General features: G+C 53.9%; 102 protein-coding genes, 11 tRNA genes, 3 rRNA genes, 1 other RNA gene and 1 riboswitch (2 of these 118 cut by a window edge). Of the genes, 28 read left to right on the plus strand and 89 right to left on the minus strand.

Features of this window, described 5'->3' with window-relative positions; all coding sequences use genetic code 11:
- The 6 genes from ACREYP_RS21055 to nudC form a co-directional block, all read right to left on the minus strand.
- Positions 1-395, minus strand: the 5' portion of a protein-coding gene (locus tag ACREYP_RS21055; protein WP_008460166.1) for a DUF1481 domain-containing protein. The gene continues 298 nt to the left of window position 1, outside the view; 395 of the gene's 693 nt are visible here — the first part of the coding sequence; it begins with the start codon at positions 393-395; the stop codon falls past the left edge of the window.
- A 14-nt stretch (positions 396-409) separates the two neighbouring features.
- Positions 410-682 (minus strand): nucleoid-associated protein HU-alpha, encoded by a 273-nt coding sequence (hupA, locus tag ACREYP_RS21060; protein WP_002884342.1) that lies wholly within the window; start codon positions 680-682, stop codon positions 410-412.
- A gap of 186 nt (positions 683-868) precedes the next feature.
- The gene (locus ACREYP_RS21065; RefSeq protein WP_008460165.1) at positions 869-1,459 is read right to left on the minus strand and encodes a YjaG family protein; all 591 of its coding nucleotides are present in this window, start codon (positions 1,457-1,459) and stop codon (positions 869-871) included.
- Positions 1,460-1,502: 43 nt separating this feature from the next.
- On the minus strand, positions 1,503-2,174 hold the full coding sequence (gene nfi / locus ACREYP_RS21070; RefSeq protein ID WP_336819849.1) for a deoxyribonuclease V: 672 nt from the start codon (positions 2,172-2,174) through the stop codon (positions 1,503-1,505).
- Positions 2,175-2,185: 11 nt separating this feature from the next.
- Positions 2,186-3,253: a uroporphyrinogen decarboxylase gene (hemE, locus tag ACREYP_RS21075; RefSeq protein WP_008460163.1), complete on the minus strand. Its 1,068-nt coding sequence runs from the start codon at positions 3,251-3,253 to the stop codon at positions 2,186-2,188.
- 35 nt (positions 3,254-3,288) lie between these two features.
- The gene (gene nudC, locus ACREYP_RS21080) at positions 3,289-4,062 is read right to left on the minus strand and encodes an NAD(+) diphosphatase (RefSeq protein ID WP_008460162.1); all 774 of its coding nucleotides are present in this window, start codon (positions 4,060-4,062) and stop codon (positions 3,289-3,291) included.
- Between the two features lie 98 nt (positions 4,063-4,160).
- Between nudC and ACREYP_RS21085 the strand changes: the two genes are divergently transcribed.
- The 9 genes from ACREYP_RS21085 (at position 4,161) to ACREYP_RS21125 (ending at position 11,243) form a co-directional block, all read left to right on the plus strand.
- Positions 4,161-4,664 carry an Rsd/AlgQ family anti-sigma factor gene (locus ACREYP_RS21085; RefSeq protein WP_008460161.1) on the plus strand — a complete coding sequence of 168 codons (504 nt, stop codon included), beginning with the start codon at positions 4,161-4,163 and terminating at the stop codon, positions 4,662-4,664.
- Between the two features lie 50 nt (positions 4,665-4,714).
- Positions 4,715-4,825, plus strand: a riboswitch (TPP riboswitch).
- Between the two features lie 89 nt (positions 4,826-4,914).
- The gene (gene thiC / locus ACREYP_RS21090; protein WP_336819846.1) at positions 4,915-6,816 is read left to right on the plus strand and encodes a phosphomethylpyrimidine synthase ThiC; all 1,902 of its coding nucleotides are present in this window, start codon (positions 4,915-4,917) and stop codon (positions 6,814-6,816) included.
- A complete protein-coding gene (gene thiE, locus ACREYP_RS21095; protein WP_336819844.1) occupies positions 6,816-7,451 on the plus strand; it encodes a thiamine phosphate synthase in 636 nt (211 codons plus the stop codon). The genes thiC and thiE overlap by 1 nt, the downstream gene beginning before the upstream one ends.
- Positions 7,444-8,199 (plus strand): HesA/MoeB/ThiF family protein, encoded by a 756-nt coding sequence (locus tag ACREYP_RS21100; RefSeq protein WP_213717012.1) that lies wholly within the window; start codon positions 7,444-7,446, stop codon positions 8,197-8,199. Before thiE ends, ACREYP_RS21100 begins: the two co-directional genes overlap by 8 nt.
- Positions 8,183-8,383, plus strand: coding sequence for a sulfur carrier protein ThiS (thiS, locus tag ACREYP_RS21105; protein WP_008460157.1), 201 nt, complete (start codon positions 8,183-8,185; stop codon positions 8,381-8,383). The genes ACREYP_RS21100 and thiS overlap by 17 nt, the downstream gene beginning before the upstream one ends.
- 1 nt (position 8,384) lies before the next feature.
- Positions 8,385-9,164, plus strand: coding sequence for a thiazole synthase (gene thiG / locus ACREYP_RS21110; protein WP_336819839.1), 780 nt, complete (start codon positions 8,385-8,387; stop codon positions 9,162-9,164).
- Positions 9,164-10,297 carry a 2-iminoacetate synthase ThiH gene (gene thiH, locus ACREYP_RS21115; RefSeq protein WP_336819836.1) on the plus strand — a complete coding sequence of 378 codons (1,134 nt, stop codon included), beginning with the start codon at positions 9,164-9,166 and terminating at the stop codon, positions 10,295-10,297. The genes thiG and thiH overlap by 1 nt, the downstream gene beginning before the upstream one ends.
- A gap of 319 nt (positions 10,298-10,616) precedes the next feature.
- Positions 10,617-10,922 carry a PTS sugar transporter subunit IIB gene (locus ACREYP_RS21120; RefSeq protein ID WP_008460154.1) on the plus strand — a complete coding sequence of 102 codons (306 nt, stop codon included), beginning with the start codon at positions 10,617-10,619 and terminating at the stop codon, positions 10,920-10,922.
- Positions 10,923-10,925: 3 nt separating this feature from the next.
- Positions 10,926-11,243 (plus strand): PTS lactose/cellobiose transporter subunit IIA, encoded by a 318-nt coding sequence (locus ACREYP_RS21125; RefSeq protein WP_008460153.1) that lies wholly within the window; start codon positions 10,926-10,928, stop codon positions 11,241-11,243.
- 150 nt (positions 11,244-11,393) lie between these two features.
- Here the strand turns inward: ACREYP_RS21125 and rpoC are convergent, their stop codons facing one another.
- The 13 genes from rpoC to ACREYP_RS21190 form a co-directional block, all read right to left on the minus strand.
- A complete protein-coding gene (gene rpoC, locus ACREYP_RS21130) occupies positions 11,394-15,614 on the minus strand; it encodes a DNA-directed RNA polymerase subunit beta' (RefSeq protein WP_008460152.1) in 4,221 nt (1,406 codons plus the stop codon).
- 75 nt (positions 15,615-15,689) lie between these two features.
- On the minus strand, positions 15,690-19,718 hold the full coding sequence (gene rpoB, locus ACREYP_RS21135; protein ID WP_008460151.1) for a DNA-directed RNA polymerase subunit beta: 4,029 nt from the start codon (positions 19,716-19,718) through the stop codon (positions 15,690-15,692).
- A 326-nt stretch (positions 19,719-20,044) separates the two neighbouring features.
- Positions 20,045-20,410 carry a 50S ribosomal protein L7/L12 gene (gene rplL / locus ACREYP_RS21140; RefSeq protein WP_008460150.1) on the minus strand — a complete coding sequence of 122 codons (366 nt, stop codon included), beginning with the start codon at positions 20,408-20,410 and terminating at the stop codon, positions 20,045-20,047.
- Between the two features lie 66 nt (positions 20,411-20,476).
- Positions 20,477-20,974, minus strand: coding sequence for a 50S ribosomal protein L10 (gene rplJ, locus ACREYP_RS21145; protein WP_008460149.1), 498 nt, complete (start codon positions 20,972-20,974; stop codon positions 20,477-20,479).
- Positions 20,975-21,272: 298 nt separating this feature from the next.
- Positions 21,273-21,980 (minus strand): 50S ribosomal protein L1, encoded by a 708-nt coding sequence (gene rplA / locus ACREYP_RS21150; RefSeq protein ID WP_008460148.1) that lies wholly within the window; start codon positions 21,978-21,980, stop codon positions 21,273-21,275.
- Positions 21,981-21,983: 3 nt separating this feature from the next.
- Positions 21,984-22,412 carry a 50S ribosomal protein L11 gene (rplK, locus tag ACREYP_RS21155; RefSeq protein ID WP_008460147.1) on the minus strand — a complete coding sequence of 143 codons (429 nt, stop codon included), beginning with the start codon at positions 22,410-22,412 and terminating at the stop codon, positions 21,984-21,986.
- A 154-nt stretch (positions 22,413-22,566) separates the two neighbouring features.
- On the minus strand, positions 22,567-23,112 hold the full coding sequence (nusG, locus tag ACREYP_RS21160; protein WP_003862341.1) for a transcription termination/antitermination protein NusG: 546 nt from the start codon (positions 23,110-23,112) through the stop codon (positions 22,567-22,569).
- A gap of 1 nt (position 23,113) precedes the next feature.
- Complete coding sequence (gene secE, locus ACREYP_RS21165; protein ID WP_008460146.1) at positions 23,114-23,497, minus strand: preprotein translocase subunit SecE; 384 nt, start codon at positions 23,495-23,497, stop codon at positions 23,114-23,116.
- A 234-nt stretch (positions 23,498-23,731) separates the two neighbouring features.
- Positions 23,732-24,916, minus strand: coding sequence for an elongation factor Tu (gene tuf, locus ACREYP_RS21170; RefSeq protein WP_311888038.1), 1,185 nt, complete (start codon positions 24,914-24,916; stop codon positions 23,732-23,734).
- A gap of 112 nt (positions 24,917-25,028) precedes the next feature.
- Positions 25,029-25,104 (minus strand) — tRNA-Thr (locus tag ACREYP_RS21175).
- 9 nt (positions 25,105-25,113) lie between these two features.
- A tRNA-Gly gene (locus tag ACREYP_RS21180) sits at positions 25,114-25,188 on the minus strand.
- 117 nt (positions 25,189-25,305) lie between these two features.
- Positions 25,306-25,390 (minus strand) — tRNA-Tyr (locus ACREYP_RS21185).
- Between the two features lie 12 nt (positions 25,391-25,402).
- A tRNA-Thr gene (locus ACREYP_RS21190) sits at positions 25,403-25,478 on the minus strand.
- Between the two features lie 453 nt (positions 25,479-25,931).
- Here ACREYP_RS21190 and coaA point away from each other — a divergent pair.
- Entirely contained in the window at positions 25,932-26,885 is a 954-nt protein-coding gene (gene coaA, locus ACREYP_RS21195) for a type I pantothenate kinase (RefSeq protein WP_034808670.1), read from the plus strand.
- A gap of 27 nt (positions 26,886-26,912) precedes the next feature.
- Here coaA and birA read toward each other — a convergent pair whose 3' ends face one another.
- The 11 genes from birA to pepQ form a co-directional block, all read right to left on the minus strand.
- On the minus strand, positions 26,913-27,875 hold the full coding sequence (gene birA, locus ACREYP_RS21200; protein WP_008457129.1) for a bifunctional biotin--[acetyl-CoA-carboxylase] ligase/biotin operon repressor BirA: 963 nt from the start codon (positions 27,873-27,875) through the stop codon (positions 26,913-26,915).
- Positions 27,872-28,900, minus strand: coding sequence for a UDP-N-acetylmuramate dehydrogenase (murB, locus tag ACREYP_RS21205; protein WP_336819901.1), 1,029 nt, complete (start codon positions 28,898-28,900; stop codon positions 27,872-27,874). Before murB ends, birA begins: the two co-directional genes overlap by 4 nt.
- A 130-nt stretch (positions 28,901-29,030) precedes the next feature.
- Positions 29,031-29,146 (minus strand): 5S ribosomal RNA (gene rrf / locus ACREYP_RS21210).
- Between the two features lie 97 nt (positions 29,147-29,243).
- Positions 29,244-32,150, minus strand: a 23S ribosomal RNA gene (locus ACREYP_RS21215).
- Between the two features lie 206 nt (positions 32,151-32,356).
- Positions 32,357-32,432: transfer RNA gene (locus tag ACREYP_RS21220), tRNA-Ala, on the minus strand.
- Positions 32,433-32,544: 112 nt separating this feature from the next.
- Positions 32,545-32,621, minus strand: a tRNA-Ile gene (locus ACREYP_RS21225).
- A gap of 68 nt (positions 32,622-32,689) precedes the next feature.
- Positions 32,690-34,229 (minus strand): 16S ribosomal RNA (locus ACREYP_RS21230).
- Together the 16S, 23S and 5S rRNA genes with 2 tRNA genes alongside form the textbook arrangement of a ribosomal RNA operon.
- Before the next feature lie 364 nt (positions 34,230-34,593).
- On the minus strand, positions 34,594-35,127 hold the full coding sequence (gene hemG / locus ACREYP_RS21235) for a menaquinone-dependent protoporphyrinogen IX dehydrogenase (protein ID WP_166879461.1): 534 nt from the start codon (positions 35,125-35,127) through the stop codon (positions 34,594-34,596).
- 11 nt (positions 35,128-35,138) lie between these two features.
- Positions 35,139-36,590, minus strand: coding sequence for a Trk system potassium transporter TrkH (gene trkH / locus ACREYP_RS21240; protein ID WP_008455438.1), 1,452 nt, complete (start codon positions 36,588-36,590; stop codon positions 35,139-35,141).
- A 41-nt stretch (positions 36,591-36,631) separates the two neighbouring features.
- Complete coding sequence (locus tag ACREYP_RS21245) at positions 36,632-37,246, minus strand: IMPACT family protein (RefSeq protein ID WP_336819558.1); 615 nt, start codon at positions 37,244-37,246, stop codon at positions 36,632-36,634.
- Positions 37,246-38,577 carry a Xaa-Pro dipeptidase gene (pepQ, locus tag ACREYP_RS21250; RefSeq protein ID WP_166995906.1) on the minus strand — a complete coding sequence of 444 codons (1,332 nt, stop codon included), beginning with the start codon at positions 38,575-38,577 and terminating at the stop codon, positions 37,246-37,248. Before pepQ ends, ACREYP_RS21245 begins: the two co-directional genes overlap by 1 nt.
- A 190-nt stretch (positions 38,578-38,767) precedes the next feature.
- On the opposite strand from pepQ, the gene fadB reads away from it, so the two are divergent.
- Positions 38,768-40,957, plus strand: coding sequence for a fatty acid oxidation complex subunit alpha FadB (fadB, locus tag ACREYP_RS21255; protein ID WP_336819556.1), 2,190 nt, complete (start codon positions 38,768-38,770; stop codon positions 40,955-40,957).
- Positions 40,958-40,966: 9 nt separating this feature from the next.
- Complete coding sequence (fadA, locus tag ACREYP_RS21260; RefSeq protein WP_008455446.1) at positions 40,967-42,130, plus strand: acetyl-CoA C-acyltransferase FadA; 1,164 nt, start codon at positions 40,967-40,969, stop codon at positions 42,128-42,130.
- Between the two features lie 119 nt (positions 42,131-42,249).
- Here the strand turns inward: fadA and fre are convergent, their stop codons facing one another.
- The gene (gene fre / locus ACREYP_RS21265) at positions 42,250-42,951 is read right to left on the minus strand and encodes an NAD(P)H-flavin reductase (RefSeq protein ID WP_008455448.1); all 702 of its coding nucleotides are present in this window, start codon (positions 42,949-42,951) and stop codon (positions 42,250-42,252) included.
- A 47-nt stretch (positions 42,952-42,998) separates the two neighbouring features.
- Positions 42,999-44,492 carry a 4-hydroxy-3-polyprenylbenzoate decarboxylase gene (gene ubiD / locus ACREYP_RS21270; protein ID WP_085938888.1) on the minus strand — a complete coding sequence of 498 codons (1,494 nt, stop codon included), beginning with the start codon at positions 44,490-44,492 and terminating at the stop codon, positions 42,999-43,001.
- A 180-nt stretch (positions 44,493-44,672) separates the two neighbouring features.
- Between ubiD and rfaH the strand changes: the two genes are divergently transcribed.
- Positions 44,673-45,161 (plus strand): transcription/translation regulatory transformer protein RfaH, encoded by a 489-nt coding sequence (gene rfaH, locus ACREYP_RS21275; RefSeq protein WP_008455452.1) that lies wholly within the window; start codon positions 44,673-44,675, stop codon positions 45,159-45,161.
- Between the two features lie 46 nt (positions 45,162-45,207).
- Here the strand turns inward: rfaH and hemB are convergent, their stop codons facing one another.
- The 10 genes from hemB to udp all read right to left on the minus strand — a co-directional run bounded on the left by hemB (position 45,208) and on the right by udp (position 54,202).
- Entirely contained in the window at positions 45,208-46,230 is a 1,023-nt protein-coding gene (hemB, locus tag ACREYP_RS21280) for a porphobilinogen synthase (protein WP_336819555.1), read from the minus strand.
- Positions 46,227-47,027 carry a 3'-5' ssDNA/RNA exonuclease TatD gene (gene tatD, locus ACREYP_RS21285; protein ID WP_336709206.1) on the minus strand — a complete coding sequence of 267 codons (801 nt, stop codon included), beginning with the start codon at positions 47,025-47,027 and terminating at the stop codon, positions 46,227-46,229. Before tatD ends, hemB begins: the two co-directional genes overlap by 4 nt.
- A 43-nt stretch (positions 47,028-47,070) precedes the next feature.
- Positions 47,071-47,853 carry a Sec-independent protein translocase subunit TatC gene (gene tatC, locus ACREYP_RS21290; protein WP_008455457.1) on the minus strand — a complete coding sequence of 261 codons (783 nt, stop codon included), beginning with the start codon at positions 47,851-47,853 and terminating at the stop codon, positions 47,071-47,073.
- A 2-nt stretch (positions 47,854-47,855) separates the two neighbouring features.
- Positions 47,856-48,413: a Sec-independent protein translocase protein TatB gene (gene tatB, locus ACREYP_RS21295; protein ID WP_336819554.1), complete on the minus strand. Its 558-nt coding sequence runs from the start codon at positions 48,411-48,413 to the stop codon at positions 47,856-47,858.
- A gap of 3 nt (positions 48,414-48,416) precedes the next feature.
- Positions 48,417-48,671, minus strand: coding sequence for a twin-arginine translocase TatA/TatE family subunit (gene tatA, locus ACREYP_RS21300; RefSeq protein ID WP_008455463.1), 255 nt, complete (start codon positions 48,669-48,671; stop codon positions 48,417-48,419).
- A 77-nt stretch (positions 48,672-48,748) separates the two neighbouring features.
- On the minus strand, positions 48,749-50,389 hold the full coding sequence (gene ubiB / locus ACREYP_RS21305) for a ubiquinone biosynthesis regulatory protein kinase UbiB (protein WP_008455465.1): 1,641 nt from the start codon (positions 50,387-50,389) through the stop codon (positions 48,749-48,751).
- Positions 50,386-50,991, minus strand: coding sequence for a ubiquinone biosynthesis protein UbiJ (gene ubiJ / locus ACREYP_RS21310; protein WP_336819553.1), 606 nt, complete (start codon positions 50,989-50,991; stop codon positions 50,386-50,388). The genes ubiB and ubiJ overlap by 4 nt, the downstream gene beginning before the upstream one ends.
- A gap of 12 nt (positions 50,992-51,003) precedes the next feature.
- Complete coding sequence (gene ubiE, locus ACREYP_RS21315) at positions 51,004-51,774, minus strand: bifunctional demethylmenaquinone methyltransferase/2-methoxy-6-polyprenyl-1,4-benzoquinol methylase UbiE (protein WP_008455469.1); 771 nt, start codon at positions 51,772-51,774, stop codon at positions 51,004-51,006.
- Between the two features lie 91 nt (positions 51,775-51,865).
- Entirely contained in the window at positions 51,866-53,299 is a 1,434-nt protein-coding gene (gene rmuC, locus ACREYP_RS21320; protein ID WP_166879489.1) for a DNA recombination protein RmuC, read from the minus strand.
- A 141-nt stretch (positions 53,300-53,440) separates the two neighbouring features.
- On the minus strand, positions 53,441-54,202 hold the full coding sequence (udp, locus tag ACREYP_RS21325) for a uridine phosphorylase (protein WP_008455474.1): 762 nt from the start codon (positions 54,200-54,202) through the stop codon (positions 53,441-53,443).
- A 254-nt stretch (positions 54,203-54,456) separates the two neighbouring features.
- Between udp and ACREYP_RS21330 the strand changes: the two genes are divergently transcribed.
- Positions 54,457-55,284, plus strand: coding sequence for a dienelactone hydrolase family protein (locus tag ACREYP_RS21330; protein ID WP_336819552.1), 828 nt, complete (start codon positions 54,457-54,459; stop codon positions 55,282-55,284).
- Positions 55,285-55,352: 68 nt separating this feature from the next.
- Here ACREYP_RS21330 and ACREYP_RS21335 read toward each other — a convergent pair whose 3' ends face one another.
- The 3 genes from ACREYP_RS21335 to metE all read right to left on the minus strand — a co-directional run bounded on the left by ACREYP_RS21335 (position 55,353) and on the right by metE (position 58,685).
- Positions 55,353-55,634 carry a hypothetical protein gene (locus ACREYP_RS21335; RefSeq protein WP_250153703.1) on the minus strand — a complete coding sequence of 94 codons (282 nt, stop codon included), beginning with the start codon at positions 55,632-55,634 and terminating at the stop codon, positions 55,353-55,355.
- Position 55,635: 1 nt separating this feature from the next.
- A complete protein-coding gene (locus tag ACREYP_RS21340) occupies positions 55,636-56,214 on the minus strand; it encodes a peptidoglycan-binding domain-containing protein (RefSeq protein ID WP_336819550.1) in 579 nt (192 codons plus the stop codon).
- Between the two features lie 209 nt (positions 56,215-56,423).
- A complete protein-coding gene (gene metE / locus ACREYP_RS21345) occupies positions 56,424-58,685 on the minus strand; it encodes a 5-methyltetrahydropteroyltriglutamate--homocysteine S-methyltransferase (RefSeq protein WP_336819549.1) in 2,262 nt (753 codons plus the stop codon).
- A gap of 117 nt (positions 58,686-58,802) precedes the next feature.
- Here metE and metR point away from each other — a divergent pair, with 117 nt between their 5' ends.
- On the plus strand, positions 58,803-59,756 hold the full coding sequence (gene metR / locus ACREYP_RS21350; RefSeq protein WP_008455485.1) for an HTH-type transcriptional regulator MetR: 954 nt from the start codon (positions 58,803-58,805) through the stop codon (positions 59,754-59,756).
- Here metR and ACREYP_RS21355 read toward each other — a convergent pair.
- From ACREYP_RS21355 to pldB, 3 genes are all read right to left on the minus strand, one after another.
- Positions 59,644-60,543 (minus strand): carboxylate/amino acid/amine transporter, encoded by a 900-nt coding sequence (locus ACREYP_RS21355; RefSeq protein WP_336819548.1) that lies wholly within the window; start codon positions 60,541-60,543, stop codon positions 59,644-59,646. The genes metR and ACREYP_RS21355 overlap by 113 nt on opposite strands.
- A gap of 111 nt (positions 60,544-60,654) precedes the next feature.
- Positions 60,655-61,461, minus strand: coding sequence for a sugar/pyridoxal phosphate phosphatase YigL (yigL, locus tag ACREYP_RS21360; RefSeq protein ID WP_008455489.1), 807 nt, complete (start codon positions 61,459-61,461; stop codon positions 60,655-60,657).
- A 33-nt stretch (positions 61,462-61,494) separates the two neighbouring features.
- Positions 61,495-62,487 (minus strand): lysophospholipase L2, encoded by a 993-nt coding sequence (pldB, locus tag ACREYP_RS21365; RefSeq protein ID WP_166995885.1) that lies wholly within the window; start codon positions 62,485-62,487, stop codon positions 61,495-61,497.
- Between the two features lie 100 nt (positions 62,488-62,587).
- Between pldB and rhtB the strand changes: the two genes are divergently transcribed.
- On the plus strand, positions 62,588-63,208 hold the full coding sequence (rhtB, locus tag ACREYP_RS21370) for a homoserine/homoserine lactone efflux protein (RefSeq protein ID WP_008455495.1): 621 nt from the start codon (positions 62,588-62,590) through the stop codon (positions 63,206-63,208).
- On the opposite strand, the gene rhtC is transcribed toward rhtB, so the two are convergent.
- The 3 genes from rhtC to pldA form a co-directional block, all read right to left on the minus strand.
- Positions 63,209-63,829 (minus strand): threonine export protein RhtC, encoded by a 621-nt coding sequence (gene rhtC / locus ACREYP_RS21375; RefSeq protein ID WP_166879511.1) that lies wholly within the window; start codon positions 63,827-63,829, stop codon positions 63,209-63,211.
- 64 nt (positions 63,830-63,893) lie between these two features.
- Complete coding sequence (gene recQ, locus ACREYP_RS21380) at positions 63,894-65,723, minus strand: ATP-dependent DNA helicase RecQ (protein WP_336819547.1); 1,830 nt, start codon at positions 65,721-65,723, stop codon at positions 63,894-63,896.
- 63 nt (positions 65,724-65,786) lie between these two features.
- Complete coding sequence (pldA, locus tag ACREYP_RS21385) at positions 65,787-66,653, minus strand: phospholipase A (protein ID WP_336819546.1); 867 nt, start codon at positions 66,651-66,653, stop codon at positions 65,787-65,789.
- A 167-nt stretch (positions 66,654-66,820) separates the two neighbouring features.
- On the opposite strand from pldA, the gene yigI reads away from it, so the two are divergent.
- Positions 66,821-67,291: an acyl-CoA thioesterase YigI gene (gene yigI, locus ACREYP_RS21390; protein WP_008455502.1), complete on the plus strand. Its 471-nt coding sequence runs from the start codon at positions 66,821-66,823 to the stop codon at positions 67,289-67,291.
- A 52-nt stretch (positions 67,292-67,343) separates the two neighbouring features.
- The gene (gene rarD, locus ACREYP_RS21395; RefSeq protein ID WP_336819545.1) at positions 67,344-68,246 is read left to right on the plus strand and encodes an EamA family transporter RarD; all 903 of its coding nucleotides are present in this window, start codon (positions 67,344-67,346) and stop codon (positions 68,244-68,246) included.
- Positions 68,247-68,279: 33 nt separating this feature from the next.
- Here rarD and corA read toward each other — a convergent pair whose 3' ends face one another.
- From corA to lptM, 8 genes are all read right to left on the minus strand, one after another.
- The gene (gene corA, locus ACREYP_RS21400; protein ID WP_039289228.1) at positions 68,280-69,230 is read right to left on the minus strand and encodes a magnesium/cobalt transporter CorA; all 951 of its coding nucleotides are present in this window, start codon (positions 69,228-69,230) and stop codon (positions 68,280-68,282) included.
- Positions 69,231-69,395: 165 nt separating this feature from the next.
- A complete protein-coding gene (gene ysgD / locus ACREYP_RS21405) occupies positions 69,396-69,452 on the minus strand; it encodes a YsgD/CorL family protein (protein WP_353591484.1) in 57 nt (18 codons plus the stop codon).
- 149 nt (positions 69,453-69,601) lie between these two features.
- Complete coding sequence (gene uvrD, locus ACREYP_RS21410; protein ID WP_008455510.1) at positions 69,602-71,764, minus strand: DNA helicase II; 2,163 nt, start codon at positions 71,762-71,764, stop codon at positions 69,602-69,604.
- Positions 71,765-71,833: 69 nt separating this feature from the next.
- The gene (gene yigB, locus ACREYP_RS21415) at positions 71,834-72,550 is read right to left on the minus strand and encodes a 5-amino-6-(5-phospho-D-ribitylamino)uracil phosphatase YigB (RefSeq protein ID WP_008455513.1); all 717 of its coding nucleotides are present in this window, start codon (positions 72,548-72,550) and stop codon (positions 71,834-71,836) included.
- Complete coding sequence (gene xerC, locus ACREYP_RS21420) at positions 72,550-73,455, minus strand: tyrosine recombinase XerC (RefSeq protein ID WP_008455515.1); 906 nt, start codon at positions 73,453-73,455, stop codon at positions 72,550-72,552. The genes yigB and xerC overlap by 1 nt, the downstream gene beginning before the upstream one ends.
- A complete protein-coding gene (locus ACREYP_RS21425) occupies positions 73,452-74,156 on the minus strand; it encodes a DUF484 domain-containing protein (RefSeq protein WP_008455517.1) in 705 nt (234 codons plus the stop codon). The genes xerC and ACREYP_RS21425 overlap by 4 nt, the downstream gene beginning before the upstream one ends.
- Positions 74,153-74,977: a diaminopimelate epimerase gene (dapF, locus tag ACREYP_RS21430; protein ID WP_008455518.1), complete on the minus strand. Its 825-nt coding sequence runs from the start codon at positions 74,975-74,977 to the stop codon at positions 74,153-74,155. The genes ACREYP_RS21425 and dapF overlap by 4 nt, the downstream gene beginning before the upstream one ends.
- 38 nt (positions 74,978-75,015) lie before the next feature.
- On the minus strand, positions 75,016-75,222 hold the full coding sequence (gene lptM, locus ACREYP_RS21435) for an LPS translocon maturation chaperone LptM (RefSeq protein WP_008455520.1): 207 nt from the start codon (positions 75,220-75,222) through the stop codon (positions 75,016-75,018).
- A gap of 284 nt (positions 75,223-75,506) precedes the next feature.
- On the opposite strand from lptM, the gene cyaY reads away from it, so the two are divergent.
- Positions 75,507-75,827 carry an iron donor protein CyaY gene (gene cyaY / locus ACREYP_RS21440; protein ID WP_008455522.1) on the plus strand — a complete coding sequence of 107 codons (321 nt, stop codon included), beginning with the start codon at positions 75,507-75,509 and terminating at the stop codon, positions 75,825-75,827.
- Here cyaY and cyaA read toward each other — a convergent pair whose 3' ends face one another.
- The gene (gene cyaA / locus ACREYP_RS21445) at positions 75,828-78,377 is read right to left on the minus strand and encodes a class I adenylate cyclase (RefSeq protein ID WP_008455525.1); all 2,550 of its coding nucleotides are present in this window, start codon (positions 78,375-78,377) and stop codon (positions 75,828-75,830) included.
- 288 nt (positions 78,378-78,665) lie between these two features.
- On the opposite strand from cyaA, the gene hemC reads away from it, so the two are divergent.
- Genes hemC through hemY form a run of 4 tightly spaced genes read left to right on the plus strand, consistent with a single transcriptional unit; the run spans position 78,666 to position 82,752 of the window.
- Positions 78,666-79,607 (plus strand): hydroxymethylbilane synthase, encoded by a 942-nt coding sequence (gene hemC, locus ACREYP_RS21450; protein WP_336819544.1) that lies wholly within the window; start codon positions 78,666-78,668, stop codon positions 79,605-79,607.
- Positions 79,604-80,350, plus strand: coding sequence for a uroporphyrinogen-III synthase (gene hemD, locus ACREYP_RS21455; RefSeq protein WP_008455527.1), 747 nt, complete (start codon positions 79,604-79,606; stop codon positions 80,348-80,350). The genes hemC and hemD overlap by 4 nt, the downstream gene beginning before the upstream one ends.
- Before the next feature lie 18 nt (positions 80,351-80,368).
- Entirely contained in the window at positions 80,369-81,553 is a 1,185-nt protein-coding gene (hemX, locus tag ACREYP_RS21460) for a uroporphyrinogen-III C-methyltransferase (RefSeq protein WP_336819543.1), read from the plus strand.
- Between the two features lie 2 nt (positions 81,554-81,555).
- Positions 81,556-82,752: a protoheme IX biogenesis protein HemY gene (hemY, locus tag ACREYP_RS21465; protein ID WP_008455532.1), complete on the plus strand. Its 1,197-nt coding sequence runs from the start codon at positions 81,556-81,558 to the stop codon at positions 82,750-82,752.
- Positions 82,753-83,276: 524 nt separating this feature from the next.
- Here hemY and ACREYP_RS21470 read toward each other — a convergent pair.
- The 19 genes from ACREYP_RS21470 to trxA all read right to left on the minus strand — a co-directional run bounded on the left by ACREYP_RS21470 (position 83,277) and on the right by trxA (position 98,856).
- A non-coding RNA gene (locus ACREYP_RS21470) (RtT sRNA) lies at positions 83,277-83,402 on the minus strand.
- 37 nt (positions 83,403-83,439) lie between these two features.
- Positions 83,440-83,516: transfer RNA gene (locus tag ACREYP_RS21475), tRNA-Pro, on the minus strand.
- A gap of 95 nt (positions 83,517-83,611) precedes the next feature.
- Positions 83,612-83,688, minus strand: a tRNA-Pro gene (locus ACREYP_RS21480).
- Positions 83,689-83,721: 33 nt separating this feature from the next.
- Positions 83,722-83,808: transfer RNA gene (locus ACREYP_RS21485), tRNA-Leu, on the minus strand.
- Positions 83,809-83,823: 15 nt separating this feature from the next.
- A tRNA-His gene (locus ACREYP_RS21490) sits at positions 83,824-83,899 on the minus strand.
- A 60-nt stretch (positions 83,900-83,959) separates the two neighbouring features.
- A tRNA-Arg gene (locus ACREYP_RS21495) sits at positions 83,960-84,036 on the minus strand.
- 114 nt (positions 84,037-84,150) lie between these two features.
- A complete protein-coding gene (gene thrP / locus ACREYP_RS21500; protein WP_498881042.1) occupies positions 84,151-85,536 on the minus strand; it encodes an amino acid permease in 1,386 nt (461 codons plus the stop codon).
- 256 nt (positions 85,537-85,792) lie between these two features.
- Positions 85,793-86,533 carry a lipopolysaccharide N-acetylmannosaminouronosyltransferase gene (gene wecG / locus ACREYP_RS21505; RefSeq protein WP_008455538.1) on the minus strand — a complete coding sequence of 247 codons (741 nt, stop codon included), beginning with the start codon at positions 86,531-86,533 and terminating at the stop codon, positions 85,793-85,795.
- 11 nt (positions 86,534-86,544) lie between these two features.
- Positions 86,545-87,900: an ECA oligosaccharide polymerase gene (gene wzyE, locus ACREYP_RS21510; protein WP_336819542.1), complete on the minus strand. Its 1,356-nt coding sequence runs from the start codon at positions 87,898-87,900 to the stop codon at positions 86,545-86,547.
- The gene (locus ACREYP_RS21515; RefSeq protein WP_336819541.1) at positions 87,897-88,976 is read right to left on the minus strand and encodes a TDP-N-acetylfucosamine:lipid II N-acetylfucosaminyltransferase; all 1,080 of its coding nucleotides are present in this window, start codon (positions 88,974-88,976) and stop codon (positions 87,897-87,899) included. The genes wzyE and ACREYP_RS21515 overlap by 4 nt, the downstream gene beginning before the upstream one ends.
- Entirely contained in the window at positions 88,973-90,223 is a 1,251-nt protein-coding gene (wzxE, locus tag ACREYP_RS21520; RefSeq protein WP_336819540.1) for a lipid III flippase WzxE, read from the minus strand. Before wzxE ends, ACREYP_RS21515 begins: the two co-directional genes overlap by 4 nt.
- Before the next feature lies 1 nt (position 90,224).
- Positions 90,225-91,355 (minus strand): dTDP-4-amino-4,6-dideoxygalactose transaminase, encoded by a 1,131-nt coding sequence (gene rffA, locus ACREYP_RS21525; RefSeq protein ID WP_008455546.1) that lies wholly within the window; start codon positions 91,353-91,355, stop codon positions 90,225-90,227.
- A gap of 4 nt (positions 91,356-91,359) precedes the next feature.
- On the minus strand, positions 91,360-92,037 hold the full coding sequence (rffC, locus tag ACREYP_RS21530) for a dTDP-4-amino-4,6-dideoxy-D-galactose acyltransferase (protein ID WP_498881043.1): 678 nt from the start codon (positions 92,035-92,037) through the stop codon (positions 91,360-91,362).
- A 6-nt stretch (positions 92,038-92,043) separates the two neighbouring features.
- A complete protein-coding gene (wecC, locus tag ACREYP_RS21535) occupies positions 92,044-93,306 on the minus strand; it encodes a UDP-N-acetyl-D-mannosamine dehydrogenase (RefSeq protein ID WP_008455550.1) in 1,263 nt (420 codons plus the stop codon).
- Positions 93,303-94,433 carry a non-hydrolyzing UDP-N-acetylglucosamine 2-epimerase gene (wecB, locus tag ACREYP_RS21540; RefSeq protein WP_166879562.1) on the minus strand — a complete coding sequence of 377 codons (1,131 nt, stop codon included), beginning with the start codon at positions 94,431-94,433 and terminating at the stop codon, positions 93,303-93,305. Before wecB ends, wecC begins: the two co-directional genes overlap by 4 nt.
- Positions 94,434-94,495: 62 nt before the next feature.
- The gene (gene wzzE, locus ACREYP_RS21545; protein ID WP_008455554.1) at positions 94,496-95,542 is read right to left on the minus strand and encodes an ECA polysaccharide chain length modulation protein; all 1,047 of its coding nucleotides are present in this window, start codon (positions 95,540-95,542) and stop codon (positions 94,496-94,498) included.
- Positions 95,543-95,564: 22 nt separating this feature from the next.
- The gene (gene wecA / locus ACREYP_RS21550) at positions 95,565-96,653 is read right to left on the minus strand and encodes a UDP-N-acetylglucosamine--undecaprenyl-phosphate N-acetylglucosaminephosphotransferase (RefSeq protein ID WP_008455556.1); all 1,089 of its coding nucleotides are present in this window, start codon (positions 96,651-96,653) and stop codon (positions 95,565-95,567) included.
- Positions 96,654-96,905: 252 nt separating this feature from the next.
- A complete protein-coding gene (gene rho / locus ACREYP_RS21555) occupies positions 96,906-98,165 on the minus strand; it encodes a transcription termination factor Rho (protein ID WP_008455558.1) in 1,260 nt (419 codons plus the stop codon).
- Positions 98,166-98,526: 361 nt separating this feature from the next.
- Positions 98,527-98,856, minus strand: coding sequence for a thioredoxin TrxA (trxA, locus tag ACREYP_RS21560; RefSeq protein ID WP_008455560.1), 330 nt, complete (start codon positions 98,854-98,856; stop codon positions 98,527-98,529).
- Between the two features lie 131 nt (positions 98,857-98,987).
- Between trxA and rhlB the strand changes: the two genes are divergently transcribed.
- A complete protein-coding gene (gene rhlB, locus ACREYP_RS21565; protein ID WP_008455563.1) occupies positions 98,988-100,256 on the plus strand; it encodes an ATP-dependent RNA helicase RhlB in 1,269 nt (422 codons plus the stop codon).
- A gap of 6 nt (positions 100,257-100,262) precedes the next feature.
- Positions 100,263-101,747, plus strand: a complete 1,485-nt coding sequence (gppA, locus tag ACREYP_RS21570) for a guanosine-5'-triphosphate,3'-diphosphate diphosphatase (protein ID WP_166995845.1) — start codon at positions 100,263-100,265, stop codon at positions 101,745-101,747.
- 1 nt (position 101,748) lies between these two features.
- Here the strand turns inward: gppA and rep are convergent, their stop codons facing one another.
- Positions 101,749-103,770, minus strand: a complete 2,022-nt coding sequence (rep, locus tag ACREYP_RS21575; protein ID WP_008455567.1) for a DNA helicase Rep — start codon at positions 103,768-103,770, stop codon at positions 101,749-101,751.
- Positions 103,771-103,853: 83 nt separating this feature from the next.
- Between rep and ppiC the strand changes: the two genes are divergently transcribed.
- Positions 103,854-104,135, plus strand: a complete 282-nt coding sequence (ppiC, locus tag ACREYP_RS21580; RefSeq protein ID WP_008455569.1) for a peptidylprolyl isomerase PpiC — start codon at positions 103,854-103,856, stop codon at positions 104,133-104,135.
- Between the two features lie 29 nt (positions 104,136-104,164).
- On the opposite strand, the gene ACREYP_RS21585 is transcribed toward ppiC, so the two are convergent.
- From ACREYP_RS21585 to ilvC, 3 genes are all read right to left on the minus strand, one after another.
- Positions 104,165-104,542 carry a hypothetical protein gene (locus ACREYP_RS21585; protein ID WP_008455572.1) on the minus strand — a complete coding sequence of 126 codons (378 nt, stop codon included), beginning with the start codon at positions 104,540-104,542 and terminating at the stop codon, positions 104,165-104,167.
- Entirely contained in the window at positions 104,539-104,979 is a 441-nt protein-coding gene (locus ACREYP_RS21590; RefSeq protein WP_034807977.1) for an Rrf2 family transcriptional regulator, read from the minus strand. The genes ACREYP_RS21585 and ACREYP_RS21590 overlap by 4 nt, the downstream gene beginning before the upstream one ends.
- 89 nt (positions 104,980-105,068) lie before the next feature.
- On the minus strand, positions 105,069-106,544 hold the full coding sequence (gene ilvC / locus ACREYP_RS21595) for a ketol-acid reductoisomerase (RefSeq protein ID WP_008455576.1): 1,476 nt from the start codon (positions 106,542-106,544) through the stop codon (positions 105,069-105,071).
- A gap of 165 nt (positions 106,545-106,709) precedes the next feature.
- Here ilvC and ilvY point away from each other — a divergent pair, with 165 nt between their 5' ends.
- Positions 106,710-107,603: an HTH-type transcriptional activator IlvY gene (ilvY, locus tag ACREYP_RS21600; protein WP_336819560.1), complete on the plus strand. Its 894-nt coding sequence runs from the start codon at positions 106,710-106,712 to the stop codon at positions 107,601-107,603.
- On the opposite strand, the gene ilvA is transcribed toward ilvY, so the two are convergent.
- From ilvA to ilvL, 6 genes are all read right to left on the minus strand, one after another.
- Positions 107,600-109,144: a threonine ammonia-lyase, biosynthetic gene (gene ilvA / locus ACREYP_RS21605; RefSeq protein WP_008455579.1), complete on the minus strand. Its 1,545-nt coding sequence runs from the start codon at positions 109,142-109,144 to the stop codon at positions 107,600-107,602. The two genes, ilvY and ilvA, sit on opposite strands and share 4 nt — an antisense overlap.
- Positions 109,145-109,146: 2 nt before the next feature.
- Entirely contained in the window at positions 109,147-110,997 is a 1,851-nt protein-coding gene (gene ilvD, locus ACREYP_RS21610; RefSeq protein WP_166879578.1) for a dihydroxy-acid dehydratase, read from the minus strand.
- A 73-nt stretch (positions 110,998-111,070) separates the two neighbouring features.
- Positions 111,071-112,000, minus strand: a complete 930-nt coding sequence (locus tag ACREYP_RS21615; protein WP_039289201.1) for a branched-chain amino acid transaminase — start codon at positions 111,998-112,000, stop codon at positions 111,071-111,073.
- Positions 112,001-112,019: 19 nt separating this feature from the next.
- On the minus strand, positions 112,020-112,277 hold the full coding sequence (ilvM, locus tag ACREYP_RS21620; RefSeq protein ID WP_008455586.1) for an acetolactate synthase 2 small subunit: 258 nt from the start codon (positions 112,275-112,277) through the stop codon (positions 112,020-112,022).
- The gene (ilvG, locus tag ACREYP_RS21625; protein WP_336819538.1) at positions 112,274-113,920 is read right to left on the minus strand and encodes an acetolactate synthase 2 catalytic subunit; all 1,647 of its coding nucleotides are present in this window, start codon (positions 113,918-113,920) and stop codon (positions 112,274-112,276) included. Before ilvG ends, ilvM begins: the two co-directional genes overlap by 4 nt.
- Positions 113,921-114,060: 140 nt before the next feature.
- Entirely contained in the window at positions 114,061-114,159 is a 99-nt protein-coding gene (ilvL, locus tag ACREYP_RS21630; protein ID WP_071530467.1) for an ilv operon leader peptide, read from the minus strand.
- 353 nt (positions 114,160-114,512) lie between these two features.
- On the opposite strand from ilvL, the gene ACREYP_RS21635 reads away from it, so the two are divergent.
- A protein-coding gene (locus ACREYP_RS21635; RefSeq protein WP_008455589.1) for a YifB family Mg chelatase-like AAA ATPase crosses the window boundary here: on the plus strand, positions 114,513-115,343 show its 5' portion. Its footprint extends 690 nt past the window's final position; 831 of the gene's 1,521 nt are visible here — the first part of the coding sequence; its start codon is at positions 114,513-114,515; its stop codon lies beyond the right edge, outside the window.

A 115,343-nucleotide genomic window follows, 5' to 3' on the forward strand; every position in this document is an offset into this window, starting at 1 on the left:
TGATCGTTAGAAAGCTGCTGCTTCTGGCTATTCACTTCCCGCTGCATAAAGCTCAGCTCGCCGTGGTCGTCAAAGCGGACTTTGACATGCTCCGGCTGCTTGCCCTGAATATTGAGTTCGATAAAGGTCAGTTTGTCGCCCTGCCAGCGGTATTCCCCGGTGGTGGTGGCGCCGTGCTGCCACGGGCTAAACGCGGTAAGGATATGGGTAGATTCATCGGCGTTGTCTTTTCGCCAGATGCGCACCACGCCCTGGTCGGCAACATAGCCGGTAGCGGTAAAAGGAGGGAGTTTGTTACTGCTGCATGCCGTGAGCACCAGAACACCCGCCAGCGCCAGCAGCGGACGCCAGACGGACAAAAGGGGCGTAAACGCCCCTCTGTTAAAACTGTTCACTGACACGCGTTAACTTACTTAACCGCGTCTTTCAGTGCTTTACCAGAAACAAATGCCGGCACGTTAGCAGCAGCAATTTTGATTTCTTTACCGGTCTGCGGGTTGCGGCCAGTGCGCTCAGCACGGTGGTTCACTTTGAAGGTACCGAAACCAACCAGTTGTACAGCATCACCTTCTTTCAGAGACTCAGTAATTGCAGCCAGAGTGGATTCCAGAGCAGCTTTAGCCTGTGCTTTAGACAGGTCAGCCTTGTCAGCAATTACATCAATCAGTTGAGTCTTGTTCATAAGTTATCCTTACAATGTGTTTATCGCTTGCTAAGCATCGAGTGCGACGGAAATGCCTAAAAAGCACTCTCCTGCATACACGCACCGATAGCCACTTTTATTCGCCCCACAAATGTAGACCAGACGGGGGGTTAATTGGAAGCCTCCAGGGAGGACAAATCAGACTGTATGTCACGTTTTACTGTCTTACTGCTGCAAATTTATACCGATATTACTGATGCCGGCCTCACGGAGGTCAGCACGAAGCCCTTTAATGAGCTCAATATCGCGTTCTTCGCAGTCCGCCAGCAGCCGGAAAATCTCCCACTGAATGTCCCATTCTTCTTCTACCGCCGGGTTTGCTCTCAACTCCTCGTCGGTCATTTCACGACCGGCCTGAGTCATTTCCAGCATCGCCACCGAAGTGATTGAACATTTACTGACTTCGATTGCGTGCTCCAGCGTTTCACCCGAGAGACGCGAGTGAATAAGCTCACTCAACGCCACGCACGCGTCAATCGCCGGATAGACACCGTAAATATCATAGTCGTCAGCCGCAGGAATTGCCTCTTCAAGTTTCTCTAACTGACTATCAAAGTTCACTTTGGCGTCTTTCACCGTTTGGGTTTCCCAAACCAGGTCCAGGATCTTGCGATAAAGCTGAGGATCGCCAAAGCCAGTTTGCTGGCAAAACATGGCGTAGTTCGGGTACATACGCTCGCACAAAGAAGCCATAAAAGTGACGTGCTGCCAGCTTTCCAGCTTCTCCAGGCGTAAATGAATAGGGTTCTGTAACATGACGATGTCTCAAAGACGGAAAATTAGCGGCAGTTTACCTGAATCACCTGCCGATTGCTTGCAGGCGCTTAAAAGCCGGGCGCCCGGAGGCAACGGCATCGGCCCAACGGGTTGGCTCCGGCAAACGGTAGCCGGCCATGCAGCGCTCCACCCACTTTAATGCGCCGTCGAGGCTTATGCGGTGCCCGGTAGAAATAAACAAAGGATTACAGCGTTTTTTACTGCGCCAGACCCAGGCCAGCTGCTCGCCTTTGTCCATCAACGGGGCACGAGCGTCAGGCTCGTCCCCCAGCGGTTCAAACTTCCCGCACAGCCGCTTTTTCGCCACGCCAATCGTCGGCACATCCACCAGCAGCCCAAAATGGCTGGCAACCCCTAAACGACGGGGATGCGAGATGCCGTGTCCGTCCACAAACACCAAATCGGGCTTCTGCGAAAGCATACCCCACGCCTCAAGCAGCGCGGGATATTCGCGGAAGGATAAAAAGCCGGGGATATAAGGCATGGTGGTGGCAATTCTTGCCACCTGATATTCAACCAACTCAAGAGACGGGTAGCTCAACAAAACGATGGCCGCGCGGGTGACGTCTCCGCCTTGTTCAAACCCCACATCGGCCCCGGCGATCAACCGCGGCGGATCCTGCTCAAGGCGATCTTCTCGGATCACCTTTGAGGCCAGATTCAGCTGTTGCTCTCGCAGTATGGTGAGATCCATCTCTTGCTACCTTAAGCCTGGTGGTATTGCGCGGACAGGCGATGCACGGCTTCCACAAAGACGCCGGCATGCTCTGGTGGAACGTCCTGGTGAATGCCGTGCCCAAGGTTAAAGACGTGTCCTTCCCCCTGCCCGAAACCAGCCAGAATGGTGGCAACTTCTTCTTCGATACGTGCCGGCTGAGCGTACAGCATGGAAGGGTCCATGTTGCCCTGCAGCGCGACTTTATGGCCTACGCGACGACGTGCATCTGCAATGTCCGTTGTCCAGTCGAGGCCCAGTGCGTCGCAGCCGGTTTCCGCCATCGCTTCAAGCCACTGCCCGCCGCCTTTGGTGAACAGCGTCACCGGTACACGGCGGCCATCGTTTTCACGCAGAAGGCCATCGACAATTTTGTGCATGTAGTAGAGCGAGAATTCTTTGTAATCGCGCCCGCTCAGCACGCCACCCCAGGTGTCAAAGATCATTACCGACTGCGCGCCCGCGCGGATTTGCGCGTTCAGATACAGCGTCACGCTCTGCGCCAGCTTATCCAGCAGCAGGTGAAGCGCTTTCGGGTCGGCAAACATCATTTTCTTAATCACGGTGAAGGCTTTGCTGCTGCCGCCTTCCACCATATAAGTGGCCAGCGTCCACGGGCTGCCGGAGAAGCCAATCAGCGGCACTTCACCCTTCAGTTCACGGCGAATAGTGCGCACCGCGTTCATCACGTATGCCAGCTCGCCTTCCGGATCGGGAATCGGCAGCTTTTGAACGTCGGCCAGGCTTTGAATCGGGGAGCTAAAGCGCGGGCCTTCCCCGGCTTCAAAGTACAGCCCAAGCCCCATCGCATCCGGGATGGTCAGAATGTCCGAAAAGAGGATCGCCGCATCCAGCGCGTAACGGCGCAATGGTTGCAGAGTGACTTCGCAGGCCAGCTCAGCGTTTTTGCACAGCGACATAAAGTCACCCGCCTGAGCGCGCGTCGCCTTATATTCCGGTAGATAACGCCCTGCCTGGCGCATCATCCACACAGGGGTGACATCTACCGGCAAGCGCTGCAGGGCGCGCAGGTAACGATCGTTCTTCAGTTCAGTCATGTTTACCTTTCCTTTAGCTGTATCGCCGCAGTCTATCATTCATAGTCCGCGCGACACAGGGCGACGGTATCTTCAATTAAGCGGCGCGCCACGGTGCCCGGCGGCGGTAACAGCGGCAGTTGGTCATAGCGATACCAGCCCGCATCCAGCAGCTCCTTCGGGTCAATCTTGATTTCACCGCTGTGATAATCCGCCATAAATGCGGTCATCAGCGACTGCGGGAACGGCCAGGGCTGGGAAGTCACGTAGCGCAGGTTTTTCACCTGAATACTGCTCTCTTCCATAACTTCGCGAGCCACCGCCTGCTCCAGCGTTTCACCCACTTCGACAAACCCGGCCAGCACGGTGTAGACGCCGTTGCGGTGGCGCGTGTGCTGAGCCAGCAGGATATGATCATCCTTACGAATAGCGACAATAATGCAGGGGGCAATTTGCGGGTAATAGCGTTCCCGGCAGTGCCCGCAGAGCATTGCCCATTCGCTTTTGCTGAAGTGCATTTCATGGCCGCAGTAACCGCAATACTTATGCGAGCGATAAAACTCGGCCAGTTGAACGCCTCGCCCGGCCAGCTGGAACAGGCCCACATCGCGATCCAGGAGCTGACGCAGCGAGCCCATATCCGAGCGGCGGTTTTCACGAATCAGCCAGACGGGCTCACCTTCCCACTCACCGATATCCAGGGCGCGGCTGCCTACGAGTTGAAATTCTTCCGCGCTGCCGTGAGGTAAGTCACCCTGAGGCAACCATATTTTTTGCTCATGGCTGACTATCCACCAACCATGATCTAAGTTTTGAATAACACGTTCCATAACCTGGTGCACATCCCCGTGTTCACTGATATAAACAATTAGTTTTTACTTTTTTGGGTTAGTTTGCGTTCAATCTTTTAACTCACGGAGTCTCAATCATGCTGAACCAGTTAGCCAATCTGACTGAGCGCGTTGGTGGTAGTAATGAGTTAGTTGACCATTGGCTGCAGGCCCGTAAGCACCTGTTGGTCGCCTATTACAACATGGTCGGGATCAAGCCTAACAAGGAATCGCACACCGCGCTCGACGAAAAAGCGTTAGACAATTTTTGCCACGGCCTGGTGGATTACCTCTCTTCCGGGCATTTCAGTATCTACGAGCGAATTATCAGCAACCTGGAAGGCAGCAGCCCGCTGCTAAGCGCAGCCCAGCTCTACCCTCAGTTGGAAGCCAACACCCAGCAAATCATGGATCTCTACGATTCCCATCTGGAAAACGCCATCGACCGCGACAGCTGGGTCGAATTCCAGCAGGCGCTGTCAGAGATTGGCGAGTGCCTGGAGTCCCGCTTCACCCTTGAAGATAAACTAGTCCTCCTGGCTATTGATAACAACCTCGACGGCAGCGCCAGCGATCCTGCCGGGCTGGCAAGTCCAGCTTGAGTTGTTAGCTATTAACGAGTAATTTACAACTTTCCCACCGCAAGGTGGGATCATTCTTGTCGGAGTGCCGAGTGCGTTATGCACCGGCTGAGACCGTTAATTCGGGATCCGCGGAACCTGATCAGGTTAGAACCTGCGAAGGGAACAAGAGTAATTCTGTCTTTGGGTACACCCGTTTTCAGGCGGCCCATATCCATTACTCCTTCCGTTGTCCTGACAAGCCATATCCTGACTAAACCTGGAATGAGCTATGTCTGCATCTGAAAAAAAACCTGGCCGCCGTGAACAGCGCGCCGCCGCCCAACACTTCATCAACACGCTTGAAGGCACCGCCTTCCCCAACTCCCGACGCATCTATCTGATCGGGTCACGTGAAGATATCCGCATCCCGATGCGCGAAATCCAACTCAGCCCAACGCTCACCGGCGGGAGCAAAGATGCCCCGCAATATCAGCCGAACGAGGCGGTTCCTGTCTACGATACCTCTGGCCCCTATGGCGATCCCGACATCGCCATAAACGTGTTAAACGGGCTAAATCCCCTACGCAGCGCCTGGATCGACGACCGCGGCGACAGCGAAACGCTGGGTGACCGCAGCTCCGCTTACACAAAAGCGCGTCTTGCCGACGACGGCCTGGACGAGTTGCGCTTTGAAACTCAGTCCAAACCTCGCCGGGCAATAGCCGGGCAATGCGTCACCCAGTTGCATTACGCCCGCAAAGGCCTTGTCACCCCGGAGATGGAATTCATCGCCATTCGCGAAAATATGGGGCGCGAGCGTATTCGCGATGCCGTCCTGCGCCACCAGCATCCCGGCGAAGGGTTTGGGGCCCGCCTGCCGGAAAACATCACGCCGGAGTTTGTCCGCGATGAAGTCGCCGCCGGGCGAGCGATTATTCCCGCCAATATCAACCACCCGGAATCAGAGCCGATGATTATCGGCCGCAATTTCCTGGTGAAGGTCAATGCCAATATCGGCAACTCGGCGGTCACGTCTTCTATTGAAGAGGAGGTGGAGAAGCTGGTGTGGGCCACTCGCTGGGGGGCAGACACGGTGATGGACCTCTCCACCGGCCGCTACATTCATGAAACGCGGGAATGGATCCTGCGCAACAGCCCGGTGCCCATCGGCACGGTGCCCATCTACCAGGCGCTGGAGAAGGCGAACGGTATCGCCGAAGACCTGAGCTGGGAGATGTTCCGCGACACGCTGCTGGAGCAGGCAGAGCAAGGTGTGGATTACTTCACCATTCACGCGGGCGTGCTGCTTCGCTATGTCCCGATGACCGCGCAGCGCCTGACCGGGATCGTATCGCGCGGCGGATCGATTATGGCGAAGTGGTGCCTGTCCCATCATCAGGAAAACTTCCTGTATCAGCACTTCCGTGAAATCTGCGAAATTTGCGCCGCCTATGACGTTTCCCTTTCCCTGGGCGATGGCTTACGCCCGGGCTCCATTCAGGATGCCAACGACGAAGCGCAGTTTGCCGAACTGCATACGCTGGGCGAGCTGACCAAAATTGCCTGGGATTACGACGTCCAGGTGATGATTGAAGGCCCGGGGCATGTGCCGATGCAGATGATTCGCCGCAACATGACCGAAGAACTGGAGCATTGTCACGAAGCGCCTTTCTATACCCTTGGCCCGCTCACAACCGACATCGCACCAGGCTATGACCACTTCACCTCCGGCATTGGCGCCGCCATGATCGGCTGGTTTGGCTGCGCGATGCTTTGCTACGTCACCCCGAAGGAGCACCTCGGCCTGCCGAACAAAGAGGATGTTAAGCAGGGACTAATTACCTACAAAATTGCCGCTCACGCTGCGGACCTGGCCAAAGGGCATCCCGGCGCACAAATACGCGACAACGCGATGTCCAAAGCACGCTTTGAATTCCGCTGGGAAGACCAATTCAACCTGGCGCTCGACCCCTTCACCGCCCGCGCTTACCACGATGAAACGTTGCCGCAGGAATCCGGCAAAGTCGCGCATTTCTGTTCCATGTGCGGCCCTAAGTTTTGCTCCATGAAAATCACCCAGGAAGTGCGCGATTACGCCGCAAAACAGGCGAGAGATGCTGGCATGGAAGATATGTCCCAGCACTTTCGCGCCCGGGGCGGCGAAATTTATCTCAGACAAGAGGAAGCATAATGTCCAGACTCACTTTCCCTGCCACCTCACGCCGACTGGGCCTTTATCCGGTCGTCGACAGCGTGGAATGGATCGAACGTCTCCTCGGGGCTGGCGTCAAGACTATCCAGCTCCGCATTAAAGACAAACGCGATGCAGACGTTGAAGCCGACGTCATCGCAGCCATTGCGCTGGGCGAACGCTACAACGCTCGCCTGTTCATTAACGATTACTGGCGACTGGCCATCCAACACGGTGCCTACGGCGTACACCTCGGCCAGGAAGATATGGATGTCGCCAACCTGGCGGCGATAAGCGAAGCCGGACTGCGTCTGGGGCTTTCAACCCACGACAACATGGAAATGGATCGCGCCTTAAGCGCAAACCCGTCCTACATCGCGCTGGGCCATGTCTTCCCTACCCAAACCAAGCAGATGCCCTCTTCCCCTCAAGGGCTGAATAAGCTGGCAGAACATATTCAGACGCTGGGTGATTACTCCACCGTCGCCATCGGCGGAATAACCATCGATCGCGTACCTGCCGTCTTAGCCACCGGCGTGGGCAGCGTCGCCGTCGTCAGCGCCATTACACAGGCTCCCGACTGGCGCATCGCCACGGCGAAGCTACTCGACCTGGCGGGAACTGGCGATGAATGACGCGGATTTTATGCGCTATAGCCGCCAGCTACTGCTGGAAGACGTGGCGATTGAAGGGCAGGAAAAATTGCTGTCCAGCACGGCGCTGGTCGTCGGTCTGGGCGGCTTAGGTTCACCTGCCGCGCTGTATCTCGCCGCCGCTGGCGTAGGCAAGCTTATCGTCGCGGACGATGACAGGGTGCATATCAGCAATCTCCAGCGCCAGATCCTGTTCACCTCAGAAGATATTGAGCGCCCGAAATCTTCCGCAGCCCACCAGCATCTGCAGCGCCTGAACCCAGGCGTAAAAATTGTTCCGCTGGCAGAAAGGCTAACGGGAGCTTCTCTGACAGAAGCCGTGCGCGAGGCCGACGTGGTGCTGGACTGCAGCGACAATATGGCAACCCGCCAGGCGGTAAACGCCGCCTGCGTGGCCGGGAATACGCCACTTATCACCGCCAGCGCCGTCGGTTTTGGCGGCCAGATGATGGTGCTAACACCGCCCTGGGAACATGGCTGTTACCGCTGCGTCTGGCCTGACGAGAGTGAACCCGAACGCAACTGCCGCACTTCCGGCGTCATCGGCCCGGTCGTGGGCGTGATGGGCACTCTTCAGGCGCTGGAGGCCATTAAATTACTTACCGGCATGACGCCTGCTGCTGGCGCTTTGCGCCTGTTTGACGCCCGGCAACATAGCTGGCGCACTCTGGCGATGCAAAAATCAGCCACCTGCCCGGTCTGCGGAGGTCGCGATGCGCATTCAGTTTAACGATGAATATCTGGAATGTACGGCCGGCCTGACGCTCGCAGCCCTTCTGGCCCAGCTTGATCAGGGCAAAGTTGGCGCGGCACTGGCCGTTAATCAAACTATCCTCCCACGTGAACAGTGGAGCAATTATCTGCTGCGCGAGGGCGATACCATTCTGCTGTTTCAGGCAATTGCCGGGGGCTGACATGTTACAGATTGCCGATAAAACCTTTTCCTCCAGCCTGTTCACCGGCACCGGAAAATTCTCCTCCAGCCAGATGATGATCGACGCGATTCGCGCTTCTGGCTCACAGCTTGTCACCATGGCGATGAAACGCGTGGATTTACGTGGCCATAGTGATGATATTCTTCAGCCACTGCAGCAGGCGGGCGTGCATTTGCTGCCCAATACTTCCGGGGCGAAAACGGCAGAGGAAGCTATTTTTGCAGCCCAGCTTGCCCGCGAAGCGCTGGGAACAAACTGGGTTAAGCTGGAAATTCATCCTGATGCCCGCTATTTACTCCCGGACCCGATTGAAACGCTGAAGGCCGCCGACGCTCTGGTCAAACAGGGATTTGTGGTGCTGCCTTACTGCGGCGCCGATCCCGTGCTCTGCAAACGTCTGGAGGAAGCCGGCTGTGCGGCCGTGATGCCGCTCGGCGCGCCCATCGGCTCAAATCAGGGTCTGCAAACCCGCGCGCTGCTGGAAATCATCATTGAGCAATCCCGCGTGCCTGTTGTTGTCGATGCGGGGATCGGTGCACCAAGCCATGCAGCCGAAGCGTTGGAAATGGGGGCTTCTGCCGTGCTGGTCAATACCGCCATAGCGGTCGCCCGTGACCCGGTACAAATGGCGCAGGCGTTTCGCCTGGCCGTGGAAGCCGGAAGCCTTGCGGCACAGGCCGGGTTAGGATCTCGCCACCAGCAGGCTCAGGCCTCCAGCCCGCTGACCAGTTTCCTGCAGTTTAGCGAGGAGAATGCCTGATGGCAGAAACCTTTACCGACCGCTGGCGTCAGCTGGACTGGGACGATATCTCCCTCAAAATTAACGGTAAAACGGCGGCAGATGTCGAACGCGCGATTAACGCCTCCCGCCTGACGCGAGAAGACTTGATGGCTTTGCTCTCCCCTGCCGCCAGCCGTTACCTGGAGCCTCTTGCTCAGCGGGCGCAGCAGCTTACGCGTCAGCGCTTCGGCAACACGGTCAGTTTTTACGTGCCGCTCTATCTCTCTAACCTGTGCGCCAACGACTGTACTTACTGCGGCTTTTCCATGAGCAACAAGCTTAAGCGCAAAACGCTGGATGAAGCGGAGATTGAGCGGGAATGCGCGGCTATCCGTGCCCTGGGGTTCGAACACCTTTTGCTGGTGACCGGCGAGCACCAGACCAAAGTCGGCATGGATTATTTCCGCCAGCATCTGCCGGCTATCCGCAGCCGCTTTAGTTCACTGCACATGGAAGTCCAGCCGCTGGACGAGAATGAGTATGCCGAACTCAAAACCCTCGGGCTTGATGGCGTGATGGTGTACCAGGAAACCTATCACCCGGCGACCTACGCCCAGCACCACCTGAAAGGCAACAAGCAGGATTTCTTCTGGCGGCTGGAAACGCCCGACAGGCTGGGCCGCGCGGGTATCGATAAAATCGGCCTTGGCGCGCTGATTGGGCTGTCGGGCAGCTGGCGCACCGACTGTTTTATGGTGGCCGAACACCTGCTTTGGCTACAGCAGCGCTACTGGCAAAGCCGATATTCTGTCTCCTTCCCGCGCCTGCGCCCGTGCACCGGCGGCGTAGAACCCGCCTCAATCATGACTGAGCAGCAGTTGGTGCAGACGATCTGTGCGTTCCGCCTGCTTGCGCCGGACGTGGAATTGTCGCTTTCTACCCGAGAATCACCGTGGTTCCGCGACCACGTGATCCCATTGGCGATTAACAACGTCAGCGCGTTTTCGAAAACACAGCCCGGCGGCTATGCCGATAATCACCCGGAACTTGAGCAGTTTGCCCCACACGATGGCCGAACGCCGCAGGAAGTTGCCGCCGCGCTCCGTCACTCAGGTTTGCAGCCGGTCTGGAAGGACTGGGATCATTTTCTGGGAAGAAACGCGCAATCCTGATGTAACACACGGCAAGGGAAAGGATAAGTTTCGGTGTTTGCCGAAAGAACATCGATCGGTCGTTGTCGCTTCTCTGCCGTTCAAATACTGTCCTCCGGTCAGCGCAGATGACTGACCGGAGCGGCAGCAAACGCTTCCTCATGCCGCTCCGCCTTCACAACTGCCGTCTTGATTCTTCGAGAAAAAACAAAAATGTAACCGGTTTCAGTTTTCTACGGTTTCTTTTGTGATACCTGACACACAATCGGGTTAAAGCGGTTGTTGCCGCCCCCTCTGCCGGATAAATATCTCTGTATCCTTCGGACATTGAGAGCGAACTATGAAAAATATCGTGTTGTGTTGTGCTGCAGGTATGTCGACCAGCATTCTGGTTCAACGTATGGTTGATGCCGCACAAAAGAAAGGCATCGAGGTCTCAATCAAGGCTGTGCCCGTGGCAGAGTTTAAAGAGAACATCGAACGCGCCGACATCGTTCTGCTTGGTCCGCAGGTGAAATATGAGCAGGCCAAACTTCAGGCCCTTGCCGATCCTCTGGGTAAAAAAGTCGCCGTTATCGACATGATGGATTACGGTTTGATGAAAGGCGACGTGGTGCTTGATAAAGCCCTGAAAATGATGGAGTAAGATGTGGAAGATTTAGAATCAATTATTATGGAACTGCTGGTCAACGCCGGCAGCGCACGTAGTCAGGCCCTGACTGCTCTGCAGCTGGCACGTAAAGGTGACTTTGAGGGTGCCGAGAAGGCAATGGAAGAGTCACACGAATTCGTGAAACACGCCCATAAAATCCAGACCCAGTTGATTGGCCTCGATGAAGGCTCCGGCAAACTGCCGGTAAACCTGATTACCGTTCACTCTCAGGACCACCTGATGAACGCCATGGTCATTCAGGATCTGGCTACCGATATGATTGAGCTTTACCGCCGCCTGCCGCTGGTGAAATAAGCCCTCTTTGCCCGACCCTAAAATGCCCGCATCGCGGGCATTTTGTTTTTGTCTATTCCTGGGCACATCGTCAACAACTGAGCATTTAGTCAGTTTCAGGCATAAAAAAACCCGCCGAAGCGGGTTTTTTATTTCAGGTGTATCGCACGATTACTCGTCGTTACCGCCCAGGCCTGCGTTCAGCAGTTCTGCCAGGCTGGCAGAAGCATCTTCAGCAGTCACCTGAGGTGCCGCAGGGATTTCACCCGCTGCACGGCGACGCATACGATCCTGGTGGTACGCATAACCGGTACCGGCCGGGATCAGACGACCCACGATGACGTTCTCTTTCAGGCCGCGCAGTTCGTCGCGTTTGCCCGCAACGGCTGCTTCGGTCAGCACTCGAGTGGTCTCCTGGAACGATGCCGCGGAGATGAAGGACTCGGTTGCCAGAGAGGCTTTGGTGATACCCAGCAGATCGCGTGCAAAGGTCACGTTGATCTTGCCGTTCGCATCCAGTTCGCGGTTAGCGATCTTAATGCGGGAGTATTCAGCCTGCTCGCCTTCCAGGAAGTCGGAGCTGCCTGCGTTAACGATGGTGGCTTTACGCAGCATCTGACGAACGATAACTTCGATGTGTTTATCGTTAATCTTAACGCCTTGCAGACGGTAAACGTCCTGTACTTCGTTAGTAATGTAACGAGTTACAGCGTACACGCCACGCAGACGCAGAATGTCGTGCGGAGACTCTGGACCATCGGAAACAACATCACCACGTTCAACACGCTCGCCTTCGAACACGTTAAGCTGACGCCATTTCGGAATCATCTCTTCGTACGGCTCGCTACCGTCTACCGGGGTAATAACCAGACGACGTTTCCCTTTGGTTTCTTTACCGAAGGAAATGATGCCGCTGATTTCAGCCAGGATTGCCGGCTCTTTCGGACGACGGGCTTCGAACAGGTCAGCAACGCGTGGCAGACCACCGGTAATATCCTTGGTACCACTGGATTCCTGTGGAATACGCGCCAGGGCGTCACCGGAGCTGATCTGAATACCATCTTCCAGCTGAACAATCGCTTTACCCGGCAGGAAGTACTGAGCCGGCATATCGGTGCCAGGGATCAGAACGTCGTTGCCTTTAGCATCAACGATTTTCAGAGCAGGACGCAGATCTTTACCACCCGCAGTACGCTCAGCAGAATCCAGAACGACCAGAGAGGACAGACCGGTCAGCTCGTCGGTCTGACGAGTAATGGTCTGGCCGTCGATCATGTCGGTAAAGCGAATGAAACCACTCACTTCCGAGATAACCGGCATGGTGTGTGGATCCCAGTTTGCTACGGTTTCACCGCCGGCAACCTGCTCGCCATCACCTTTCGCCATCACAGCACCGTAAGGCACTTTATAGCTCTCTTTGGTACGACCGAATTCGTCGATCAGTTTCAGCTCGGTGTTACGAGAAGTGATAACCAGTTTACCGCTGGAGTTCACAACCGACTTAGCGTTGCTGAGTTTGATGCTACCTTTGTTCTTAACCTGAATGCTGGATTCAGCAGCAGAACGGGATGCCGCACCACCGATGTGGAACGTACGCATCGTCAGCTGTGTACCAGGTTCACCGATGGACTGTGCCGCGATAACCCCGATAGCTTCACCTTTGTTGATGATGTGACCACGTGCCAGGTCGCGACCGTAGCAGTGAGCACACACGCCAAAGTCAGTTTCGCAACCTACTACGGAACGGACTTTCACGCTGTCAACGGAGTTAGCTTCCAGCAGATCACACCACTGTTCGTGCAGCAGCGTGTTGCGTGGAACCAGAATGTCCGCAGTGCCAGGCTTCAGAATATCTTCAGCAGTCACACGACCCAGTACGCGATCGCGCAGCGGCTCTTTAACGTCGCCACCTTCGATAACTGGCGTCATGGTGATGCCTTCCAGGGTGCCACAGTCGTCTTCAGTAACGACCAGATCCTGGGCAACGTCTACCAGACGACGAGTCAGGTAACCGGAGTTCGCCGTTTTCAGTGCGGTATCCGCCAGACCTTTACGAGCACCGTGAGTGGAGATGAAGTACTGGAGTACGTTCAGACCTTCACGGAAGTTCGCGGTGATTGGCGTTTCGATGATGGAGCCATCTGGCTTAGCCATCAGGCCACGCATACCGGCCAGCTGACGAATCTGTGCTGCAGAACCACGAGCCCCGGAGTCGGCCATCATGTAGATGCTGTTGAAGGAAACCTGCTGCTCTTCGACGCCGTCACGGTTAATCACGGTTTCGGTTTGCAGGTTATCCATCATCGCTTTGGATACACGATCGTTCGCCGCAGCCCAGATATCGATAACTTTGTTATAGCGTTCGCCAGCGGTAACCAGACCGGACTGGAACTGCTCCTGGATCTCAGCAACTTCAGCTTCCGCTTCGCTGATGATCTCGTATTTTTTCTCCGGGATGACCATGTCATCAATACCAACGGATGCACCTGAACGCGCTGCGTAAGCAAAGCCGGTGTACATCGTCTGGTCCGCAAAAATAACGGTCGGTTTCAGGCCCAGAATACGGTAACAGGTGTTCAGCATCTTGGAGATTGCCTTTTTGCCCAGCGCCTGGTTGACGATGGAGAAAGGCAGGCCTTTCGGTACGATCATCCACAGAATGGAACGACCAATGGTCGTATCAATCAGGCTGGTTTTCGCAACGAATGTACCCTGAGCATCTTTTTCGTATTCAGTGATACGCACTTTAACGCGCGCATGCAGAGAGGCCAGGCCAGCGCGATAAATACGCTCAGCTTCTTTAGGGCCAGTCAGCACCATGCCTTCGCCTTTGGCGTTAACACAGTCGCGGGTCATGTAGTACAGACCCAATACAACGTCCTGAGAAGGAACGATGATTGGCTCGCCGTTCGCTGGGGACAGGATGTTGTTGGTAGACATCATCAGCGCACGCGCTTCCAGCTGAGCTTCAAGCGTCAGTGGAACGTGTACTGCCATCTGGTCACCATCGAAGTCGGCGTTATAGGCCGCACAAACCAGCGGGTGCAGCTGGATAGCTTTACCTTCGATCAGAACAGGTTCAAATGCCTGGATACCCAAACGGTGCAGGGTTGGTGCACGGTTCAGCAGTACCGGGTGTTCGCGGATAACTTCATCCAGGATATCCCAAACGACAGCTTCTTCACGCTCAACCATTTTCTTAGCAGCTTTGATGGTGGTCGCGAGGCCACGCAGTTCCAGCTTGCCATAGATGAACGGTTTGAACAGCTCCAGTGCCATTTTCTTCGGCAGACCGCACTGATGCAGACGCAGGTATGGACCTACGGTGATTACAGAACGACCGGAGTAGTCAACACGTTTACCCAGCAGGTTCTGACGGAAACGACCCTGCTTACCTTTGATCATGTCGGCCAAAGATTTCAGAGGACGTTTGTTAGAGCCGGTGATGGCACGACCGCGACGGCCGTTATCCAGCAGGGCATCTACCGCTTCCTGTAGCATACGTTTTTCGTTACGTACGATGATGTCAGGAGCCGCCAGATCAAGCAGACGTTTCAGACGGTTGTTACGGTTGATCACGCGACGGTACAGATCGTTCAGATCTGAGGTTGCGAAACGACCACCATCCAGCGGTACCAGCGGACGCAGATCTGGCGGTAGAACCGGCAGAACGGTCAGGATCATCCACTCTGGTTTGTTACCAGACTGAACGAACGCTTCCAGCAGCTTGATACGCTTGGTCAGCTTTTTACGTTTGGTTTCGGAGTTGGTTTCGTTCAGCTCTTCGCGCAGAGTTTCACACTCTTGCTCCAGATCCATGCTCTTCAGCAGGGCCTGAATAGCTTCCGCACCCATCTTCGCATCGAATTCGTCACCGAACTCTTCCAGCGCATCCAGATACTGCTCTTCAGTCAGGATCTGACGGCGCTCGAGATTGGTCATCCCGCCTTCGATAACAACATAAGATTCAAAGTACAGCACGCGCTCGATATCACGCAGCGGCATATCCAGCAGCAGGCCGATACGAGATGGCAGAGACTTCAGGAACCAAATGTGGGCAGTTGGAGAAGCCAGTTCGATGTGGCCCATACGCTCACGACGAACTTTAGTCTGGGTAACTTCTACGCCACACTTCTCACAAATGACACCACGGTGCTTCAGGCGCTTGTACTTACCGCACAGGCACTCGTAGTCTTTCACTGGCCCAAAAATACGGGCGCAGAACAGACCGTCACGCTCTGGTTTGAACGTACGGTAGTTGATGGTTTCCGGCTTTTTAACTTCACCGAAAGACCATGAACGGATCATGTCTGGCGATGCCAGAGCAATTTTGATCGCATCAAACTCTTCGGTTTTAGTTTGCGCTTTCAGAAACTTTAATAAGTCTTTCACGGATTTGCTCCCGTCGGAGTTAGCACTCTGTGATGCCCGGCGTTAGCCGGGCACCCTGGACCTTTTGAGCAACGATTACTCGTCTTCCAGCTCGATGTTGATACCCAGCGACCGGATCTCTTTCAACAGAACGTTGAAGGATTCCGGCATGCCCGGTTCCATCTGATGATTGCCATCCACGATGTTCTTATACATCTTGGTACGGCCGTTCACGTCATCAGACTTAACGGTCAGCATTTCCTGCAGGGTATAGGCAGCGCCATATGCTTCCAGCGCCCACACTTCCATCTCACCGAAGCGCTGACCACCGAACTGAGCCTTACCACCCAGCGGCTGCTGAGTAACCAGGCTGTAAGAACCGGTAGAACGCGCGTGCATCTTGTCATCAACCAGGTGGTTCAGTTTCAGCATGTACATGTAACCTACGGTTACCTGACGCTCAAACTGCTCACCGGTACGGCCGTCGAACAGGGTGATCTGGCCAGAAGATGGCAGACCGCCGAGTTGCAGCAGCTCTTTGATTTCCGACTCTTTTGCACCGTCGAATACCGGAGTAGCAATCGGCATACCTTTTTTCAGGTTTTCAGCCAGGCGCAGAACTTCTTCGTCGGTGAAGGTATTCAGATCAACCTTCTGACGAACATCTGTACCCAGGTCATACGCTTTCTGGATGAATTCGCGCAGTTTCGCGACTTCCTGCTGCTGTTTCAGCATGGCGTTGATCTTCTCGCCGATGCCTTTCGCCGCCATACCCAAGTGGGTTTCCAGGATCTGACCGATGTTCATACGAGATGGTACGCCCAGCGGGTTCAGTACGATGTCTACCGGCGTGCCGTTTTCATCGTATGGCATATCTTCGATCGGGTTGATCTTGGAGATAACACCTTTGTTCCCGTGACGACCTGCCATCTTGTCACCAGGCTGAATCTGACGTTTAACGGCCAGATACACTTTCACGATTTTCAGCACGCCAGGTGCCAGGTCATCGCCCTGAGTGATTTTGCGGCGCTTAGCTTCGAGTTTCTTCTCAAACTCATGCTTCAGCTCGTCGTACTGCTCTGCCAGCTGCTCCAGCTGGTTTTGCTTCTCTTCGTCGGTCAGGCCCAGTTCCAGCCAGCGGTCACGTGGCAGTTTGTCGAGCTTGTCAGCTTCAACACCACCGGAAACCAGCACGGCATAGATACGGCTGAACAGACCCGCTTCGAGGATCTGCAGTTCTTCAGACAGGTCTTTCTTAGCCTGCTTCAGCTGCATCTCTTCGATTTCCAGCGCACGTTTGTCTTTTTCCACGCCATCGCGGGTGAAGACCTGAACGTCGATAACAGTACCGGAAACGCCGTTTGGTACGCGCAGGGAAGAGTCTTTAACGTCAGACGCTTTCTCACCGAAGATTGCGCGCAGCAGTTTCTCTTCTGGCGTCAGCTGGGTTTCACCTTTCGGCGTTACCTTACCAACCAGAATATCACCGCCGGTCACTTCAGCACCGATGTATACGATACCGGATTCATCCAGTTTGGAGAGCGCAGCTTCACCCACGTTAGGGATGTCAGCGGTGATCTCTTCTGGCCCCAGTTTGGTGTCGCGAGACACACAAGCCAGTTCCTGAATGTGGATGGTGGTGAAACGGTCTTCCTGAACAACACGCTCGGATACGAGGATGGAGTCTTCGAAGTTGTAACCGTTCCAGGGCATGAACGCTACGCGCATGTTCTGGCCAAGCGCCAGTTCACCGAGGTCGGTAGACGGACCGTCTGCCAGCACGTCGCCACGTTCGATCGGCTCACCCAGGGACACGCAAGGCATCTGGTTGATGCAGGTGTTCTGGTTAGAACGGGTGTACTTGGTCAGGTTGTAGATGTCGATACCCGCTTCGCCCGGGTACATCTCGTCTTCGTTAACTTTGATAACGATACGGGATGCATCAACGTACTGAACGGTACCGCCACGTTTAGCTACGGCAGTAACACCGGAGTCAACGGCTACAGCACGTTCCATACCGGTGCCAACCAGCGGCTTATCAGCACGCAGAGTTGGAACCGCCTGACGTTGCATGTTCGCACCCATCAAAGCACGGTTGGCGTCATCGTGTTCCAGGAACGGGATCAGGGACGCACCGACGGAAACCACCTGCTGGGTGGAAACGTCCATGTAGTCAACCTGGTCGTTGCTGAACAAGCTGGATTCGCCTTTGCTACGGCAGGTAACGAGGTCGTCTACGAAACGGCCTTCTTCGTTCAGGTTGGTGTTCGCCTGAGCGATAACGTAGTTACCTTCTTCGATAGCAGACAGGTAATGAATTTCGTCGGTCACAACGCCGTCAACCACGCGACGATACGGAGTTTCAAGGAAGCCGTATTCGTTAGTCTGTGCGTACACGGACAGGGAGTTGATCAGACCGATGTTTGGACCTTCAGGGGTCTCGATTGGACACACACGACCGTAGTGGGTTGGGTGTACGTCACGTACTTCGAAGCCCGCGCGCTCACGGGTCAGACCGCCAGGGCCCAACGCGGAGATACGACGTTTGTGCGTAATCTCGGACAGCGGGTTGTTCTGGTCCATGAACTGAGACAGCTGGCTGGAACCGAAGAACTCTTTCACTGCCGCAGAGATTGGCTTGGCGTTGATCATATCCTGAGGCATCAGGGTATCCAGATCGCCCAGAGACAGACGCTCTTTCACCGCACGCTCAACACGTACCAGGCCAACGCGGAATTGGTTTTCCGCCATTTCGCCTACGGAACGGATACGACGGTTGCCGAGGTGGTCGATATCATCCACTTCGCCCTGGCCGTTACGAATACCGATCAGCTTGCGCATAACTTCGATGATGTCATCTTTGCTCAGGATACCGGAGCCTTCGATTTCATCACGCAGCAGAGAACGGTTGAACTTCATACGACCTACCGCGGACAGGTCATAGCGGTCTTCAGAGAAGAACAGGTTCTCGAACAGGCTTTCAGCTGCTTCACGCGTTGGTGGCTCACCAGGACGCATCATACGGTAGATTTCAACCAGCGCGCTCAGGCGGTCATTGGTTGGATCGACACGTACGGTCTCGGAGATATAGGCACCATGATCAAGATCGTTGGTGAACAGCGTTTCAATACGCTTGTGGCCTGACTGGCTCAGTTTGGCCAGCAGATCCAAAGACAGTTCCATGTTCGCCGGGCAAATCAGCTCGCCGGTAGAAGCATCAACATAGTCTTTAGCCGCAACTTTACCGGCGATGTACTCAACAGGAACTTCGATATGTTTGATATCGTCTTTTTCCAGTTGGCGAATGTGGCGCGCGGTAATGCGGCGGCCTTTTTCAACGTACACTTTGCCGTCAGCTTCGATGTCGAAGGATGCGGTTTCGCCACGCAGGCGCTCCGGTACCAGCTCCATCTGCAGCTTGTTGTCACGGATTTCGAAATTAACTTTCTCAAAGAACAGGTCAAGGATCTGCTCAGTGGTGTAGTTCAGTGCGCGCAGGATGATGGTCGCAGGCAGTTTGCGGCGACGGTCAATACGCACGAACAGGTTATCTTTCGGGTCGAATTCGAAGTCCAGCCAGGAACCACGGTAAGGGATGATACGTGCGTTATACAGCACCTTCCCTGAAGAGTGGGTCTTACCTTTGTCACTGTCGAAGAACACACCCGGGCTACGGTGAAGCTGAGAAACGATAACGCGCTCAGTACCGTTGATAACGAAAGTCCCGTTGTCGGTCATGAGCGGAATCTCGCCCATGTACACTTCTTGTTCTTTGATGTCTTTAACGGTGCCTTCCGGCGCTTCGCGCTCGTAGATCACCAGACGCAGTTTCACACGTAGCGGAGCAGAATACGTCACGCCACGGATTTGACATTCTTTAACGTCAAATACAGGTTCGCCCAGGCGATAGCTCACATACTGCAGCTCGGAGTTGCCGCTGTAGCTTGCGATCGGGAATACGGAGCGGAAAGCAGCTTCCAGGCCGTACTGTCCTTCGGGATCTTGCTCGATAAACTTCTGGAACGAGTCAAGCTGGATAGAAAGGAGATAAGGAATGTCCAGTACTTGTGGACGCTTTCCAAAATCCTTACGAATACGTTTTTTCTCGGTATAGGAGTAAACCATTAGGGTTCCTCAGCTCGCTGACAAGTCGACCCATCTGCCCGTCGAAAGGGGCAGTTTATGCAACACTATTTTGTGGACCGGAAAGTGGAACACTCCCCGCAATACCTGTTTCTATCACTCTTAAACCATTTCATTGCGCTTTACCCCGGAACTCCCGGCGTAGAAAGTCGCAGTATATTAAGGCGTCGATAGAGACATGCATTGAATGGAAACCAGCAGACAAACAGTGTGAAACACCACTGGTACCCTACAGCGCAAAAAGGCTGGTGACTAAAAAGTCACCAGCCATCAGCCTAATGACTTAGGCTGCAACCGGAAAGGTTGGCTTATTTAACTTCAACTTCAGCGCCAGCTTCTTCCAGAGATTTTTTCAGAGCTTCTGCGTCGTCTTTGCTGATGCCTTCTTTCAGAACGGCATTCGGGGTTTCTGCCAGGTCTTTAGCTTCTTTCAGACCCAGGCCAGTTGCGCCACGAACTGCTTTGATTACGGCAACTTTGTTAGCGCCAGCAGATTTCAGAATAACGTCGAACTCAGTTTTTTCTTCAGCAGCTTCAGCTGGGCCAGCAGCAACAGCTACAGCAGCAGCAGCAGAAACACCGAATTTTTCTTCCATTGCAGAGATCAGTTCTACAACGTCCATTACGGACATAGCGGATACTGCTTCAATGATTTGATCTTTAGTGATAGACATTTAAATTGTTCCTGAATATCAGAATAAGTTTATACGTAAGCGAATACTTGATAAAGAAAACGGCGATTAAGCAGCTTCTTTCGCATCGCGTACAGCAGCCAGAGTACGAACCAGTTTGCCAGCCGAAGCTTCTTTCATGGTTGCCATCAGGCGTGCAATTGCTTCTTCGTAGGTCGGCAGAGTTGCCAGGCGGTCGATTTGGGACGCCGGGATCAGCTCACCTTCAAAGGCAGCGGCTTTGACCTCAAATTTTGCATTCGCTTTAGCGAACTCTTTGAACAGACGAGCAGCAGCGCCCGGGTGTTCCATAGAATATGCAATCAGGGTCGGACCAACGAACGCGTCTTTCAGGCACTCAAACTGAGTACCCTCAACAACACGGCGCAGCAGGGTGTTGCGAACAACACGCATGTAAACGCCGGCTTCGCGACCTGCTTTACGCAGTTCGGTCATTTTGTCTACAGTAACGCCACGGGAATCCGCAACAACCATAGACAGCGCGCCTTTGGCTACTTCGCTGACTTCAGCAACAATCGCTTGTTTGTCTTGAAGATTTAAAGCCATTAGCTTTTGCTCCTGGGTTTTAGCCGGGACAGAAGTCCCGAAACTCACTTCGCGCTTAACCACAATGGAAAAACGCGTCTACATACGGTGAGCAGAAACAAGCTAAAGACTATCTAAAAATATTCTTCAGGTTCTGTCACCGTCTACGCAGGGAATTAAGTTTCTTGCGAAACACCTGCGGTCTTGGACGGAGGCCTGGATAAGGCCAGGCTCCAACCGAAAATTCTTTGTGTCCTGCATTAACAGAACAACGGGCGTAAGATATTAGACTAATCTTTCGCCCGCGTAAAGGCGATTATTAGTTCGCCACAGCCGCGGTCAGACCGGACTGATCAACGGCAACACCAGCACCCATGGTGGTGGAGATGCTAACTTTCTTGATGTACACGCCTTTTGCCTGAGATGGTTTTGCTTTTTTCAGCGCAACCAGCAGAGATTCCAGGTTTTCTTTCAGTTTGTCAGCGTCAAAGTCCACTTTACCGATGGTGGTGTGGATGATGCCGTTTTTGTCGTTACGGTAACGAACCTGACCTGCTTTAGCATTTTTAACTGCTTCAGCAACGTTAGGAGTTACGGTACCAACTTTTGGGTTTGGCATCAGGCCGCGTGGACCCAGAACCTGACCCAGCTGGCCAACAACGCGCATTGCATCTGGAGATGCGATAACAACGTCGAAGTTCATTTCGCCTTTCTTGATCTGGTCAGCCAGATCTTCCATACCTACCAGCTCTGCGCCAGCAGCTTTAGCTGCTTCAGCGTTAGGGCCCTGAGCAAATACGGCTACGCGAACGGAACGGCCAGTACCGTGTGGCAGTACAGTTGCACCACGAACGTTCTGGTCAGATTTACGAGCATCGATGCCCAGGTTAACAGCAACGTCAACGCTTTCAACGAACTTAGCGGTAGCCAGTTCTTTCAGCAGAGCGATAGCTTCGTTGATGTCGTACTGTTTGGTAGCATCAACTTTGTCACGGATCACGGACATGCGCTTGGTCAGTTTAGCCATTTCTTAGTCCTCCACTACCAGGCCCATGGAACGTGCAGTACCTTCAATGGAGCGAGTCATCGCTTCAATGTCGGAACCAGTCATGTCGGCAGCTTTGGTCTGCGCGATTTCCTGCAGCTGAGCGCGGGAAACTTTACCCACTTTGTCTTTGTTCGGCTTACCGGAACCAGACTTGATACCAGCCGCTTTCTTCAGCAGAACTGCTGCTGGAGGGGTTTTGGTAACGAAAGTGAAAGAACGGTCAGCGTAAACGGTAATAACAACCGGAATTGGCAGACCTTTTTCCAGGGATTCAGTTTTTGCGTTGAACGCTTTACAGAATTCCATGATGTTCACACCCTGCTGACCCAGAGCTGGACCAACTGGTGGACTTGGGTTCGCCATACCAGCTGCAACCTGCAGCTTGACGTAGGCTTGTACTTTCTTAGCCATTCTAAAATCCTCTGATTGGGTAATAGCGCCTCAAGAAGGCTCCCCGTGAATAAACGTCTTACGTGTGCTGGACACATAAAAACAAAAGGCGCGAAATTGTATGCCAATTTCGCGCCCTGTGCAATGAATAATCGCTGCTTAAACGATCAAATTATCAGGCTTTTTCCACCTGAGCAAAATCCAGCTCAACCGGCGTCGCACGACCAAAGATGGAAACGGAAACCTTCAGGCGGCTCTTCTCGTAATCCACTTCTTCCACAACACCGTTGAAGTCCGCAAACGGACCGTCATTAACACGAACCATTTCACCTGGTTCAAACAGCGTTTTCGGACGCGGCTTGTCACCCACCTGCTGCAGGCGGTTCATGATCGCATCAACTTCTTTATCGCTGATTGGGGCTGGACGATCGGAAGTCCCGCCGATGAAACCCATCACGCGCGGAACGCTACGCACCAGGTGCCAGCTCGCGTCGTTCATCACCATCTGGACCAGAACGTAACCTGGGAAGAATTTACGTTCGCTCTTACGGCGTTGGCCACCGCGGATTTCAACAACCTCTTCGGTTGGAACCATCACTTCGCCAAACAGCTCTTCCATATTATGGAGTTTGATATGTTCGCGCAGCGACGTGGCTACACGACCTTCAAAACCGGAAAACGCCTGAACGACGTACCAACGCTTTTTAGGGGCTTCAGACATCTCAGAACCTCAGGCCAGTAATAAAAGATACCAGGCGGACCAGAATACCATCCAGCCCCCACAGAATCAGTGACATCACAGCGGTAACCGCTGCCACGATTAAAGTGGTGTGCAGAGTTTCCTGGCGAGTAGGCCAAATAACCTTACGTACTTCCGTTCTTGCTTCACGAGCAAACGCTACGGTTGCTTTGCCTTTTACCGTCAGCAGCGCAACACCACCTGCGGCTGCAATCAGAATGACCACAGCCAGTGCACGAAGCGGCAGAGTGATATCACGATAAATGTAGTTGCCCACGATTGCCACGAGCAGCAAAACGACTACTGCCAGCCACTTCATCGCTTCGAGGCCACGCCCGCTCCCTTGAGCTTCGGTATTCGCACTCATAAACCAACCTGTCACAATAAATCAGACAAACACTTTTGCCCCGCCACTGCGAGGCAAACCAAACCGAATGGCTCTTTTCAGACACTACCCGGCATAAACGCCATCTTCAGAGCCTGTCTCAGCAATGATTATCGGTAAAAAATCACTGATGAGCCAGGTTCTGGTTCGAAAGCGTACAAAAAGGGCATCAAATGATGCCCTCTTCTTGTGCATTGCGTCAAATGTTATCAGCGATTAAGCGATAACTTTAGCAACAACGCCTGCACCAACGGTACGACCACCTTCACGGATTGCGAAACGCAGACCGTCGTCCATCGCGATTGGGTGGATCAGGGTAACAACCATTTTGATGTTGTCGCCTGGCATTACCATCTCTACGCCTTCTGGCAGTTCGATGGTACCGGTCACGTCAGTTGTACGGAAGTAGAACTGTGGACGGTAGCCTTTGAAGAACGGAGTATGACGGCCGCCTTCGTCTTTGGACAGGATGTACACTTCAGATTCGAACTTGGTGTGCGGCTTGATTGAGCCTGGCTTAGCCAGTACCTGACCACGTTCGATTTCTTCACGTTTGATACCACGCAGCAGAACACCTACGTTCTCACCAGCACGGCCTTCGTCCAGCAGTTTGCGGAACATTTCAACGCCGGTACAGGTAGATTTCGCAGTATCTTTGATACCAACGATTTCAACTTCTTCACCTACTTTAACGATACCGCGCTCTACACGACCGGTAACAACGGTACCACGACCGGAGATGGAGAATACGTCTTCGATTGGCAGCAGGAACGGCATGTCGATTGCACGTACTGGTTCTGGGATGTAAGAATCCAGGAAGCCAGCCAGTTCAACGATTTTAGCTTCCCACTCAGCTTCGCCTTCCAGCGCTTTCAGAGCAGAACCACGGATGATTGGAGTGTCATCGCCCGGGAAGTCGTACTGAGACAGAAGCTCACGCACTTCCATTTCAACCAGCTCCAGCAGCTCTTCGTCATCAACCATGTCGCATTTGTTCAGGAACACGATGATGTAAGGAACGCCAACCTGACGACCCAGCAGGATGTGCTCACGGGTCTGAGGCATAGGGCCGTCAGTCGCAGCAACAACCAGGATAGCGCCGTCCATCTGAGCAGCACCGGTGATCATGTTTTTCACGTAGTCGGCGTGCCCTGGGCAGTCAACGTGCGCGTAGTGACGAGTCGGGGTGTCGTACTCAACGTGGGAGGTGTTGATGGTGATACCACGAGCTTTTTCTTCTGGTGCGTTATCGATCTGGTCGAATGCACGAGCAGAACCACCGTAGGTTTTAGCCAGAACGGTAGTGATTGCAGCGGTCAGCGTTGTTTTACCATGGTCAACGTGGCCGATAGTACCGACGTTAACGTGCGGTTTTGTACGTTCAAACTTTTCTTTAGACATCGATTGTCCCTCTAAGACACGGATAAATCGGTGATATCACCACATCAACCAGGCATATGCCTGAATTAGCTGAATGCATTAACAGAAGAGAAACAGGGAGGAGATAAAGAAGTGGTGCTGATAGGCAGATTCGAACTGCCGACCTCACCCTTACCAAGGGTGCGCTCTACCAACTGAGCTATATCAGCACATCTTGTTGGAGCGGGCAGTGGGAATCGAACCCACATCATCAGCTTGGAAGGCTGAGGTAATAGCCATTATACGATGCCCGCATCCTGGAACTCGGCTACCTGAATCTTTCTGTAGTGAATATGAGAGAAGGCCTCTCAGTATTCGGGTCGACAAACTGTTCGTTTATCGCACCGGGCTTCGCAATGCGTTGCCGAATATGGTGGTGGGGGAAGGATTCGAACCTTCGAAGTCGATGACGGCAGATTTACAGTCTGCTCCCTTTGGCCGCTCGGGAACCCCACCTGGGGTACTTGATGGTGCCGGCTACCGGAATCGAACTGGTGACCTACTGATTACAAGTCAGTTGCTCTACCTACTGAGCTAAGCCGGCATCAAGTAGCGCGCATTCTAGGAAGAGAGCGCCGCTCATGCAACAAAAAAATCGCATAAAATGCACTACCGCTCACATTTTGCGCTAGATCTCGAGAATATGGTGGCTAAAGCACCAATTGAGAGCAAATTTTCATCGTTCCCGGCATCCGTTTTTCCTGGGAGTAGGCGCCTGACGATGCCTGAATGACAAATAATAATCATCAGAAATAAGACTGCCCCTCTAAAATGGCTCGCAGCCCCTTCTTTCACTGTAAGCGCAACGTGATGTACCCGCCGTAATACATCACTGTTGTTGATTTTTTCTTATCGTTCTCTTCATTCAGGTGTTACCCTCCTGCCCACTGTTGAAAAGTTAAATACGCGGCATACTTTTTATACACAACGTCTGATTACTTGCGTTCGAGAATGTAGCGCGTAAATTTTGTCCTGAATTACAGGCAGAAGCATGCTTATGAGTAATAAAGAGCAAATGTTGGCAACAACCCCTTATCTACAATTTGACCGGAGCCAATGGGCAGCATTGCGCGACTCTGTTCCCATGACGTTAACCGAAGGGGAAATCGCCCGGTTAAAAGGCATTAACGAAGACCTTTCCCTGGAAGAGGTGGCGGAGATTTACCTGCCGCTGTCTCGTCTGCTCAATTTCTATATCAGTTCAAACCTGCGGCGCCAGGCGGTACTCGAGCAGTTCCTTGGCACCAATGGCCAACGTATTCCCTACATCATCAGTATTGCGGGAAGTGTGGCTGTCGGAAAGAGCACGACAGCGCGTGTGCTGCAGGCCCTACTCAGCCGTTGGCCTGAGCACCGTCAGGTTGAACTGATCACCACCGACGGCTTCCTTCATCCAAATAAAGTGCTTAAAGAGCGCAATTTGATGAAGAAGAAAGGCTTCCCGCAATCCTATGATATGCATCGTCTGGTGAAATTTGTATCCGACATCAAATCGGGTGCAACCAACGTGACGGCGCCGGTGTACTCACATTTGGTGTACGACGTGATCCCCGACGGCGATAAGACCGTTGCCCAGCCGGATATCTTGATTCTGGAAGGGTTAAACGTTCTGCAAAGCGGAATGGATTATCCCCACGATCCACATCATGTATTTGTTTCTGACTTCGTAGATTTTTCTATATATGTAGATGCGCCGGAAGAGCTATTACAGAATTGGTATATAAATCGGTTCTTAAAATTCCGTGAAGGTGCATTCACCGATCCAAACTCTTATTTCCACAGCTATGCAAAGCTCTCTAAAGATGAAGCCATAAATATTGCAACGCAGCTATGGAATGAAATTAATTTATTGAATTTAAAACAAAACATATTACCAACACGCGATCGCGCAAGCTTGATTATGACAAAAAGTGCTAATCATGCTGTTGATTGTGTCAAACTGAGAAAATAATAAGATGAGGGGGAATTCCCCCTCTCTTTAATTTGCGCCGCGCAGAGAAATCTCACCGCCAACCCAAGCTTTTATTACTCCGTCCTGCTCCAACAATAATCCACCCTGCTCATTAATGCCTCGAGATATTCCATGGACCTCTCGTTCCCCAATAATGAGTTTTACCGGTCGATTGATGAAGTTATCCAGTTTTTCCCAACGAGGCAGGAACGGTAATAAACTTTCCTGCTCAAACAGCTGTAGTGCCGTACGTAACTCCTGGATTAGAGTGACCGCTAGCGTATTCCTGTCAATACGGATACCAGCTTCCTGGAGGTTGATCCATCCCTGATTAATCACATCTGTAGCAACATTACGCATCGCAAGATTAATCCCAGCACCGATAACGATTTGCGCGGCATCCCCCGTTTTCCCGGTGAGTTCAACCAAAATACCGGCGAGCTTGCGGTCGTTCAGATAGAGGTCGTTTGGCCATTTTACCCTGACGTCTTCAGCGCCAAGGCGCTGTAATACTTCCGCCATCACAATGCCAATAACCAGACTGAGTCCAATTGCCGCAGCTGGCCCCTGCTCCAGACGCCAGTACATGGACAAATAGAGATTTGCTCCAAAGGGCGAGAACCACTGACGGCCTCGTCTTCCACGCCCGGCCTGCTGATATTCGGCTATGCAGGAATCACCAGATTGAAGGGAATTGAGGCGATCAAGCAGGTATTGGTTGGTGGAATCAATCACCGGAAGGACAGCAACCGTCCCACTTTCTATCTGTGACTTAATAAAATCTTCATCCAGTAACTGGATAGGCTCCGGCAAGCTATACCCCTTGCCTGGAACGGTAAAGACATCGATTCCCCAGTCTCGCAGAGTCTGTACATGCTTATTAATAGCCGCACGACTCATCCCTAACTGCTCACCCAGTTGCTCACCTGAATGAAACTCACCGTCTGCCAGAATACTAATTAACGTTAACGGAACCCGATTGTCTTTCACGCGATAGTCTCCACGGCACTGACTTCCCCTTTGCTCGCCATAAAGCGAACTTCTGGTTCAAGCCAGACATCAAACTTTTCACCAACCTGTTGGCGTACGTAGTGTGCAAGGGCAACAATATCTGCGCTGCTGGCATTTTCTTCGTTAATGATGACCAAAGCCTGTTGCCGATGAATCGCGGCTCCACCAATGCGGTATCCCTTCAACTGACATTGATCGATCAGCCAACCTGCTGCAAGTTTAACGCTGCCGTCTGGCTGAGGGTAATGGGGGACGTTCGCGCCACAAGAAATCAGTTTTTCAGCCTGTTCCGCGCTAATAACGGGGTTTTTGAAGAAACTGCCGGCATTACCATTCACTTTTGGATCGGGCAGCTTCGAGCTCCTCATATTGCAGACGCTTTCAAAAACCTGCTGGGGTGTTATGGTCGAAGGATCCAGTTTACTCAGGTCGCCGTAGCTGAGAACCGGCCTCCAGGCTTTAGGCAAGCGATAGCCAACGGCTACAATTGCAAAGCGGTCCTGGTAGTCATGTTTAAAGATGCTGTCCCGGTAGCCAAAGCGGCATTCTGCGTTTGTTAAACGCAATGGCTGGCCATTACTTAGCTCAACGCAATCGACATAGTTACATACCTGTTTAATTTCAACACCATATGCACCAATGTTTTGAATGGGCGATGAGCCAGCACAGCCCGGTATCAGAGCAAGGTTTTCCAGACCTGGCATGCCTTGTTGGAGAGTATATTCCACGAGGTGATGCCAGTTTTCACCAGCACCGACATGGAGCAACCAGGCATCATCCGTCTCAGCAACTTCAATCCCTTTAATACGATTGATAATGACCGTGCCTTCGAAGTTTTCGAGGAAAAGAACATTACTCCCTTCCCCAAGGATAAGTACCGGCTGATGAGCCTGCGTCGATTCTGCCCACGCTTCAGTAAGCTGTTGTACAGATTCAGCGATAACAATATGTGCCGCAGTTGCCTGAATACCGAAAGTATTGAAGGGTTTAAGAGAGGAGTTCATGTCAGCCATTTTCCGGAATATAAACCAGAATAGTTTACCCGATCCTGTTGAGAATGGCTTGTCTGTCTCAGTAGAACGCGCACAGCAAAAAGGCCCAGTCTTTCGACTGAGCCTTTCGCTTTTATTTGATGCCTGGCAGTTCCCTACTCTCGCATGGGGAGACCCCACACTACCATCGGCGCTACGGCGTTTCACTTCTGAGTTCGGCATGGGGTCAGGTGGGACCACCGCGCTACGGCCGCCAGGCAAATTCTGTTATTGACCGTTATATTTCCATATAACCATCAATCTAATCCTGAACTAAGCTGAAAATCTTTCGTCTCTAAAACACCTTCGGTGTTGTAAGGTTAAGCCTCACGGATCATTAGTACTGGTTAGCTCAACGTATCGCTACGCTTACACACCCAGCCTATCAACGTCGTAGTCTTCAACGTTCCTTCAGGACCCTTAAAGGGTCAGGGAGAACTCATCTCGGGGCAAGTTTCGCGCTTAGATGCTTTCAGCGCTTATCTTTTCCGCATTTAGCTACCGGGCAATGCCATTGGCATGACAACCCGAACACCAGTGATGCGTCCACTCCGGTCCTCTCGTACTAGGAGCAGCCCCCCTCAATTCTCCAGCGCCCACGGCAGATAGGGACCGAACTGTCTCACGACGTTCTAAACCCAGCTCGCGTACCACTTTAAATGGCGAACAGCCATACCCTTGGGACCTACTTCAGCCCCAGGATGTGATGAGCCGACATCGAGGTGCCAAACACCGCCGTCGATATGAACTCTTGGGCGGTATCAGCCTGTTATCCCCGGAGTACCTTTTATCCGTTGAGCGATGGCCCTTCCATTCAGAACCACCGGATCACTAAGACCTGCTTTCGCACCTGCTCGAGCCGTCACTCTCGCAGTCAAGCTAGCTTATGCCTTTGCACTAACCTCACGATGTCCGACCGTGATTAGCTAACCTTCGTGCTCCTCCGTTACGCTTTAGGAGGAGACCGCCCCAGTCAAACTACCCACCAGACACTGTCCGCAACCCGGATCACGGGTCTACGTTAGAACATCAAACATTAAAGGGTGGTATTTCAAGGTTGGCTCCACGCAGACTGGCGTCCACGCTTCAAAGCCTCCCACCTATCCTACACATCAAGGCTCAATGTTCAGTGTCAAGCTATAGTAAAGGTTCACGGGGTCTTTCCGTCTTGCCGCGGGTACACTGCATCTTCACAGCGATTTCAATTTCACTGAGTCTCGGGTGGAGACAGCCTGGCCATCATTACGCCATTCGTGCAGGTCGGAACTTACCCGACAAGGAATTTCGCTACCTTAGGACCGTTATAGTTACGGCCGCCGTTTACCGGGGCTTCGATCAAGAGCTTCTCCTTGCGGATAACCCCATCAATTAACCTTCCGGCACCGGGCAGGCGTCACACCGTATACGTCCACTTTCGTGTTTGCACAGTGCTGTGTTTTTAATAAACAGTTGCAGCCAGCTGGTATCTTCGACTGCCTTCAGCTCCACCCGCGAGGGGCTTCACCTGATGACAGCGTGCCTTCTCCCGAAGTTACGGCACCATTTTGCCTAGTTCCTTCACCCGAGTTCTCTCAAGCGCCTTGGTATTCTCTACCTGACCACCTGTGTCGGTTTGGGGTACGATTCAATGTTACCTGATGCTTAGAGGCTTTTCCTGGAAGCAGGGCATTTGTTACTTCAGCACCGTAGTGCCTCGTCATCACACCTCAGCGTTTGATAAGCGTCCGGATTTACCTAAACGCTCCGCCTACATGCTTAAACCGGGACAACCGTCGCCCGGCTAACATAGCCTTCTCCGTCCCCCCTTCGCAGTAACACCGAGTACAGGAATATTAACCTGTTTCCCATCGACTACGCCTTTCGGCCTCGCCTTAGGGGTCGACTCACCCTGCCCCGATTAACGTTGGACAGGAACCCTTGGTCTTCCGGCGAGCGGGCTTTTCACCCGCTTTATCGTTACTTATGTCAGCATTCGCACTTCTGATACCTCCAGCAAACCTCACAGTTCACCTTCAACGGCTTACAGAACGCTCCCCTACCCAACAACACATAGTGTCGCTGCCGCAGCTTCGGTGCATGGTTTAGCCCCGTTACATCTTCCGCGCAGGCCGACTCGACCAGTGAGCTATTACGCTTTCTTTAAATGATGGCTGCTTCTAAGCCAACATCCTGGCTGTCTGTGCCTTCCCACATCGTTTCCCACTTAACCATGACTTTGGGACCTTAGCTGGCGGTCTGGGTTGTTTCCCTCTTCACGACGGACGTTAGCACCCGCCGTGTGTCTCCCGTGATAACATTCTTCGGTATTCGTAGTTTGCATCGGGTTGGTAAGCCGGGATGGCCCCCTAGCCGAAACAGTGCTCTACCCCCGAAGATGAGTTCACGAGGCGCTACCTAAATAGCTTTCGGGGAGAACCAGCTATCTCCCGGTTTGATTGGCCTTTCACCCCCAGCCACAAGTCATCCGCTAATTTTTCAACATTAGTCGGTTCGGTCCTCCAGTTAGTGTTACCCAACCTTCAACCTGCCCATGGCTAGATCACCGGGTTTCGGGTCTATACCCTGCAACTTAACGCCCAGTTAAGACTCGGTTTCCCTGCGGCTCCCCTATACGGTTAACCTTGCTACAGAATATAAGTCGCTGACCCATTATACAAAAGGTACGCAGTCACCCCATAAAGAGGCTCCCACTGCTTGTACGTACACGGTTTCAGGTTCTTTTTCACTCCCCTCGCCGGGGTTCTTTTCGCCTTTCCCTCACGGTACTGGTTCACTATCGGTCAGTCAGGAGTATTTAGCCTTGGAGGATGGTCCCCCCATATTCAGACAGGATACCACGTGTCCCGCCCTACTCTTCGAACTCACAGTATGTGCATTTTAGTGTACGGGAGTATCACCCTGTACCCTGCGACTTTCCAGACGCTTCCACTAACACACAAACTGATTCAGGTTCTGGGCTGCTCCCCGTTCGCTCGCCGCTACTGGGGGAATCTCGGTTGATTTCTTTTCCTCGGGGTACTTAGATGTTTCAGTTCCCCCGGTTCGCTTCATTACGCTATGTATTCACGTAATGATAGTGTGACGGATCACACTGGGTTTCCCCATTCGGAAATCGCCGGCTATAACGGTTCATATCACCTTACCGACGCTTATCGCAGATTAGCACGTCCTTCATCGCCTCTGACTGCCAGGGCATCCACCGTGTACGCTTAGTCGCTTAACCTCACAACCCGAAGGTGTCTCGTAAGACACAATCGCTGTTGTGAAAATTTGAGAGACTCGAACATGTCTTAACCTCATTCTTTATTACGGAAGAATAAGACGACATGTCGTTTCAATTTTCAGCTTGTTCCGGATTGTTAAAGAGCAAATACTTCGCAGTACACCGTCACCGGTACACTCTGAAGTAAGTTTTGGTGCATGAAATGATGGTGGAGCTAAGCGGGATCGAACCGCTGACCTCCTGCGTGCAAGGCAGGCGCTCTCCCAGCTGAGCTATAGCCCCATCGATTTCGTAAAACCTTTGATTACCATAAATTCATCGCTGGTCAAGGCGCAGCGCCACGAAGCATACTTTTGTATGTGAGTGGTGCTGTAACGCAGGATAGCGGAGAATTTGGTAGGCCTGAGTGGACTTGAACCACCGACCTCACCCTTATCAGGGGTGCGCTCTAACCACCTGAGCTACAAGCCTATAAGGTTTTACTGCTCGTTTTCTATCAGACAATCTGTGTGAGCACTACGCGGGTTGTATCTTTTAGGTAAGGAGGTGATCCAACCGCAGGTTCCCCTACGGTTACCTTGTTACGACTTCACCCCAGTCATGAATCACAAAGTGGTAAGCGCCCTCCCGAAGGTTAAGCTACCTACTTCTTTTGCAACCCACTCCCATGGTGTGACGGGCGGTGTGTACAAGGCCCGGGAACGTATTCACCGTAGCATTCTGATCTACGATTACTAGCGATTCCGACTTCATGGAGTCGAGTTGCAGACTCCAATCCGGACTACGACGCACTTTATGAGGTCCGCTTGCTCTCGCGAGGTCGCTTCTCTTTGTATGCGCCATTGTAGCACGTGTGTAGCCCTACTCGTAAGGGCCATGATGACTTGACGTCATCCCCACCTTCCTCCAGTTTATCACTGGCAGTCTCCTTTGAGTTCCCGGCCGAACCGCTGGCAACAAAGGATAAGGGTTGCGCTCGTTGCGGGACTTAACCCAACATTTCACAACACGAGCTGACGACAGCCATGCAGCACCTGTCTCAGAGTTCCCGAAGGCACCAATCCATCTCTGGAAAGTTCTCTGGATGTCAAGAGTAGGTAAGGTTCTTCGCGTTGCATCGAATTAAACCACATGCTCCACCGCTTGTGCGGGCCCCCGTCAATTCATTTGAGTTTTAACCTTGCGGCCGTACTCCCCAGGCGGTCGACTTAACGCGTTAGCTCCGGAAGCCACGCCTCAAGGGCACAACCTCCAAGTCGACATCGTTTACGGCGTGGACTACCAGGGTATCTAATCCTGTTTGCTCCCCACGCTTTCGCACCTGAGCGTCAGTCTTTGTCCAGGGGGCCGCCTTCGCCACCGGTATTCCTCCAGATCTCTACGCATTTCACCGCTACACCTGGAATTCTACCCCCCTCTACAAGACTCAAGCTTGCCAGTTTCGAATGCAGTTCCCAGGTTGAGCCCGGGGATTTCACATCCGACTTAACAAACCGCCTGCGTGCGCTTTACGCCCAGTAATTCCGATTAACGCTTGCACCCTCCGTATTACCGCGGCTGCTGGCACGGAGTTAGCCGGTGCTTCTTCTGCGAGTAACGTCAATCACCAAGGTTATTAACCTTAATGCCTTCCTCCTCGCTGAAAGTACTTTACAACCCGAAGGCCTTCTTCATACACGCGGCATGGCTGCATCAGGCTTGCGCCCATTGTGCAATATTCCCCACTGCTGCCTCCCGTAGGAGTCTGGACCGTGTCTCAGTTCCAGTGTGGCTGGTCATCCTCTCAGACCAGCTAGGGATCGTCGCCTAGGTGAGCCATTACCCCACCTACTAGCTAATCCCATCTGGGTTCATCTGATGGCAAGAGGCCCGAAGGTCCCCCTCTTTGGTCTTGCGACGTTATGCGGTATTAGCTACCGTTTCCAGTAGTTATCCCCCTCCATCAGGCAGATCCCCAGACATTACTCACCCGTCCGCCGCTCGTCACCCAGGAGCAAGCTCCCTGTGCTACCGCTCGACTTGCATGTGTTAGGCCTGCCGCCAGCGTTCAATCTGAGCCATGATCAAACTCTTCAATTTAAAAGTGTTTGATGCTCAAAGAATTAAAACTGTTTATAAAATCAGTAGTCACTCTTCAAGACTTGATATTTGTTTGCATCCGAAGATGCTGAGATATCAATCCTGCGAGTGCCCACACAGATTGTCTGATAAATTGTTAAAGAGCAGTGCTACTTTCTCAGTAGCGCGGGCTGTGCATATTACGCTTCCCCGCTGCGTAGTCAAGCATTTATTTTTCGCTTCACTCCGCCTGACACGCCGCTTTGCAAGCCGTTGTTCCGTGTCAGTGGAGGCGCATTATAGGGAGTTCTTCGGCGGTGACAAGCGTTTATTTAAAAAAACTTTCTGACCGCATTCTTTTTCGCCAACCCGCTTATTTACAACGCTATTTGGTGCTTAACTGTGCAATTTCACGGGCAAATCGGGCTACCTGCGGCCAATCGGTATAAACCACTTCTTTACTTGTATCCGTTTCACCGCCGGTCATTTTCATAATTAAGCGGATCATGAAGCGGTCCAGCCAGCCATAACGCGGGTAACGCAATGCACCGGCAAACACGGCACAATGATCGGGCTGCCAAACCGAGTTAAGCAAAAACTTGCGGGTATAAGGATTCGTCTGCGGTGAACGCTTCTCTGGTTTACGGGCAACAAGATTGACCGCGAAAAATGCACTCGCGCGCTCCTTCAGCTGCAGCTGATACTTTTTCACGAACGCCTCAACAGAGGCATGGAAATGTCCGTAGCGAATAGAAGCACCAATGATCACCCGGTCGTAATTAGCCCAGGCAAGTTCCTCGCAGCGATGGAGATTGACCACATCGCTCTCCACGCCCAGCTCTTTCAGTTCAGAAGAGATATAAGAAGCAATCTCACGAGTTTGACCATCTCGGGTCGAAAACAGAATTAAGGTTTTCACACAGGCTCCGGTTACTCGCGCCAGAAAGTAGGCGTGAACAGTACTAGCAGGGTAAATACTTCAAGGCGGCCAAACAGCATATTCACGATCAGGATCCATTTGGCCACGGGATTCATGCTGGCAAAGTTATCGGCAACGACGCCAAGGCCCGGGCCCAGGTTATTAAGCGTTGCAGCAACAGAGGCAAAAGCAGAGAAGTCATCCACGCCGGTCGCGATGATAGCCAGCATACTGACGATAAACACCAGCGCATAAGCAGAGAAGAATCCCCATACGGCTTCAAGAATTCGTTCCGGCAAGGCCCGGTTCCCAAGCTTGATGCTGTAAACGGCATTCGGGTGTACCAGGCGTTTCAGCTCGCGGTTACCTTGTTTAAACAGCAGCAGGATACGAATCACTTTCAGGCCACCACCGGTAGATCCGGCGCAGCCGCCGATGAAGGCAGAGCAGAGCAGCAAAACCGGCAAGAATAGCGGCCAGCGAGCGATGCTGTCCGTGGTAAAGCCCGCGGTGGTCGCCATCGACACGACCTGGAAGAAAGCCTGGTTCAAAGTCTGCCAGGCTGACTGGTAGGTATTATGGAACCAAAGCACCAGAGTACAGACCAGAACCAGCGAGAGCTGTACACCGATAAACATCCGAAATTCCGGATCGCGCCAGTACACTTTGAGGCTACGCCCGCTCAGCAGGGAGAAGTGCAGACTGTAGTTACAGCCAGAGATCAGCAGGAAGATAGCAATAATGGTATTGATGGTTGGGCTATTGAAGTAGCCCACGCTCGCATCATGTGTCGAGAAGCCACCAATCGCAATAGTAGAGAAGCTATGTCCGATAGCATCAAACGCCGGCATCCCCGCGAACCAAAGCGCCAGCGCGCAAGCAATCGTCAGCAGGACATAAATGAGCCACAGCGTCTTTGCCGTTTCGGCGATACGCGGGCGCATTTTATTATCTTTAAGCGGCCCCGGCATTTCTGCCCGATACAGCTGCAACCCACCGACGCCAAGAATAGGCAAGATGGCCACCGCCAGGACGATGATCCCCATCCCGCCGAACCATTGCAGCATTTGCCGATAGAAAAGAATCGCATGAGGTAAAGAGTCCAGCCCCACCAGCGTTGTCGCGCCGGTCGTTGTCAGGCCAGAAAAGGATTCAAAAAAGGCGTCTGTTACCGTCAGATTCGGCCGCTCGGCAAAGACAAACGGCAGCGCACCCACGCTGCCCAGCACAGTCCAGAACAGCACAACGATCAGGAAGCCTTCCTTCGGTTTGAGATCCCTTTTCTCACGGCGATTTGGCCACCACAGTAAAGAACCTATCGCCAGCGCAACAAAAAAGGTTTGGGTAAAGGCGCGGCCGGCACCGTCTCGATAGATTAGAGCCACTAAGCCGGGGAGTATCATGGTTCCGGAAAAGAGGATAACCAACAGGCCAACGATTCGGGTAATGGCGCGAAAATGCATTTCAGCCGCTTCCTTAAATATCTATAAATAACGAGGTGGGATTATTGTTCAAACGGCAATAAATGCAACGCACCGCGGCTAAAGTCACTCAGCCTGGCGTTGAAGGCAGCCACCTGGGTTTGCGGCAACGCTACGCGCATAGCAACGATGGCCTGGAAGTCGCTTTCCACAATAAGACCATCGCTTTGCTTGAGTAGCGCTTCCACACCCGCCAGCTGCGAATAGTCGCAATGCAAAGTATATTCGGTTAACGGCACTTTGAGCACTGTAGAAAGCTGGTTTAACGCCAGCTGTACGCCGCCGCCATAGGCTTTCACCAGGCCACCAGTACCCAGCTTCACCCCACCGTAGTAGCGCACCACCACCGCAGTGATTTCACCAATACCTTTTCCCATCAGTTGGGCAAGCATAGGTTTCCCTGCGGTGCCTGCAGGCTCACCATCATCCGAGAAACCTAGCTGCTGCGAGTCATCCGGCGCGCCAGCAACCCACGCCCAGCAATGGTGACGAGCGTCCGGGTGTTCAGCCCGGACTTTCTCAACAAATGCTTTAGCCGCTATTACCCCATCCGTATGGGCGACAAAGGTAATAAAGCGGCTTTTCTTGATCTCCTCGCTGACCGTGACGGGCTCGGCAGGGATTGGCCAACTTTCCATTACGCGAGCTTCAGGTTACGCGTCATGTTTTCGATGCTGTTTTCATAGATAACGACGTTATCTTCAATGCGGATGCCGCCAAACGGCTTCAGCGCCTCAATACGCTTCCAGTCGAAGTGTTTGCTGTACTGCCCTTCACGCCACGGTGCCAGCAGCGATTCGATAAAGTACAAACCGGGCTCAATGGTCAGCACCATGCGAGGTTCCAGCACGCGGGTACAGCGCAGATAAGGATGCTGCGAAGGTGCAGCCAGATGCGTCCCGGTATCGTCCTGCATAAACCCGGCTACATCGTGAACCTGCAACCCAAGCGGATGCCCGATGCCGTGCGGCATGAACGGGGTAGTGATCCCGGCTTCCAGCATCGCCTCTTCACTGATGTCGTTCACCAGCTTGTGGCGACGCAGCAGCTTAGCCAGACGCTGATGGAACTGGATGTGGTAATCGGTATAGCGCACACCGGACTTCATAGTGTCGATCAGCGCCAGTTGCTCTTCGTTCACGTCTTTAATCAGATGAGCGAAATCGCTGTCGCTTTGGGTCGTCCAGGTCCGCGTCAGGTCGGCGGCATAGCCGTTATATTCAGCGCCAGCGTCCAGCAGGAAGCTCCGAATTTCGGCAGGGACGCGATGATCCAGCTTAGTGTAGTGCAGCACCGAAGCATGCTCATTGAGCGCCACGATATTGCCATACGGCACATCGGTATCGCGGTGTCCGGTCGCCGTCAGGTAAGCGATGTTAATATCGAATTCGCTCATGCCGGACAGGAACGCTTCGTGCGCAGCGCGATGGCCGACGACTGCCGTTTTCTGTGCTTCGCGCATGCAGGACAGCTCGTAGTCCGTTTTATAAGCGCGATAATAATGCAGATAGTCGATAACCCCTTTCGGGTTGATGTTGGCTGGCGTGATATCCAACTGTAATGCACGCTCTGGCACCGGGCCAATGTAGCCAATATTGCTGCGTGCGGCAGGCAGTTGGCTGCCGATACCGTCGGCTTTTGGCAGCGCAATCACTTCAATATCGTCGGTCCAGAAGGATTCCGGCAGCGGCTCCACGTTGTGCCAGTAATCCACCGGCAGATAGAACCACAGCTTCGGCTTATTCACGCCATCCACCAGCAGCCAGCAGTTAGGTACCTGGGTCACCGGCACCCAGGCTTTGAACTGCGGGTTTACTTTAAACGGATAGGCATGATCATCGAGGAAGACATTGAACAGCTCCCCGGAGTGAATAAGTAATGCATCAAGGTTAAAACGCGCCAGAACGTTGCGGGTACGCTCCTGTAGCGTTGCCACATGATCTTTATACAGCGCGGCCAGTGATTCCATAATTTATCCTTCTGTTTTTGTCTCTGTTCGCATCGCATCTTAGCATACCGGACAAACCGCCGAGTTATTTCCGCCGCCTGTGATCGAGTTTGCAAATATTTAAAGAGAAATTTGCATTTCATTAACATCAATTCCACACTCCGCTTCATCTGGTACGACCAGATCCCATTGCTGGATTCAGGAGATTGACATGCTCTACCAAGGTGAAACCCTACATCTCGACTGGCTGGAAGACGGCATCGCCGAACTGGTTTTTGATGCCCCCGGCTCCGTCAACAAGCTGGATACAGCGACCGTCGCCAGCCTCGGCGAAGCGCTGGCCGTACTTGAAAAACAGCCTAACCTCAAAGGCCTGCTGCTGAGTTCCAGCAAATCCGCCTTCATCGTTGGCGCCGACATTACCGAATTCCTGTCGCTGTTCCTGGTCCCTGCCGAACAGCTGACCCACTGGCTGCAATTTGCCAACAGCGTGTTTAACCGCCTGGAAGACTTGCCCGTCCCAACCATCGCCGCGGTGAATGGTTACGCGTTGGGCGGCGGATGCGAATGTGTACTGGCAACCGATTACCGTCTGGCAACGCCGGATACCCGTATTGGCCTGCCGGAAACTAAGCTAGGCATTATGCCGGGCTTTGGCGGTTCCGTTCGTCTGCCGCGTTTATTGGGTGCCGATAGCGCGCTTGAAATTATCACCGCGGGCAAAGACGTTGGCGCAGCAGAAGCGCAAAAACTTGGCCTGGTTGATGGTGTGGTAAAAACCGAAAAACTGCGTGACGGCGCACTGGCAGTCCTCCGCCAGGCGATCAAAGGCGAGCTTGACTGGCAGGCAAAACGCGCCCCGAAACTTGAGCCGTTACGTTTAAGCAAAATCGAAGCCGGTATGAGCTTCACCATTGCTAAAGGCATGGTGGCGCAGATCGCCGGGAAGCATTACCCAGCGCCAATGACTGCGGTAAAAACCATTGAAGCTGCCGCCGGTCTTGGCCGCGATGAAGCCCTGAAGCTGGAAACCCAAAGCTTTGTGCCGCTGGCTCGTTCCAATGAAGCCCGCGCGCTGGTCGGCATCTTCCTGAACGATCAGTTTGTCAAAGGCAAAGCGAAAAAACTCACCAAAGATATCGAAACGCCTAAACACGCGGCCGTACTCGGCGCGGGTATTATGGGCGGCGGCATTGCTTATCAGTCCGCCTGGAAAGGCGTGCCGGTATTAATGAAAGACATTAACGAGAAGTCGCTGGCGCTGGGCATTAATGAAGCCAGCAAGCTGCTGAACAAACAGCTTGAGCGCGGCAAAATTGACGGCATGAAGCTGGCACAGGTGATTTCAACCATTCAGCCAACGCTGGAATACGCAGGGTTCGATCGTGTAGACGTTGTCGTTGAAGCCGTAGTTGAAAATCCGAAAGTGAAAAAAGCGGTGCTGGCAGAAACCGAAGATAAGGTTCGCCCTGATGCCGTGCTGGCTTCCAACACCTCAACCATCCCGATTAGCGAACTGGCAAGCGGGCTGAAACGCCCGGAAAACTTCTGTGGGATGCACTTCTTCAACCCGGTGCATCGCATGCCGCTGGTTGAAGTCATTCGCGGAGAAAAAACCTCAGACGCCACCCTCGCCAAAGTGGTGGCATGGGCAAGCAAAATGGGTAAAACCCCTATCGTGGTCAATGACTGCCCGGGCTTCTTCGTCAACCGCGTGCTGTTCCCCTACTTTGCAGGCTTTAGCCAGTTGCTGCGCGACGGCGCGGATTTCCGCCAGATCGACAAAGTGATGGAAAAACAGTTCGGCTGGCCGATGGGCCCGGCTTACCTGCTGGACGTGGTCGGAATTGATACCGCCCATCACGCACAGGCGGTCATGGCCGCAGGCTTCCCGCAGCGTATGAACAAAGATTACCGCGACGCAATCGACGTTCTGTTTGATGCCGGACGCTACGGCCAGAAAACCCAGCAGGGCTTCTATCGTTTTAAAGAAGACAGCAAAGGCAAACCGCGCAAAGACCAGGACGAAGCTGTTGATGGCCTGCTGGCAGACGTGAGCCAGCCTAAGCGCAGCTTCAGCGACGAAGAAATTATCGCCCGCATGATGATCCCAATGGTCAACGAAGTGGTTCGCTGCCTCGAAGAAGGCGTGATTGCCAGCCCGGCAGAAGCCGATATGGCGCTGGTTTACGGCCTCGGTTTCCCTCCGTTCCACGGCGGCGCGTTCCGCTGGCTGGACACCCTGGGCAGCGCGAAGTATTTCGACATGGCGCAGCAGTACCAAAACCTCGGCCCGCTGTACGTCGTGCCTGAAGGCCTTCAGGCCAAAGCATCACGCAACGAGCCGTACTATCCCCCGGTCGAGCCAGCCCGCCCGACCAGTGACCTGAAAAGCGCCTGAGGAGTGAACATGGAAAAGGTTGTTATTGTTGATGCCATCCGTACGCCGATGGGCCGCTCGAAAGGCGGCGCGTTCCGCAACGTTCGCGCTGAGGATCTGTCGGCGCATCTGATGCGCAGTATCCTGTCCCGTAACCCGGCACTCGAAGCCGCAGCACTGGACGATATCTACTGGGGCTGCGTCCAGCAGACGCTTGAGCAGGGTTTCAATATTGCCCGCAATGCATCGCTTCTGGCGGAAATTCCTCATTCAGTGCCAGCCACCACGGTGAACCGCCTGTGCGGTTCCTCCATGCAGGCGCTGCACGATGCAGCACGCATGATTCAAACCGGCGACGCGCATGCTTGCCTGATCGGCGGCGTGGAACACATGGGCCACGTACCGATGACCCACGGGATTGATTTCCACCCTGGCCTCAGCCGCAACGTGGCAAAAGCTGCGGGCATGATGGGCCTGACGGCTGAAATGCTTTCCCGCTTACACGGCATCAGCCGTGAAATGCAGGATCAGTTTGCCGCGCGTTCCCATCAGCGCGCCTGGGCTGCCACAGAAGCCGGGCACTTCAAAGCGGAAATTATGCCGACCAGCGGTCACGATGCCGACGGCGTTCTGAAGCGTTACGACTACGATGAAGTGATTCGCCCGGAAACCACGGTTGAAGGGCTGGCGGCGCTGAAACCTGCTTTTGATCCGGTCAATGGCACCGTCACCGCAGGCACATCTTCGGCGCTGTCCGATGGGGCATCCGCGATGCTGCTGATGAGCGAAACTCGCGCCAAAGAGCTGGGCCTGAAAATTCGCGCACGCGTTCGCTCGATGGCCGTCGTCGGCTGCGACCCGTCCATTATGGGTTACGGCCCGGTGCCTGCATCCCGACTAGCGCTGAAAAAAGCGGGCCTGACCGCTCAGGATATCGACCTGTTTGAGATGAACGAAGCGTTTGCCGCCCAGATCCTGCCGTGCATTAAAGATCTGGGGCTGATGGATAAGATCGACGAAAAGATCAACCTGAACGGTGGCGCGATCGCGCTGGGCCACCCGTTGGGCTGCTCCGGCTCCCGTATCAGCACCACGCTTATCAACCTGATGGAGCGTCGCGACGCGCAGTTTGGCCTGGCTACCATGTGTATTGGCCTGGGTCAGGGCATCGCGACCGTATTTGAACGCGTTTAATAAAAAACGAAACTGAGTTTAGTTGCCGTGTTTCCCGCCTGTCAGGGGCGGGTTTTTTATATCTGAAAGATAAAAAAAACCACCGACGATGCGGTGGCTTATTCTGACGACGAACGGCCTTAAATAAAGGAGAAAGCGTCGCCGAACATATGTTCAACCAGCGCCCCGCGCTCGTTGCAGAACAGTTCACGGGCAATTTTCGCCATTTCGAAACGACCTGCGATATAGATATCGTGCCCGCTCAGTGAAGCGTGATCCTGCATAACGGCGGTGAGTACAGTCCCGCTCCGGCCACGCCAGCCTTCTTCCGGCTGCTCAACCACGGCTTCAACACGCAGATTAGGATGCTGCAGGGTCAGCCCTTCCAGCTCGGCCAGGTCGTAAAGATGCTTCTCTTCGCGGCCGCCCCAATAGATTGCAATTTCACGCTCTGGGTTACGCGCCAGCGCCGTCAGCAGAATAGAACGAACGTAAGAGAACCCCGTGCCGCCGGCAATCAGGATAAGAGGACGGTCTTCATCTTCGCGCAGCCACGCATCACCGTGTGGCATATCAACCACAATTTCTTGCCCTTTCAGAATACGGTCCATTACCGCCATGGCATAGAGGTTGAGCTCAGAGGCACCAATATGTAATTCAATGAACTCACGCTCGCTCGGCGTGGAAGCCATAGAGAACGGGCGCTTATCCCGCTCATCCATCACCACCATCAAATACTGCCCGGCCTGGAATGAGAAATCGCCTTCCGGCAGCAATCGAACGCGATATACCGTGTCGGTTATCGCTTCTACCGAGGTCACTTTACAGCTTAAGGTTGTCATGCGTCCCCTCTGTCGGGTCAATAATGCTAAACCGTAAAGGTCGCCACTCAGGCGCCTTTGTCGTTATCAAAAATAGCCAGTTCATCCCAGATTGCATCAATACGCGCGCATACCTCAACATCTTTCTTGATTGGGCGCCCCCATTCACGCTGGGTTTCGCCCGGCCATTTATTGGTGGCGTCCAGTCCCATTTTAGAGCCTAGCCCGGAAACCGGGGAGGCAAAATCCAGATAGTCTATCGGCGTGTTATCCACCAGCACCGTATCACGGGACGGATCCATACGCGTAGTGATCGCCCAGATGACATCGTTCCAGTCGCGTGCATTGACGTCGTCATCACACACAATAACAAACTTGGTGTACATGAACTGACGCAGGAACGACCAAACCCCCATCATGACTCGCTTGGCATGTCCGGCATACTGTTTTTTAATCGTCACTACCGCGAGTCGGTATGAACACCCTTCCGGCGGGAGATAGAAATCAATAATCTCCGGAAATTGCTTTTGCAGGATGGGTACCAGCACTTCATTAAGCGCCACACCCAGCACCGCAGGCTCATCCGGCGGGCGGCCAGTGTAGGTGGAATGGTAAATCGCATCCTGCCGCTGGGTGACGTGGGTTACGGTGAATACCGGGAAGCTATCCACTTCGTTGTAGTACCCCGTATGGTCGCCATACGGGCCTTCCGGTGCCATTTCACCAGGCTCAATGTAACCTTCCAGCACAATTTCTGCACCTGCAGGAACTTCAAGATCGTTGGAGATACATTTCACGACCTCGGTTTTGGTCCCGCGCAGCAGCCCGGCAAAAGCATATTCGGAAAGCGTATCCGGCACCGGCGTCACCGCCCCAAGAATGGTTGCGGGATCTGCGCCAAGCGCGACGGAGACAGGGAAGCGCTCACCCGGGTGAGCCTCACACCATTCCTGGAAGTCCAGCGCACCGCCGCGATGAGACAACCAGCGCATAATCAGCTTGTTTTTGCCGATCAGCTGCTGGCGGTAAATCCCCAGATTCTGGCGCTCTTTATGCGGACCACGGGTGACCGTTAACCCCCAGGTAATCAGCGGGGCGACGTCTTCCGGCCAGCAGCGCATGATCGGAATGCGATTAAGATCGACCTCATCCCCTTCCCAAACCTGCTCCTGGCAAGGTGCATTACGCAGACGTTTAGTCGGCATATTCAGAACTTGTTTGAACTGCGGCAGCTTATCAAACAGGTCGCGGAAGCCTTTTGGCGGCTCCGGTTCTTTAAGGAAAGCCAGCAGTTTCCCGACTTCACGCAGGGCAGTAACGTCCTCCTGCCCCATGCCCATTGCTACGCGTTTCGGCGTTCCAAACAGGTTACATAGCACCGGCATGGTGTAGCCTTTCGGGTTTTCAAACAGCAAAGCCGGGCCACCGGCTCGCAGCGTGCGGTCGGCAATTTCGGTCATTTCCAGATTCGGATCGACAGGCAATGCGATACGTTTGAGTTCGCCCTGCTGCTCAAGCAGCGCAAGAAATTCGCGTAGGTCGTGGTATTTCATGCAATTTATCGTGACGTCGGATTTGGCCGTCATTATACGGACTTCACCGCCACCATGCTGTATTTTTGTTAAATTAGCGTGAAACTGGCCGCCTGCCGGCCGCCCCCGGACAGGTTATACTGAAGCTGTGTATCTCTGCGAAGGACGTTTTGTTATTCTGACGCGCTGAAGCGGGCGAAAAGAGAAATTATGCAATCCTGGTATCTTCTTTACTGTAAACGTGGTCAATTACTGCGCGCCAAAGAGCATCTTGAGCGCCAGGAAGTTAATTGTCTTACACCAATGATCACGCTGGAAAAAATGGTGCGTGGTAAAAGAGCTGCGGTCAGCGAGCCTCTGTTCCCTAATTACCTGTTTGTCGAGTTCGATCCAGAATCCATCCATACCACCACGGTGAATTCCACCCGTGGCGTCAGCCATTTTGTTCGCTTCGGCGCGCAGCCGGCAACGGTTCCGGAAACAGTGATTCATGAACTGATGCACTATCAAATAGAGAATATCCTCGACCCAGAAACGCCGTATCCCGGCGATAGCGTGGTGATTACCGAAGGGGCCTTCAAGGGATTAGAAGCCATCTTCGCTGAACCAGACGGTGAAGCTCGCTCAATGTTGCTGCTGAATTTACTGAATAAGCAGGTGCAGCAAAGCATCAGGAATACCGACTTCCGCAAGGTTTAATGCAAAGAGGCCAGCAAATGCTGGCCTCTTTCTTCCTGAATCGCAACTAGCGCTGCATCTGCTCATCGTGAAGCCATTGGGCAACACGTTTTGAGAAATACGTCAGCACGCCATCCGCGCCAGCACGCTTAAAGCACATCAAAGATTCCATAATGGCCGGTTTTTCGGCCAGCCAGCCGTTCTGAATCGCAGCCATATGCATGGCATATTCACCGGATACCTGGTAGGCAAATGTTGGCACCCCAAAGGTGTCTTTCACGCGGCGCACAACGTCGAGATAAGGCATCCCAGGTTTCACCATCACCATGTCGGCCCCTTCCTGCAGATCTTGCGCCACTTCCTGCAAAGCTTCGTCGCTGTTAGCCGGATCCATCTGGTAAGTCTTCTTATTGCCGCCCTTCAGGTTACCGGAAGAGCCAATGGCATCCCGGAACGGGCCGTAGTAGCAGGAAGCATATTTTGCGGCATAGGACATGATCTGGGTATTCACGAAGCCATCAGCTTCTAACCGGTCCCGGATAGCGCCAATACGTCCATCCATCATATCGCTAGGCGCGACAATTTCGGCCCCGGCTTCAGCATGGGAAAGGGCCTGACGAACCAGAATCTCGCGAGTGACGTCGTTGATCACATAGCCATCAGCGTCAATGACACCGTCCTGCCCGTGAGTGGTGTAAGGGTCCAGGGCAACGTCAGTCAGCAACCCAAGCTCAGGCACAGCATCTTTCAGCGCACGCACAGCGCGCTGTACCAGGCCATTTGGGTTATAGGCTTCTTCCGCATGCAGCGATTTCCCGTCGCTTTCAATGACCGGGAACAAAGAGAGCACAGGGACGCCCAGCTTCGCGACCACCTCTGCTTCTTTCAGCAGTTGATCGATAGTCATACGATAAACCCCCGGCATAGACGGCACTTCCTGCTGCTGGTTGTGGCCTTCCATGACAAACACAGGGTAAATAAGGTCGTTTACCGTCAGCTGGTTTTCAGCCACAAGACGACGGCTGAAGTCATGACGACGTACGCGGCGCATACGACGCCCGGGAAACGTACCGGGAAATGCATAGCTCATTTAACTTTCTCCTGATTAAAACCCAGTCGGAATAACCGACGAGCATTGTCATCTGTTACCTGCGCAAGCCAGGCCGGGTCTTCACCGCGCCATTCGGCGACCTTATTCAGGATATGGGGCAGATAACAGGGTTCGTTGCGGCGGGATGCAGGTTTTGGTTGTAGATCCCGGGGCAACAAATAGGGCGCATCGGTTTCCAGCAGCAGTTGCTGAGCGGGGATAACCGGAAGTAACTCTCTTAATGCCAGGCCGCGGCGCTCGTCGCAAACCCAGCCGGTAATGCCGATAAACAGTCCGCGAAGCAGGCAATCGCGGGCTTCCTCTTCAGTTCCGGTAAAGCAGTGCAGCACCACGCCGGGCAGTTGATCCAACCAGGGGTCAAGTAGCGCAAGAAAACGTTCATGTGCATCCCGGCAGTGTAAAAATACCGGCATCATCAGCTCCGCGGCCAGCGCCAACTGCGCGGTGAAAGCGCGTTCCTGCTCTGCAGGAGTAGAAAAGTTACGGTTAAAATCCAGACCGCATTCGCCGATAGCGACGACCTGCGGGGCCGCCGCTAAACGGCGGATGGCACCCGCAGTTTCGTCATTCCACTGGCTGGCATCATGGGGATGCACTCCGGCGGTGGACCAGCAGTTTTCATGCTGCTGCGCCAGGCGTAACGCTTGTTCACTTTCATGGAGGTTGGTACCGGTCAACATCATGCCACTCAGGCCAGCCTGCCATGCGCGAGCGACCACATCCTCGTGATCTTTTGCGAATTGAGAACTGGTTAAATTCACGCCAATATCAAACATCTCTCCCTCCAAACGACAACCGCCCCTGAGGGCGGTTATTTCATTACTGCTCTTTTTCCGAGCGCGTCTCTTCAGATTCAGGCTCATCATCTTCATCGCCATTACGCCCTTTTCCGACGTAGAAGCGGGAGAAGAAGACACCAACCTCAAACAGGCAGTACATTGGCACCGCCAGAAGGGTTTGCGAGAAAACATCCGGCGGCGTTAACAGCATGCCGACAACAAAAGCCCCAACCAGAATATAAGGGCGCTTCTGTTTCAATGATTCCGGTGTTGTCACCCCCATCCAGCACAGCAGGATAATGGCGACGGGCACCTCAAACGCTACGCCAAAGGCCATGAACAGCGACATCACAAAGTCGAGATATTTCGTGATGTCCGTCGAGACGACCACCCCTATTGGCGCAGTTTTTGTCAGGAAACCAAAGGCAAGCGGGAAGACCACAAAATACGCAAAGGCAATGCCGATATAAAAAAGCAGCGTGCTGGAGAACAGCAGCGGCATCACCAGCTTACGCTCATGCTTGTACAATGCAGGGGCAACAAAAGCCCAGATCTGGTACAGAATGACCGGCGCGGCCAGGAACACCGAAACGTAAATGGTTAATTTTATCGGGGTAAAGAACGGTGACGCGACATCGGTCGCAATCATCGTTGAGCCCAACGGCATATGTTTTATCAGCGGGGCGGAAACCACCTGATAGATGTCATTGGCGAAATAGACCAGCGCCAGGAAAATCACCAGCACGGCGATCATGCTGTTCAGCAGGCGCTTACGCAGCTCGATCAGATGGCTAATGAGCGGTTGGGTATCTTCAACAGCCATAGTTACGATTTTTCACCTGGAAGTTGCGTTGGGGTGACAACGGGTGCAGCCTCGGGCAAAGGCTTCAACTGAGGCTCGACAGCAGATTCGACGACGTTTTCGACCGCCAAGGGTGCCGGTGTCACCGTCTCTGAAGGTACGGCATCAGGCGCAGCCGCCTGATGTGCCGCATTGGCTGGCGTGGCACCGTCATGACTTAGCTGTTCATCCTTAACCAACGGGTTATGGATGGTATTCGCTTCGTCGCTGTTCTTTTCAGGATCGTGCTGGGTATAGGAACGCTTCATCGACTCAGCGGCCTGGCGCAGTTCGTCCATTGACGCCTTCAGTTCAGGCGTCAAATTATCCATACTGGCTTTCTCGACCTTTTTCAGGCTGTCCTGCAGTTCCTGCAGCTTCAGTTCCTGAGCGAGTTCGTTCTGCACCGTGGTAGCCAGAGAACGCAGCGCGCGCACCCAGCCAACAACTGTTTTTACCGCCACCGGCAAGCGCTGCGGACCCAGAACAATCAGGCCAATCACAAACACCAGCAGCAGTTCGCCAAAACCAATGTCGAACACGGTTTATACCTGCTCTTTATCGTTGCTTTTCGCTTCGTCTTTTTTCACGTCGCTCGGTTTTTCAGAGAGGGATTTCGCTGTGAAATCAGCATCCTTCTCACCATTTTCTTTCTCTTTGCCGTCGTCGTCGCTCATGGCTTTCTTAAAGCCCTTAATAGACGCGCCAAGATCTGAACCTAAAGAGCCCAGCTTCTTGGTGCCAAACAATAAAACAACGATAACAACAATGATTAGCAATTGTGGCCAACTGATGCCCATACCTACTCCTGAATAAAGATGTTAAGGCAATGAGAACCGCTATTATACGGCAATCACCCGTTAATTCCGATTAAAGTTCAGGCAGAGCGCCGCCAGCCAATCAGCCAGACAACGATTCCCCCCGCCATCAACCAGGCAGGCATAAAGTCCCACTCAGGTTTGTTGATCAGCAGCAGCGTCCCGCTCAATATAAGCGTGGCACCGATGCCGAACAGGTAACGCGACTGTCCCTGCCGCACGTGATGAAGTTGCAGGTCGCGCTGAATTTTATCAACGCTAAGCTGTAATTGCTTGCCCTGGCGCAAACTGTTGTACACCAGTTCCGGCAATTCCGGCATTTTTTCCACCCAAAAAGGCGCTTTTTCTTTGAAAGCACGTACCAGAGCAGGAATACCAACCTGATCTTTGATCCAGCTTTCCAGGAAAGGTTTCGCCGTTTTCCACAGATCCAGCTGCGGATAAAGCTGCCTACCGACGCCTTCGACGTATAAAAGGGTCTTCTGCAGTAAAACTAACTGCGGCTGAACTTCCATGTTGAAACGACGCGCGGTATTGAACAGGTTCAGCAGCACATGGCCAAAGGAGATCTCCGCCAGCGGCTTCTCAAAAATAGGTTCACACACGGTGCGAATCGCAAACTCGAACTCTTCGACATTCGTATCTGCCGGCACCCAGCCAGAGTCCACATGCAGCTCGGCTACCTTGCGATAATCCCGGTTGAAGAAGGCAATAAAGTTCTCTGCCAGATAGCGCTTATCGTCTTTGTTCAGCGAGCCCACGATACCGCAGTCGATACCAATGTATTGCGGATCTTCCGGGTGGTCGTAGCTCACGAAAATGTTGCCCGGATGCATGTCCGCATGGAAGAAGCTGTCGCGGAAGACCTGCGTAAAGAAGACCTGCACGCCACGTTCGGCAAGCAGCTTCATGTTGGTGCCCTGAGCTTCGAGCGCAACGGTGTCAGAGACCGGAACCCCGTAAATCCGCTCCATCACCATCATGTTCTCGGTGCAGTAGTCCGAATAAACCTCCGGCACATACAGCATCGGGCTATTTTCGAAGTTACGCCGCAGTTGGATGGCGTTCGCCGCTTCACGCAGCAGGTTTAACTCATCGATCAGCGTTTTTTCGTATTCACGCACCACTTCCAGCGGGCGGAGACGACGGCCATCCGGCAGCAAACGCGGCACCCAACGGGCGAGACGATAGATAAGCTTCATATCGGCTTTGATCACCGGCAGGATATCAGGCCGAATGACCTTAATCACGACCTCTTTGCCGCTCTCTTTCAGGCGTGCGGTATGCACCTGAGCAATGGAGGCAGAGGCCAGAGGCTTGATGTCAAAATCGTCGAACCAACTTTCAACGGGAATGCCGCCCATCGCCAGTTCAATCTGTTTCTTCGCCAACGCACCGTCAAAAGGCGCAACTCTGTCCTGCAACATAGCCAGTTGGTCAGCAATGATCGGTGGGAACAGATCGCGACGGGTAGAAAGCATCTGACCAAACTTGATCCAAACGGGACCGAGCTCCTGCAGCGCAAGGCGTAGACGTTCTCCCAAAGGCTTATCACGGTGACGATTCGGCATCCAGAACAGGCAACGCCGCCACAAACGTAACGGCAGCGTAATGCGCATTTTGGGAATCAGTTCATCAAGGCCATAGCTCAGAAAGGTACGGACAATGAAATAAAGGCGGCGAATTTCTCCTGGCGTCATTTGCCCTCCAGCTTATCCAGCCGTTTGCTGAGTGCGTCCGCCGAGCGTGCCAGCGCTTCGGTTTCCTCTGCAAACCAGGCCACTTCAAGTGAGCCAGGCGCAACGCGCCACTCTTCGGTGAGCGCTTCTCCCAGATACTGCTGATTGCGGATCAATCCTTTTTTCAGCAGCTTTCCGCCATGACGCACAAACTTACTGATACCTTCAGAGGCAATATCGCCTATATACGGAGCCAGCAGTTCCGCAGGATCAAACTCCGCGAGATCCATCAGCGATGCCAGATTTTGTACAACCTGAATGTCACCTGCCACGTCAAGTTCACCGCTGCGAATCAGAGCGGTAAGTTGCTGGCGATCGCGCAGTTTCGACAGCACGCCGATATGGGTTGTGACGCTACAATCCGCCTCACTTTCCCACTGGCTCAGTACGTCCAGCTGTTGTTCACTGAACACCAGCACCAGCGGCGCTGAAAATTCTTTCAGGCTAACGCGCAACGTCTTGCCCTGCAGGCGTTGGCGCGCGGATTTCAGGCTACGATCGCGCCAGAGGAAAGTGTTCAGCACACCTTCGATTCCGGCAGTCATCAGCGACATAAATGGCATCGCGGCTCCCTGTTAGAATTTATAGCCACGGTGCAGGGCGACAATCCCACCGGTCATATTGTAATAGGTGGTGTTTTCAAACCCGGCTTCTTCCATCATGCCTTTCAGCGTTTCCTGATCCGGGTGCATGCGAATGGATTCTGCCAGGTAGCGATAGCTTTCGCCGTCCTGAGCGACCATTTCACCGATGCGCGGCAGAATGTGGAACGAATACGCGTCGTAGGCTTTGTTCAGCGGCTCGAAAGCTGGTTTGGAGAACTCAAGCACCAGCAGGCGGCCACCGGGTTTGAGAACGCGGAACATAGAGCGCAATGCAGCGTCTTTATCCGTGACGTTACGCAGGCCAAAGGAGATGGTGATGCAGTCAAAGGTGTTGTCCGGGAATGGCAGCGCTTCGGCGTTAGCCTGCACGTATCTGACGTTCCCCACAATGCCGATATTGCGTAGCTTTTCACGCCCCATTTTCAGCATCGAATCGTTAATATCGGCCAATACGACTTCACCGGTCTCACCAACCAGGCGAGAAAATTTCGCCGTCAGATCGCCCGTACCGCCCGCAAGATCCAGCACGCGCTGGCCACGACGTACGCCACTGCAGTCTATCGTGTAGCGTTTCCACAACCTGTGGATACCAAAAGACATCAGGTCGTTCATTACGTCGTATTTCGCCGCAACAGAGTGGAACACGTTCGCCACCATATCGACCTTTTGCTCTTTAGCTACGGTACGGAAGCCAAAGTGCGTTGTTTCCTGGGATCCGGACTCCTGGGATTCATCAACCATCTCAATGCCTGCTTAATAAAGAAAATGTTCGGGAAGTGTAACAGAATGGGCGTGAAAGCCCTATGATTCAACCGTGCTACTCAGCCTCAGTTTAACGCTCTTCACCCGTGCGCGATGAAGACAAAGTATCGAATTCAGCCTCAGGTTCTTCGCCCGCATGGCCCAGTCGAGCCGAATCATCCTCATCTTCCTGACGAGCGCGCTCGACCAGATCTGGATTCATCTCACGTTTGACTTCTACGCCAAGTCCGCGAAACGCATCTGCCTGAACCAGGATATTCCCACGGCCGGATGAAAGTTTTTTCATCGCCTGCCGGTAGTTATCCTGCGCCTTATCGAGACTTTGCCCAATCGCAGACATATCATCCACGAACAGGCGCATTTTATCGTACAGGCGCCCCGCCCTGTCGGCGATTTGCTGGGCATTACGGCTTTGATGTTCATAGCGCCACAGATTGGCAATAGTGCGCAGCGCCACCAGCAGCGTCGTCGGGCTCACCAGCATAATGTTATTTTTCAGCGCTTCGCTAATCAGTTCAGGCTGCCTGTCGATAGCCAGCAGGAAAGCGGGCTCAACGGGAATAAACATCAACACATAGTCCAGCGAACGTAGCCCCGGTAGCTGTTGGTAATCTTTGCGCCCCAGCAGGCGAATATGGCTGCGGATAGCGGCGATGTGCTCATTCAGCGCACTTTCACGCGTGAGTTCATCTTCACCATTGAAGTAACGCTCATAGGCCACCAGCGTCATTTTTGCATCAATAACAACGTCTTTGCCCTGAGGCAGGCGGACGATAACATCCGGCTGCATACGACTGTTGTTTTCAAGCTGGATGTTCACCTGAGTCTGGTATTCATGCCCTTCACGCAGGCCAGAAGCTTCCAATACCCTAGTTAACACCACTTCCCCCCAGTTACCCTGGGTTTTGTTGTCGCCCTTCAGTGCTTTGGTGAGATTGAGCGCCTCTTGCGCCATTTGTGCATTGAGCTGCTGAAGGTTACGGATTTCGTGCGTCAACGTATGCCGTTCGCGTGCTTCCTGGCCAAAACTCTCCTGGACCTGGCGTCGGAAGCCATCGAGCTGTTCTCGAAGTGGGGAAAGCAACACGTTAAGGCTTTGGCGGTTCTGCTCTTCAACCTTACGCCCGCTTTGCTCAAAAATACGGTGGGCAAGATTCTCAAACTGCTCGTTCAGGCGCTGCTCGCTGTTAAGCATTTGGCGATGCTTGTCTTCAGCATTGAGCCGGGTTTGCTCGAGCAACGTGGTCAGCTCACGAATATCTGCTTCCTGCCCGCTGTTAATTTCCATTTGAGCACGGACCTCACGGTTAAGCTGGTCGCACTCATCTCGCCAGTGCTGGTTTTGCTGAAGCTCCTGCCGCGCGGCTGTAAGCTCACCGTAGATTTCACGCTGTTCTTCATGCAAAGCCGCCAACCGCTGCGCCGCACGCAGACTGGCGACAAGCCAGCCGGTCAGCAAGCCCACCAACCCGATGCCCAGCCCAAACAACAGTGAAATATCCATGCTTCCCCCAAAACGATACCAACATCGGCAAAATAAAATTCTGCTGTATAAATGTCCAGATGAAAAGGGATTTTCCGGAAGGGAGCGCGCAAAGCATAAAAAAAGCCGGCGAGCGCCGGCCTTATGATCGGAAAAGCAAAACTACAGCAGGCGACGCGCCGCCTCGACCACGATTTTCACCGCGTGACTTTCCGTTTTCTTCATGGTTTCCGCGTTAGGGATCTCTTGCTGAGTACGGTTCACGATGACCCCGGCAACCATACCCGCACGCAGACCCTGGCTGGAGCACATGGTCAGCAGCGTGGCGGATTCCATTTCATAGTTCATCACGCCCATTTCCTGCCACTCTTTCATTGAGCCTTTGAAGCGGCTAACTACGCGGCCGGAGAGCGTGTCGTAACGCTCCTGACCAGGGTAGAAGGTGTCGGAGGATGCCGTCACGCCGATGTGCGTCGTTGCGCCCACGGCTTTTGCCGCTTCAACCAGCGCGGTAGTACATGCGAAGTCTGCCACAGCCGGGTATTCCATTGGCGCGAAGTGCAGGCTGGCACCATCCAGGCGAACAGATGCGGTGGTCACGAGCACATCGCCGACGTTGATGTTCGGCTGAATCGCCCCGGTAGTCCCGACGCGCAGGAAAGTGCGAATGCCAAGCTGTGCCAGTTCTTCAACGGCAATAGAGGTAGATGGGCCGCCGATACCGGTAGAACAGATGATAACCGGCTTGCCGTCGAGTTCAGCACGCCAGGAAGTGAATTCACGGTGGGAAGCCAGCTTAACCGGCTTGTCCATCAGCGCGGCGATTTTTTCCACACGCTCAGGATCGCCAGGGACGATGGCAAGCGTAGCCCCTTGCAGGTCATTTTTAGTGAGGCCGAGATGGAAAACATCAGACTTGGACATAACAGACTCCTCTGTTGAGTAGGTTTCAGGAGAAGCAAAGCGACACTTTACAGAACCCCTGAGCATAATTTCGTGATGACGCTCACTTTGGATGAAACAAATTACATTATTTGTATATTCATATGCGATCAGCATCACAATTAAGCGTCAATCGGGCTATTTTTTGAACTTTGACGGCGTTTTTTGCCCGCCAGATTTGCTACTAATCCTGGCTATAGTTATCACACTGCGCTAATGCTGGTTCGGAGAAAACCATGAAACAAAAGCAAACAACACATAACACACCGGGCGAAGGTTTCGCACCGGCGGCATCCCCCATCGCCCCCACCGCTTTGCTAACGCCGGACGACACTATTCTTTCTGGGGAAACGTCAATTCCAAGCCAGGGCGACAATATGCCGGCTTACCACGCCAGGCCCAAAAATGCCGATGGCCCGCTGCCGGTTGTGATTGTCATTCAGGAGATTTTTGGCGTACACGAACATATCCGCGATCTCTGCCGTCGACTGGCGCTTGAAGGCTATCTGGCCATCGCCCCGGAGCTTTATTTTCGCCAGGGAGAACCGGGAGATTTTGCCGATATCCCCACGTTGTTAAGCAGCCTGGTCTCAAAAGTGCCGGATAACCAGGTGCTGGGCGACCTTGATCATGTGGCCAGTTGGGCTTCACGCAACGGCGGCGATGCGCATCGCCTGATGGTCACCGGTTTTTGCTGGGGCGGGCGAATTGCCTGGCTTTATGCGGCGCACAATCCACAGCTGAAAGCGGCCGTCGCCTGGTACGGCAAGCTGACGGGTGAGAAAACGTTGAACTCTCATCACCACCCGGTAGATATCGCCGTCAATCTTAATGCGCCAGTGCTAGGCCTTTATGGTGGTCAGGATACCGGGATTTCTCAGGAAAGCGTTGAGACCATGCGCCAGGCACTAAGAGCGGCCAATGCCAGGGCGGAAATTATTGTCTACCCGGAAGCCGGACACGCTTTTAACGCTGACTACCGCCCGAGCTACCATGAAGCGTCGGCCAAAGATGGCTGGGAAAGGATGCTGGCGTGGTTTAAACGGTACGGAGTAAGGAAGTAAAGCCGGTCGGTTACCCCGGACTGCATAACATAACGGGCCGTCCGTCACGGCCCGTTATATCCTGACATCTAAAAATCGTATTCGTTAATCACATCTAGAATACTTTTTTCATTATGGTAGCGAGTTCTCAAAGCACCCTGCTGCGATTTTGCTTTACCACAGATAACATTAACCTGTTTTTCAATATCCTTTTGCTGCTCTTTTGGCAAGCTAGAATCCCATTCACCAGATAAATGCTGGCAGTCATCTGCATTTATTAGAAACTCAGTAACGTCTTTTGGATATTTATCCGCAGCCTGAGCGCAGGAAACCAAAAAGAATAGCGCACAGAAAATTAGGCTTTTATTCATTTTATCGACCATCCGTTGACCAATGAGGTTTATCGTTAGCACCGCCGTGATACTTTATCACATCAAAGCTTTTCCCTACTTCATGTAATTGAGTATTCATGCCATCACGGGGCATTGTTTTGATAATAACAGTCTCACCTTTATTATCTTTAATTTCCAGGTTACCCATCCACGACAGCGTCATATCAATAGCATTGCCTTCCGTATGTCGGCTCCTTAACGCCGGAGCAACGTTGAGATTGGACATGCCATAAGCCCGGACCATCGCTTTTGCCGCATTAATGCTTTTATTTCTGTCAGCCTTTCCGTTCGCACCATTATGCACCCATTCAATTTCCACACCCGATTTTTCAGGAATATTGGCAGGTTCAACCATGCCTCGTGCCAGCTTCCAGGACCAGTGCATTAAATATGCCCTTTCCGGCGGACGTAACGTCGCCGAAATAGTTACCCTGACGCCAGCATCTTCAAGGCTTTTTAGAAAATTATTTACATTTGCCCGGAATATTGGACTCAGGGTTTGCGTGTCACTACTTCCCTGGAATCGACTAACCCAGCTTTCACCGCTTAGCTGCTTCATAAGTATCCTTTTATTTCACAAAAAAAGACAAACTGCGCAGTAAGCTTCTCAAGAAAAAATTCAGCATGACAAGGTGAATGTTGGATAAATACGACTTTCAGAAAAGAGTAAGGGCATTATTCCTGGCATTAGCATGCATTAGCGAACAGGGAGATGAGGGCGTGATTTTAACTGTGTGAAAAACGGAGGCTCTCACCTCCGTTTTAGTATTAAGCCTCGCGCAGATTCTGGGCCGCTTGCACCATGTTTGCCAGCGCCGCACGGGTTTCTGGCCAGCCACGGGTTTTCAGGCCGCAGTCCGGGTTAACCCACAGGCGCTCTGCCGGAACAGATTCCGCCGCTTTCTTGAGCAGGGCTTCAATCCATTGCACATCCGGAACGTTTGGAGAGTGGATGTCGTACACGCCCGGCCCGATTTCATTCGGGTATTCGAACTCTTTAAACGCCTCCAGCAGATCCATATCGGAACGGGAAGTTTCGATGGTGATCACGTCCGCATCCAGCGCCGCAATGGAGTCCATGATGTCGTTGAACTCGCAGTAGCACATGTGGGTATGGATTTGGGTGTCATCTCGCACCACGGCGGCGTTCAGACGGAAGGCCTCCACGCCCCACTCCAGATAAGCCTGCCAGTCGGACTGGCGCAGCGGCAAACCTTCACGCAGGGCGGGTTCATCAATCTGGATGATACCGATACCTGCGGCTTCCAGATCCGCTACTTCGTCACGCAGGGCCAGCGCAATCTGCTTCGCGATAGTCTCCCGGGAAACATCTTCACGCGGGAAGGACCAGCAAAGAATCGTCACCGGACCGGTCAGCATGCCTTTAACCGGTTTGTCGGTCAGGGACTGCGCGTATTTGGCCCACTCAACGGTGATCGGCTCCGGACGGCTGATATCACCGATAACAATCGGAGGTTTCACGCAGCGGGAACCGTAGCTCTGCACCCAGCCGTTCTGAGTAAAGACGAAGCCATCCAGATGTTCGCCGAAATACTCAACCATGTCGTTACGCTCAGCTTCGCCATGCACCAACACGTCAAGGCCCAGACGTTCCTGCTCAACAATCGCCTGCTTAATGTGTTCGGCGATACCGGTGCGATAGTTGCTCGCGTCCAGCTTGCCTTTTTTGAAGTCCAGGCGCAGGCCGCGAATTTCAGTTGTCTGCGGGAAGGAGCCAATGGTCGTTGTTGGCCAGGCCGGCAGGTTGAAGCGTTCACGCTGGGCTGCTGCACGGGCAGTGTAAGCATTCTGGCGCTGGCTGTCCTGGGCGGTAATTTTAGCCAGACGCTCGCTGACAGCGGCATTGTGTACACGTTTGGACTGACGACGAGCCTGAATCGGGGCGCTCCATTCAGCAATTTTGACGGTATTCCCACTGTTTAATGCTTCAGTCAGTAAGGACAGCTCAGCACACTTCTGCAGGGCAAAAGCAAACCAGCTTTTAACTTCGGCATCCAGGCGAGTTTCTACGCTCAGGTCAATTGGGCTGTGCAGCAGGGAGCAGGAAGATGCCACCCACAGCTCACGTTTACCCACCAGGTCTTTTAACTGAGCATATTTCTCCGTCAGATCGGCACGCCAGACGTTACGGCCGTTGATAACACCCGCCGACAACAACCAGTTTGCAGGCAGTTTCTTATGGATGTCATTCACGTCATCTTTGCCATGTACAAAATCAACGTGCAGACCCTGCACCGGCAGCGCGGTGATGGTGTTCAGGTTTGGCCCCACGCCTTCGAAGTAGGTGGTAAGCAGCAGCTTCACCCGGCCGGTCAGCGCGTCGTAAGCCGGTTTGAAGGCATCCAGCCATGCTTTTGGCAGCTCCAGCACCAGCGCAGGCTCATCGATTTGTACCCACTCAACGCCACGCTTCGCCAATTCGGCCAGCACCTGCTGGTAGACCGGCAAAATATCTTTCAACAGGCTCAGGCGATCAAACTGTTCGCCTTTCACTTTGCCCAGCCACAGGTAAGTCACTGGCCCAAGCAGGACAGGTTTCACCTTATGGCCCAGCGCAAGCGCCTCGTCGACTTCTTCCAGCAGCTGAGTCCAGGTCAGTTTGAACCGCTGCCCCTTAGTAAATTCCGGCACCATATAGTGGTAGTTGGTATTGAACCATTTGGTCATTTCTGCGGCAGCAGCAGGCTCGCCGGTTGGTGCCCGGCCACGGCCGATGCGAAACAGCGTATCGATATCGACGCTGCCGTCTTTGTTCTGATGACGAGCCGGTACGTTACCGAGCAGCAGGCTGGTGGTCAGAACATGGTCGTACCATGCGAAATCGCCCACCGGCAGTAATTCGACGCCGGCTTGTTTTTGTTGGTCCCAGTGGCGGGCACGCAGTTCGCGGCCAACCGCCAGTAATTCTTCGCGGGAGGTATTCCCTGCCCAGTAGCTTTCTTGTGCTTTTTTCAACTCGCGCTTAAGGCCGACGCGAGGGAACCCCAGGGTGTGATTATGGATTGTCATGGTCTTTCCTCTATTCGGTGCGATGTATTTAGCCATCCAGATGTTTACACTTCTATAATCAGCAGGTACTGTATAATCCTCAAGCGCAATTTGTTCATGCCGAAGTGAAGGACTTTCATGATCGAGATTAAACACCTGCGGACGCTGCAAGCGTTACGACACAGCGGTTCGCTGGCCGCCGCTGCTGCCGCCCTGCATCAGACTCAGTCGGCCCTCTCTCACCAGTTCAGCGATCTGGAGCAGCGGCTCGGCTTCCGCCTGTTTATCCGTAAAAGTCAGCCACTTCGCTTTACGCCGCAGGGGGAGATTCTGCTGCAGCTGGCGGAACAAGTGTTGCCGCAGATTGGCCGCGCCCTGCAGGCCTGCAATGAGCCGCATCAAACCCGGCTGCGCATTGCGATTGAGTGCCACAGCTGCATTCAGTGGCTGACGCCTGCGCTGGAAAATTTCCGCCAGCACTGGCCGCAGGTGGAGATGGACTTTAAATCCGGCGTTACGTTTGATCCGCAGCCTGCGCTGCAGCAGGGCGAGCTGGATATCGTTCTGACATCGGATATTTTGCCGCGCAGCGGGCTACATTATTCGCCGATGTTTGATTTTGAAGTGCGCCTGGTGATGGCGACCGACCACCCATTGGCGAAGAAAGAGAGCATTGAGCCTGAAGATTTAACGCTTGAAACGCTGCTTATTTACCCGGTACAGCGTGAGCGTATGGATATCTGGCGTCATTTCCTGCAGCCAGCAGGGGTTAGCCCGTCGCTGAAAAACGTCGATAACACGCTGCTGCTGATTCAGATGGTATCGGCGCGGATGGGGATTGCCGCCCTGCCGCATTGGGTGGTGGAAAGCTTTGAGCACCAGGGCCTGATTGTGACCAGAACCCTGGGTGAAGGTTTATGGAGCCGCCTCTACGCCGCGGTACGTGACGGCGAACAGCGCCAGCCGGTGACCGAGGCGTTTATTCGCTCGACGCGCCAGCACGCCTGCGATCATTTACCGTTTGTGAAGAACGCGGAGCGACCCATCGGCGATGTACCCACAGCGAGGCCATTATCACCGTTCCCCCAATAATAAAGCTCGGCCAGTGGGGCTGCTCCTGCCAGATGGCAAGATTCACCAGCAGCCCGGCCGGGACGTGCACGTTGTTCATGATGCCGAGCGTGCCGGCGTCCACCTGAGTTGCGCCGTAGTTCCACATAAAATAACCCAACCCGGAAGCGACAACGCCAAGCCAGACCAAAATCCCCCACTGTAGCGTCGTGGTGGGGAGTTTTTGCGGATTGCCAAGCGCAAACCAGGCAACAACGGCGACAATAAACGCCCCCAGATAGAACCACGAAAACGCGCAGTGCTGCGGCATCGGGTGCGTTTCCATCAGGCGCTTGTAGCCCACCATGCCGATAGCGAAGCAGATGTTCGCCCCTTGCACCAGCAGCAGGCCGATCCAGAAGTGATCGCTGACTTTATCGTAACGAATAATCGCCGCGCCAATCACCGCCAGCCCCGCACTCAGCGCATAGCCCCAGCGCAGTTTATTGCCGCTCAGCAGGTCGTAAATCAGCGTGACGTACAGCGGCGTCATTACCGTGAAAAGCAGGAATTCGGATACCGTGAGATAGAGGTAAGCGCGGAAGCTGAAGAGGTACATCACGCCAAGCTGTAGCGCGCCCACCAGCATGTACAGCAGCAGGGTTTTGAGCGGGTAACCTTTAAAACGCAGGAACGGCAGAAACACCAGCGCCGCCAGGCCAACGCGCATCAGCACCGAGAAATAGCTGTCCACATGCCCGGCGAGGTACTCCCCAATCAGGCTAAACGAGAAGGCCCACAGAATCGTGGTAATGATGAGTAATGGCACAATGAGCAATCCACAACGAACAAGATTGCGCCATTGTACTGAGAGGAGGCTACATCGGCTTAACTATTTAGTTGACGAGTGGACATTTATTAACCACTCGTCATTTGCCGATCACTCAGTCTTGAGGAACAGCTTACGCAGATAATGCGGCACGGCGTTGTCGCCGTTGGTGCCAATCACTTCCAGCTCCGGCAACAGATCTTTCAGGCGCTGGTGAGCGTTGCCCATGATGCAGCCCTTACCGGCCATGCTCAGCATCTCGGCGTCGTTCATGCCGTCGCCAAAGGCAATGCAATCCTTCAGGCCGTAACCCATCGCTTTCGAGACCGCTTCCAGCGCGTGCCCTTTGGAAACACCGCCCGCCATCACTTCCAGGCAGGTCAGCGTCGAGAAGCTGACGTTCACGCGGTCACCCCAGCGGGCGTTGATCGCCTGTTCCAGCGGCAGCAGCGTGTCGTGATCGTCGCAGGTAAAGAATACTTTGCTGACGCCGTCGGCTTCCAGCAGGCCCGGTTCAAACAGGGTGTAGCTGAATTTTGCTTCCTGGAAATACTTCATCTCTTCCGGGCGGTGGCGGTTCATAAACCACTCGTCGCCTTTGTAGACGTTGGTCACGATGTCCGGGTTGTTATGCACCACGCCAAACAAGTCCTGAGCGATGTCGTGGTCGAGATCGTGAGAGAAGAACAAGTTGCCGTCGGTATCGTGCACGCGAGCGCCGTTCGAGGTGATCATGTACGCCTTGATCTCAAGATTGTCGCGAATTTGCGCCACATCGATATGGTGACGGCCGGTGGCAAAAACAAAGTTAACGCCTTCAGCGGTGAGCAGTTTTAACGTTTCTTTCGCATAAGCGGAGAGGAAATGATCGGGAGACAGCAAGGTGCCATCTAAATCTGAAGCAACGACGTGGTACATAGGGATATTCAGCCTCTGGAGAGATATTTTCAATTAGTTATGCCGGTCGAAAAACTCAAGCACGGCAGACAATGCTCTGGCTCGCATAGCGTCCTTCTCAAACAGGATCTCGTGATACGCGCCTTCAATGACGTAAGGTGTTTCCCCCTCACAAGGGTGGCCCGCCGCGGCCATAATTTCGCAGAATTGCTGGTGCGCGCGGTTATCGACCACTCGCTCCTCTTCCGCCTGGAGTAAAAAGATCGGCGTGGTGATGGCAGTGGCTCCTGCTAACACCTTTTCTCCGGCGAGGATCCCTTCTCGTACCCAATGGAACGTTGGCCCGCCTACCCGCAATGCTGGCTCATCAGCATAAAAACGCAGGCTGCGGCGGTACCGCTCTTCGCTGTGGGTCAGGACGTTAACGCTAAACGGCAGCGCGCGCCAGCGGCCCGTCCCAATGGCGTATCCTTCCCGAATACGTGGATGCCCTTCGGCCCAGTCAAGAATATGACGCACCATCCATTCCGGCCAGCGCAGGATAATACCAAACATCGGGGCGCAGAGCGCGACCGCATCAAAAGCGCCCGGGGCTTGCTGTAACCATAACGCGGCAATGGCGCCGCCCATCGAATGGGCCAACAGGTAGCGTTTACGCCAGTGCCCTGACGCCACTTCCTGCTGGTAAAAATGGTCAAAATCTTCGACATAGTCACTAAAGTTGACGACGTGGCCACGGTGGGTGTCCGACAGCATGCGTCCTGAACGCCCCTGCCCGCGGTGGTCGATGATCAACACATCAAACCCGCTGTGGAACAGGTCATACGCCAGCTCAGCATATTTCACGTAGCTTTCTATTCTACCTGGGCAGACCACAATCACGCGATCGTGCTGCGGTGAACAGAAGCGAACGTAGCGAACCGGCACGTCGTCCACGCCGGTAAATTCGCGCTCTTCCCGCTTGCGCCAGAAGTCCGTCAGTGGGCCCGTGGCAAAAGCAGCAAATGCGCCTTCGCGTTCTAACCATCCATTTTTATGCTGAGACATAGGGGTCGGCATCAGGTATCTGTGGTTTTTTTATGGCCCGTGGCACGCTTATCAACAATAGCGTATTGTGGCATAAAAGCGCGCGTTCAGGGAGTTTCGCATGACCTTCGAGTGGTGGTTTACCTATCTGCTAACCACAATAATTCTTAGCCTTTCCCCCGGCTCCGGCGCCATCAATACCATGACTACCGCTATCAGCCACGGCTATCGCGGTGCGGCAGCGTCAATTACCGGACTGCAAACCGGCCTGGCGCTGCATATTGTGCTGGTCGGCGTTGGGCTTGGGGCCCTGTTTTCACGCTCGCTGCTGGCCTTTGAAGTGCTGAAGTGGGCGGGCGTTGCCTATCTTATCTGGCTGGGCATCCAGCAATGGAGAGCCGCTGGTGCACTGGACTTAAACACGCTGGCCACCACGCAACCACGCAGCAAACTGTTCAAGCGAGCGGTGTTTGTTAACCTGACCAACCCGAAGAGCATCGTGTTTCTGGCCGCTCTGTTCCCGCAGTTTATCGTCCCGCATCAGCCCCAGGCGATGCAGTACGTTGTGCTCGGTGTTACCACAGTCGTCGTCGATATTATTGTGATGATTGGCTATGCGACCCTGGCCAAACGGATTGCCGCCTGGATTAAAGGGCCGCGCCAGATGAAAGCCCTGAACCGGGTCTTTGGCTCGCTGTTTATGCTGGTTGGCGCGCTGCTTGCGGGAGCGCGCCAGGCCTGATTATCGGGAGATGATCAGGTGAATACCAAACCCGGTGAACAGAGCGCCAGCCATACCGTCTATCCATTTGGCGAGGCGCTGATAGCCGCGACGCATTTTTGGTAAGGCGAACAGGCTCGCCACGATAGTGAACCAGGCGAAGGTTTCAATCGCGATCAGCACAAACAGGCCCCAGCGCTCGGCGCTACCCACGTTGTCGCCAACAAAAAGCGAGAACACGCTGCCGAAGTAGATAATCGCTTTCGGGTTAGCCAGGTTCGTCAGCAGCCCTTTCACAAAGCTCTTCCCACCGCTCGCCAGCTCGACTTTTGGCGCTTCTTCGCTTTTAACTTCTTTCTTGAATGCGCCGCGCAGCATCTGATAGCCCATCCAGCAAAGATACAGCCCGCCGCCGACCATGATGATGTTATGCAGCCAGGCCATTTTTTCGAGGATAAGATGCAGGCCTAGCAGCGCCACGCCTGCCCAAACCATGACGCCAGCGGTGATCCCCAGCACGCCCATCATCGCCTCTTTTCGAGAGCGGCTTACGGCAGTCTGGGAAACAAAGAAAAAGTCAGGCCCCGGGCTCATCAGGGCAACGATGTGCACCAGCGCCACGGTCAGAAATAGCATTAACATAGGGAATAGCTCGCGTGCAGATAATTCGAAGAGTCATTATCCTGCCACTTTTCTTCGCGGCAGGCTACTCTTCATCCACGCCGTCAACGTGGTCGCGGATAAGCGTCATAAACGGGCGGCCAAAGCGCTCAAGTTTGCGCGTCCCCACCCCGTTAATGCCCAGCATCTCGCCGGGCGACAGCGGCATCTGCTCCGCCATTTCAATCAGCGTCGCATCGTTGAATACCACATAAGGCGGGATGTTTTCTTCATCCGCGATGGATTTGCGCAGCTTTCTGAGTTTGGCGAACAGCTTGCGATCGTAATTACCGCCAAAGACTTTCTGGCTGGCGCGCGGCTTGATGGCGACAACACGGGGCACCGCCAGCATCAGCGGCTCTTCACCACGCAGGTAAGGACGTGCCGCTTCCGTGAGCTGCAGCGCTGAGTGTGCGGCGATATTTTGCGTCACCACGCCGAGGTGAATGAGCTGGCGGATCACGCTGACCCAATGCTCCGTCGTGTGCTCGCGGCCTTCACCGTAAATTTTCAGTTTGTCGTGGCCGAGATCGCGAATTCGCTGGTTGTTGGCACCCCGTAGAACCTCAACCACGTAGCCCATCCCAAAGCGCTGGCCGACGCGGTAAATGCAGGACAGCGCTTTTTGCGCGTCCACCAGGCCGTCATAGCGACGAGGCGGGTCGAGGCAGATATCACAGTTGCCGCAGGACTGCTGGCGGCCTTCGCCGAAGTAGTTCAGCAGCACGAGACGGCGGCAGGTTTGCGCTTCGGCAAACGCGCCCATGGCGTTGAGCTTATGGCGTTCGATATCCTGCAGCTGTCCCGGTGCTTTTTCTTCAAGGCATTTACGCAGCCAGGCCATATCCGCCGGATCGTAAAACAGCATCGCTTCCGCAGGCAGGCCATCGCGCCCGGCGCGGCCCGTTTCCTGATAGTAAGATTCAATGTTGCGGGGGATATCGAAGTGGGCGACAAAACGCACGTTCGGCTTGTTGATGCCCATGCCGAAAGCGACGGTCGCGACCACGATTTGCAGATCGTCACGCTGGAATTTCTCCTGCACGTCACCGCGCACCTGGTGCTCCAGGCCCGCGTGATAAGCGCCGGCGCTGATACCTTTGCTTTGCAGTCGGGCGGCAATGTCTTCCACTTTCGCCCGGCTGTTGCAGTAAATAATCCCGGACTTACCGCGCTGTTCCTGAATATAGCGGGTGAGCTGATCGAGCGGCTTAAACTTCTCCATCAGCATGTAGCGAATGTTCGGCCGATCGAAGCTGCTGATTTGGATAAACGGGTCGTGGAGCCCGAGCAGGCGCACGATATCGAGCCTGGTGGTGTCGTCCGCCGTGGCCGTTAATGCAACAAAGGGGACGGCAGGCAATCTTTCGCGAAGCTGACCAAGGGCGGCATATTCCGGGCGGAAGTCGTGCCCCCACTGCGAAATACAGTGGGCTTCGTCCACCGCCACCATCGAAAGCTGCCAGTTGCTGAGATGGTCAATAAAATTGTCCATCATCAGGCGTTCAGGCGCGATATACAGCAGACGAATTTGCCCGGTACGGCAGCCGGTCATCACCTCCAACTGCTGTTCACGGGTTTGGGTCGAGTTAAGACAGGCCGCCGCCACGCCGTTCGCCAGCAGCTGATCGACCTGGTCTTTCATCAGGGAAATCAGCGGGGAAACCACCACGGTCAGGCCGCCAAATACCAGGGCAGGAATTTGATAACACAGGGATTTACCACCGCCGGTCGGCATCACTACCAGGCAGTCACGCCCCTCCAGCACCGTGTCGATGATGGTTTCCTGACCCGGACGGAACTGTTGGTACCCAAAGGTATCCTGCAGAACCTGTCTCGCCAGCGACGCCTGATTGATTACTTCCGCCTGTGCCACGCTATCCCCACTACCTAAAATTCAGGCGCCATTTTCAGCGCCTGGAAGAGAAACTGCAATGCTTTAGAAAAGATCGTTTAGCATAACGCCTACGCCAACCCTTGTCTGGTTAAAGTTGTAATCGATGAGCGATTCACCGTAGCCGCTATAGACCTGGGTATAGAAGCGAACGTTTTTCGAGATCGGGTAACTCACGCCAAATTCTGCCCCACCGTAGCCACTATTCCAGTTGTATTGCCCCTTCACGCTGAAAATCGCATCGCCCAGCGCATAGCCCAGCTTAAGCTGGTAGTAACCCATGTATTTGGTGATGTCCGGGTTGTCCTCTACGCTCCCCACCACGTACCAGGGTTTGACTTCCACCTGCCAGTCGCCGTGTTGTGCCATCAGGCGGGTGTACAGGCGGTTCCAGCCGCGCGAGGTTGGGTCAGAACGACCGTTTGAATCGTGGTTATAGCCAAACTCGACGTCCCGCAATGTCCAGCCCGCAAACGTTGCCTCCGTTGCGAAACCGAGGAATAGCTGAGGCTCATAGTTGGTTTCACGAAACGGGGAGGATTCATTGCGGTTGGAAAGCTGCCACCAGGATTTCTGGGTATAGGAGGCGGCCAGCACTGAATTATCCCCCAGAATTCCGCGCCAAAGCGGGAAGGCCAGGCTGAGCTGGAACTTCACCTCATCTTTGCGCGCATTGCTGGCCCAGTCATAAGAGCTGATTGCCTCTTTGTTCATATCGCTGGTCCAGGTGTACAGCAGGTAATTCGTGTCGTACGGGTACAACGTGAAAGGGTTCTCGTGTTCCTGCAGCAGATTGGCAATGATGCTGCCTCGCACCGCGGGCTTGTCGTGAATCTTATCGATGGTGGTTTCTTGTGCGAAGGCGGTCAAGGGCAGCATCGCGGCTACTCCCCACCCCAAAGGTTTCAGCATTAGTCCCGTTCTCCATAACAAAAAGTGTCTAAATATTTATCGCCAAACATTTTACAGCAGGATGGGCCAAAGCACGTCTCTGCGGTTCCGAAAGTGGAAAGCAACAATTGAGAAGCATAAACTACACACTTTGTTAACTTACTCGTTATTTGTTCGAGGAATGAACGATGTCTTCCCCCGTATTGACCACAGAAGCCGCCCTTAAGCTGGTGGGCGAAATCTTCGTGTATCACATGCCGTTTAACCGCGCGCTTGGCCTGGAGCTGGAGCGCTACGAAAAAGCGTTCGCCCAGCTGAGTTTTAATAATCAGCCGATGATGGTGGGCAACTGGGCACAAAGCATCTTGCACGGCGGCGTTATTGCCTCCGCGCTGGACGTGGCGGCTGGCCTGGTCTGCGTAGGCAGTACGCTGACTCGCCACGACACCATCACCGAAGACGAGCTTCGTCAACGTCTGTCCAAAATGGGCACCATCGATTTGCGCGTGGATTATCTGCGTCCGGGCCGCGGAGAGCGCTTCACGGCCAGCAGCAGCCTGTTGCGCGCCGGTAACAAAGTTGCGGTAGCGCGAGTAGAGCTGCATAACCAGGACCAACTGCACATTGCCAGCGCAACGGCTACCTACATGGTAGGGTAAGGATGTAAACCCTGTTATTATTTGCTCACTATTTTTTTGCTGAGTTTTCTTCATGGATCCGAAACAGACACGTCAGGGGATCTTGCTTGCCCTGACGGCCTACTTTATCTGGGGCATCGCACCGGTATATTTCAAACTGATTCACTACGTACCGGCGACAGAAATTTTGACCCACCGCGTTATCTGGTCATTCTTCTTTATGCTGGCGCTGATCACTGTCTGCCGCCAGTGGCCGCAGGTGAAACGCTCCTGCCAGAACCGTAAAAAGATCCTCGCGCTGGCGTTAAGCGCCGTGTTGATTGGCGGTAACTGGCTGCTTTATATCTGGGCGGTGAATAATCAGCACATGCTGGAAGCCAGCCTGGGTTACTTTATTAATCCACTGGTGAACGTGCTGCTGGGGATGCTCTTTTTGGGTGAACGCTTCCGGCGGATGCAGTGGGTCGCTGTCTTGCTGGCCTTCTGTGGCGTGCTGGTTCAGCTCTGGACTTTCGGCTCACTGCCGATCATCGGCCTGGGTCTGGCCTTCAGCTTCGCTTTCTATGGCCTGATCCGCAAAAAGATTGCCGTAGATGCACAAACCGGGATGCTGTTTGAAACGCTGTGGCTGCTGCCGATCGCGGGCATTTACCTGTTTGGCATCGCCGACAGTGCCACCAGCCATATGGGGATGAACCCGTGGACGCTGAACCTGATGCTTATCGCCGCCGGGGTGATCACCACGGTGCCGCTGCTTTGCTTTACTGCCGCCGCGACCCGCTTGCGCCTTTCCACGCTGGGCTTCTTCCAGTATCTGGGGCCGACGCTGATGTTCCTGCTGGCGGTGACGTTCTACGGCGAAGTGGTAACTGAAGATAAGCTGATTACTTTTGGCTTTATCTGGGCGGCGCTGGCGCTGTTTATTGCCGATGCGATTTATACCCAGCGGCGCACGAAATCAACGTCGCTGAAATAGAAGTGAAAAAGGAGCCTTTTGGCTCCTTTTTTCTTACAGCCAGTTCTTACGCTTAAAATAGAGATAGGGCGCTAAGCCCGCGAGCATCATAAAGATGATCGCGCCGGGATATCCAAAGCTCCATTTAAGCTCAGGCATAAACTCGAAGTTCATCCCGTAGCTGGACGCCACCAGCGTTGGCGGCAGGAAAACAACCGAAACTACCGAGAAGATTTTGATGATGCGGTTCTGCTCGATGTTGATGAAGCCCATCGCCGCCTGCATCAGGAAGTTAACCTTCTGGAACAGGGATTCGTTATGCGGCAGCAGGGATTCGATATCTCGCAGGATTTCGCGAGCCTGCTCCAGCTGGCTGCCCGGCAAACGTGCCTTACGCACCAGGAAATTCAGCGCGCGCTGGGTATCCATCAGGCACAGACGAACCTTCCAGCCGATATCTTCCAGCTCCGCCAGCGTCGAAAGCGCGGCGTCGTATTCATCGCCCTGATGCCCTTCCATGATCACACGGCTAAGCTGCTCAAGGTCGCTATAAATGTTTTCGATTTCATCCGCCAGCTGTTCGATTTTGGTTTCAAACAGATCCAGCAGCAGCTCCCACGCGTTGCCATCAGCCATGGACTGATTGCGGGCGCGCATGCGGTACAGGCGAAACGCAGGTAGCTCACGTTCACGCAGCGTGTACAAGCGGCCTTCACGAATGGTAAAAGCGACCGTGCTGTTACCGGCGTGGTCATCGGCATCTTCAAAGAAGAAAAAGGAGTGGATGTGAAGGCCGTCTTCGTCCTCAAAAAAACGCGCGGACGCTTCGATGTCTTCCAGCTCTGGTCGGGTTGCCAGGCTTTGACCAAGTTCCGTTTGCACTCGCTCTCGCTCGCTCTCTTCCGGCTCGACGAGATCGACCCATACCGAATTGGCAAGGGTATCCGTCTCGTCCAGCTCAATGCGGGCAAGGCGATTATTTTCCAGTTGAAATGCGCTCAGCATGACCGGGACTCCCAATGCAAAAAAAGATCAGGGACAATTCGGTTGGCACACAGACAGAAACAATAGAGGTTTCAGACCATTAAACAGTCTGACTCAAGGGGCGACGGAATGAAAATACACGAGGTCGCTGACAACCACGAAGGCTATCAGCATCAGAGGATAGCCTTAGAAGTTGTACCTGGATGACAGGTTATTGAGCCAGCATCTACTGGGTGTGTCCAAGGCGAGTGTCCTCTTAGCGTATTCGTGCGCGCATGTTACGCCACCACTAATATGGCGTCAACACGCAACGGGACACGGCTGAACAAGTTCATGCCAGTGACATATTAAGGGTAGCCCACGCACTAAAAATTGTAATTAGTTTCTGTAGGTTACACGGTTTCCAGGCGCGCATAAGCGGCAACTAACCACTTGATTCCCTGCCCCTGGAATGCCACCTGGAGGCGGCTGTGCTCCCCGCTGCCTTCCAGGTTCACAATGGTCCCTTCGCCGAACTTAGGATGACGCACGCGCTGCCCCAGGCTAAAGCCAGAATCGTTCTGGGCGAGAGGAGTCCCCATCCGCTGATGGCTGACCGGACGGCTGATACTTGCGCGCAGGCGAACTTCTTCCACGCAGTTTTCGGGCAGCTCGCCGATAAAGCGAGACGGACGATGGTAGGCTTCTTTCCCATACAGGCGGCGCGTTTCCGCATAGGTCAGCGTCAGCTTTTGCATTGCGCGGGTTACGCCCACGTAGGCCAGACGGCGCTCTTCTTCCAGGCGCCCACCCTCGTCGAGGGACATCTGGCTCGGGAACATGCCTTCCTCCATCCCCACGATAAATACCTGTGGGAACTCCAGACCTTTGGCCGAGTGCAGCGTCATGAGTTGCACGGCATCCTGCCAGGTATCTGCCTGGCCTTCCCCCGCTTCCAGCGCGGCATGGGAGAGAAACGCCTGCAGCGGCATCAGATCTTCGTCTTCGTCGTTGTAGCTGAACTGGCGCGTGGCCGTCACCAGCTCTTCTAAGTTCTCAATTCGGGTCTGGCCTTTCTCGCCTTTTTCCTGCTCATACATGATGAACAGGCCTGAATCTTTAATTACCCGGTCGGTCTGGACGTGCAGCGGCATATCCGCAGTTTCATGGGCGAGCGCGTCAATCAGCTCCATAAAGCGCTGCAGCGCGGAGGCCGCACGACCAGCCAGTGCTTTTTCCTGCAGCAGCAGGCGGCAAGATTGCCACAGTGTTAGCTGCTGGTCACGCGCGGTCTGTCGCACAACGTCGAGCGTGCGGTCACCGATACCGCGGGTTGGCGTATTCACCACGCGTTCAAAGGCAGCATCGTCGTTGCGGTTGGCCATCAGGCGTAGATAGGAGAGCGCGTCTTTGATTTCCTGACGTTCGAAGAAGCGCATCCCGCCGTAAATACGGTACGGCATACTGCCCTGCAGCAGCGCCTCTTCCAGCACGCGCGACTGGGCGTTACTGCGGTACAGAATGGCACATTGCTCCAGCGCACCGCCGTTTTCCTGCCAGGTTTTAATGCGGTTAACCACGAAACGGGCTTCGTCCAGTTCGTTGAAAGCGCAATAGATTGAGATAGGTTCGCCGTCGCTGCCGTCGGTCCACAGCTCTTTACCAAGGCGGCCAGAGTTATTGGCAATCAGGGCGTTGGCCGCGTTCAGAATGTTGTTCGTCGAGCGGTAGTTTTGCTCCAGACGAATCGTTTGTGCCCCCGGGAAGTCATTCAGGAAGCGCTGGATATTTTCAACCTGCGCCCCGCGCCAGCCGTAGATCGACTGGTCATCATCGCCGACGATCATCACTTTGCCGGTGTCCCCGGCCAGCAGGCGGATCCACGCATACTGAATGCTGTTGGTGTCCTGGAATTCGTCCACCAGGATGTTGGTGAAACGCTCGCGATAGTGATTCAGGATATGTGGTTTGTTCAGCCACAGTTCGTGGGCGCGCAGCAACAGCTCAGCAAAATCCACCAGCCCGGCGCGGTCGCAGGCTTCCTGATAGGCCTGGTATACCTTCTGCCAGGTTTGCTCCACCGGGTTACCGTAGCTTTCAACGTGATGCGGGCGCAGACCTTCGTCTTTTTTGCCGTTGATGTACCACATCGCCTGGCGCGGCGGCCACTGCTTCTCGTCCAGGTTCATCGCTTTAATCAGGCGCTTCAGCAGGCGCAGTTGATCTTCGCTGTCGAGGATTTGAAAGTCCTGTGGCAGGTTGGCGTCCATATGGTGCGCGCGCAGCAGACGGTGTGCCAGGCCGTGGAAGGTACCCACCCACATCCCGCCCTGGCTGGTGCCCATCAGTTGACCGATGCGGTGGCGCATTTCCGCCGCCGCTTTGTTGGTAAAGGTCACCGCCATGATCGAGTAAGGCGAGCAGTTTTCGACCGTCATCAACCACGCAATGCGGTGCACAAGCACACGTGTCTTACCACTGCCCGCCCCGGCCAGCACCAGCATATTGCTGCGCGTGGCGGCAACCGCTTCGCGCTGTTTGTCGTTGAGGCTGTCGAGCAGGTAAGAAACGTCCATTGGCACCGCCGAAAAAGAGAAAGAGTTGGCTCAGCCAACTACTGGTGATTTGTACAGAGTTACTGTTGATTATATCAGCGCGAGAAGGGATGCCAACCGCGAAATCTCCAGATGCGGTAATAAACGGCTGTCATCTATACGCATCAGATCGCCTTCGCGCAGGTTAATCCAGCAGGCTTGCATTCCGCAGCGCACGGCACCCGCCACGTCGGTGGTCAGGTCATCGCCGACATGCAGGATTTGCTCCAGCGGCACACCTAAACGCTGCGCAGCGGTATGATACATATCGCTGAAAGGTTTAGCCCGCCCGTCCGGCCCGGCCCGCAGGATGAATTCGAAGTAGTTATCCAGCCCGAAGAGGTGCGGCTCTGCGTTACCGTTGGTGATCGCCACCAGCGGCCATTTTTTAGCAAGCTTTGCCAGCGTGTCGTGCGTTTCCTGTGGGATGTCGATGCGGCTGCGCCATTTTGCGAAGTTCTCCATGGCGGCACCGGCACCGGTAAAGGCCTCTTCCGCACTAAGTCCGGCATCCAGCATCATTTGCTCGACGGCACGGCGACGCCATTCGGTGACATCATGATAAATGTCCGGCTCTTTCACGCGAAGCGCTTCACGGCTGCGGTGAAAATCCAGGGCGGAAAACGCGCTGAGCTTTGGGTGATAATTCTGCACAAAGGCCAGCGACTCCTGAGTGGTGCGCAGGATCACCGGATGGTTATCATAAAGCGTATCGTCGAGATCGAACGTCAGAGCAGCAATTTGCCCGAGCGGGCGGTAAAAATGCATTACGATTTCCCCCGTTTGGCGCGTGGATGCGCGGCATCATACACCGAGGCTAAATGTTGAAAGTCGAGATGGGTATAGATTTGCGTAGTGGACAGGTTAGCGTGCCCAAGCAGTTCCTGAACGGCGCGCAAATCGCCGCTGGATTCCAGCATGTGGGTGGCAAACGAGTGGCGCAGTTTATGGGGATGCACATGGCTGCTTAGCCCCTGCTTGATACCCCATTCGCCAAACCGCTTTTGCACATTGCGGGCGGATATTCGCTTTCCCGTCTTCGCCAGAAATAACGCATCGTCGTCCGGGCCAAAAAGTTCGCGCAAATCCAGCCAGTGTTCAACCCAGGTCACTGCGCTCCGGCCAACGGGTACGCGTCGCTCTTTGCTCCCTTTCCCCATCACCCAGACCTCTCCGGTAGAAAGATCTATATGACCACAGTTCATGTTCACCAGTTCGGAAAGACGCAGGCCAGCGCCGTACATCACTTCCAGCATTGCCCGATCGCGCACGGCCAGCGGATCGTTCAGATCGATATCCAGCAGATGGTTCACATCATCAACTTCGATGTTTTTAGGCAAATGTCGACCGGCTTTTGGCGTGGTGATGCCTTTGGCGGGATTAGCTTTCAGCTCTCCCTGGCTAACCATCCAGTCAAAAAAGCTGCGTAGTGCCGAAAGTCTTAACGCGAGGCTGGAGGCCTGTAGGCCTGCCCTGCGGCTACGCACGGCCAGTGAACGCACGGCTGCGGCATCGCATTGCTGCCAGCTGGTGAGCTTCATCTCTTCGGCAATGTGAATAATCGCCGTGAGCTGGCGCTGGTAGTTCAGGAGAGTGAGCGGGCTGAGCTGACGCTCAACCTTGAGGTATCGCAGAAAACCATCAACGTGAGATGTTAATACGGAAGTGGTCATGCCCGTTCAATCCAACGCTCCAGCAAGTCCGGCAGCATCAGCGCCAGCTCGTGCAGCAGCTGCGTGCCCTGCCCCTGTTGATAATGTTGCGGGTCGCGGCTGCTGAACAACAGAACGCCAAGATCGCCCTCGTTGCCCATCAGCGACAGGGCAACGGAACCAATGGCTTTTGCCTGCGGCAAGACCAACAAAAGTTCCGGGCCATTAAGCGGGCCGAGGTAGTGCTGGCTTTCGCCAAGACGCTGAATACGCAGCGGCTCAAAAGCCTGGCGGTTCAGCGCGAGATGCGTGAAGTCTGACGGAGCGCCGATACGCCAGCGGTCAGCAAAAAGCCGGATGTTCGCCCCGGCAAGACCCATGTCCCGCGCCCAGCGATGCAGCCGGTTCAGCATTTCCTGCAGGCTGGAAGCCGAAGCCAGTCGCCCCTGAAGCTTCAGTAGCCGATAGAACAGACCTTCGTTGGCGCTCGCCTGCTCCATCAGCAGCGTCATGTTCTCTTCGAGGTGGTTGATGTGGTTACGGCTGCGGGCCATATGCCACTCCACCAGCGAAACGCTGCCGCGCACCGGGTGAGGAACCTGCATGCTCTCCACCTGGTGGGCATTGCGAATAAAGAAATCGGGGTTGCGCTGTAAATACTCGGCAACCGCGACATCGTTAAGCTCAAGAAGGGCTTCTTGCTGTTCCTCGGCATTCTTCATAGATGTATAAATCCATCATAGACGTGGGCCGCCGGGCCGGTCATGTAAAGCGGTGACCCTGGCCCTTTCCAGGCGATATCAAGACGGCCGCCAGGTAGCTCAACGCGTACCTGCTCCGCCAGTAATCCTTGTTGAATTCCAACCGCCACTGCTCCACAGGCGCCGCTGCCGCAGGCTTGAGTTTCGCCCGCACCGCGTTCGTAAACGCGCAGGCGAATGTGTTCGCGGCTCACCACCTGCATGAAGCCGATGTTGGCTCGCTCAGGGAAGCGTTCATGGCTTTCCATCACTGGGCCCAGGCTTTCAACCGCGGCGGTTTCGATGTCATCGACCTGAATAACGCAATGCGGGTTCCCCATTGAAACGACGCCGCACATAATGGTTTGTTCGGCGGCACGCATAATATAGGTCTTTTCTGCTTTGTTTGCCCGGAACGGCACCTGGGAAGGATCGAAGTTAGGCTCGCCCATATTAACGCGCACCATCTCATCTTCCGTCACGCTCAGTACCATTCTGCCATTGGCGGTACTGACGCGAATTTCACGCTTATTGGTCAGCCCTTTCAGGCGCACAAAGCGGGCAAAACAGCGCGCGCCGTTACCACACTGGGAAACTTCACTGCCATCGGCGTTAAAGATCCGGTAATGAAAGTCGAGATCGGGATCGTAGGGAGGCTCAACGATCAGCAACTGATCGAAGCCGACGCCAAGATGACGATCCGCAAGCCGACGGATCAGCTCCGGAGAGAAATAAACATTCTGCGTCACCGCGTCGACGACCATAAAGTCATTACCAAGGCCATGCATTTTAGAGAACTGCATCTTCTGCTCCATTAGCGCGGTTACAAAGCACGATTTAGCTAGTAAACAACCTGAGTCGGCGCATCATCAATGCCGCGACTGTTGCGGACGGGTGCCGTCTGGACAGGTTGCTCTGGGGTTGCGCTGTGCGTTGTCGGCGTCGCTTTTTTATCAGCCGGAGGGAAATAAAGAGGCCCCTTCAGGCCGCAGCCGGTGAGGCTGACGAGCGTCAGTGCCAAAGCTAGAGGGCAGAAAATCTTCTTCATTATCGGGTAGCCTGTGATTCACTATTCTGCCGTCTATCATCGCAGGTGAACCCTGAAAAGCAATACTCTTCATCACCCAGACCGCTGAAAATCACCTGGCAGTAAATCGGGCAAGAAAATAATCGCTGCTACCTGGCCCCTTCTCATCGCTGACGCAGGTTGTCTTTCAAAAGGTGGCACAGATAAAACGGATGAGTATTACGGCCCTGAATGATCCCTGAGCCGCAGTTTCTAATTACCGGCGATGCTCTTATACTGCCCTGAAATCCCAACAGGAAGCAGACATGAACGACAGCGAATTTCACCTTTTAGCCGATAACCTGTGGCGCACGATTGAAGAGCGCCTGGACGACTGGGACGGCGATAGCGATATTGATTGTGAGATCAACGGTGGCGTGCTGACCATCAGCTTTGAAAACGGCAGCAAAATCATTATCAACCGCCAGGAGCCTTTGCATCAGGTGTGGCTGGCCACCAAAAGCGGCGGCTACCATTTCAACCTGAAAGGTGACGAATGGATATGCGACCGTAGCGGCGCAGAGTTTTGGCAGTTGCTGGAAGAAGCGAGCACGCAGCAGGCAGGTGAAGCGGTTAGCTTCCGCTGATTACGGCTGGTACTGCTGCAGCAGCGGCGCTGAGTTGTCGTCCTGATTAACCGGCGCGGCTGTTGTGAGTGACTGGGTGCGGAACGGAATGACCTGCACCCGCCCATCCGTTTTCACAATCTGATAGAACTGCGGCAGGTTGAAGTTGATGAAGCTTGAGCCGTAGGTGAAACGATCGTGGGACGAGGAGTAGAAGCGGCTCACGTCGCGCACCAGCTCTTCTTTGCTGCCTTCGCAATGATGATAAACTTCCGCCCGGTTGCTTTCATCCAGGATATAGATGTTGAAGCCCTGGTCTTCACTGGCTTCTTCAAAGAAGAACTGAATAATCCCTTCACTGGCAAAGCCATCCACCACCGCCGGCAACTGTACCTGGTTAGTGCCAACCTGCACCGACAGGCCATGCAGCTTGTTGTGCGAGATGGCACCATAAAACTCAACGGCGTTTTCCAGTTTTTGTACCGAGACATTCAAACGCTCGAAGAACAGGCCCCATGTCTGCCCGGAGACGCGCAGCGCTTTAAAGCGGCCCGGCTCCTGGCGCGTGCTGGAAAGGCGGAACTCGATGCATTCAGACACCAACTGCTGTACGCGAGTGCGGATCAGGCCACGCAGGTGCTGGCTGTAGCAGAAGACTTCCACGCTATCCGGCGGTGCGGCGTCCTGGTGCATTTTCCCAAGAATGGTTTTCAATGCCTCGATCATCGCCTGCTCGCCGTTAAAGTGCAGGGTACGCACTTCGTTCCACGAGTTGCGATACAGCAGGTCAACGCTGCCAATCAGGCACTGCTGCTGCTCGCCGAAGCTGAACACATCCAGCTTACGGAAATCGAAATGCACAACCTGATTGCGGAAGGCGGCCGTCGGGTCATATTCAAGGTTGACGATAATCGCCAGATGGCGAATCTCGCACGGGCTATACAACGCTTTTGGCGTCGGTGCCGGGAGCCGCAGCGGGAAGTGATGGGAAACATCCGCCACCATCTCCTGCAGCTTCGGTAAATCACAAATACCGTTGCCCTTAATAAACAGGCGGGTACGCGAGGTCAGCAGGCCGTTAAAGTAGGCCCACGCCACCAGCTTATTAAGATAACGGTTATATTCCAGCGGTTGATGGCTGACGATAGAGTCCATGTTCGGCGCACGGTTGTAGAGATACCAGCCAGAGCGGTTCGCACGGCCAAGCGGCACATGGATAAAGGTCAGGTTCGGTTCAGACAGATCGGGGGAAATCTGCGGGTTTACCAGCGTGACTTTGCCCGGCAGCGCTTCAAACGCAGCGTACAGCTTACGCGTTAACACGCCGATGTCCTGCGGACTGGCGGACACACTCAGATTGTTGCGGCGCGCAAAGCGGATCAGATTGCGGTAGCTTTGCATCATCGCGTCGAGCAGCTCGTTGTGCGCCTCGCGGACCTGGTCGATTTTCCAGTTTGCACGGTTGTCCAGCATCGCCAGACGCGCTTCGTCCCAGCCCCAGCTCTTCACCAGTTGACTAAGGACTTCGCGGCGCCAGCCAACACAGGCACGCTCACGTGAAAGTTTTTCGCAAACTTTCAGATAGAAACAGCGGCGAACCAGGTCCAGACGCGCATGATCTTCGATTTGCGTCAGGTACTCGGTGACGCGTTCCAGCATCATGCAGTACGGATCGAGGCCAAAGGAGACAATTTCGCCGTCGTGCAGGCGCTGTTTAATGTCTTTTGCCAGCAGGCGCGTGTTCGGATATTCCCAGGAATACGCCTCCAGCAGCAGCGTTTTCAGCACGGCTTTATACGGCGAGTCGATGCTTTTATAGAGCTGCCACAGGCTGGCGCCAAAGTACTCTTCAGCAGACAGTGAACTTAATCCACCGAGATCTAGCCACTCGTTCGGCGTCAGGACACCCTGCGCATAGAGGCTCATCACGTAATCGTCGTAATGCTCTTCTTCATCGCCCGGCACCATGTTCCACAGAATGCGCTTCCCGGCCAGACGTACCGCAGTACGGTAAAATTCGTCCAGCAGCAGGATATGCTGGGTAGAACCGCAGTCTTCGCCGCCCAGGCTGCCGCTTTCGTTGTGGCGGAAGCGGTTTTCATCAATCAGGAAGAAACTGACCTCAACGCCAAGGGAGGCCGCCCAGCTTTCCAGCAGGCTACATTTGCGCTGCAGCAGTTGGCGCTCGTCGTTATCGAGCCAGGCCTGGTGGCAAACCCAGATATCAAGGTCAGAAGAGCAGCTCTGCCCCACGGAGGAGGTGCTGCCCATAGAATAGAGGCCGGTGATCGGCAGTTCGCCCGCTGGCGTCTCCTGAGGCGGCATACCGCGCTGCAGTTCGAGTTCGTCCAGGTAGTGGCGTTGGGTTTCATCAGGCGTGTAGAGGCAAATGCCGCGGGGAACGTTACCGTCAAGGTAACCCGGCATCAGCGGGTGATGATAATGTAATAACGTTGGCAGTAGACTGTAGACCTGTTGGAAGGCAGGCCCCATAGCAGCAAGCGCACGATCTACGCGCAGTTGGTTGATGGCATCCAGTCTCTGTTTAAGTGTCTCAATATAGAGGTACAAGACGTATCGCCTGATGGTTTCAGTATTACGAAAAAACCCGTTTCCTGGTTGTTGTCCCCATTATTATAAACGATCGGGACAGCAATTGCTGGAAACGTGATCAATTTAACACCTTGCCTGTTGACCGTAAAGAAAGATGCGCTACCAAAGTGGTAGATGCCCTGGCCACAGGCTGTTTCTTCCATAATACGAATCACGTCCCTCTAGTTGCCGGAAAAACCGCCGAACCTGACAGCCTTCCGCTAAGAGTGGTAGGATGGTCAGTGGACGATAATTACGGTAACAAGCATGTTAGACAATATACTCAGAATTGCCACTCGCCAAAGTCCCCTTGCACTTTGGCAAGCACATTATGTTAAGCAACGTCTTGAAGCTTTTCACCCGCAGCTCACCGTTGAACTGGTGCCAATGGTCACCCGTGGCGACGTCCTGCTGGATACACCGCTTGCCAAAGTCGGCGGCAAAGGGCTGTTCGTTAAAGAGCTGGAGCTGGCAATGCTGGACGGGCGCGCGGACATCGCCGTCCATTCCCTGAAAGATGTGCCGGTGGCATTCCCTGAAGGTCTGGGGCTGGTCACCATCTGCGAGCGCGACGATCCCCGCGACGCTTTTGTTTCCAATCATTATCAAACGCTGGATGAGTTGCCTGCCGGCAGCATTGTGGGCACCTCAAGCCTGCGCCGTCAGTGTCAGATAGCCGAGCAGCGTCCAGATCTGGTGATTCGTTCCCTGCGCGGCAATCTTGGCACCCGCCTTGGTAAACTGGATAAAGGCGAATACGATGCCATTATTCTTGCCGTTGCCGGGCTAAACCGCCTTGAGATGCAGGATCGCATTCGCTACGCCTTACCGCCGGAAGTGTCTTTACCCGCAGTCGGCCAGGGCGTCGTCGGCATCGAATGTCGCCTGGACGATGAACGCACCAAAGCACTGCTCGCACCGTTGAATCACCATGAAACCGCCGTTCGCGTGAGCGCCGAACGTGCGATGAATATGCGTCTTGAAGGTGGCTGTCAGGTGCCAATCGGCAGCTATGCAGAGCTGAAAGATAACGAGCTTTGGCTGCGCGCATTAGTTGGCGCGCCGGACGGTTCCATTATGGTTCGTGGTGAACGTCGAGGTAAGCCAGAAGATGCCGTGGCCATGGGTGTTTCACTGGCTGAAGAGCTGTTGAATAACGGCGCGAGGGAAATCCTCGCCGACGTTTATGATGGAGACGCTCCCGCATGACGATCCTCGTCACCCGCCCCTCCCCAGCCGGGGAAGAGTTAGTGAGCCGACTGCGCACACTCGGGCAGGTGGCTTACAGCTTCCCGCTTATCGAGTTCTCGCCCGGCCGGCAACTATCGCAGCTTCCGGCCCAGCTTGCGGCGCTCGCGCCAGGCGATCTGGTCTTTGTCCTCTCACAGCACGTCATTGACTATGCCGCCCCACTTTTGCGCCGTAACGGCATCCCGTGGCCGGGCAATCTCAGTTGGTTCGCCATCGGCAGAACGACAGCGCTGGCTTTCCATACCGTCAGCCATATTCCTATTCGTTACCCACAAGATCGGGAAACCAGCGAAATCTTGCTACAATTACCGGAATTACAAAATGTTGCTGGTAAGCGCGCATTGATTTTACGTGGTAATGGCGGGCGTGAACTGTTGGGCGAAACGCTGGAAGCGCGAGGTGCAGAAGTTAGCTTCTGCGAATGCTATCAGCGAAGCGCTATTATTTACGATGGAACAGAAGAAGCCCACCGTTGGCACGCCCGGGGGATCTCAACGCTGGTCGTGACCAGCGGCGAAATGCTACAGCAGCTTTATACGCTTACGCCTGACTGGTATCGCGAGAACTGGTTACTTCGCTGTGAGTTACTTGTTGTCAGCGAGCGTTTGGCAAGGCTTGCCAGGACATTGGGTTGGCAGAATATTCGGGTCGCCGCGAATGCGGACAATGACGCGCTGCTTCGCGCGTTACAACACACCTAACAATAACAGGACGCCACAATGACGGAACAAAATACTTCCTCCGCCATAGTTGAGGAAACCACACCCGCGGCGGAGACGCCATCACACGCCGAGCCCGTGACGAAGAAAAATCGTTCCGGCATTGCCGGTATTGCGCTGGGGGCCATCGCGATTGCCATTGCCCTGGCATTAGGTGGCGGACTTTATAGCTATGGTAAGCATCAGGCGTCCACTCAGACGGCCACCAGCGATGCGCTGGCAAATCAGCTGATTGCCCTGCAAAAACAGCAAGAAGAACAAAAAAGTGAATTTGAAGCGGCGCTAAAACAGCAGACGACCGCACTTAGCGACGCCAACAAACAGCAGGCAGCGCTGACACGTCATCTGGACGAAGTGCAGCAAAAAGTCGCGACTATTTCCGGTAGCGATTCCAAAACCTGGCTGCTGGCACAGGCCGATTTCCTTGTGAAACTGGCCGGCCGCAAGCTGTGGAGCGATCAGGATGTCACCACGGCCGCTGCGCTATTGAAAAGCGCTGACGCCAGCCTGGCAGATATGAACGATCCAAGTTTGATCACCGCTCGCCGCGCACTGACCGACGATATTTCTACGCTGTCTACGGTAACACAGGTCGACTACGACGGGATTATCCTCAAGCTCAATCAGCTCTCTAACGGCCTGGATAATTTGCGTCTGGCCGACAACGACAGCGATGATTCCCCGATGGATTCTGACAGCAGCGAGCTGTCGGGTACGATTACCGAATGGCGCCAAAATCTGGTGAAAAGCTGGCACAGCTTTATGGATAGCTTTATTACTATCCGCCGCCGCGATGAAACCGCGGTTCCGCTCCTGGCGCCGAATCAGGATATCTACCTGCGCGAAAACATCCGCTCCCGCCTGCTAGTCGCCGCGCAGGCGGTGCCACGCCATCAGGAAGACACTTACAAGCAGGCGCTGGATAACGTTTCAACGTGGGTTCGCGCCTACTACGACACCAATGATTCCGCCACCAAAGCGTTCCTTGAAGAGCTTGATGGCCTGAGTCAGCAAAGTATTCATATGGATATTCCGCAAACGCTGCAAAGCCAGGCCCTGCTTGAAAAGCTGATGCAGACTCGGGTTCGCAATTTGCTTGCTCAGCCGGCAAGTCCTGCGGCCAATGATGCGCAGCCAGAAGCGGCCCCCGCTCAGCCGGCACCTGCCGTAAGTCAGGGGGAATAAATATGATTAAAGTCTTATTGCTCTTCCTGCTGCTGATTGCGGGCATCGTGCTGGGCCCAATGCTGGCAGGCCATCAGGGCTATGTTTTAATTCAGACCGATAACTACAACATTGAAACCAGCGTGACCGGATTAGTCATTATTCTGATCCTGACCATGCTGGTGTTGTTCGCCATCGAATGGGTATTGCGCCGCATTTTCCGTACCGGTGCCCGTACCCGTGGGTGGTTCCTGGGCCGCAAACGCAGCCGCGCCCGCAAACAGACCAAAGCCGCATTGTTGAAACTGGCCGAAGGCGATTATCAGCAGGTTGAGAAGCTGATGAGTAAGAATGCCGATCACGCCGAACAGCCGGTGGTTAACTACTTGCTGGCTGCCGAAGCCGCCCAGCAACGCGGGGATGAAATTCGTGCGAACCAGCATTTAGAGCGCGCCGCCGAACTGGCGGATAGCGATCAGCTCCCGGTCGAAATCACTCGCGTTCGCCTGCAGCTTGCCCGCAATGAAAACCACGCCGCACGCCACGGCATTGATAAGCTTCTGGAAATTGCGCCGCGCCATCCTGAAGTACTTCGCCTGGCCGAGCAAGCTTACCTGCGAACCGGCGCATGGAGTTCCCTGCTGGATATTCTGCCGGCCATGGAAAAAGTGCAGATTGGGGATGAAGCCCACCGCGATGCGCTGCAACAGCAGGCGTGGATCGGCCTTATGGATCAGGCGATGGCCGGACAGGGTAACGAAGGCCTCAAAGCCTGGTGGCGTAATCAAAGCCGTAAAACGCGCCACCAGACCACGCTGCAGGTCGCCATGGCAGAGCATCTTATTGAGTGCGATGATCACGACGCCGCCCAGGAGATCATCCTTGACGGGCTGAAGCGTCAGTATGACGATCGTCTGGTATTGCTGATGCCGCGTCTGAAGTCAGGTAACCCAGAGCAGTTAGAGAAAGCATTGCGCCAGCAGATCAAAACGCAAGGCGATCGCCCTTTACTGCAGAGTACGCTTGGCCAGTTGCTGATGAAACACGGTGAATGGCAGCAGGCATGTGATGCATTCCGTGAGGCCATTAAACAGCGCCCGGATGCCTACGATTACGCCTGGCTGGCAGACTCTCTCGACAAATTACATAAGCCTGAAGAAGCCGCCCTCATGCGTCGTGACGGTCTGTTGCTCACGCTGCAAACTCCCTCTAACAGCTGATCATCAGGGCGGAGCTCTACCGCCCTTTTCTTTTTCCCACGCAAAAAAAAACACCTGCCACAGGGCAGGTGTTAAAACAGGTCTGTTTGACAACTAAGTGGTGCTTCACTCAACGTTATGTCCAGGGTGTTCGATGAGACCCCATGGGGGCGACATCTGTCGGTGGACGATAAGCACCGTAATCGGCTCTGCGTCATTCCTTGGTTTATGAAGCCGAAGCAAACATAAGAAGTGGAATGAGCATCTACGCAGGTATTATTGCACAATACATGCCAGGTTTGCATGCAGAAACGGACTCAACTACCAAAATTAGTATTTTCATAGTATTAGCACCGCAAAGCTTTCTCCCCCAGGCTTTCCCGCCGGCCTGCACCGGCAGAAATAAATTGTCTCCTCCAGGAGACAAACCGTGGCTTAAATAAAAAAACCAAATAAAAACATGAGATTAAATGTCTCCATTTGAAGACACAAAATCACCCGATTGTCGCACCCAGGCGACAATTTCAGCGGCAGAATGACAAGGGTGGCTTTGCGACCGCGGGAATTTGCGAGGGGAGACATCCCCTGCGGGCCGTTGCTGAAGCAACGTTGCCTCGCTACGCTCGGCTCAAACCTCCTTCGAAGGTTCTCATCCTCTGTAAGCTTCAGATGCAAAAAGGCCAGCTCGAAAGCTGGCCTTTTCTAAAGTGGTCGGCGAGAGAGGATTCGAACCTCCGACCCACTGGTCCCAAACCAGTTGCGCTACCAAGCTGCGCTACTCGCCGAAATACTGCTTTTACTGCTGCTTTCAACACATCAGAAGCTTATTAGGGCTCCGGGCTGAAAGCAAAAACCCTTCTTCAGAAGGGCTTTTAAAATTTGGTCGGCGAGAGAGGATTCGAACCTCCGACCCACTGGTCCCAAACCAGTTGCGCTACCAAGCTGCGCTACTCGCCGAAATACTGCTTATACTGCTGATTAATTTAGGTGTGGTGCGAAGAGAGGGACTTGAACCCTCACGTCCGTAAGAACACTAACACCTGAAGCTAGCGCGTCTACCAATTCCGCCACCTTCGCATACATCTAAATTAATGGGGTGGCTAATGGGACTCGAACCCACGACAACTGGAATCACAATCCAGGGCTCTACCAACTGAGCTATAGCCACCACTGTAAAACTTTCACGCGGTACATGATACCACCGCAGCTCTAGCGCCATTATAATAAATGGTGCGCCCGACAGGATTCGAACCTGAGACCTCTGCCTCCGGAGGGCAGCGCTCTATCCAGCTGAGCTACGGGCGCGTAGCGCCGTTGCGGGGTCGGATAATACGGGCTTCGTGCTCAGCTGTCTAGTGCTTATTTCAATAAAATACTCGCAAAACTGCGCGTTTGGTTATGCTTTGTGCATCCTGATGCTTATCCTTTCAGTTTTTCACTAACGGCATGCTTATTCAGGCCAAACACCTTATAAACCAACGTCACCGCAGCCAGGAAAACAACGCCGACCGTCAGCGACATTCGCGTATCTTCATTCAAGCCCATCCCCACAAGCACACACGCCAGGAACGCCATGGTCAGGTAGTTAGCCCACGGGAATAAAATAGATCGGAACGGGTGGCTGGCAATGGCTTCCCGGTGCGCCTTACGGAAGCGAATCTGGCTAATCAGGATCACAAACCACGGCACCATGCCCGGTAATACGCTGGCGCTGTAGACATAAACGAAAACGCGCTGCGGATTTGGAATGATGTAATTCAGACAAGAACCGAGCAGCAGAATACCGATAGAAACAGCTACCCCAACGACAGGCACGCCGCTACGGGAAACTTTCGCCATTTTGGCCGGGAGCTGGCGGTTTTTCGCCAGGGCATACAGCATACGCCCACAGCTGTACATACCGCTGTTACAGCCAGACAATGCCGCCGTCAAAACAACAAAGTTAATAATCCCTGCCGCCGCGGTGATGCCTATTTTCGCGAAGGTCAGTACAAACGGGCTACCTGTAGTGCCGATTTGGTTCCATGGGAAAATAGTGACGATAACGAAAATCGCGCCCACATAGAAAATCAGAATACGCCACAGCACTTTCCCTACGGCACTGCGTAAGGTGACCTGCGGGTTCTTAGCTTCGCCGGCGGTAATACCAATTAACTCCACGCCCTGATAGGAAGCCACAACAATACACAACGCGGTCAGGAATCCTTTCCAGCCGCCAGCAAAGAAGCCGCCGTGCTCTGTAAGGTTGCTAAAGCCAGTCGCCTGACCATGATTTCCAAAACCGAAAAAGATAACGCCCAGGCCAACGACAATCATCACGATGATGGTTGTCACTTTAATCATTGCAAACCAGAACTCGATTTCCCCGTAAAGGCGCACTGCCGCAAGGTTTGCCAGCGCCACAAGCCCTACGGCAAAAATGGCGGGCAGCCACTGAGGAAGATCCGGGAACCAGTATTGGACGTAGACACCAATCGCTGTAATTTCGGAGATGCCAACCGCCATCCACATAAACCAGTAAGACCAGGCCGTCAGATAGCCGAAAAAGGGGCTCATATAGCGGTGCGCATAGACGGCAAACGACCCGGCTACGGGTTCAAGGAACAACATTTCTCCCATTGAACGCATAATAAAGAACACGAACAGGCCCGCAATAATGTACGCCAGCAGTACCGACGGTCCGGCCCATTTGAGGGTACTGGCGGCGCCCATAAACAGGCCAACACCAATGGTCCCTCCCAGGGCGATAAGTTCGATGTGTCGAGCTTCCAGCCCGCGCTGCAGCTCTGCTTTTTTCTCTGCCATAAATCCTCTGTATTGTGTTTGCTTTACTCCGGTTTTTACCGGTTATTGTGTTTGGTTGTTGCCAGGGTCAATAACAGGCCATGCAGCGTCGGCAAGAGATTTGCTGGCGCAACATCACTACGGCACTGCATCGAGTGGGCGCAATGGTTCCGTATTTTTTACAAAATTACAAATAACTGCGTAACAAACTGGAATAAGTCTGGTTGAAAATCATGCAGGGAAAGCAAAACGCGCCCGGATGAGCGCGTTGAAAGGTTTAAAGCTTGCCGGTCAGATGCCAGCGCTGATAGCGTAGCAGCCTGAGTTGCCGTTTAATGCGGGTCGGCTGTGAAAGCAGGCGGTATAGCCATTCCAGACCTAAGTTTTGCCAGACTTTAGGCGCCCGCTTTACTCGTCCGGTAAATACGTCATATGTACCACCGACGCCCATATAAAGTGCCTGAGAATGCACTTTCCGGCATTCTTGCATTAAGATTTCCTGGCGCGGAGATCCCATCGCTACCGTGACAATCGCCGCCCCACTTTCATGGATGCGCTCAAATAGTGCTGGCCGCTGCTCGTCCGTAAAATAACCATCCTGAGTGCCGACAATATTGACCTGCCAAAGCTGTCTGAGCTTAGCTTCGGTCTGCGCAAGAACGTCGGGCTGGCCACCCACCAAAAATACCGGGGTCCCTTCCTGACCCGCCCGTACCATCAAGGCTTCCCACAGATCGGCCCCCGCTACGCGATTAACCACAGCTTCAGGGTATTTTTTCCGGATGGAGCGAACGACGCTGATGCCGTCGGCGTATTTGTATTCCGCTGCCGCAATCAGGCCGCGAGCTTGCTCATCGTCTTCTGCCGTCAGCACTTTTTCAGCATTAATCGCCACTAACGTCCCCTGGCGCAATCGCCCCCCCGCATAGAGATAATCCAGCGCATGCTGCATATCTCGCCATCCCAACAGGTCAAGACCACGAAGAGTATAAAAAGGGGCTTCAGTAGAGTTGTTCATGAATATCCTTGTCATGCATTTTGCGCGTCGACTGCGGACACGCGGCGCAAGCGCTGATGAATAAGCCCCGCGCTTTCAAATAGCCAATAAAGTAATTTTGCCACGACAAGGCAGGCGCCAAAAATGACCAGGAAGAACACCACGCGTGAAACAAAAGAGTCCAGCCCCTCACGAGCCAGAACGATCATATTGAAAATCGCCCCGAAGCAGAACGCATAGATTATTGCTGCTTTATAGCGATTACTTTCTCTGTTCGCCAGCTCATACAGCCAGTCAAACCATTTGATAATCAAGCCGACGACAACTGCCCCGAGTGGGATAAACCACACGCCGCCCATCACCACCAGCGAGCCTATCAGCGTTGGGGAAATGGCCAGTCCCGAATGGTTGTTCAGTACCTGCCAGGTGAAATAGTTCGCGGTATTCAGCACCGTGCCAGGACGATCTGGCCAGACCCAACTGGGGATAAATACGTAGAAATCCCGAATAATAGGTGCGAGCCCCTGGAATTCAATCTTGTCGTAATTTTGCAGCAAGAGACCCAGATTCTCCCACGGAGAGAACGTATCTCGGGTCAAATAAAGGAAGGTATAAAACGCTTCGTCACCGCTGACGTTCAGGCCGTAGCGCTTAAGCGCCAGCCAGAACATCCCGACGATCCCTAGCACACCCGCCGCCGCCAGCATCCAGAGAGAGATCCACCCGCGAATAATGCCGATAAACAAGAAGATGGCGAAGGCGATGATGATGTTGGCACGCGTCCCGCCGACAATCATGTACGTTAACAGGCCGAAACCCACAGTACTGACCAGGAAGAAGATCCAGGCCCGGCTGTCCTGACGCAGGAAGTACACCACCAGCATGGCTGGTATAAAGAAATAGAAGAAGCGCTTAAGCGCTACGCCTGACACTTCACTGGAGAAAATTTGGCTGTAAGAATGCAGCTTAAACAACAGGAAGCCGTTATGGGCAAAGAAGATGCCGACGCTGACCAGAGCCACTAACACCAGCATCAGCCACGTCAGGTTCGTCTCAACGCGATTCATGGTAAATAGCGGACGCCGCTCCATGTGCCCTGCCTTCGCCCTAAGCCGCGTTTTATAGGTCACATAGTAAATGCCATAGAAACAGGCCGCTGCGAGCTGAGCCTGCAACAGCACGTCCGCAGGCACCACCGATACCCCAAAACGAAACACCAGGGTACAGGTAAACGGAAAGCCGAAGAAAAAGGTCAACAGATAAAGCAGTGAAAAGAAGACGTTGAAGTTAAAGCGCACGCGGCGAAACTCTTGATACGTCAACAATCCGATAAACCCGACCGACAGGAACCAGACAACAAATAACCCGCCAAATTGCGTCAGACTCATTTTTGCTCTCCAGCCGCGGTGCTAAGCGCGCGATGCCACCCATCGATATAGTTAGGGTTAAAGAAAGCGATGCTTTGTTTATCCAGTAAGCGTAGCTGGCGCTGAGCTTCCCGCACCGTCGCCTCATCCAGGATATCCTCGGTAAAGAGCACCGGAATATGCTGCTCAACCATGTCTTGCCAGAAAGGATTTTTCCGGTTCAGCACGCAGGGGATCCCGGCCTGAATCAGTAAGCAAAGCGTGCCGATACCCTGCTGGCGTGCAAAGATAAAATAGCCGAGATCGCACTGACGCAGCAGAGTGAGGTAATCATTGAATTCGATTTTTTCCGTCAGCACGTCAAAATTTTCCGGGCTAAATAAACCGCTGCCAGCCTGCTTTACTTCTGCAATATAAGCTTCGTTATTTGTCGGGTATCCCATCGGCACAACAATGCGCACCGTGTCGCCAAATTGCTGATGAATAGCCTTCAGTGCATCAACATGCTGGTTGCTGCGGTCACCAGAGTTGCCCACGAGTAACGTCAGCTTCCCGCTGTGTTGCCGATCAACAGCCATTGTATTGAGGCCAGGATCCATACGCGTTGGGAAATACAACAGCTCGCCAGGCACCTGTGGGTGCCGCCGGTGAAAATAGCTTAAATCCCCACGCGTGGCGTAAACGCGCCCAACTCGCCCTTGGGCAAAACGGCGTAACTGGTAAAAAAGCCGAAATTTGATGCTGCGTGATACCTCATAAAGATCGGCTCCCCAGATATGCCAGTTCACCTGCTCCGGCTTTAGTCCCCCGGTTAGCAAGGCAATCCAAAGACTGCCGTTAAACTGCCCGTGAAAAAAGAAACGCTGCTGTCGGTTAGCTCGAGCTTTTGCCACAATTTCTGCGGCAATAGCCTGCTTTGAAGGGCATAGAGAGATCGACAGCGCCGGAAAAGCGGACAACAAAGAGCGATCCTCTGAAACCACGATAAATTCTCGTGCATGAGGCGTCGTGGCGGCCAGAACGTCGTTAAAAAAACGTAATACCGTCTGATTATGATGCGGGATATCAGATCCCAATACGTGAATCAGTGTTGTCATGCTCGTCTACGATAAATAAGAAATACGCCACAGCAGAGCGCAAAATAAACAATATAGGTCGCCATATAAGCCTGAGCCGCGCCCAGCGCACCATGAGCAGGTATTAACCAACGCGAAAAGCCGGTTAACAGCATAAACTGACTGATTTCAGTCAAAATATACAAGCGCAGTGACGCCTTCGCGATAACCAAATAGCCAAACACATAGGCGCCTACCTTCAGCACATCCCCCACCAGCTGCCAGGCAAACAAATCACGCATGGCGATAAATTTTGGCGAAAACAGTAGCCAGATGGCGAAATCACGCAGCAGCCAGACTGTCAGGCTTGCGGCTGCCACGGCGGGCAGAACAAACTTTAGCGAGCGCACAATTTCACGCGTGATGGCGCTTTTTTCTTTCAGACGAGCAAGCGTTGGCAACAGGTAAACGCTAAAAGATGCCGTAATGAACTGCAGATAAGCATCTGAAATACTGCTTACCCCTTGCCAGATACCGACTTCGTCCCAACTGTAGTGTTCCGCCAGCAGGTTTCGCATCATCACATAGGCCACGGGGAGCGTGACTGAGGTGATCAGCGCCATGAGCGTAAACTTGCCAAGATGGCTGGCCAGCAGCTTATCCCAGCTCGGTCTCAAATAGCCCAGCGGAACATGTTCGCGCCTGACCAGCATAAGCACCGCAGGAACGACGACCAGAGCGGGGACCAACGCGAGACCTAACAGCGCCCCCTGGTAACCGCCGAAGCGATAGCAAGCATAATAAGCCAGCACGCCAACAACGCTGCCTGCAATTAACGCAAGTGCGTTACCCGCCGCATCACGAAACCCCTTCATAATGGCCAGCGACAGGTTTGCCCAGGCAATGCCCATCTGAACCAGTGCCACCAGACGCACCAGGTTCTGGTAGTCCGCATGACCAAACAATCCAAGGCTTATCGGTCCCGCGGCCAGAACGAAAATCACGGCCAGCAGCGACGAAAAACCCAACACCATCGCCGAGGAGGTGCCAAGTACCCGCTTTAACTGCTCCGGATTGTCATGATGTTCAGCAACGTATTTGGTGACACCGTTAAAAACACCCGCACCAGCAAGCACGCCGAGCACCGTCACCATCTGACGAAAATTACCGGCCAACCCCACCCCAGAAGGGCCAAAGGCAACGGCCAGCATTTTGACCACCAGCAAACCGGCACCAATTTTTACCAGCGTGGACCCGGCGGTCCACAGTGACGCTTTAGCTAACGACATCTCAGGCGAAGTAGCTTTGCAGCGTATTGATGACGGTGCGTTGGTTCACTGGCGGCAAGTTATAGAAAAGCGGCAGGCGAAGCAAACGCTCACTTTCACGAGTGGTGAAGCGATCTTCCCCGTGGAACCGACCAAATTTCTCACCGGCCGGGCAAGTATGCAGCGGAATGTAGTGGAACACCGCCAGGATCTCCGCTTCTTTCAGGTAGGAAATCAGCGCGCTGCGGTCTTCAATATCGCGCAGCTTGATGTAGAACATATGGGCATTCTGCACGCAATTTTGAGGAATAGTCGGAAGTTCGATACGCCCGGCTTTTGCTAACGGCAAAAGAGCGTCGTGATAGGTTTGCCACAGCTTCAGACGCTGCTGGTTAATCTGTTCTGCCGCTTCAAGCTGCGCCCAAAGATAAGCCGCCTGCAGATCGGCCATTAGGTAGCTTGAGCCAATATCACGCCAGGTGTATTTATCCACCTGACCGCGGAAGAACTGACTGCGGTTGGTGCCTTTCTCACGAATGATTTCTGCCCGCTCGATTAAAGCAGGGTCGTTAATGAGCGTCGCGCCACCTTCCCCGCCCGCGGTGTAGTTTTTCGTCTCATGAAAACTGAAACACCCGATGTGGCCAATTGCACCCAGCGCGCGGCCTTTATAAGTCGACATCACGCCCTGAGCGGCATCTTCCACCACAAACAGGTTATGTTTTTTGGCGATGGCCATAATGGTATCCATTTCACAGGCCACTCCTGCGTAATGGACCGGCACGATAGCTCGCGTTTTTTCAGTAATTGCCGCTTCAATTTTTGTTTCGTCGATGTTCATGGTATCAGGGCGCACGTCCACAAAGACGATGACGGCCCCTCGAAGCACAAAGGCATTAGCTGTCGAAACAAAGGTGTAGCTCGGCATGATCACTTCATCGCCAGGCTTGATATCCAGCAGGATAGCGGCCATCTCCAGCGAAGCTGTACAAGACGGCGTCAGCAGCACTTTCTTGCTGCCAAAACGTTGCTCCATCCATTGCTGGCAGCGGCGAGTAAATCCCCCGTCTCCGCACAGTTTGCCGCTGCCCATAGCAGCCTGCATGTATTCAAGTTCAGTACCAACGACCGGCGGAGCGTTAAATGGGATCATTTTTTCACCTGTATAACCAGAAGGCGGTGCTTTCTATGGTGGCACCGCTTTTAATGTAGCGACGCAGCGCGGCGGTATTACTCACCTGAGTTGCCACCCGCAGGGTTTGCAAACCACGCTGACGACACCAGTCTTGCGCAGCAGCCATCAGTTCCTCGCCCAATCCTCGTCCAGCAAGCAGGCCAATTCTGGCCTCGACATCATTTAACTGCCGTAACGTCACAAAGCCCTGGGGCTCATCGCCGTTCTGCCGCAACAGGCACTGGTGATCGAACGTGCCAAGGACGGCGTTTTCAATCCATTGCGCATAGAAACGGCCGCTGTCCCCGGCCTTATACCAGGGCGTACGAAAGCGGCTTTGCGTGAATACCTGAGAAGCCGCCTGGCGAAGCGAAGGGATATCATTCGGCTGGGCGATATCGACGGGAATATTTGCATTTTGCGTGCCAACAGAAAGGGCCAAATCCACTTCACCTTCGACAAGCTGGAAGCCAAGCTGCTGCAGACCATCCAGCCAGTCGGTACGATGAGAGGGAATTTTTGCCTGGACGCGCGACCAGGTATTTAACTGATCTTCCTGCAGCGCGGGGGCTTCCTCAGAGAAGCGAACCGCGCAGCTGTTTACGTCAAAGAAACGATTTTCCCAGTCCAGAGGATTCAGGGTGCCGTGAATTGGGCTCATAGTCAGTTATCGCCAAACACCTTTGGTGTCGACAATCCACGGCTGATGCACCTTATCAGCAGGAACAGCTTTAAATTCTTTATGATCAACCAGCATCACCAGCACGTCAGCCTGTGCAAGCGCGACGTCTGCCGAAGTTAATTCACAGTGGCCGACAAGCTTCCCTGGTAACTCGTGGATATTGGGTTCCACCACCAGCGTTTTACCGCTGTGCCATTCGGCCAGTATCTCGGCAATTTCCATTGCCGGACTTTCACGTAAATCGTCGATGTTGGGTTTGAAAGCAAGACCGAAGCAGGCGATGGTTAATTCGCTGGCGCGGCGGCCTGTTTCAGCCAGGCAATCGGCTATCGCAGCTTTAACCTGATTAATGACCCAGAACGGCTTGCCGTCGTTCACTTCACGTGCGGTGCGGATAAGACGAGCCTGCTCCGGATTTTGCGAAACGATAAACCATGGATCGACCGCAATACAGTGCCCGCCAACGCCGGGCCCAGGCTGCAGTACATTCACGCGAGGATGGCGATTGGCCAGGCGGATAAGTTCCCAGACGTTAATCCCCTGATCGGCACAAATCAGCGAGAGTTCGTTAGCAAAAGCAATATTAACATCGCGGAAGCTGTTTTCCGTCAGTTTACACATTTCGGCTGTGCGAGAGTTGGTGATAATACATTCGCCTTTAAGGAAAATGTTATACAACTCGCTTGCGCGGGCAGAACATACCGGCGTCATACCGCCAACGACGCGATCGTTTTTGATAAGCTCAACCATCACCTGCCCCGGTAAAACGCGTTCCGGGCAATAGGCGATATTGATATCCGCAAGCTCCCCTACCTGTTGAGGGAAGCTCAAATCCGGACGCAGGGCAGCCAGCCATTCCGCCATTTGCTCCGTTGCGCCAACGGGAGAGGTTGATTCCAGCACGACAAGCCCCCCTTTCTTAAGTACGGGCGCAATGGATTCTGCAGCCGCTTTCACATAAACCATGTCGGGTTCATGATCGCCCTTAAAAGGGGTCGGCACAGCAATCAGATAAGCATCGGCCTCGACGGGCTGCACGGTAGCGCTCAGGTATCCGCCCTCAACGGCAGATTTCACCACTTTGTCTAAATCAGGCTCAACGATGTGAATTTCACCTCGATTAATGGTGTCCACCGCCCGCTGGTTAATGTCCACGCCGATGACTTTTCGCTTGCTGGAGGCAAACGCGGCAGCGGTAGGCAGGCCTATGTAACCAAGGCCAATAACAGAGATGGTGGCAAAACTCATGATCTCACCTGATGTTGTTTTAAGGCATTCAAAATACGGCGGCAGGCTTCTCCATCCCCGTAAGGGTTATGGGCACGGCTCATCGCCTGGTATTCTTGCTCATCGCTGAGCAGTCGAGTGACCTCTGCCACAATTCGCTCTTCATCAGTCCCCACCAGCCGCACAGTGCCGGCGGCAACAGCTTCAGGACGCTCAGTGGTTTCACGCATGACTAACACTGGCTTCCCAAGAGAGGGTGCCTCTTCCTGAATACCACCGGAATCGGTCAAAATAAGCCAGGCGCGATCCATGAGATAAACAAACGGCAGATACTCCTGAGGCTCAATCAAAACAACGTTATCAACGTGCCCCAAAATTCGTCTTACCGGCTCACTGACGTTTGGATTCATATGAACCGGATATACGATTTGCACATCGCTGTTTTGTGCGGCAATTTTTGCCAACGCGTGGCAGATACGCTCAAACCCTTCGCCGAAACTTTCCCGACGGTGTCCGGTGACCAGAATCATTTTTTTTCCGGCATCGAGGAAGGGATGTTTCGCCTCTATTTCCTGGCGTACAGATTCCTGAGTCAGGACGCGATCTCGCACTGAGAGCAAGGCATCAATAACGCTATTGCCAGTCACGAAGATTTTTTGTTCGCTGATATTTTCTTTCAGCAGGTTCTGACGCGAGTTTTCCGTCGGTGCAAAATGCCAGGAAGCAAGATGTCCAGTTAATGTACGGTTTGCTTCCTCCGGCCACGGGGAGTAAAGGTCGCCGGTACGTAACCCCGCCTCAACGTGTCCAACAGGGATCCGCTGGTAGAAGGCAGCAAGGCTTGCAGCAACGGTCGTGGTTGTATCGCCATGAACCAAAACAACGTCCGGCTTAAAGGATTCCAAAATAGGCTTCAGCCCTTCCAGAATTCGGCAGGTAATTTCCGTCAAGCCCTGCCCCGGTTTCATAATGTTTAAGTCATAGTCTGGCGTAATGGAAAAGAGGTGTAATACCTGATCCAACATCTCACGATGCTGTGCCGTTACACATACTTTCGCGTCAAAAAACGCGTCTTTTGCCAACGCATCCACCAACGGTGCCATTTTAATAGCTTCCGGGCGCGTGCCAAAAACGGTTAATACTTTCACGGTGATTCTCTTATGTTGAATAAAGTGGAGGCATTCCATCGCTCCTCCACAAGATAAAGGGCCTACGCGGTCTTTGGACGGCGAGCTAAAGCTACTCCAGCACCAACCAGTGCCCCAACCGCACCCCACATAATCAGCAGGAATGCACGACGAGGGCTGTCACGCTTAACTGGCTCTTCTGGCGTGCGTAAATAGCGATAGTTTTGGAAACGAGTATCGACGGTTGGTCCAACATTCAGCGTGTTCAGCATCGCCCGGTTTTGATCGTAATCGATATCAAAATCAGGGCCCACGGCCTGAAGGCTTTCCAGGCGTGCCTGCAACATAGGGCGGCCCAGCATGAACATTTCTGAATCCGGAAGTTCTTCTGCGGGAACATTCGTTTCGCTGCGGGTGATATTTTGCTGTTGAGCGATTTTCAACGCCTGCTCAATGCTTTTTACTTTGCGATCGTAGATAGAGTGCGCGACAGCCTCCTGCCGTTTAACCTGCGCTTTCATCTGAACGGTACGGGCCGCCCAGGCCCCGGTCAACTCTTCGTTCAGGTGGCTAGCCGCGCGCTGGCTTGCAAAAGCAACGTATTGCCGTAAAAGATTGTTGGCATCTGCAGCGGTTTCAGCCACCAGTTTGACGCTGTCGTTAATATTGCGCGCGCTGTCACCAGGGGTGTACTGGATATTGTCGACAATCTCATCCAATAGCGCGGCATCCGCTTTACTGTTACCGACCTGACGCTGCTTGTAGTAATCCGTCTGTAGCCAGAAATCCCTGCGGGTATCATACGCAGAAAGCTGCACAACGAATTCTTTATAGGCTTCGTCCATGACCGAAGGCTGATCCGCCGTCGCCATATTCGCTTTCACATCGAGGTTGCGCAGAAACTGTTGCTGAGAATAGTAGCCCCCCAGCATATTGACCGTTGGACGATCAGTGATAGCCGTTGCACTCCACTCTTGTTTCGCTAAAAAGGTGTAAATCAGCGCAATAAGGGCAAACACAAAGGCAATTCCGATAATCCAGAATTTGCCCTGCCACAGCGTACGGAACAGGCCGCGGATATCCAGCTCGTTCTCTACCACCGGGTAATTACCTGGCATATGCTCTTTCATCGCTTCCCCAATTCAAGTCAGACTAAATGTTTACGTTGTTTCTTCGAGTGCGACGTTTATGGCGCCTGATAAAACGAGCGACTTTCCAGGCTCGTTTAATACAAAAATCGTATAGCACAAATGCTAGCAAGAACAATGCCAACATCAGCCATTCTGGAACAAAGTGCACATATTCACCGGCAACGCCGATACCAGCAAGCAGCGCTGCGGCCAGGGTAATCAGCACAAAAGCCTGCCTTGAGGTAAATCCCGCCCGCATGATCAAATGATGAATATGCTGCCGATCCGCGGAGAACGGGCTCATACCTTTGCGCAACCGTCGATACATAATCGCAATCATGTCCATCAGCGGAATCGCAATAATCCATAACGCGGTGACCGGGCTGATAGGATGTGTTTTACCCTGGGTGGTTTCCAGCAGGATCCAGATAATCGTAAAACCGAGCAGCGTACTGCCGGCATCGCCCATAAAAACTTTATAGCGCCGCCCCAACAGGCCAAGGTTCAAAATGATATAAGGCAAAATGGCAACGATCATCGCGAAACACCACATCGCCAGGCTGTGCTGCCCATCCAGCAGAAGGATGATGCCCATGGCCGCAAAAGAAACCGAAGAGAGTCCCCCCAACAACCCATCAATGCCATCCACCATGTTGAAAGCGTTGATTGCCGCCCAAACCGCAAACAGCGTCAGGAAGTAACCAAAAGGCCCCAGCACCAATTCCCAGGGGCCTAAAATATAGCCGAGGCTACCTAGGTAAAGATTGCCGATGACCATCATGACAATCGCAATAATTGCCTGCACCGCAGCACGAATTTTCACGCTAATGTCGTAACGATCGTCCAGGGCACCTACCAGTACCAGCGTGCCGGCACATAACAGGTATAGCCAAAGATGCGGGATATAATAATTGCCGATCAAAAAAGTAAAGCAAACGCCGGCAAATACGGAAATACCGCCCACCAGCGGGACCGTCCCCTGATGGCGTTTACGGAAATTGGGTTTATCAACCAGGCCAACGCGGCGGGCAACTTTGCGCGCACAAAAAAGGAATGCAGTAGTGAATAAAAAAATGAGGATCAGGTCAGTTCCAGCGGTGAGTAGATTCACAGTGCAGGCTCTCGGAAAAATGGAAGACCAGACGCAACAACATATTTAAATCTCCCTGCAAGACAGGTATTAGTCACAAATTCCTCCCTGAAGCTGCAGCAAATAATACAGGCAAACAAAATAATCAAAGATGATGACGCAGTATCCACTGCCATCATAAAGCTGGCTATAGGAATTAGCCGCGTACATATCGTATAGAGCAGAAACGAAAAACGCCACGACTAAGCGTGGCGTTCCCCGAGTTTTTGTTGCTTACGAGCGCTTCATCATGTCGAAGAAGTCATCGTTTGTTTTGGTCATCGCCAGCTTATTGATGAGGAATTCCATGGCATCAATTTCACCCATTGGATGAATGATTTTGCGGAGAATCCACATTTTCTGCAGCTCTTCCTGCGTGGTAAGCAGCTCTTCTTTACGCGTACCGGAACGGTTGTAATCGATGGCCGGGAAGACGCGTTTTTCAGCGATCTTACGGGACAGATGCAGTTCCATGTTACCGGTGCCTTTAAACTCTTCGTAGATGACTTCATCCATTTTAGAGCCGGTATCGATAAGCGCGGTGGCGATAATAGTCAGGCTACCGCCCTCTTCCACATTACGTGCAGCACCGAAGAAGCGTTTTGGACGATGCAGGGCGTTCGCATCCACACCACCTGTCAGGACTTTGCCCGATGCCGGAACAACGGTGTTGTAGGCACGAGCCAGACGCGTGATGGAATCGAGCAAAATGATAACGTCTTTCTTATGTTCAACCAGACGTTTCGCCTTCTCGATAACCATTTCGGCAACCTGAACGTGGCGAGAAGCCGGCTCATCAAAGGTAGAAGCAACAACTTCACCTTTAACCAGACGCTGCATCTCGGTGACTTCTTCTGGACGTTCGTCGATCAGCAGCACCATCAGTACACAGTCTGGGTGGTTATAGGCAATGCTCTGCGCGATGTTCTGCAGCAGCATGGTTTTACCGGCTTTTGGCGGTGCCACGATCAGACCACGCTGGCCACGACCAATTGGCGAAGCCAGATCCAGTACACGTGCGGTTAAGTCTTCGGTAGAACCGTTACCACGCTCCATACGCAGACGAGAGTTTGCATGCAGAGGCGTTAAGTTTTCGAACAGAATCTTGCTACGGGCGTTTTCCGGCTTATCGTAGTTAACTTCGTTAACCTTCAGCAGCGCAAAGTAGCGTTCGCCTTCTTTTGGCGGACGAATCTTACCGGAGATGGTATCCCCTGTGCGGAGGTTGAAACGGCGGATTTGGCTGGGAGAAACGTAGATGTCGTCGGGACCGGCGAGGTAGGAGCTGTCTGCGGAACGGAGGAAACCAAATCCATCCTGCAGTATCTCCAGCACACCGTCACCAAAGATATCTTCGCCACTCTTAGCGTGTTGCTTCAGGATGGAGAAAATGATGTCCTGCTTGCGCATGCGGGCTTGGTTTTCCAGCCCCATATTTTCGCCGAGAGTAATCAGCTCAGAAACCGGCGTATTCTTTAATTCGGTAAGATTCATAATGGTGGGTTCTTAAACTCGGGGTAAATCTCGAACTTAGTTTCGTGAATGGTATGGCAGGGTCATCCATGCCTGTTTAATGGCTACCACACATGTCTGATCGCTGCCTGGTCATAGGAAAAACGCAGAACTGAAACGACGAGACGGAATGGGTGATAAGCCCGAATTCGGTTATGCGTCCGTTGTGATTGCTGTAAAAGAGAGTTGATTTGACAGCGAACGGGAAGCATTAAGGTAATACAAAGATTCAAACTTAAGGGCAAGTTTAAAGCGAAGTCATAGGTAACTTAGCATGTGTGACGCCGGGCGTCCAGCAGCTCGCAAAAAAATGCAAGTGCGGCACGCGCCGGCTGAGATTCCATTATGCCAGATTGGCGTCGAGGAACTCTTTTAACTGGCCTTTAGACAGTGCACCCACTTTGGTCGCAGCGACTTCGCCATTTTTGAACAGCAACAGGGTTGGGATACCGCGGATGCCGTACTTCGGTGCCGTGCCCGGGTTCTGGTCGATGTTCAGCTTAGCTACGGTGATTTTGCCCTGATATTCATCAGCGATCTCGTCGAGAATCGGGGCGATCATTTTGCATGGACCACACCACTCTGCCCAGAAATCAACCAGAATCAACCCTTCAGCTTGAAGCACGTCCGTGTCGAAACTGCCGTCAGTCAGGTGAATAATTTTATCGCTCATGTTCAACTCCACAGGATTATGTCTACCTTGTTGGTGTAGCATTAACCAACTTGGGGTGACTTTATTTCACCCGGTTTATTTCAACGGATGTGCTTTCGTAAAGCAATAGTAAACTGATATTCTACCACACTATGAGCAAAACACATTTGACCGAAAAGAAGTTTTCCGACTTCGCCCTGCACCCTAAGGTGATTGAAGCCCTTGAAAATAAAGGGTTCCATAACTGCACCCCAATTCAGGCACTGGCACTTCCGCTGACTCTGGCGAATCGTGACGTTGCAGGGCAGGCGCAAACCGGTACAGGCAAAACGATGGCGTTTCTGACGTCCACGTTCCACTATTTACTTTCTCACCCGGTTCCAGAGAACCGTCAGGTGAATCAACCGCGCGCCTTGATTATGGCGCCAACCCGCGAGTTAGCGGTACAGATTCACTCTGATGCGGAACCGTTAGCTCAGGCGACTGGCCTGAAGCTTGGCCTTGCCTATGGCGGCGACGGCTATGACAAACAGCTGAAAGTGCTGGAAAGCGGCGTCGATATTTTGATCGGCACCACCGGCCGACTGATTGACTACGCTAAACAAAATCACATTAACCTGGGCGCGATTCAGGTTGTCGTCCTGGATGAAGCGGATCGCATGTACGATCTCGGCTTTATTAAAGATATTCGTTGGCTGTTCCGCCGCATGCCGCCGGTCACCCAGCGCCTGAATATGCTGTTCTCAGCCACACTTTCCTACCGCGTACGTGAACTGGCTTTCGAGCAGATGAACAACGCGGAATATGTGGAAGTTGAGCCCGAACAGAGAACCGGCCACCGCATTAAAGAAGAGCTTTTCTATCCTTCTAACGAAGAGAAAATGCGTCTGCTGCAAACGCTACTCGAAGAAGAATGGCCGGACCGTGCCATCATCTTCGCTAACACTAAACATCGCTGTGAAGATATCTGGGGCCATCTGGCTGCCGATGGTCACCGAGTTGGTTTGCTAACCGGCGATGTCGCGCAGAAGAAACGCCTGCGTATTCTGGAAGAGTTTACTCGTGGCGATCTGGATATTCTGGTCGCAACAGACGTGGCAGCTCGCGGTCTGCACATCCCAGCTGTGACGCACGTATTTAACTACGATCTGCCGGACGACTGTGAAGATTACGTTCACCGCATCGGCCGTACCGGTCGTGCCGGGGCAAGCGGTCATTCCATCAGCCTGGCATGTGAAGACTACGCGCTGAACCTGTCGGCGATTGAAACCTATATTGGCCACGCCATTCCGGTAAGCAAATATAACGCTGAAGCACTGTTAAATGAGTTCCCACCGCCAAAACGTCTGACCCGTAGCCGCCCTGGCAACGGTCCACGCCGCGGTGGCGCTCCTCGTGGTAATCGTCGTCGCGCAGGTTAATAATCTATGCTAAGTACCGCCTCACTCTATGCAGCAATTGATCTGGGTTCTAACAGTTTTCATATGTTGGTTGTGCGTGAGGTGGCAGGAAGCATACAAACCCTGACCCGCATTAAGCGAAAAGTTCGCCTCGCTGCTGGCCTCAACAGCGAGTGCGTTCTCTCCCCGGAGGCCATGGAGCGTGGCTGGCAATGCCTGCGCTTATTTGCCGAACGACTCCAGGATATCCCTCAGAATCAAATTCGCGTCGTGGCTACGGCCACGCTGCGTCTCGCCGTTAATGCCGATGTTTTTTTGCAAAAGGCGCAGGAAATCCTGGGTTGCCCGGTGCAGGTTATTCGCGGTGAAGAAGAAGCCCGCCTGATTTATCAGGGCGTTGCCCACACTACAGGCGGCGACGATCGCCGCCTGGTCGTTGACATCGGTGGTGCAAGTACCGAGCTGGTAACGGGCACCGGGGCGCAAACAACCTCGTTATTCAGCCTCTCAATGGGCTGTGTCACATGGCTGGAGCGTTTCTTTAGCGACAGAAACCTCGCTCAGGAAAACTTCGCCGCGGCAGAAACGGCGGCTGCAGAAGTGCTCAGCCCGGTCATTGCCGAGCTTAAAAGCCACGGCTGGAAGATTTGTGTTGGCGCGTCTGGAACCGTGCAGGCGCTGCAAGAAATCATGATGGCGCAGGGGATGGATGAACGCATTACCCTGGCAAAACTTCAACAGCTAAAACAGCGAGCGATTCAGTGCGGCCGGCTGGAAGAGTTGGAAATTGAAGGCCTTACGCTTGAGCGCGCGCTGGTTTTCCCAAGCGGCCTGGCCATTCTCATCGCCATCTTCCAACAGCTTGATATTGAATGCATGACGCTTGCAGGCGGCGCGCTGCGTGAAGGTTTGGTCTATGGAATGCTGCATCTTGCGGTGGACCAGGAGATTCGCCAGAGAACGCTACGTAACGTTCAGCGCCGTTTTATGGTAGATACCAGCCAGGCGGCTCGGGTGGAGCAGCTTGCGCAGAATTTTGCTTCACAAATCGCAGAACCGTGGGGGCTGGATCCCCTCAGTCAGCAGATGCTGGCGAGCAGCGCCCTGTTGCATGAAATTGGCTTAAGCATCGATTTTAAACATGCCCCGCAGCATGCGGCCTATCTGGTGAGAAATCTGGATTTGCCGGGCTACACGCCCGCGCAGAAAAAATTGCTGGCAACGCTGCTGCTTAACCAGACCAATCCCGTCGATCTCTCTTCGCTCCACCAGCAAAACGCAGTCCCGCCGCGCGTGGCGGAAAGACTCTGCCGTCTTTTACGTCTGGCGATTATTTTCGCAAACCGCCGCAGAGACGATATCCTGCCCGAGATTAAACTGCAGGCCGACGGCGAAACCCTGCATCTGGCATTGCCCGACACCTGGCTTGCCTGCCACCCTCTCGGTGCCGAACTGCTGGAACAGGAAAAACTCTGGCAGAGCTACGTTCACTGGCCGCTCAGCGTCAATTAATCTAGCTTTTACGCGCTTTGGCCAGCATCTCGCGGATGTTGGCCACATTACTCTGCCCTTTTTGCATCCGCTCTTCGGCAGAAACCACTTTCCGCTCAGTTTCCCAGCTTAAATCGTCCTGTGGCAGCTCCATCAGGAACCGGCTTGGTTCAGGCCGTATCAGCTCGCCATACTGCCGGCGCTCCCGGCAAAGCGTAAACGTCAGCTCTTTTTGCGCCCGGGTGATCCCCACGTAAGCCAGACGACGCTCTTCATCCACGTTATCTTCGTCGATGCTGCTTTGGTGCGGCAAAATCCCTTCTTCCATGCCCACAAGGTAGACGTAGGGAAATTCCAGCCCCTTAGAAGCATGTAGAGTCATCAACTGAACCTGATCGGCCTCTTCTTCGCTTTCACCACGCTCCATCATGTCACGCAGGGTAAAACGCGTCACCACCTGGATTAACGTCATCGGCTCATTCAGGTCGTTGCCTTCAAGCATCTCGGTCATCCAGCTGAAAAGCTGGTTAACGTTTTTCATCCGCATTTCGGCAGCTTTTGGGCTGGGCGAGGTTTCGTACAGCCAGCTTTCGTAGTCGATGCCGTGGATCAGGTCTCGCACGGCGGCCACCGGTTCGCGCTCGGCAAGCGTTGCCACGTCCCGCAGCCAGTGGGTAAAACGCTGCAACGCATCAAGGCCGCGCCCGCTGAGCGTCTGGCTTAACCCCATATCGAAGCTGGCAGTAAACAGGCCTTTATTGCGCTGCATCGCCCACTCGCCAAGCTTTTGCAGCGTTGCCGGGCCAATTTCGCGCTTGGGTGTATTTACAATACGCAGAAATGCGCTGTCATCATCCGGGTTCGTCAACACGCGCAAATAGGCGAGCAGATCTTTAATTTCCGGACGAGAGAAAAATGAAGTACCGCCGGAGATACGATACGGGATGCGGTTTTGCATCAGCATCTTTTCGAACACCCGCGACTGGTGGTTGCCGCGGTACAGAATCGCGTAATCTTTATAGTTGGTTTTATTAATAAAGTGGTGGGCGATAAGCTCGCCGGTGACGCGTTCGGCCTCATGCTCTTCATGATTAGCCGTCACGACTTTCAATTCTGCGCCGTGTTCAAGTTCAGAGAAAAGCCGCTTCTCAAAAACGTGCGGATTGTTGGCGATCAGAATATTGGCCGCATTCAAAATCCGGCGGGATGAGCGGTAGTTCTGCTCAAGCTTGATGACTTGCAGCGCCGGAAAATCTTTGCTCAGCAGAACCAGGTTTTGCGGATTTGCCCCTCGCCAGGAATAGATAGACTGGTCATCGTCGCCTACAACGGTAAAGCGCGCCCGCGCGCCAACCAACAGTTTCACCAGCTCGTACTGGCTGGTGTTGGTATCCTGATATTCATCTACCAGCAGATAGCGAATACGGTTTTGCCAGCGCTCCCGGACTTCTGCATTGCGCTGCAGCAGCAGCGTTGGCAGCAAAATCAGATCGTCAAAATCCAGCACGTTGCAGGACTTCAGGTGCGTATCGTAAAGGCCGTAGCAATGGGCAAAAATACGATCCCTTTCGCCCTTCGCCTGCGCGGCGGCCTGCGCCGGAGACAACAACCCGTTCTTCCAGTTGGAGATGGTTGAAATCAGCTGTTGAAGCAGCACCTTATCGTTTTCTAACAGGCCTTCAGTTAGCTCTTTTAGCAGCGCGGTCTGATCGGTATCGTCAAACAGCGAGAAGTTAGATTTCATACCAAGCGCCGCGTACTCGCGCTTGATAATCTCCAGCCCCAGCGTGTGGAAAGTCGAGATCATCAACCCCCGTGCCTCTTTGCGCCCCAGCGTCTGCGAAACGCGCTCTTTCATTTCGCGGGCAGCCTTATTGGTAAAGGTCACCGCCGCGATTTGGCGCGCCTGATAGCCACTTTCGCGAATCAGATGCGCAATTTTATTGGTGATAACGCGCGTTTTACCCGAGCCCGCCCCGGCCAAAACCAGGCAGGGTCCGGTGACAAATTCGACGGCTTGTTGTTGGCCAGGGTTTAAACGCATACGATCACTCAATGAAAGTCAGGAGGGGACAAAAACAGCGTGGTAGTATAGCGAGCGTAATCAACATGACTCAAGGCACTATCATGGCAAAAACCGCAGCAGCACTGCATATCCTTGTAAAGGAAGAAAAACTGGCTCTGGACCTTCTGGAGCAGCTTAAAAACGGTGGCGACTTCGAAAAACTGGCGAAGAAGCACTCTACCTGCCCATCCGGCAAAAAAGGCGGCCATTTAGGTGAATTCCGTCAGGGGCAGATGGTTCCTGCGTTCGATAAAGTGGTCTTTTCCTGCCCGCTGCTGGAGCCTTACGGCCCGCTGCACACTCAGTTCGGCTACCACATCATCAAGGTGTTGTACCGTAACTAAGCCAAAGGCCGGGATATCCGGCCTTTTCTTTACTTTGTCGACTGCAGCGTCTGCTGGGCTTCATGCTTCAGCAAGTGCGTGCCGACCGCCATCTGGAATACTTTAAAAATAATGCCGTTCACGAAAGTGGTCAGCGTGAGGGTAATAAACGCCGTCATAATCCAGTCGATCACCGGCATCCCGCTGTGCAGCAAATAGGGACGGTAAATCAGCATTCCGGCAAACACGACCCAGTGGCTAAGGCAGTAGAAACATTGAAAGAGATGGCCCAGCATCGCATGCTTTTTCGCCGTCCAGCCGCGTAACCCTGCAAACAGTTCAGTTTGCGTTATCGTCATCGAAATACTGGCGGCGGCCAGGGCGATCATCAGACAAACTGGCAGATCCGTGGTTAAGGTTGAAATCATTCCTCATGCCCCTTTTCATTGAAATAGCTAATAAATTCGCTCCCGATATCTTGTAATGTCAGGCTTTTAAACCGCGCCAGTACCAGCTCTTCAGCCGCGGTAAACGTCTCGGACATCACTCGATTGACACCCTGCTCCACCAGGCATTGCGGGTTTTCATTGCGGTTACCTAGCGCAAACAGACCCGGCGATCCCAGCGCCAGATAAATATCCAGCAGCGTCACTTCGCTAGCCGGGCGGCAGAGTCTCCAGCCGCCGTGGTGACCTTTGGTTGAGCAGACGATGTTGTTCTCGCGCAGACCGGCGAGCACTTTACGAATAAACGCCGGATTGCCGTCGATAAAGGCGGCCATTTGTTCCGATGTGAGCGGTTTGTCCATCTGCTCCAGGTGAAGCAGGATGTGCAATGTTGCTGAGAAGGAGTTATTTATTTTCATGTAACTTACAATATTACATAAAAAGAGAGACGGCAAGATAACAGGCACAAAAAAAGGCGCCGAAGCGCCTTTTTCATTTCAAAAACACATTAGCCAGCAACAGCGATGCGTTTCATATCGGTCATGTAGCCACGCAGTTTTTGACCCACTTTTTCGATTTCGTGGCTGCGAATGGCTTCATTGACGTCACGAAGTTGAGCGTTGTCTACCGCAGCGGCTGGGATCTCTTTACCCAGATCGCCCGGCTGCAGCGTGGTCATGAACTCTTTCAGCAGCGGTACGGCCGCGTAGGAGAACAGGTAGTTACCGTACTCAGCGGTATCAGAAATAACCACGTTCATTTCGTACAGGCGCTTACGAGCAATGGTGTTAGCAATCAGCGGCAGCTCGTGCAGGGACTCATAGTATGCCGACTCTTCGATGATGCCAGCGTCAACCATGGTTTCGAAGGCCAGCTCAACGCCTGCTTTCACCATGGCAATCATTACCACGCCTTTGTCGAAGTATTCCTGCTCGGAAATCTTACCTTCAAACTGCGGTGCAGTTTCGAAAGCAGTCTGGCCGGTCTCTTCACGCCAGGTATGCAGTTTCTTATCGTCGTTAGCCCAGTCAGCCATCATGCCGGAGGAGAACTCACCGGAGATGATGTCATCCATGTGTTTCTGGAACAGCGGAGCCATAATGGTTTTCAGTTGCTCGGACAGCGCGTTGGCGCGGATTTTTGCCGGGTTGGACAGACGGTCCATCATCAGCGTGATCCCGCCCTGCTTCAGCGCTTCGGTGATGGTTTCCCAGCCGAACTGAATCAGTTTTTCTGCATATGCAGCATCAGTACCTTCAGCCACCAGCTTGTCGAAGCACAGCAGAGAACCGGCCTGCAGCATACCGCACAGGATAGTTTGCTCGCCCATCAGGTCAGATTTCACTTCCGCAACGAAGGAAGACTCCAGCACGCCCGCACGGTGGCCACCGGTGGCCGCAGCCCAGGCTTTGGCAATCGCCATACCTTCGCCTTTCGGATCGTTTTCAGGGTGAACTGCGATCAGCGTTGGCACACCAAAACCACGTTTGTATTCTTCGCGCACTTCGGTGCCCGGGCACTTAGGTGCTACCATCACCACGGTGATGTCTTTACGAATGGTTTCGCCGACTTCAACCACGTTGAAACCGTGGGAGTAACCCAGCGCCGCGCCGTCTTTCATCATCGGCTGTACGGCCTGAACAACGGAAGAGTGCTGTTTGTCTGGCGTCAGGTTAACAACCAGATCCGCCTGTGGGATCAGCTCTTCATAAGTACCCACTTTGAAGCCATTTTCGGTCGCTTTACGCCAGGATGCACGTTTCTCGGCGATAGCTTCCGCACGCAGGGCATAGGAAACATCCAGTCCGGAGTCGCGCATGTTCAGACCCTGGTTAAGACCCTGAGCACCGCAGCCGACGATGACGACTTTTTTACCTTTGAGGTAGCTTGCTTCATCGGCGAATTCATCGCGCCCCATGAAGCGACATTTACCCAACTGCGCTAACTGCTGACGCAGGTTCAAAGTGTTGAAATAATTAGCCATCGTAGAACTCCGTATGTGTCGTGTTGTGCTTATTGTAAGGGCTCTGCAGCCGTGTCGTGCTGCCTAGAATGAACCCACTATATGACAGGAAATGCGTTGCTTAAATTGATATATTAACAACATCGCGTTGCAATTATTGCAATGCAAAAACGAGGCTTGATGACCATGGATTTACGCGATCTGAAAACCTTTCTGCACCTGGCTGAAAGCCGCCATTTTGGGCGTAGCGCGCGCGCCATGCACGTCAGTCCCTCCACGCTTTCGCGCCAGATCCAGCGTCTGGAGGACGACCTCGGGCAACCTCTGTTTTTGCGTGATAACCGCACCGTGACGCTGACTGAAGCCGGCGAGCAATTACGGCTGTTTGCCCAGCACACGCTGCTGCAATATCAGCAGATGCGCCACACGCTTGGCCAGCAAGGTCCTTCCCTGAGCGGAGAGCTGCATCTGTTTTGCTCGGTGACCGCCGCATACAGCCATTTGCCGCCCATTCTGGACCGCTTCCGGGCTGAACATCCTTCCGTTGAAATTAAGCTGACCACCGGCGACGCCGGGGATGCGGTAGAAAAAGTCGACTCCAACGAAGCCGATCTCGCCATTGCCGGAAAACCAGAGTCCCTTCCGCCTGGCGTGGCTTTCTCAATGCTGGAAAATTTATCCGTGGCCTTGATCGCCCCCGCCTTGCCTTGCCCTGTCAGGGCGCAGGTAAGCCAACCGGAGCCAGACTGGGCCAAAATTCCGTTTATCATGCCCGAGCAAGGGCCCGTTCGGCGCCGTATAGAACTGTGGTTCCGCCGCCAGAAAATCAGTAACCCGGTAATCTACGCTACCGTCGCCGGCCACGAAGCCATGGTGTCAATGGTGGCGCTGGGATGTGGCGTCGCGCTGATCCCGGAAATCGTGCTGGAAAACAGCCCGGAACCGGTGCGCAACCGCGTGCTGGTTCTGGAACGTAACGATGAGAAAGCGCCGTTTGAACTGGGCGTTTGCGTACAAAAAAAGCGGCTCAATGAGCCGCTTATCAGCGCCTTCTGGAAGCTTTTACCCGGCAGCCATTAACCGGCCAGGAAGAAGCGGAACGCCGGGTTCTGGGTTTCGTCGTGACATTCGTAACCCAGTTCGTTGAGCCGGGTTTCGAAGTCCGGCTCATTTTCACCCAACTCAAACGCCGCCAGAACTCGCCCGTAGTCGGTGCCGTGGCTGCGGTAGTGGAACAGAGAAATGTTCCAGTGCGTTCCCAGCGTGCTCAGGAACTTCAGCAGCGCCCCCGGCGATTCCGGGAATTCAAAGCTGTACAAGCGTTCGCGCAGCGGCTTCGAAGGTCGGCCGCCCACCATGTAGCGAACGTGCAGCTTCGCCATTTCGTCGTCAGAGAGGTCGACCACACCGTAGCCGCCTTCGCTGAGCTGAGCGATGATCTCTTTACGCTCTTCCAGCCCGCGGGTCAGTCGCACCCCAACAAAAATGCAGGCATCGTCAGAGCTAGCGTAACGGTAGTTGAACTCGGTGACCGAGCGACCGCCCAGCAGCTGGCAAAACTTCAGGAAACTGCCTTTTTGCTCTGGAATAGTGACCGCCAGCAATGCTTCTCGCTGCTCGCCCAGTTCACAGCGCTCCGAGACATAGCGTAGCCCGTGAAAATTCACGTTTGCGCCAGACAGCACATGCGCCAGGCGTTCGCCACGAATGTTGTGCTGCTGGATGTACTTTTTCATCCCCGCCAGCGCCAGCGCGCCGGAAGGCTCGGCGACAGCACGCACATCCTCGAACAAATCCTTCATCGCCGCGCAGATGGCATCGCTGTCCACGGTGATGATGTCGTCCAGGTATTCCTGGCACACGCGGAAGGTTTCGTCGCCGATGCGCTTAACAGCAACACCTTCGGCAAACAGCCCTACGCGCGGCAGCTCAACCGGATGCCCGGCATCCAGCGCCGCCTTGAGACAGGCAGAATCTTCGGCTTCAACCGCAATCACTTTGATCTGCGGCATCAGTTGCTTGATCAAAACCGCTACGCCAGCCGCCAGGCCACCGCCGCCAACCGGCACGAATACGCGATCGATGTGCGCATCCTGCTGCAGCAATTCCAGCGCAACCGTACCCTGCCCGGCGATGACTGCCGGGTGATCAAACGGAGGCACGTAGGTGAAACCTTGCTGCTGAGAAAGTTCGATGGCTTTGGCTTTTGCCTCATCGAAATTCGCGCCATGCAGCAACACTTCGCCTCCGAAGGCCCGCACAGCATCGACTTTGATATCCGCAGTAGCCACAGGCATAACGATCAGCGACTTAATACCCAATCGAGTGGACGAAAGCGCGACGCCCTGAGCGTGATTTCCCGCAGAAGCGGTGATCACGCCACTGGCTTTTTGCTCGCTGTTCAGGCCAGCAATCATCGAATAAGCCCCGCGCAGCTTGAAGCTATGCACAGGCTGGCGGTCTTCACGCTTAACCAGAATGACGTTATCAAGGCGCGACGAAAGCTTTTCCATTTTCTGCAGCGGCGTTACCTGCACGACTTCGTAAACCGGCGCGCGCAATACCGCGCGCAGATACTCTGCTCCGCCGGGGGCATCGGGTAGCGGTTGTGACTCAGCCATAATTAGCCTCCAAGCTTGCTTTTATCACGCACGGCGCCTTTATCCGCACTGGTGGCGAGGCTGGCGTAGGCGCGCAGGGCGAAGGAAACCTGGCGCTCACGATTGCGAGGAGTCCATGCCGCTTCACCGCGAGCTTCCTGCGCTTCACGACGTGCAGCCATTTCCTGATCGGTGAGCTGCAGCTGAATACCGCGATTAGGGATATCAATGGCAATCATGTCGCCGTCTTCAATCAGGGCGATATTGCCGCCGCTCGCGGCTTCAGGAGAAACGTGGCCGATCGACAGACCCGAGGTCCCGCCGGAGAAACGGCCGTCGGTGACCAGCGCGCAGGCTTTACCCAGTCCCATAGATTTCAGGAAGGTGGTTGGGTAGAGCATTTCCTGCATGCCTGGCCCGCCCTTTGGCCCTTCGTAGCGAATAACAACCACGTCACCTGCAACGACTTTACCGCCGAGGATGGCTTCTACCGCATCGTCCTGGCTTTCATAAACTTTGGCCGGACCGCGGAATACCAGGCTGCCTTCATCCACGCCAGCGGTTTTAACAATACAGCCGTTTTCCGCGAAGTTGCCGTACAGAACGGCCAGGCCGCCATCTTTGCTGTAGGCATTTTCCAGTGAGCGAATGCAACCGTTAGCGCGATCGTCATCCAGCGTGTCCCAGCGGCAGCTCTGCGAGAAAGCCTGGGTAGTACGAATGCCCGCCGGACCCGCGCGGAACATGGTTTTCACCGCCTCGTCTTTGGTCAGCATGACATCGTATTGTTCCAGCGTCTGCGGCAGGGAAAGGCCAAGCACGTTTTTCACTTCGCGGTTCAACAATCCGGCGCGATCCAGCTCGCCGAGGATCCCGAGTACGCCACCGGCACGGTGCACGTCTTCCATATGGTATTTCTGGGTGCTTGGTGCGACTTTACACAGCTGTGGAACCTTACGGGACAGCTGGTCAATGTCGGTCATGGTGAAGTCGATTTCAGCTTCTTGCGCGGCAGCCAGCAGGTGCAGAACGGTGTTAGTGGAGCCGCCCATGGCGATATCCAGCGTCATGGCGTTTTCGAACGCCTCTTTGCTGGCGATGCTGCGCGGGAGCGCGGTGGCATCATCCTGCTCGTAATAGCGCTTGGTCAGTTCAACAATGCGTTTACCCGCGTTCAGGAACAGCTCTTTGCGGTCAGCGTGCGTCGCCAGCAGTGAACCGTTACCCGGCTGAGACAGACCTAGCGCCTCGGTCAGGCAGTTCATGGAGTTGGCAGTGAACATACCTGAACAAGAGCCGCACGTTGGACACGCGGAGCGTTCAACCTGCTCGCTTTGCTCGTCAGAAACTTTCGGGTCCGCACCCTGAATCATCGCATCGACCAGATCCAGCTTGATGATCTGGTCGGAAAGTTTAGTTTTCCCGGCTTCCATCGGGCCGCCGGAGACGAAGATCACCGGAATGTTCAGGCGCAGCGAGGCCATCAGCATCCCTGGGGTGATTTTGTCGCAGTTGGAGATACAAACCATGGCATCGGCGCAGTGGGCGTTCACCATGTACTCAACCGAGTCGGCAATCAGCTCGCGGGACGGCAGGGAATAGAGCATACCGCCATGCCCCATCGCGATACCGTCATCCACCGCAATGGTGTTGAACTCTTTCGCTACGCCGCCGGAGGCTTCGATTTGCTCGGCAACCAGTTTACCCAGGTCGCGCAGGTGAACGTGGCCCGGTACGAATTGGGTAAAGGAGTTGACGACCGCAATGATCGGTTTGCCAAAATCGGCGTCGGTCATCCCCGTTGCGCGCCACAGCGCGCGGGCACCCGCCATATTGCGGCCGTGGGTTGTAGTGGCGGAACGATACTTAGGCATGCTTTATTTACTCCAGTCTGTCGGGTAGCAGGCGGTCAGTTGCCGCCCGCCTGATTATATTTTTGTTTAAAACTTACGGGTTTACCTGATCTAACCAGCCCCACTTGTCTTCGGTTTCGCCGGTGAACAGGCCAAAGAATGCCTGTTGAATACGTTTGGTGACCGGGCCACAGCGGCCTTCGCCCACCTGAATGCGGTCTACGCTGCGCACCGGGGTGATTTCGGCGGCGGTACCGGACATAAAGACTTCGTCGGCCAGGTACAGAGACTCGCGCGACAGCACCTGCTCACGGACTTCAATGCCCAGGTCTTTTGCCAGCTTGATGATTGCATCGCGGGTAATCCCCGGCAGCGCTGAAGAGGTAAATGGCGGGGTGTAGATCACGCCGTCTTTCACTTCGAACAGGTTTTCACCCGCGCCCTCAGACAGGAAGCCGTTAACATCGAGCGCAATCCCTTCCTGATAGCCGTGGCGGCGTGCTTCGCTGCCGACCAGCAGAGAAGAAAGGTAGTTACCGCCCGCTTTGGCCGCGGTAGGAATGGTGTTTGGTGCCGCACGATTCCAGGAAGAGACCATTGCATCAATCCCCTGATCCAGCGCTTCAGCGCCCAGATAAGCGCCCCACGGGAAAGCCGCAATGATCACGTCGGTGGTATACCCTTCCGGCGGATTAACGCCCATACCTACGTCGCCAACAAAGACCAGAGGGCGAATGTAAGCGCTGGTGAGATTATTTTTACGGATAACCGCACGGCAGGCTTCCATCAGCTCATCCACGCTTTGCGATACCGGGAAGCGATAGATTTTTGCTGAGTCACGCAAGCGCTGCATGTGTTCACGATGACGGAACACCACTGGCCCTTTGTGCGAGTCGTAGCAACGGATGCCTTCGAAGACCGAAGTACCGTAGTGCAGCGCGTGGGACATTACGTGAACTTTCGCTTCTCCCCACGGAGTCATCTCGCCATTGAACCAGATGTAATCAGCTTTCTTGGTCGTCATTGTTCTCTTCCTTTTACGCTCAGGCGCGGATTTGTTGTGATGTTTGTGGCTGGATTTCAACGCAGGCAACGTCAACCAGCTTGCTTAATTGAGTAAACAGTAATTCGACTGGCCGCAGGCTAGCAACGGTCAATTCAATATTAATATTGTCGGTATTCCCCGCCGCGGCCATATTCATCGCGCAGATCTGGAATCCACGATGGCGCACTACGCGTAAAACACGTTCTAACGTTTCCGGGCGGAAGCGAGCCTGCACTGCGAGCTGATGTTGCATCATGATAATTTCTCCAGCATTTGCGAGTTACTGGCACCGGGCGGTACCAACGGCCAGACGTTTTCGTACTCATCGATCGAGACGTGAAGCATGTACGGGCCGTCGCTGTTCAGCAGGGCGTCTAACGCGGCTTCTACCTGGTCTTTACGGGTGATGTGCTGACCTGGAATGCCAAAGGCGCTGGCCAGCGTGAGGAAATCAGGGTTGTCGGTCAGGGTGGTTTCACTGTAGCGCTCTTCAAAAAACAGCTGCTGCCACTGTCTCACCATGCCCAGGCGTTGGTTATCGAGCAGCAGGATTTTGACCGGCAACTGTTTGCGCTTGATGGTGCCTAACTCCTGAACGTTCATCATGAAAGAGCCATCGCCGGAGACGCAAATAACCGTATCTTCCGGCCTTGCAACCTGAGCACCAACGGCGGCGGGTAAACCAAAGCCCATCGTGCCAAGCCCGCTGGAAGTGATGAAGTTCTCCGGGCGGGTGAAGGTCATGTGCTGTGCGGTCCACATCTGATGCTGGCCTACGTCGGTGGTCACAACGGCTTCTGCTGATTTGCGCTCGGAGAGCTGCTTCAGCAGCAAGGGGGCATAGATAGCCTGACCCGGATGGTCGTAGCGCCACTGGTGTTCTTCGTTCAGGGCGGCGACATGCTGCTGCCAGGAGGCAATGTGCAACGGCTGTTGCAAGGCCGGTAAAAGCTGATTCAGCGGCCCCTGCAACGCGACATGCGCCTGGCGCAGCTTGCTCAGCTCCGCAGGATCGATATCCATGTGGATAACTTTGGCGTGCGGAGCAAAGGTATTCAGCTTCCCGGTGACGCGGTCATCGAAACGGGCTCCAACGGCCAACAGCAGATCGCATTCCTGAACGGCGAGGTTCGCCGCCTTGGTGCCGTGCATTCCCAACATACCGGTATAAAACGCATGGTCGGCCGGGACTGCACCCAGCCCTTTCAGAGTGACTGTGGAAGGCATACCCGTGACGGAAATAAACTCACGGAGCGCTGGAACCGCCTGCGCCATCCCAACGCCGCCGCCAACGTAAAGCATCGGCTTTTTGGCCTGAGCGAGCATTTCACGGGCCTGCTGCAATTCAGCCAACGGTAGGTGAGCATCATCTTCAACGCCAGATAACCAGGCCTCAGGCTCACCAATAGCCAACTGAATATCTTTTGGAATATCGACCAGAACGGGGCCTGGACGGCCAGAATTAGCAATCTCAAATGCCTCGGCAAGGACACGCGGCAATTCATCAAGGGATTCGACGAGGAAACTGTGTTTGGTGCAGGCAAGCGACAGGCCGAGGACGTCAACTTCCTGGAAAGCGTCAGTCCCGATCAAAGGTGCAGCCACTTGGCCGGTGATGGCAACCACAGGAACAGAATCTAAAAGTGCGTCAGCAAGGCCAGTTAACAGATTTGTCGCACCGGGGCCAGAAGTGGCAATACACACACCGGTTTTGCCCGTTGAGCGGGCAAAACCAATAGCTGCCATGGCTGCACCTTGCTCATGGCGACACAGTAGATGTTCCACACCACCGTCGTACAACGCATCGTACACCGGCATAATCGCGCCGCCAGGATAACCGAAAACTGTTTCAACACCCTGCGCTCGCAACGCATGTACTACCCACTGTGCACCATTCATAGTTAGTTCCCCGTCTCATTACCGGAGAAACAGCATTTTATTCTGCAACACATACTCTGTTCCTCGCTTCACATTCTTCAGTCAACAAAAAACCCCCGGACCTTTCGGTGCGGGGGTTCTTTTCGATTCAGGCTTGATTTTTAAGCCTTTCTTTCTCCAAGTGCAGCCCCGCACGGTGGGATAATAATCACCACCACGCTAATCACGACCAGGCTAATCACTCGTAGAAGGGCTGTCATTTTCTGTATGTTCTAACGTCTAGTTCGAAGTAATGCCTACAGAGTTATCACAGAGTTGACGTAAAGCACAATATTTTTTTATGACGAAAAGATCGCCGTTGAAATTAATTAGCATAAAAACTATTTAATTTCAGTGCATAACGAGAAAGTGAAAATAATTCATAAAACTGGTCTGCTGAGGATATTTTCTGCGTAATACCAGTAAAAAGTTATTGTTCTGCGATCGGCTTCGCAGCCAGAGCTGTAAAAAAGAAAGCGGATAAAAAAGTCAGGGAGGTACTTCCCGGTGCATAAAACGAACAATATTTAATCTTTTATTGGCGCGGCAGAATGAAGTTTTTCACGGAGGAAAAATGTCACTGTCGGTTGTCTATACCAGAGCAGCACTCGGCGTTCACGCCCCACAGGTTACGGTTGAAGTGCATATCAGTGCTGGTTTACCAGGGCTTACGCTTGTCGGCCTGCCTGAAACTACCGTGAGAGAAGCCCGGGATCGAGTCAGAAGCGCATTGATCAATAGCGGCTACACATTTCCAGCGCGTAAAATCACTATTAACCTTGCTCCGGCAGATCTTCCTAAAGAAGGTGGCAGATACGATTTGCCGATTGCTCTGGCGCTGCTGGTTGCCTCTGAGCAGCTAAATACGCCCAAGCTGGCCAAGCTTGAGTTTATCGGCGAGCTTGCGCTGACCGGGGAGCTACGTGGGGTTTCTGGGGCCATATCATCCGCTATGGAGGCTTTGAATGCGGGGCGAGAAGTCGTGGTTGCCGCAGAAAATGAAGAAGAAGTAGCCCTGATCGCTAAACCGGGCTGCTTTGTGGCCACGCATCTGACCGAGGTATGCGCCTGGCTGGAAGGAAAACACGACCTCCGCACCCCGGTTAGCCCTGCGCTGTGGCAAGCTGATAGCCTGGAAGACATGAACGAGATTATTGGGCAAAGTCAGGGAAAACGAGCGCTGGAAATTGCGGCGGCTGGCGGGCATAACCTCTTACTGATAGGCCCACCAGGAACGGGTAAAACCATGCTGGCGAGCCGGCTCAATACGCTCCTTCCTCCTTTGAACGATGTTGAAGCATTACAGAGCGCAGCCATTCTGAGCCTGGTACAATCTTCGCATCTTCATCGCCATTGGCGTCAGCGTCCGTTCAGGGCTCCCCATCACAGTGCCTCGTTAACTTCC

The organism is Enterobacter sp. TMH.L2, assembly GCF_050847315.1.
Classification (GTDB): domain Bacteria; phylum Pseudomonadota; class Gammaproteobacteria; order Enterobacterales; family Enterobacteriaceae; genus Cedecea.

Coding starts and splice junctions, on each gene's coding strand:
- rfaH (WP_008455452.1), top strand. CDS start 44,673: ATGCAATCCTGGTATCTTCTTTACTGTAAACGTGGTCAATTACTGCGC.
- ilvM (WP_008455586.1), bottom strand. CDS start 112,277: ATGATGCAACATCAGCTCGCAGTGCAGGCTCGCTTCCGCCCGGAAACG.
- rplL (WP_008460150.1), bottom strand. CDS start 20,410: ATGTCTATCACTAAAGATCAAATCATTGAAGCAGTATCCGCTATGTCC.
- corA (WP_039289228.1), bottom strand. CDS start 69,230: ATGCTGAGCGCATTTCAACTGGAAAATAATCGCCTTGCCCGCATTGAG.
- ACREYP_RS21330 (WP_336819552.1), top strand. CDS start 54,457: ATGAAACAAAAGCAAACAACACATAACACACCGGGCGAAGGTTTCGCA.
- tatD (WP_336709206.1), bottom strand. CDS start 47,027: ATGTTTGATATTGGCGTGAATTTAACCAGTTCTCAATTCGCAAAAGAT.
- ACREYP_RS21065 (WP_008460165.1), bottom strand. CDS start 1,459: ATGTTACAGAACCCTATTCATTTACGCCTGGAGAAGCTGGAAAGCTGG.
- ACREYP_RS21585 (WP_008455572.1), bottom strand. CDS start 104,542: ATGATTTCAACCTTAACCACGGATCTGCCAGTTTGTCTGATGATCGCC.
- ubiJ (WP_336819553.1), bottom strand. CDS start 50,991: ATGCCATTTATGTCGCTGATGACTGCCGGAATCGAAGGTGTGCTGAAC.
- lptM (WP_008455520.1), bottom strand. CDS start 75,222: ATGAAGAAGATTTTCTGCCCTCTAGCTTTGGCACTGACGCTCGTCAGC.
- ACREYP_RS21085 (WP_008460161.1), top strand. CDS start 4,161: ATGCTGAACCAGTTAGCCAATCTGACTGAGCGCGTTGGTGGTAGTAAT.
- murB (WP_336819901.1), bottom strand. CDS start 28,900: ATGAACTCCTCTCTTAAACCCTTCAATACTTTCGGTATTCAGGCAACT.
- tuf (WP_311888038.1), bottom strand. CDS start 24,916: ATGTCTAAAGAAAAGTTTGAACGTACAAAACCGCACGTTAACGTCGGT.
- pepQ (WP_166995906.1), bottom strand. CDS start 38,577: ATGGAATCACTGGCCGCGCTGTATAAAGATCATGTGGCAACGCTACAG.
- ilvC (WP_008455576.1), bottom strand. CDS start 106,544: ATGGCTAATTATTTCAACACTTTGAACCTGCGTCAGCAGTTAGCGCAG.
- pldB (WP_166995885.1), bottom strand. CDS start 62,487: ATGTCTCAGCATAAAAATGGATGGTTAGAACGCGAAGGCGCATTTGCT.
- dapF (WP_008455518.1), bottom strand. CDS start 74,977: ATGCAGTTCTCTAAAATGCATGGCCTTGGTAATGACTTTATGGTCGTC.
- cyaY (WP_008455522.1), top strand. CDS start 75,507: ATGAACGACAGCGAATTTCACCTTTTAGCCGATAACCTGTGGCGCACG.
- hemB (WP_336819555.1), bottom strand. CDS start 46,230: ATGAGCTATGCATTTCCCGGTACGTTTCCCGGGCGTCGTATGCGCCGC.
- rmuC (WP_166879489.1), bottom strand. CDS start 53,299: ATGGATATTTCACTGTTGTTTGGGCTGGGCATCGGGTTGGTGGGCTTG.
- rplK (WP_008460147.1), bottom strand. CDS start 22,412: ATGGCTAAGAAAGTACAAGCCTACGTCAAGCTGCAGGTTGCAGCTGGT.
- nudC (WP_008460162.1), bottom strand. CDS start 4,062: ATGGAACGTGTTATTCAAAACTTAGATCATGGTTGGTGGATAGTCAGC.
- rep (WP_008455567.1), bottom strand. CDS start 103,770: ATGCGTTTAAACCCTGGCCAACAACAAGCCGTCGAATTTGTCACCGGA.
- rho (WP_008455558.1), bottom strand. CDS start 98,165: ATGAATCTTACCGAATTAAAGAATACGCCGGTTTCTGAGCTGATTACT.
- wzzE (WP_008455554.1), bottom strand. CDS start 95,542: ATGAAAGAGCATATGCCAGGTAATTACCCGGTGGTAGAGAACGAGCTG.
- thrP (WP_498881042.1), bottom strand. CDS start 85,536: ATGGCAGAGAAAAAAGCAGAGCTGCAGCGCGGGCTGGAAGCTCGACAC.
- wecG (WP_008455538.1), bottom strand. CDS start 86,533: ATGAACAACTCTACTGAAGCCCCTTTTTATACTCTTCGTGGTCTTGAC.
- yigL (WP_008455489.1), bottom strand. CDS start 61,461: ATGTACCACGTCGTTGCTTCAGATTTAGATGGCACCTTGCTGTCTCCC.
- uvrD (WP_008455510.1), bottom strand. CDS start 71,764: ATGGACGTTTCTTACCTGCTCGACAGCCTCAACGACAAACAGCGCGAA.
- thiE (WP_336819844.1), top strand. CDS start 6,816: ATGTCCAGACTCACTTTCCCTGCCACCTCACGCCGACTGGGCCTTTAT.
- rpoB (WP_008460151.1), bottom strand. CDS start 19,718: ATGGTTTACTCCTATACCGAGAAAAAACGTATTCGTAAGGATTTTGGA.
- ACREYP_RS21120 (WP_008460154.1), top strand. CDS start 10,617: ATGAAAAATATCGTGTTGTGTTGTGCTGCAGGTATGTCGACCAGCATT.
- wecC (WP_008455550.1), bottom strand. CDS start 93,306: ATGAGTTTTGCCACCATCTCTGTTATTGGCCTTGGTTACATAGGCCTG.
- fre (WP_008455448.1), bottom strand. CDS start 42,951: ATGACAACCTTAAGCTGTAAAGTGACCTCGGTAGAAGCGATAACCGAC.
- ACREYP_RS21335 (WP_250153703.1), bottom strand. CDS start 55,634: ATGAATAAAAGCCTAATTTTCTGTGCGCTATTCTTTTTGGTTTCCTGC.
- ilvG (WP_336819538.1), bottom strand. CDS start 113,920: ATGAATGGTGCACAGTGGGTAGTACATGCGTTGCGAGCGCAGGGTGTT.
- hemC (WP_336819544.1), top strand. CDS start 78,666: ATGTTAGACAATATACTCAGAATTGCCACTCGCCAAAGTCCCCTTGCA.
- ACREYP_RS21340 (WP_336819550.1), bottom strand. CDS start 56,214: ATGAAGCAGCTAAGCGGTGAAAGCTGGGTTAGTCGATTCCAGGGAAGT.
- thiH (WP_336819836.1), top strand. CDS start 9,164: ATGGCAGAAACCTTTACCGACCGCTGGCGTCAGCTGGACTGGGACGAT.
- hupA (WP_002884342.1), bottom strand. CDS start 682: ATGAACAAGACTCAACTGATTGATGTAATTGCTGACAAGGCTGACCTG.
- rplA (WP_008460148.1), bottom strand. CDS start 21,980: ATGGCTAAACTGACCAAGCGCATGTCCGTGATCCGTGACAAAGTTGAT.
- rhtC (WP_166879511.1), bottom strand. CDS start 63,829: ATGTTAATGCTATTTCTGACCGTGGCGCTGGTGCACATCGTTGCCCTG.
- xerC (WP_008455515.1), bottom strand. CDS start 73,455: ATGACCACTTCCGTATTAACATCTCACGTTGATGGTTTTCTGCGATAC.
- yigI (WP_008455502.1), top strand. CDS start 66,821: ATGTCTTCCCCCGTATTGACCACAGAAGCCGCCCTTAAGCTGGTGGGC.
- ilvL (WP_071530467.1), bottom strand. CDS start 114,159: ATGACAGCCCTTCTACGAGTGATTAGCCTGGTCGTGATTAGCGTGGTG.
- thiS (WP_008460157.1), top strand. CDS start 8,183: ATGCGCATTCAGTTTAACGATGAATATCTGGAATGTACGGCCGGCCTG.
- metR (WP_008455485.1), top strand. CDS start 58,803: ATGATCGAGATTAAACACCTGCGGACGCTGCAAGCGTTACGACACAGC.
- ACREYP_RS21515 (WP_336819541.1), bottom strand. CDS start 88,976: ATGACAACACTGATTCACGTATTGGGATCTGATATCCCGCATCATAAT.
- nfi (WP_336819849.1), bottom strand. CDS start 2,174: ATGGATCTCACCATACTGCGAGAGCAACAGCTGAATCTGGCCTCAAAG.
- nusG (WP_003862341.1), bottom strand. CDS start 23,112: ATGTCTGAAGCCCCTAAAAAGCGTTGGTACGTCGTTCAGGCGTTTTCC.
- ACREYP_RS21425 (WP_008455517.1), bottom strand. CDS start 74,156: ATGAAGAATGCCGAGGAACAGCAAGAAGCCCTTCTTGAGCTTAACGAT.
- fadB (WP_336819556.1), top strand. CDS start 38,768: ATGCTCTACCAAGGTGAAACCCTACATCTCGACTGGCTGGAAGACGGC.
- ACREYP_RS21100 (WP_213717012.1), top strand. CDS start 7,444: ATGAATGACGCGGATTTTATGCGCTATAGCCGCCAGCTACTGCTGGAA.
- hemD (WP_008455527.1), top strand. CDS start 79,604: ATGACGATCCTCGTCACCCGCCCCTCCCCAGCCGGGGAAGAGTTAGTG.
- coaA (WP_034808670.1), top strand. CDS start 25,932: ATGAGTAATAAAGAGCAAATGTTGGCAACAACCCCTTATCTACAATTT.
- rhlB (WP_008455563.1), top strand. CDS start 98,988: ATGAGCAAAACACATTTGACCGAAAAGAAGTTTTCCGACTTCGCCCTG.
- tatA (WP_008455463.1), bottom strand. CDS start 48,671: ATGGGCATCAGTTGGCCACAATTGCTAATCATTGTTGTTATCGTTGTT.
- thiC (WP_336819846.1), top strand. CDS start 4,915: ATGTCTGCATCTGAAAAAAAACCTGGCCGCCGTGAACAGCGCGCCGCC.
- rplJ (WP_008460149.1), bottom strand. CDS start 20,974: ATGGCTTTAAATCTTCAAGACAAACAAGCGATTGTTGCTGAAGTCAGC.
- rffA (WP_008455546.1), bottom strand. CDS start 91,355: ATGATCCCATTTAACGCTCCGCCGGTCGTTGGTACTGAACTTGAATAC.
- ilvY (WP_336819560.1), top strand. CDS start 106,710: ATGGATTTACGCGATCTGAAAACCTTTCTGCACCTGGCTGAAAGCCGC.
- udp (WP_008455474.1), bottom strand. CDS start 54,202: ATGTCCAAGTCTGATGTTTTCCATCTCGGCCTCACTAAAAATGACCTG.
- hemE (WP_008460163.1), bottom strand. CDS start 3,253: ATGACTGAACTGAAGAACGATCGTTACCTGCGCGCCCTGCAGCGCTTG.
- hemY (WP_008455532.1), top strand. CDS start 81,556: ATGATTAAAGTCTTATTGCTCTTCCTGCTGCTGATTGCGGGCATCGTG.
- yigB (WP_008455513.1), bottom strand. CDS start 72,550: ATGCATTTTTACCGCCCGCTCGGGCAAATTGCTGCTCTGACGTTCGAT.
- wzxE (WP_336819540.1), bottom strand. CDS start 90,223: ATGTCGTTAGCTAAAGCGTCACTGTGGACCGCCGGGTCCACGCTGGTA.
- pldA (WP_336819546.1), bottom strand. CDS start 66,653: ATGCTGAAACCTTTGGGGTGGGGAGTAGCCGCGATGCTGCCCTTGACC.
- fadA (WP_008455446.1), top strand. CDS start 40,967: ATGGAAAAGGTTGTTATTGTTGATGCCATCCGTACGCCGATGGGCCGC.
- ACREYP_RS21245 (WP_336819558.1), bottom strand. CDS start 37,246: ATGGAAAGTTGGCCAATCCCTGCCGAGCCCGTCACGGTCAGCGAGGAG.
- hemX (WP_336819543.1), top strand. CDS start 80,369: ATGACGGAACAAAATACTTCCTCCGCCATAGTTGAGGAAACCACACCC.
- gppA (WP_166995845.1), top strand. CDS start 100,263: ATGCTAAGTACCGCCTCACTCTATGCAGCAATTGATCTGGGTTCTAAC.
- rarD (WP_336819545.1), top strand. CDS start 67,344: ATGGATCCGAAACAGACACGTCAGGGGATCTTGCTTGCCCTGACGGCC.
- rhtB (WP_008455495.1), top strand. CDS start 62,588: ATGACCTTCGAGTGGTGGTTTACCTATCTGCTAACCACAATAATTCTT.
- ilvD (WP_166879578.1), bottom strand. CDS start 110,997: ATGCCTAAGTATCGTTCCGCCACTACAACCCACGGCCGCAATATGGCG.
- wzyE (WP_336819542.1), bottom strand. CDS start 87,900: ATGAGTCTGACGCAATTTGGCGGGTTATTTGTTGTCTGGTTCCTGTCG.
- ilvA (WP_008455579.1), bottom strand. CDS start 109,144: ATGGCTGAGTCACAACCGCTACCCGATGCCCCCGGCGGAGCAGAGTAT.
- thiG (WP_336819839.1), top strand. CDS start 8,385: ATGTTACAGATTGCCGATAAAACCTTTTCCTCCAGCCTGTTCACCGGC.
- ACREYP_RS21590 (WP_034807977.1), bottom strand. CDS start 104,979: ATGAAAATAAATAACTCCTTCTCAGCAACATTGCACATCCTGCTTCAC.
- trxA (WP_008455560.1), bottom strand. CDS start 98,856: ATGAGCGATAAAATTATTCACCTGACTGACGGCAGTTTCGACACGGAC.
- rffC (WP_498881043.1), bottom strand. CDS start 92,037: ATGAGCCCAATTCACGGCACCCTGAATCCTCTGGACTGGGAAAATCGT.
- ubiE (WP_008455469.1), bottom strand. CDS start 51,774: ATGGTTGATGAATCCCAGGAGTCCGGATCCCAGGAAACAACGCACTTT.
- ppiC (WP_008455569.1), top strand. CDS start 103,854: ATGGCAAAAACCGCAGCAGCACTGCATATCCTTGTAAAGGAAGAAAAA.
- secE (WP_008460146.1), bottom strand. CDS start 23,497: ATGAGTGCGAATACCGAAGCTCAAGGGAGCGGGCGTGGCCTCGAAGCG.
- tatC (WP_008455457.1), bottom strand. CDS start 47,853: ATGGCTGTTGAAGATACCCAACCGCTCATTAGCCATCTGATCGAGCTG.
- ubiB (WP_008455465.1), bottom strand. CDS start 50,389: ATGACGCCAGGAGAAATTCGCCGCCTTTATTTCATTGTCCGTACCTTT.
- ACREYP_RS21615 (WP_039289201.1), bottom strand. CDS start 112,000: ATGACGACCAAGAAAGCTGATTACATCTGGTTCAATGGCGAGATGACT.
- metE (WP_336819549.1), bottom strand. CDS start 58,685: ATGACAATCCATAATCACACCCTGGGGTTCCCTCGCGTCGGCCTTAAG.
- trkH (WP_008455438.1), bottom strand. CDS start 36,590: ATGCATTTTCGCGCCATTACCCGAATCGTTGGCCTGTTGGTTATCCTC.